This window comes from Micromonospora sp. NBC_01405 (assembly GCF_045040155.1).
In the GTDB taxonomy this organism is placed as follows: domain Bacteria; phylum Actinomycetota; class Actinomycetes; order Mycobacteriales; family Micromonosporaceae; genus Micromonospora.
The window spans coordinates 2,867,894-2,981,723 of record NZ_CP109532.1 but is presented as its reverse complement, the minus strand read 5'-3'; the positions used below and the strand labels follow the sequence as shown (position 1 = coordinate 2,981,723).

General features: G+C 72.6%; 111 protein-coding genes and 1 pseudogene (2 of these 112 cut by a window edge). 74 read left to right on the top strand and 38 right to left on the bottom strand.

Features of this window, described 5'->3' with window-relative positions:
• Together OG559_RS12505 and OG559_RS12500 are read right to left on the bottom strand one after the other, a co-directional pair.
• Positions 1–171: the 5' portion of a DUF397 domain-containing protein gene (locus OG559_RS12505; RefSeq protein WP_405115341.1), read on the bottom strand. 12 nt of this gene lie to the left of the window's left edge; only the first 171 of its 183 coding nucleotides appear in the window; its start codon is at positions 169–171; its stop codon lies off the left edge, out of view.
• A 14-nt stretch (positions 172–185) separates the two neighbouring features.
• Positions 186–1,064, bottom strand: coding sequence for a helix-turn-helix domain-containing protein (locus tag OG559_RS12500; RefSeq protein WP_405115338.1), 879 nt, complete (start codon positions 1,062–1,064; stop codon positions 186–188).
• Between the two features lie 363 nt (positions 1,065–1,427).
• Here OG559_RS12500 and OG559_RS12495 point away from each other — a divergent pair, with 363 nt between their 5' ends.
• From OG559_RS12495 to OG559_RS12485, 3 genes are read left to right on the top strand one after another with little or no spacing between them, the layout of a single operon-like run.
• Positions 1,428–1,598 (top strand): hypothetical protein, encoded by a 171-nt coding sequence (locus tag OG559_RS12495; RefSeq protein ID WP_405115336.1) that lies wholly within the window; start codon positions 1,428–1,430, stop codon positions 1,596–1,598.
• Positions 1,585–2,787 carry a helix-turn-helix domain-containing protein gene (locus OG559_RS12490; RefSeq protein WP_405115334.1) on the top strand — a complete coding sequence of 401 codons (1,203 nt, stop codon included), beginning with the start codon at positions 1,585–1,587 and terminating at the stop codon, positions 2,785–2,787. The genes OG559_RS12495 and OG559_RS12490 overlap by 14 nt, the downstream gene beginning before the upstream one ends.
• 2 nt (positions 2,788–2,789) lie before the next feature.
• Positions 2,790–3,008, top strand: a complete 219-nt coding sequence (locus tag OG559_RS12485; protein WP_405115332.1) for a hypothetical protein — start codon at positions 2,790–2,792, stop codon at positions 3,006–3,008.
• A 17-nt stretch (positions 3,009–3,025) separates the two neighbouring features.
• On the opposite strand, the gene OG559_RS12480 is transcribed toward OG559_RS12485, so the two are convergent.
• From OG559_RS12480 to OG559_RS12470, 3 genes are read right to left on the bottom strand one after another with little or no spacing between them, the layout of a single operon-like run.
• Entirely contained in the window at positions 3,026–3,535 is a 510-nt protein-coding gene (locus OG559_RS12480) for a hypothetical protein (RefSeq protein WP_405115330.1), read from the bottom strand.
• The gene (locus OG559_RS12475) at positions 3,495–3,902 is read right to left on the bottom strand and encodes a hypothetical protein (protein WP_405115328.1); all 408 of its coding nucleotides are present in this window, start codon (positions 3,900–3,902) and stop codon (positions 3,495–3,497) included. Before OG559_RS12475 ends, OG559_RS12480 begins: the two co-directional genes overlap by 41 nt.
• The gene (locus OG559_RS12470) at positions 3,899–6,307 is read right to left on the bottom strand and encodes an AAA family ATPase (RefSeq protein WP_405115325.1); all 2,409 of its coding nucleotides are present in this window, start codon (positions 6,305–6,307) and stop codon (positions 3,899–3,901) included. Before OG559_RS12470 ends, OG559_RS12475 begins: the two co-directional genes overlap by 4 nt.
• Before the next feature lie 149 nt (positions 6,308–6,456).
• On the opposite strand from OG559_RS12470, the gene OG559_RS12465 reads away from it, so the two are divergent.
• From OG559_RS12465 to OG559_RS12440, 6 genes are all read left to right on the top strand, one after another.
• Entirely contained in the window at positions 6,457–8,493 is a 2,037-nt protein-coding gene (locus OG559_RS12465; protein WP_405115323.1) for an SAM-dependent DNA methyltransferase, read from the top strand.
• Positions 8,494–8,514: 21 nt separating this feature from the next.
• On the top strand, positions 8,515–10,128 hold the full coding sequence (locus OG559_RS12460; protein ID WP_405115321.1) for a type I restriction-modification system subunit M: 1,614 nt from the start codon (positions 8,515–8,517) through the stop codon (positions 10,126–10,128).
• On the top strand, positions 10,125–11,297 hold the full coding sequence (locus OG559_RS12455; protein ID WP_405115319.1) for a restriction endonuclease subunit S: 1,173 nt from the start codon (positions 10,125–10,127) through the stop codon (positions 11,295–11,297). Before OG559_RS12460 ends, OG559_RS12455 begins: the two co-directional genes overlap by 4 nt.
• Positions 11,298–11,326: 29 nt before the next feature.
• Positions 11,327–14,548, top strand: a complete 3,222-nt coding sequence (locus OG559_RS12450) for a type I restriction endonuclease subunit R (protein WP_405115317.1) — start codon at positions 11,327–11,329, stop codon at positions 14,546–14,548.
• A gap of 80 nt (positions 14,549–14,628) precedes the next feature.
• A complete protein-coding gene (locus OG559_RS12445; protein ID WP_405115315.1) occupies positions 14,629–14,982 on the top strand; it encodes a hypothetical protein in 354 nt (117 codons plus the stop codon).
• Positions 14,976–15,311, top strand: coding sequence for a type II toxin-antitoxin system PemK/MazF family toxin (locus OG559_RS12440; protein ID WP_405115313.1), 336 nt, complete (start codon positions 14,976–14,978; stop codon positions 15,309–15,311). The genes OG559_RS12445 and OG559_RS12440 overlap by 7 nt, the downstream gene beginning before the upstream one ends.
• A gap of 57 nt (positions 15,312–15,368) precedes the next feature.
• Here OG559_RS12440 and OG559_RS12435 read toward each other — a convergent pair whose 3' ends face one another.
• From OG559_RS12435 to OG559_RS12425, 3 genes are read right to left on the bottom strand one after another with little or no spacing between them, the layout of a single operon-like run.
• Positions 15,369–15,773 carry a type II toxin-antitoxin system VapC family toxin gene (locus tag OG559_RS12435; RefSeq protein ID WP_405115311.1) on the bottom strand — a complete coding sequence of 135 codons (405 nt, stop codon included), beginning with the start codon at positions 15,771–15,773 and terminating at the stop codon, positions 15,369–15,371.
• On the bottom strand, positions 15,770–16,054 hold the full coding sequence (locus OG559_RS12430) for a type II toxin-antitoxin system Phd/YefM family antitoxin (RefSeq protein WP_405115309.1): 285 nt from the start codon (positions 16,052–16,054) through the stop codon (positions 15,770–15,772). Before OG559_RS12430 ends, OG559_RS12435 begins: the two co-directional genes overlap by 4 nt.
• A gap of 51 nt (positions 16,055–16,105) precedes the next feature.
• Entirely contained in the window at positions 16,106–17,356 is a 1,251-nt protein-coding gene (locus OG559_RS12425; RefSeq protein ID WP_405115307.1) for a glycosyltransferase, read from the bottom strand.
• 24 nt (positions 17,357–17,380) lie between these two features.
• Between OG559_RS12425 and OG559_RS12420 the strand changes: the two genes are divergently transcribed.
• The 13 genes from OG559_RS12420 to OG559_RS12360 all read left to right on the top strand — a co-directional run bounded on the left by OG559_RS12420 (position 17,381) and on the right by OG559_RS12360 (position 33,865).
• On the top strand, positions 17,381–18,241 hold the full coding sequence (locus tag OG559_RS12420) for an Fpg/Nei family DNA glycosylase (protein ID WP_405115305.1): 861 nt from the start codon (positions 17,381–17,383) through the stop codon (positions 18,239–18,241).
• 265 nt (positions 18,242–18,506) lie between these two features.
• Positions 18,507–20,078, top strand: coding sequence for a sugar transferase (locus OG559_RS12415; protein WP_405116615.1), 1,572 nt, complete (start codon positions 18,507–18,509; stop codon positions 20,076–20,078).
• 40 nt (positions 20,079–20,118) lie between these two features.
• A complete protein-coding gene (locus OG559_RS12410; protein WP_405115303.1) occupies positions 20,119–21,342 on the top strand; it encodes a sensor histidine kinase in 1,224 nt (407 codons plus the stop codon).
• A gap of 23 nt (positions 21,343–21,365) precedes the next feature.
• Positions 21,366–22,127, top strand: a complete 762-nt coding sequence (locus tag OG559_RS12405) for a LytR/AlgR family response regulator transcription factor (RefSeq protein ID WP_387022797.1) — start codon at positions 21,366–21,368, stop codon at positions 22,125–22,127.
• Between the two features lie 66 nt (positions 22,128–22,193).
• On the top strand, positions 22,194–22,928 hold the full coding sequence (locus OG559_RS12400) for a DUF5701 family protein (RefSeq protein WP_405116613.1): 735 nt from the start codon (positions 22,194–22,196) through the stop codon (positions 22,926–22,928).
• Positions 22,929–23,110: 182 nt separating this feature from the next.
• On the top strand, positions 23,111–25,204 hold the full coding sequence (locus OG559_RS12395) for a carboxypeptidase regulatory-like domain-containing protein (protein WP_405115301.1): 2,094 nt from the start codon (positions 23,111–23,113) through the stop codon (positions 25,202–25,204).
• Between the two features lie 171 nt (positions 25,205–25,375).
• On the top strand, positions 25,376–26,053 hold the full coding sequence (locus tag OG559_RS12390; protein WP_405115299.1) for a response regulator transcription factor: 678 nt from the start codon (positions 25,376–25,378) through the stop codon (positions 26,051–26,053).
• Positions 26,050–27,108, top strand: coding sequence for a sensor histidine kinase (locus tag OG559_RS12385; RefSeq protein ID WP_405115297.1), 1,059 nt, complete (start codon positions 26,050–26,052; stop codon positions 27,106–27,108). Before OG559_RS12390 ends, OG559_RS12385 begins: the two co-directional genes overlap by 4 nt.
• A 97-nt stretch (positions 27,109–27,205) precedes the next feature.
• A complete protein-coding gene (locus OG559_RS12380; RefSeq protein ID WP_405115295.1) occupies positions 27,206–29,050 on the top strand; it encodes a DUF4153 domain-containing protein in 1,845 nt (614 codons plus the stop codon).
• Between the two features lie 239 nt (positions 29,051–29,289).
• Positions 29,290–29,637 (top strand): hypothetical protein, encoded by a 348-nt coding sequence (locus OG559_RS12375; protein WP_405116611.1) that lies wholly within the window; start codon positions 29,290–29,292, stop codon positions 29,635–29,637.
• 1 nt (position 29,638) lies between these two features.
• Complete coding sequence (locus OG559_RS12370; protein WP_405115293.1) at positions 29,639–31,297, top strand: cation acetate symporter; 1,659 nt, start codon at positions 29,639–29,641, stop codon at positions 31,295–31,297.
• 130 nt (positions 31,298–31,427) lie between these two features.
• Entirely contained in the window at positions 31,428–32,192 is a 765-nt protein-coding gene (locus tag OG559_RS12365; protein WP_396671939.1) for an ABC transporter ATP-binding protein, read from the top strand.
• Positions 32,177–33,865: an ABC transporter permease gene (locus OG559_RS12360; protein ID WP_405115291.1), complete on the top strand. Its 1,689-nt coding sequence runs from the start codon at positions 32,177–32,179 to the stop codon at positions 33,863–33,865. Before OG559_RS12365 ends, OG559_RS12360 begins: the two co-directional genes overlap by 16 nt.
• A 49-nt stretch (positions 33,866–33,914) precedes the next feature.
• Here OG559_RS12360 and OG559_RS12355 read toward each other — a convergent pair whose 3' ends face one another.
• A complete protein-coding gene (locus tag OG559_RS12355) occupies positions 33,915–34,169 on the bottom strand; it encodes a hypothetical protein (protein WP_405115289.1) in 255 nt (84 codons plus the stop codon).
• Positions 34,170–34,273: 104 nt separating this feature from the next.
• Between OG559_RS12355 and OG559_RS12350 the strand changes: the two genes are divergently transcribed.
• From OG559_RS12350 to OG559_RS12290, 13 genes are all read left to right on the top strand, one after another.
• The gene (locus OG559_RS12350) at positions 34,274–34,768 is read left to right on the top strand and encodes an SRPBCC family protein (RefSeq protein WP_405115287.1); all 495 of its coding nucleotides are present in this window, start codon (positions 34,274–34,276) and stop codon (positions 34,766–34,768) included.
• A complete protein-coding gene (locus OG559_RS12345; RefSeq protein ID WP_405116609.1) occupies positions 34,741–35,349 on the top strand; it encodes a flavin reductase family protein in 609 nt (202 codons plus the stop codon). Before OG559_RS12350 ends, OG559_RS12345 begins: the two co-directional genes overlap by 28 nt.
• Before the next feature lie 223 nt (positions 35,350–35,572).
• A complete protein-coding gene (locus OG559_RS12340) occupies positions 35,573–35,977 on the top strand; it encodes a DUF485 domain-containing protein (protein ID WP_405115285.1) in 405 nt (134 codons plus the stop codon).
• A complete protein-coding gene (locus OG559_RS12335; protein ID WP_405115283.1) occupies positions 35,955–37,628 on the top strand; it encodes a cation acetate symporter in 1,674 nt (557 codons plus the stop codon). The genes OG559_RS12340 and OG559_RS12335 overlap by 23 nt, the downstream gene beginning before the upstream one ends.
• A 100-nt stretch (positions 37,629–37,728) precedes the next feature.
• Positions 37,729–38,706 carry an NAD-dependent epimerase/dehydratase family protein gene (locus tag OG559_RS12330; RefSeq protein ID WP_405115281.1) on the top strand — a complete coding sequence of 326 codons (978 nt, stop codon included), beginning with the start codon at positions 37,729–37,731 and terminating at the stop codon, positions 38,704–38,706.
• A gap of 77 nt (positions 38,707–38,783) precedes the next feature.
• A complete protein-coding gene (locus OG559_RS12325; RefSeq protein WP_405115279.1) occupies positions 38,784–40,019 on the top strand; it encodes an LCP family protein in 1,236 nt (411 codons plus the stop codon).
• 226 nt (positions 40,020–40,245) lie between these two features.
• On the top strand, positions 40,246–41,436 hold the full coding sequence (locus OG559_RS12320) for an LCP family protein (protein WP_405115277.1): 1,191 nt from the start codon (positions 40,246–40,248) through the stop codon (positions 41,434–41,436).
• A gap of 249 nt (positions 41,437–41,685) precedes the next feature.
• A complete protein-coding gene (locus OG559_RS12315) occupies positions 41,686–42,624 on the top strand; it encodes an LCP family protein (protein ID WP_405116607.1) in 939 nt (312 codons plus the stop codon).
• Between the two features lie 78 nt (positions 42,625–42,702).
• Positions 42,703–43,038 carry a rhodanese-like domain-containing protein gene (locus OG559_RS12310; RefSeq protein WP_405115275.1) on the top strand — a complete coding sequence of 112 codons (336 nt, stop codon included), beginning with the start codon at positions 42,703–42,705 and terminating at the stop codon, positions 43,036–43,038.
• Between the two features lie 11 nt (positions 43,039–43,049).
• Positions 43,050–43,838: a glycerophosphodiester phosphodiesterase gene (locus OG559_RS12305; protein ID WP_405115273.1), complete on the top strand. Its 789-nt coding sequence runs from the start codon at positions 43,050–43,052 to the stop codon at positions 43,836–43,838.
• Positions 43,839–43,930: 92 nt separating this feature from the next.
• The gene (locus tag OG559_RS12300) at positions 43,931–45,427 is read left to right on the top strand and encodes an ATP-binding protein (RefSeq protein ID WP_405115271.1); all 1,497 of its coding nucleotides are present in this window, start codon (positions 43,931–43,933) and stop codon (positions 45,425–45,427) included.
• A 29-nt stretch (positions 45,428–45,456) separates the two neighbouring features.
• A complete protein-coding gene (locus OG559_RS12295) occupies positions 45,457–45,876 on the top strand; it encodes an ATP-binding protein (protein WP_405116605.1) in 420 nt (139 codons plus the stop codon).
• Positions 45,877–45,943: 67 nt separating this feature from the next.
• Complete coding sequence (locus tag OG559_RS12290) at positions 45,944–46,828, top strand: DUF5926 family protein (RefSeq protein ID WP_405115269.1); 885 nt, start codon at positions 45,944–45,946, stop codon at positions 46,826–46,828.
• A gap of 64 nt (positions 46,829–46,892) precedes the next feature.
• Here OG559_RS12290 and OG559_RS12285 read toward each other — a convergent pair whose 3' ends face one another.
• Positions 46,893–48,101, bottom strand: a complete 1,209-nt coding sequence (locus tag OG559_RS12285; RefSeq protein ID WP_405115267.1) for an arginine deiminase — start codon at positions 48,099–48,101, stop codon at positions 46,893–46,895.
• Positions 48,102–48,265: 164 nt separating this feature from the next.
• Here OG559_RS12285 and OG559_RS12280 point away from each other — a divergent pair, with 164 nt between their 5' ends.
• The 5 genes from OG559_RS12280 to pheA all read left to right on the top strand — a co-directional run bounded on the left by OG559_RS12280 (position 48,266) and on the right by pheA (position 51,748).
• Positions 48,266–49,006: a hypothetical protein gene (locus OG559_RS12280; protein WP_396671924.1), complete on the top strand. Its 741-nt coding sequence runs from the start codon at positions 48,266–48,268 to the stop codon at positions 49,004–49,006.
• 169 nt (positions 49,007–49,175) lie between these two features.
• The gene (locus OG559_RS12275) at positions 49,176–49,634 is read left to right on the top strand and encodes a PAS domain-containing protein (RefSeq protein ID WP_405115265.1); all 459 of its coding nucleotides are present in this window, start codon (positions 49,176–49,178) and stop codon (positions 49,632–49,634) included.
• A 93-nt stretch (positions 49,635–49,727) separates the two neighbouring features.
• Positions 49,728–50,111: an ACT domain-containing protein gene (locus tag OG559_RS12270; RefSeq protein WP_405115263.1), complete on the top strand. Its 384-nt coding sequence runs from the start codon at positions 49,728–49,730 to the stop codon at positions 50,109–50,111.
• 154 nt (positions 50,112–50,265) lie between these two features.
• The gene (locus OG559_RS12265; protein ID WP_405116603.1) at positions 50,266–50,781 is read left to right on the top strand and encodes a hypothetical protein; all 516 of its coding nucleotides are present in this window, start codon (positions 50,266–50,268) and stop codon (positions 50,779–50,781) included.
• Between the two features lie 10 nt (positions 50,782–50,791).
• Positions 50,792–51,748 carry a prephenate dehydratase gene (gene pheA / locus OG559_RS12260; protein WP_405115261.1) on the top strand — a complete coding sequence of 319 codons (957 nt, stop codon included), beginning with the start codon at positions 50,792–50,794 and terminating at the stop codon, positions 51,746–51,748.
• A gap of 38 nt (positions 51,749–51,786) precedes the next feature.
• Here the strand turns inward: pheA and OG559_RS12255 are convergent, their stop codons facing one another.
• The 3 genes from OG559_RS12255 to OG559_RS12245 form a co-directional block, all read right to left on the bottom strand.
• Positions 51,787–52,509, bottom strand: coding sequence for an AIM24 family protein (locus tag OG559_RS12255; RefSeq protein ID WP_350880112.1), 723 nt, complete (start codon positions 52,507–52,509; stop codon positions 51,787–51,789).
• A 130-nt stretch (positions 52,510–52,639) separates the two neighbouring features.
• Positions 52,640–52,987 carry a metallopeptidase family protein gene (locus OG559_RS12250; RefSeq protein WP_396672076.1) on the bottom strand — a complete coding sequence of 116 codons (348 nt, stop codon included), beginning with the start codon at positions 52,985–52,987 and terminating at the stop codon, positions 52,640–52,642.
• Positions 52,988–53,114: 127 nt separating this feature from the next.
• Positions 53,115–53,546: an OsmC family protein gene (locus OG559_RS12245; RefSeq protein ID WP_405115259.1), complete on the bottom strand. Its 432-nt coding sequence runs from the start codon at positions 53,544–53,546 to the stop codon at positions 53,115–53,117.
• A 149-nt stretch (positions 53,547–53,695) separates the two neighbouring features.
• On the opposite strand from OG559_RS12245, the gene OG559_RS12240 reads away from it, so the two are divergent.
• The 3 genes from OG559_RS12240 to OG559_RS12230 all read left to right on the top strand — a co-directional run bounded on the left by OG559_RS12240 (position 53,696) and on the right by OG559_RS12230 (position 56,330).
• Positions 53,696–54,457 carry a hypothetical protein gene (locus OG559_RS12240; protein ID WP_405115257.1) on the top strand — a complete coding sequence of 254 codons (762 nt, stop codon included), beginning with the start codon at positions 53,696–53,698 and terminating at the stop codon, positions 54,455–54,457.
• Between the two features lie 239 nt (positions 54,458–54,696).
• Positions 54,697–55,518 carry an HAD family hydrolase gene (locus OG559_RS12235; protein WP_405115255.1) on the top strand — a complete coding sequence of 274 codons (822 nt, stop codon included), beginning with the start codon at positions 54,697–54,699 and terminating at the stop codon, positions 55,516–55,518.
• Positions 55,518–56,330 carry an HAD family hydrolase gene (locus OG559_RS12230; RefSeq protein WP_405115253.1) on the top strand — a complete coding sequence of 271 codons (813 nt, stop codon included), beginning with the start codon at positions 55,518–55,520 and terminating at the stop codon, positions 56,328–56,330. Before OG559_RS12235 ends, OG559_RS12230 begins: the two co-directional genes overlap by 1 nt.
• A 36-nt stretch (positions 56,331–56,366) precedes the next feature.
• On the opposite strand, the gene OG559_RS12225 is transcribed toward OG559_RS12230, so the two are convergent.
• Entirely contained in the window at positions 56,367–56,978 is a 612-nt protein-coding gene (locus OG559_RS12225; protein WP_405115251.1) for a bacterial proteasome activator family protein, read from the bottom strand.
• Between the two features lie 74 nt (positions 56,979–57,052).
• Between OG559_RS12225 and OG559_RS12220 the strand changes: the two genes are divergently transcribed.
• A complete protein-coding gene (locus tag OG559_RS12220; protein ID WP_405115250.1) occupies positions 57,053–57,850 on the top strand; it encodes an alpha/beta hydrolase family protein in 798 nt (265 codons plus the stop codon).
• Positions 57,851–57,928: 78 nt separating this feature from the next.
• Positions 57,929–59,131, top strand: coding sequence for an ABC transporter substrate-binding protein (locus tag OG559_RS12215; protein ID WP_405115248.1), 1,203 nt, complete (start codon positions 57,929–57,931; stop codon positions 59,129–59,131).
• Between the two features lie 141 nt (positions 59,132–59,272).
• Here OG559_RS12215 and ddaH read toward each other — a convergent pair whose 3' ends face one another.
• Complete coding sequence (ddaH, locus tag OG559_RS12210; protein ID WP_405115246.1) at positions 59,273–60,106, bottom strand: dimethylargininase; 834 nt, start codon at positions 60,104–60,106, stop codon at positions 59,273–59,275.
• A gap of 59 nt (positions 60,107–60,165) precedes the next feature.
• Here ddaH and OG559_RS12205 point away from each other — a divergent pair, with 59 nt between their 5' ends.
• Together OG559_RS12205 and OG559_RS12200 are read left to right on the top strand one after the other, a co-directional pair.
• Positions 60,166–60,621: an Lrp/AsnC family transcriptional regulator gene (locus tag OG559_RS12205; protein ID WP_387022487.1), complete on the top strand. Its 456-nt coding sequence runs from the start codon at positions 60,166–60,168 to the stop codon at positions 60,619–60,621.
• A 76-nt stretch (positions 60,622–60,697) separates the two neighbouring features.
• Entirely contained in the window at positions 60,698–62,596 is a 1,899-nt protein-coding gene (locus OG559_RS12200; protein ID WP_405115244.1) for a beta-propeller domain-containing protein, read from the top strand.
• Positions 62,597–62,692: 96 nt separating this feature from the next.
• On the opposite strand, the gene OG559_RS12195 is transcribed toward OG559_RS12200, so the two are convergent.
• The 3 genes from OG559_RS12195 to OG559_RS12185 form a co-directional block, all read right to left on the bottom strand.
• Complete coding sequence (locus tag OG559_RS12195; RefSeq protein ID WP_405115242.1) at positions 62,693–63,796, bottom strand: T3SS (YopN, CesT) and YbjN peptide-binding chaperone 1; 1,104 nt, start codon at positions 63,794–63,796, stop codon at positions 62,693–62,695.
• A gap of 150 nt (positions 63,797–63,946) precedes the next feature.
• Positions 63,947–64,201 (bottom strand): DUF6457 domain-containing protein, encoded by a 255-nt coding sequence (locus OG559_RS12190; protein ID WP_350880136.1) that lies wholly within the window; start codon positions 64,199–64,201, stop codon positions 63,947–63,949.
• Positions 64,198–64,839, bottom strand: a complete 642-nt coding sequence (locus tag OG559_RS12185) for a molybdenum cofactor guanylyltransferase (protein WP_405115240.1) — start codon at positions 64,837–64,839, stop codon at positions 64,198–64,200. Before OG559_RS12185 ends, OG559_RS12190 begins: the two co-directional genes overlap by 4 nt.
• 179 nt (positions 64,840–65,018) lie before the next feature.
• On the opposite strand from OG559_RS12185, the gene OG559_RS12180 reads away from it, so the two are divergent.
• Positions 65,019–67,946, top strand: coding sequence for an AAA family ATPase (locus tag OG559_RS12180; RefSeq protein WP_405115238.1), 2,928 nt, complete (start codon positions 65,019–65,021; stop codon positions 67,944–67,946).
• On the opposite strand, the gene OG559_RS12175 is transcribed toward OG559_RS12180, so the two are convergent.
• The 3 genes from OG559_RS12175 to OG559_RS12165 all read right to left on the bottom strand — a co-directional run bounded on the left by OG559_RS12175 (position 67,933) and on the right by OG559_RS12165 (position 71,892).
• On the bottom strand, positions 67,933–68,517 hold the full coding sequence (locus tag OG559_RS12175; protein ID WP_405115236.1) for a flavin reductase family protein: 585 nt from the start codon (positions 68,515–68,517) through the stop codon (positions 67,933–67,935). The two genes, OG559_RS12180 and OG559_RS12175, sit on opposite strands and share 14 nt — an antisense overlap.
• Positions 68,514–70,634 (bottom strand): tetratricopeptide repeat protein, encoded by a 2,121-nt coding sequence (locus tag OG559_RS12170; protein WP_405115234.1) that lies wholly within the window; start codon positions 70,632–70,634, stop codon positions 68,514–68,516. Before OG559_RS12170 ends, OG559_RS12175 begins: the two co-directional genes overlap by 4 nt.
• Positions 70,635–70,701: 67 nt before the next feature.
• Complete coding sequence (locus OG559_RS12165; protein ID WP_405115232.1) at positions 70,702–71,892, bottom strand: hypothetical protein; 1,191 nt, start codon at positions 71,890–71,892, stop codon at positions 70,702–70,704.
• 323 nt (positions 71,893–72,215) lie between these two features.
• Between OG559_RS12165 and OG559_RS12160 the strand changes: the two genes are divergently transcribed.
• Together OG559_RS12160 and fdhD are read left to right on the top strand one after the other, a co-directional pair.
• Positions 72,216–72,803: a flavoprotein gene (locus tag OG559_RS12160; RefSeq protein WP_405115230.1), complete on the top strand. Its 588-nt coding sequence runs from the start codon at positions 72,216–72,218 to the stop codon at positions 72,801–72,803.
• Between the two features lie 145 nt (positions 72,804–72,948).
• Positions 72,949–73,803 carry a formate dehydrogenase accessory sulfurtransferase FdhD gene (gene fdhD, locus OG559_RS12155; RefSeq protein WP_405115228.1) on the top strand — a complete coding sequence of 285 codons (855 nt, stop codon included), beginning with the start codon at positions 72,949–72,951 and terminating at the stop codon, positions 73,801–73,803.
• 214 nt (positions 73,804–74,017) lie between these two features.
• Here fdhD and OG559_RS12150 read toward each other — a convergent pair whose 3' ends face one another.
• Positions 74,018–74,269, bottom strand: coding sequence for a flavin reductase (locus OG559_RS12150; protein WP_405115225.1), 252 nt, complete (start codon positions 74,267–74,269; stop codon positions 74,018–74,020).
• The gene (locus tag OG559_RS12145) at positions 74,269–74,589 is read right to left on the bottom strand and encodes a hypothetical protein (RefSeq protein ID WP_405115223.1); all 321 of its coding nucleotides are present in this window, start codon (positions 74,587–74,589) and stop codon (positions 74,269–74,271) included. Before OG559_RS12145 ends, OG559_RS12150 begins: the two co-directional genes overlap by 1 nt.
• Before the next feature lie 63 nt (positions 74,590–74,652).
• Here OG559_RS12145 and OG559_RS12140 point away from each other — a divergent pair, with 63 nt between their 5' ends.
• The 3 genes from OG559_RS12140 to OG559_RS12130 all read left to right on the top strand — a co-directional run bounded on the left by OG559_RS12140 (position 74,653) and on the right by OG559_RS12130 (position 76,021).
• Positions 74,653–74,865 (top strand): hypothetical protein, encoded by a 213-nt coding sequence (locus tag OG559_RS12140; protein WP_405115221.1) that lies wholly within the window; start codon positions 74,653–74,655, stop codon positions 74,863–74,865.
• Positions 74,866–75,092: 227 nt separating this feature from the next.
• Entirely contained in the window at positions 75,093–75,839 is a 747-nt protein-coding gene (locus tag OG559_RS12135; protein ID WP_405115219.1) for a DUF5753 domain-containing protein, read from the top strand.
• Positions 75,827–76,021, top strand: coding sequence for a DUF397 domain-containing protein (locus tag OG559_RS12130; protein ID WP_387022445.1), 195 nt, complete (start codon positions 75,827–75,829; stop codon positions 76,019–76,021). Before OG559_RS12135 ends, OG559_RS12130 begins: the two co-directional genes overlap by 13 nt.
• Positions 76,022–76,205: 184 nt before the next feature.
• Here OG559_RS12130 and OG559_RS12125 read toward each other — a convergent pair whose 3' ends face one another.
• The gene (locus tag OG559_RS12125) at positions 76,206–77,243 is read right to left on the bottom strand and encodes a DUF4192 domain-containing protein (RefSeq protein WP_405115217.1); all 1,038 of its coding nucleotides are present in this window, start codon (positions 77,241–77,243) and stop codon (positions 76,206–76,208) included.
• A 195-nt stretch (positions 77,244–77,438) separates the two neighbouring features.
• Here OG559_RS12125 and OG559_RS12120 point away from each other — a divergent pair, with 195 nt between their 5' ends.
• From OG559_RS12120 to OG559_RS12100, 5 genes are all read left to right on the top strand, one after another.
• Positions 77,439–78,356, top strand: coding sequence for a fructosamine kinase family protein (locus OG559_RS12120; RefSeq protein WP_405115215.1), 918 nt, complete (start codon positions 77,439–77,441; stop codon positions 78,354–78,356).
• Complete coding sequence (gene moaA, locus OG559_RS12115) at positions 78,353–79,366, top strand: GTP 3',8-cyclase MoaA (RefSeq protein ID WP_405115213.1); 1,014 nt, start codon at positions 78,353–78,355, stop codon at positions 79,364–79,366. The genes OG559_RS12120 and moaA overlap by 4 nt, the downstream gene beginning before the upstream one ends.
• Positions 79,363–79,638 carry a MoaD/ThiS family protein gene (locus tag OG559_RS12110; protein WP_405115211.1) on the top strand — a complete coding sequence of 92 codons (276 nt, stop codon included), beginning with the start codon at positions 79,363–79,365 and terminating at the stop codon, positions 79,636–79,638. The genes moaA and OG559_RS12110 overlap by 4 nt, the downstream gene beginning before the upstream one ends.
• 10 nt (positions 79,639–79,648) lie before the next feature.
• Positions 79,649–80,893 (top strand): metallophosphoesterase, encoded by a 1,245-nt coding sequence (locus OG559_RS12105; protein ID WP_405115209.1) that lies wholly within the window; start codon positions 79,649–79,651, stop codon positions 80,891–80,893.
• A 115-nt stretch (positions 80,894–81,008) separates the two neighbouring features.
• Positions 81,009–84,200 (top strand): UvrD-helicase domain-containing protein, encoded by a 3,192-nt coding sequence (locus OG559_RS12100; protein WP_405115207.1) that lies wholly within the window; start codon positions 81,009–81,011, stop codon positions 84,198–84,200.
• 20 nt (positions 84,201–84,220) lie between these two features.
• On the opposite strand, the gene OG559_RS12095 is transcribed toward OG559_RS12100, so the two are convergent.
• Positions 84,221–84,970: a prepilin peptidase gene (locus OG559_RS12095; RefSeq protein WP_405115205.1), complete on the bottom strand. Its 750-nt coding sequence runs from the start codon at positions 84,968–84,970 to the stop codon at positions 84,221–84,223.
• A 10-nt stretch (positions 84,971–84,980) separates the two neighbouring features.
• Positions 84,981–85,910: an EamA family transporter gene (locus OG559_RS12090; RefSeq protein ID WP_405115203.1), complete on the bottom strand. Its 930-nt coding sequence runs from the start codon at positions 85,908–85,910 to the stop codon at positions 84,981–84,983.
• Positions 85,911–86,781: 871 nt separating this feature from the next.
• On the opposite strand from OG559_RS12090, the pseudogene OG559_RS12085 reads away from it, so the two are divergent.
• The 7 genes and pseudogenes from OG559_RS12085 to OG559_RS12055 form a co-directional block, all read left to right on the top strand.
• Positions 86,782–87,051: pseudogene (locus OG559_RS12085) on the top strand (flagellar basal body protein FliL); the annotation flags it as partial.
• Between the two features lie 180 nt (positions 87,052–87,231).
• Entirely contained in the window at positions 87,232–88,467 is a 1,236-nt protein-coding gene (locus OG559_RS12080) for an AAA family ATPase (protein WP_405115201.1), read from the top strand.
• A 635-nt stretch (positions 88,468–89,102) separates the two neighbouring features.
• Positions 89,103–89,504 carry a hypothetical protein gene (locus tag OG559_RS12075; protein WP_405115199.1) on the top strand — a complete coding sequence of 134 codons (402 nt, stop codon included), beginning with the start codon at positions 89,103–89,105 and terminating at the stop codon, positions 89,502–89,504.
• 106 nt (positions 89,505–89,610) lie between these two features.
• Positions 89,611–90,093: a hypothetical protein gene (locus tag OG559_RS12070; RefSeq protein ID WP_405115197.1), complete on the top strand. Its 483-nt coding sequence runs from the start codon at positions 89,611–89,613 to the stop codon at positions 90,091–90,093.
• 49 nt (positions 90,094–90,142) lie between these two features.
• The gene (locus tag OG559_RS12065; RefSeq protein WP_405115195.1) at positions 90,143–90,973 is read left to right on the top strand and encodes a hypothetical protein; all 831 of its coding nucleotides are present in this window, start codon (positions 90,143–90,145) and stop codon (positions 90,971–90,973) included.
• Positions 90,974–91,043: 70 nt separating this feature from the next.
• The gene (locus OG559_RS12060; protein ID WP_405115192.1) at positions 91,044–91,658 is read left to right on the top strand and encodes an ABC transporter ATP-binding protein; all 615 of its coding nucleotides are present in this window, start codon (positions 91,044–91,046) and stop codon (positions 91,656–91,658) included.
• A gap of 22 nt (positions 91,659–91,680) precedes the next feature.
• A complete protein-coding gene (locus OG559_RS12055; protein ID WP_405115190.1) occupies positions 91,681–92,799 on the top strand; it encodes an ABC transporter permease in 1,119 nt (372 codons plus the stop codon).
• A gap of 24 nt (positions 92,800–92,823) precedes the next feature.
• Here the strand turns inward: OG559_RS12055 and OG559_RS12050 are convergent, their stop codons facing one another.
• A complete protein-coding gene (locus tag OG559_RS12050; protein ID WP_405115187.1) occupies positions 92,824–93,372 on the bottom strand; it encodes a GNAT family N-acetyltransferase in 549 nt (182 codons plus the stop codon).
• A gap of 156 nt (positions 93,373–93,528) precedes the next feature.
• On the opposite strand from OG559_RS12050, the gene OG559_RS12045 reads away from it, so the two are divergent.
• Positions 93,529–94,071: a DoxX family protein gene (locus tag OG559_RS12045; protein ID WP_405115185.1), complete on the top strand. Its 543-nt coding sequence runs from the start codon at positions 93,529–93,531 to the stop codon at positions 94,069–94,071.
• Between the two features lie 215 nt (positions 94,072–94,286).
• Positions 94,287–95,741 (top strand): glycosyltransferase 87 family protein, encoded by a 1,455-nt coding sequence (locus tag OG559_RS12040; protein WP_405115183.1) that lies wholly within the window; start codon positions 94,287–94,289, stop codon positions 95,739–95,741.
• 66 nt (positions 95,742–95,807) lie between these two features.
• Here OG559_RS12040 and OG559_RS12035 read toward each other — a convergent pair whose 3' ends face one another.
• From OG559_RS12035 to moaC, 4 genes are all read right to left on the bottom strand, one after another.
• Positions 95,808–96,239, bottom strand: coding sequence for a molybdenum cofactor biosynthesis protein MoaE (locus tag OG559_RS12035; protein WP_387022393.1), 432 nt, complete (start codon positions 96,237–96,239; stop codon positions 95,808–95,810).
• Positions 96,236–97,495: a molybdopterin molybdotransferase MoeA gene (locus OG559_RS12030; protein WP_405115181.1), complete on the bottom strand. Its 1,260-nt coding sequence runs from the start codon at positions 97,493–97,495 to the stop codon at positions 96,236–96,238. Before OG559_RS12030 ends, OG559_RS12035 begins: the two co-directional genes overlap by 4 nt.
• Positions 97,496–97,613: 118 nt before the next feature.
• A complete protein-coding gene (locus tag OG559_RS12025; RefSeq protein WP_396676699.1) occupies positions 97,614–98,084 on the bottom strand; it encodes a molybdenum cofactor biosynthesis protein B in 471 nt (156 codons plus the stop codon).
• On the bottom strand, positions 98,081–98,572 hold the full coding sequence (moaC, locus tag OG559_RS12020) for a cyclic pyranopterin monophosphate synthase MoaC (RefSeq protein ID WP_396671878.1): 492 nt from the start codon (positions 98,570–98,572) through the stop codon (positions 98,081–98,083). The genes OG559_RS12025 and moaC overlap by 4 nt, the downstream gene beginning before the upstream one ends.
• A 685-nt stretch (positions 98,573–99,257) precedes the next feature.
• Here moaC and OG559_RS12015 point away from each other — a divergent pair.
• From OG559_RS12015 to OG559_RS11995, 5 genes are all read left to right on the top strand, one after another.
• A complete protein-coding gene (locus OG559_RS12015; protein WP_405115178.1) occupies positions 99,258–101,789 on the top strand; it encodes a putative bifunctional diguanylate cyclase/phosphodiesterase in 2,532 nt (843 codons plus the stop codon).
• The gene (locus OG559_RS12010; protein ID WP_405115176.1) at positions 101,786–103,138 is read left to right on the top strand and encodes a glycosyltransferase 87 family protein; all 1,353 of its coding nucleotides are present in this window, start codon (positions 101,786–101,788) and stop codon (positions 103,136–103,138) included. Before OG559_RS12015 ends, OG559_RS12010 begins: the two co-directional genes overlap by 4 nt.
• Positions 103,135–103,770, top strand: coding sequence for a phosphoribosyltransferase (locus OG559_RS12005; protein WP_405115174.1), 636 nt, complete (start codon positions 103,135–103,137; stop codon positions 103,768–103,770). The genes OG559_RS12010 and OG559_RS12005 overlap by 4 nt, the downstream gene beginning before the upstream one ends.
• A 19-nt stretch (positions 103,771–103,789) precedes the next feature.
• Entirely contained in the window at positions 103,790–104,197 is a 408-nt protein-coding gene (locus tag OG559_RS12000) for a zf-TFIIB domain-containing protein (protein WP_405116600.1), read from the top strand.
• Positions 104,198–104,296: 99 nt separating this feature from the next.
• Entirely contained in the window at positions 104,297–104,530 is a 234-nt protein-coding gene (locus OG559_RS11995; RefSeq protein WP_405115172.1) for a maleylpyruvate isomerase N-terminal domain-containing protein, read from the top strand.
• A gap of 72 nt (positions 104,531–104,602) precedes the next feature.
• Here the strand turns inward: OG559_RS11995 and dnaB are convergent, their stop codons facing one another.
• The 5 genes from dnaB to rpsF all read right to left on the bottom strand — a co-directional run bounded on the left by dnaB (position 104,603) and on the right by rpsF (position 108,285).
• Positions 104,603–105,991, bottom strand: coding sequence for a replicative DNA helicase (gene dnaB, locus OG559_RS11990; RefSeq protein WP_405116598.1), 1,389 nt, complete (start codon positions 105,989–105,991; stop codon positions 104,603–104,605).
• A gap of 627 nt (positions 105,992–106,618) precedes the next feature.
• Positions 106,619–107,065 carry a 50S ribosomal protein L9 gene (gene rplI, locus OG559_RS11985; protein WP_387022373.1) on the bottom strand — a complete coding sequence of 149 codons (447 nt, stop codon included), beginning with the start codon at positions 107,063–107,065 and terminating at the stop codon, positions 106,619–106,621.
• A 14-nt stretch (positions 107,066–107,079) separates the two neighbouring features.
• Positions 107,080–107,319: a 30S ribosomal protein S18 gene (rpsR, locus tag OG559_RS11980; RefSeq protein ID WP_007073789.1), complete on the bottom strand. Its 240-nt coding sequence runs from the start codon at positions 107,317–107,319 to the stop codon at positions 107,080–107,082.
• A gap of 41 nt (positions 107,320–107,360) precedes the next feature.
• Positions 107,361–107,906, bottom strand: coding sequence for a single-stranded DNA-binding protein (locus OG559_RS11975; protein ID WP_387022370.1), 546 nt, complete (start codon positions 107,904–107,906; stop codon positions 107,361–107,363).
• Positions 107,907–107,994: 88 nt separating this feature from the next.
• Positions 107,995–108,285: a 30S ribosomal protein S6 gene (rpsF, locus tag OG559_RS11970; RefSeq protein ID WP_120683045.1), complete on the bottom strand. Its 291-nt coding sequence runs from the start codon at positions 108,283–108,285 to the stop codon at positions 107,995–107,997.
• Between the two features lie 719 nt (positions 108,286–109,004).
• Between rpsF and OG559_RS11965 the strand changes: the two genes are divergently transcribed.
• Together OG559_RS11965 and OG559_RS11960 are read left to right on the top strand one after the other, a co-directional pair.
• A complete protein-coding gene (locus tag OG559_RS11965; protein ID WP_405115170.1) occupies positions 109,005–109,796 on the top strand; it encodes a deoxyribonuclease IV in 792 nt (263 codons plus the stop codon).
• Complete coding sequence (locus tag OG559_RS11960; protein ID WP_405115168.1) at positions 109,793–112,000, top strand: hypothetical protein; 2,208 nt, start codon at positions 109,793–109,795, stop codon at positions 111,998–112,000. The genes OG559_RS11965 and OG559_RS11960 overlap by 4 nt, the downstream gene beginning before the upstream one ends.
• 24 nt (positions 112,001–112,024) lie before the next feature.
• On the opposite strand, the gene OG559_RS11955 is transcribed toward OG559_RS11960, so the two are convergent.
• Positions 112,025–113,539 (bottom strand): glycosyltransferase family 87 protein, encoded by a 1,515-nt coding sequence (locus OG559_RS11955; RefSeq protein WP_405115166.1) that lies wholly within the window; start codon positions 113,537–113,539, stop codon positions 112,025–112,027.
• 130 nt (positions 113,540–113,669) lie between these two features.
• On the bottom strand, positions 113,670–113,830 hold the 3' end of the coding sequence (locus OG559_RS11950; protein ID WP_405115164.1) for a transglycosylase domain-containing protein. The gene runs 2,746 nt beyond the window's last position; the window shows 161 of its 2,907 coding nt (coding positions 2,747–2,907); the start codon falls outside the window, past its right edge; the stop codon is at positions 113,670–113,672.

The window sequence follows — 113,830 nt, the reverse complement described above, 5'->3', positions numbered from 1 at the left end:
GAGGGAGTGGATGAAGCTGCGCCAGCCCTGGGCGTCGAAGGCCAGCGTGGGGCCGAACTTGTCCTTGCTGTCTCGGACGGCGACCCCGTCGCGGAGGTCCGCCACCTCGACACACTGGCCGTTGGCGTCGCTTCGGCTGCTCTTGCGCCACACCGCGCGTGACCGGTCCATTGCCGCGACTCTCCCTACGTCATGTCCTTGGCGATGGCGGCGATCAGCTCCCGGGACTTGTTGACGCTGAGCGCTGCCGCGTGCAGGTGAGTGTAGGCAAGCGTAACGCGCCGCAAGTCATCCTCGCGTTCGAGATAGGTGTCTCCCGCCTGGCTCACCACGTACACGACTGGGCTGTGGATGTCCTCGGGAAACTCCAGGATCGAGAAGGAGCCCACGGTGCCGGGGTGCCACCCCTCGCTGAACGGCAGTACCTGAAGCTCGATGTTCGGCCGGTCGCTCATCTCGATGAGGTGATGGAGCTGGGCGCGCATCACGTCTGGGCCGCCGGTCTGACGACGCAGCACGCCCTCATCCACGATTCCCCAAAACTTCAACGCCGGCTCTTCGGAAAGGCAAGCCTGCCTGGTCATGCGCACCTCAACCCGGCGGCGTGCTTCCTCGCTCTGGCCTGGCCATGCGGCACTGGCAATTGCGTAGGCGTATGCCTCGATCTGGAGCAACCCCGGCACAACAGCCAGCTCGAAGTTCCGTACTGCGTTTGCTGCGGACTCCAACCCGATGTACATGCTGTAGGGGTTCGGGAGTTGACCGAACTTCGCCCACCAACCGCGTTCCTTGCCCTGGCGCTGGAGGTCGAGGGCGGTTTGCCGTATCCGGTCGTCGCTGACGCCGTAGCGGGTGAGCATCACGATCACGTCGGCCCGGCTGACGCCGACCACCCCTGATTCGATCTTGTAGATCTTCGACTCCGAGCAGCCCAGCTCGGTCGCGATCTCCTTGTGTGAGACGCCGGCTGCCTCGCGGAGCCGGTGCAGCTCCCGGCCGAGCTGCCATCGCGCGATCGTCGGGCCGCTTGCCCTTGCCACGTCTACCTCCAGGGTCGCGAACACCGCCAGTGTTCTCCCCTCCACCTCAGAGATCAAGGCACGCGGAGCGAGCCATGTCTTTCCATGGAAACTTTCCATGGAAGCCTAGACTTCTCGGGTCGGATTTGTCACTCTCTGCTTGGAAGTCACTACGCCTCCGGGAGGTTTCATGGCTCGGCACGCGAAGAACCCGACGCGCCCCGGTCTGCTGTCGAAGCTCTGGCCGTTCAAGCACTGTCGGGCGAGCCCACTCGGCCGCCTGGGTCCGGCGACGAGCTATCCGAAGCGGGCAGGGGCTTACCGGGCCATCGGCGTGGCCCGAGTGACCTACCTGCCGGAACGGCCGTTGCCGGTCCTCGCAGGGAAGCACCGGGCGGGGTGCTGGTCGTGACGGCGCGGCGGAAGCCCGAGCGCGAGGACCGGGGCGAGCAAATCCAGGCGGCGGAGCGGGAGGCTGCCCGGCAGCGGATTCTCGCCCAGGCCGAGGCGGAGCGGATACCGGCCGAGGAGAGCACCCGGGCAAAGCCGGACCGGCGGTGGCGTAGTGAACAGCGGTGACCTGCTGCCGGTCGGTCGGCGGGTGGCGTACTGGCGGGGGCGGCGGAAGCTGTCGCAGCAGGTGTTCGCCGATCGGCTCGGTAAGTCGAAGTCCTGGGTCGACAAGGTCGAGCGGGGTGTCCGGTCGCTGGACAAGGTGTCGACGTTGCGGGACATCGCCGCTGCTCTACGGATCGATACCGCCGTGCTGCTCGGCCGGGACGTTCAACCCGCCGTGGTGGCCGAACGGGCCGAGGGGGTGGAGCGGATTCGGGAGGCCCTGTCGACGTACGAGATTGCTTTGGGGCGGCCGGTGGCCCGCCGTGTTGTGCTGCCGGTCGACCGGTTGGCCCGGGATGTCGAGCACGCGTGGGTCATGTTTCAGCATGCCCGGTATCCGCAGGTGATCGCCGTGGTGCCGGGCCTGCTGGCCGGCGTGCAGCGGGTCGTCGCCGACGATTCCGGGTGGGGTCGCCCGCTGCTGGTGGGGGTGTATCGGCTGACCGCGTCGCTGCTGGTGAAGCTCGGCGAGGTCGAGCTGGGCTGGCTGGCCGCGGATCGGGCCATGGCTGCCGCGACCGGCGATCCCGTGTTGGTGGCCGCCGCCGTGGTGCAGCTTGGCCAGGTGTTCCGCGCTTCGGGGCGGGCGCGGGCGGCGCTGTCGGCGACGCTGGCTGCCGCGTACCGAATCGCCCCGCCCGATCCGGACGGCGGCACCCCCGGCGCGTTGTCGTTGTGCGGGACGTTGCTCGTGCAGGCCGCCCTGGCGGCGGCCCGCCGGGGCGACGACCACGCCACCGCCGAACTTCTCGACGAGGCCGCCGGCATGGCCGCCCGGGTAGGAGACGGCCACGACCATCACCGGACCGCGTTCGGGCCGACGGCGGTCGACCTGGCCCGTGCCGCCGCAGCCCTCGACCTGGGCGACGCGAGCGAGGCGGTTGCCTGGCACGAAAAGACGACCAAGCGGGACGCCTGGCGGTGGCTACCGGTGGAACACCGGGCAGCGCACCTGGTCGATGCCGCCCGCGCGTACGTCCAGGCCGGCGACCCGGTCAGCGCGGGCCGGGTGTTGGTCGATGCCGACCGGATGGCACCGGCTGAGGTGCGCCACCGGCCGGCCGCCCGGGAGGTGCTCGCCCAGGTGGCCCGCGACCCGCACGCCCCGGCCACGATCATCCAACTCGCCGCCGCCCTCGGGGTGACCTGAGCATGACCGCGCCGTTCCTGTCGTTGGCCCAGATCCGCAACCGGCTGATCCTCACCGCCCGAGCGATCCTCCGCGACCACCGGACCGGCCCCGACGGCCGCTGCCGGGTCTGCCGAACCCCGCACTGTCGAGTGGCAGCCGCCGCCCGCAACGTCATCCGCGCCGCCGAAGAAGTACCGCAGCGAAGTGCAGCAACCCCGCCGACCGCAGACGGGCAGTAACTCGTTCGGGCGCTCAGTCAGCGTGAAACGGCGGCTGGCGGTTTCGGCTGATCCTGAGCACGTATGAAGTTGGTGGCATCGACGGTGGCGCTGACCAGCGCGCATGTCGTCGCGGTGAGGGCGAGCCAGAACGCCACGGTGCTCTTCCAGTCCTCGGCGATCCTCACCGTCACGACCTCGCCGGCCTCCGAGGCCTCGCCGGAGTGCTTCCCCCGAGGGGCCGACCTGCCCGGATCCGGTTGACGACGCCAGCCGAAGCGGGCGAAGAACTTGGCCCAGGTGTGGTTCGACCGGCCGCAACCGAAGATCACCCCGTTGACCTTCCGGCCGCACCGGCCGCCCTGCTGGGTGGTCACGCCGCACGTCGTCGGCGCCTTCACGGCGAGCACCCAGGCCGGGATGGCGATCATGATCGACGCCGACCAGGCAAGGCTCATGAGGTCGAGCGTCACGAGGTAGTAGACGACGCCGACGATGGCCAGCGCCTCAACGCCGAGCATCAGCAGGGCGTAGTCCCGCTTCAGCATGTGAGGCCTCCGAGTGGTCGAGGAGAGTGACGATGTCGAGGAGTTCGGTGCGGAGTCGGGCCAGCTCGGCGGCGGTGATGCCGAGTTCGTACGAGTGGTGGTGACCGGCGCGGGACAGCGCCCACCACAGATAGCTGGCCCGGTGCCCGAGCTCGGGGCCGGCGTAGTGGGCGAGCAGCAGCAGCTTCGGCCGCTGTGCCCGGGTCAGCCCGATCTCCGGGCAGACCCGGGCCCAGTACCGGTCCATTGCTGCTTCCAGCTCGTGGCGCAGCAGCCAGGCGCACGCTCGGGGCCAGGCTCCCCGCGCGCCCCGGATGATGCTGGTGAGCATGCGGTCGGCGGCGGCGAGATATGGGGACGTCGTCATCGCAACCGCCTTACGAGCGTGGCGGTGTTGTCGACCATGGTCTGGAGGGGCATGGTCCGATGACCGTGGACCGCCTGCGCTACCGCCTTGACCGTCCGGGTGGCCTGCGCGCCGTAGTCACGGTCGAGCCGAGCGAAGAGGTCCGACCGGGACACGATGCGGCCGAAGATCCCGAGGCTGAGCCGATCCTGGACGGCGTGTGCCCCGCTGAGCCCTTCCTGGATCTGGTGGTAGGGCGTGCCGCTCTGGTGCTGGGCGGCCCGGTAGCGATCCATGCTCACCGACTCGATCGCGGACCGGCAGAACCCGGCCACCATCAGGTACTTCACCTCGTCCCGGATCTCGGCGGCGACCAGGGCGCGGGCATCGTCGAGGTAACGGTCTGCCGGATCGGAGACCGGGCGGACCTCGACGATCGAGCCCTCTCGGCGAGTGACCTCGCGGACGTCGGCCTCGATGTCGAGCCGACGGATCGCTTCCGGCAGCCGGTCGTCGTGGGTGAACACGATGACCTGCCGGGTCAGGGCGATCTCCCGCAACACCTCGGCCAGGCCGTCGATCTTGGTGGGGTCCATGCTCTGCACCGGGTCGTCAATGATCACGAACCGGTGCGGACTGGCCTCGGCGCAGGCGCGGGGCAGGAAGACCGCCAGCCCGAGGGCGTGCAGCTCACCCTGACTCATCACCGCGAGGGCGTTGGTCTCGACGCCGTCAGCGGCGACGGGAAACAGGACCCGACGGGTGTTGTTCACTCCTTCCATCCGCAGATTGCGCATCTCGACGTTGCTCTCCTGCCGCAGCTTCTGCCAGATCCGGTCCGACTGCACGGCGAAGTCGGCCAGTCGATCGACGCGCATCGCCTTGTCGGCGTCGTCGAGCGCCGTCCGGGCCTTGGTGAGCAGGGCGAGGGTCGGCGCTTCGGCCCGCACCAGGGTCGCGGCGTCGACCCACCGCCGGATCGCGGCACCGGGCTCGCGCCAGGCGTCGTGACGCTGGGCGAGCCAGTCGGCTGCCGCCGATGCGAGGGTGGCGTGCGCTGCGACGACGCCGGGCCAGGCGGCCGGGTCGGCACCGAGCATGGCGAGAGCCTCGCGCATCGCCGTGGTCTGCGCGGAGAGATGGGGTGCCAGCGCGGTGGCGGCTGGTGCCAGGAGCCGCCCCACAGCGCCGGCCAGCCCGTCGACCTTCCGGCGGGCGTGCACGTGGGCCTGCTCGGCCCTACGCGCCGCTTCGGCGGCTGCGGCCAGCCGGTCGAGTTCCTTCTCCGCCTGCGTACGCCAGTCCTGGTCGAGGGTGCCGGCCTGGCACACCGGGCAGGGGCCGTCGCCCCGGTCGTGGTGCACGTCGAGTGCGGCCCGCAGCAGGTGGGCGCTCCGGTCGGCGACGCCACTGTCGGTGGCGCTCACCTGCCGCACCGCCGCCTCGGCCTCGTCCAGCGCGGCCAACGCTGGACCGAGGTCGGGGAGGTCCTGCTCGGCGAGCCGCCGCGCGGCTGCCGCTGCGTGCTCCTCCGACGCGGCGGTGTCGCTGCGGGCGAGGTCGGCCAGCCTGGTCAGGTCGGCCCGGCCGGCCTGCGTGCCGAGGGCGCTCAGGGCGTCGCGGGCGCGCTCGTCGTCGAGCCTGCCGAGCTGTTCGCGCAGCTCGGTGAAGGCCGCCTTGAGCGCCTTTGCCCGGTCGTCGTAGGCCTTGCGCCGCAGCCTCAGCCGGGCGTCGGTGTCGCGCAGCGCCCCGAGGCCGAGGATCGGCGCGATCGCGTCGTACAGTTCGGCCGGCGTGGCGGTGATGACCCGTTCGAGATCCCGGGCGGACAGGAACGGCCGGTAGCGGGCGGCCTGACCGAGCCACTGCGGCACCTGACCGGGCAGCATCGCGGCGCCGCCGATGGTCGTGGTGACCGTCGCGCAGGTCAGGTCGGTGGAACCGGCCGGCCAGGTGCGGAGGGTCGTCACCTGCTGGCCGGAGTCGAGCCGGAGGCTGAGGCGGATCTCCGGTGCGCCGTCGTGGTGCAGGTTACGCCAGCCCTCGCGGAAGGCCGACGGGCGCTGCGCCCAGCGCGGGGAGTCCTCGGTCAGCGCGTACTCGATGGCCTCGGCGAGGCTGGACTTCCCGGAACCGTTGCGGCCCACGAAGACGGTGAGCCCGGTCTTGGGCAGCCGCCCGACCGTGACATGCTGGCCGATTCCGCGGAAGCCGGCGACCCGGATCTCCTCCAGGAACGCCTGGGGCTCGGCACCGCCCGACTCGCCGGGCTCGGGCGACGGCGGCAGGCCCTCACCCCGCAGCACGGCGTCGAGAACCTGCTCGCCGTGGAAGGCGGCAAGGACCAGGTCGCCGACCTCGCGGGGCACCTGGGACCGGTGAAGGCGGTCGGAGAGTTCCTGGTAGAGCGTAAGCGTGTCGTCCATCAGACCCCCTGATGTTGTTGGCGCATCGAGGGAATCGCAGATCGGTCGCCTACACTGTCCTACCTACTGTTATCCGGGGATAACAGTCATCGGGTCTATCTGACTACCTCGGCTCTCATATCGTGACCGCCAGAGCGAGGAGGTGAGCCATGGAGCCGGAATTGATGTCACAGCGCGAGATCGCACTGCTCGCACGCGTCAGCAAGCCAGCGGTCACGACCTGGCGTCGGCGGCATTCCGACTTCCCCGCACCCAGCTCGGGCGATCACGGCCAACCGCTCTTCTCCGCAGACGCGGTCGTGGCCTGGCTGCTCCAGACCGGGCTCGGCCACGCCGAACCCGCCACCCTGCGCGCCGAGCAGTCCATGCACACGCTGGCGGCGTTCGCCAGGCGGCACGGCGGCCGGCGCACGGTCGTCGTCCTCGGTGCCGCGCTGTGCCTCCGCCACCTCGCCCGCCGGGCGCTGCCAGCCGATCCCCTGCCGCTGGCCCGCCGCCTCGATCCCGAGGACGACTTCCTGTTGCGCGAGCTGGCCGACGCGCCTGAACCTGCCAGGCTCGCCCAACTGGTCGAGCAACTGATCGAGGGTGCCTACGACCCCTGGCGCAGCTATCGGTTTCTGCTCAGCTCCGCCAACCGCCTCGGCTGGCCAGAACTGACGGCGGACGCACTCGCCCCGGAGGCGGTCACCCTGATCCGTCGGGTCGCCGATCTGCCGACCCGGGTCCGCGCTCACGGCACCGTCACCATCGCCGACGCGAACGCGGGCAGCGGCGACCTGCTGACCGCGCTGGTAAGCGATCAGGACCGCGACAACCTGCGCGTCAACGCGTCCGCCGCCAACGAGGAACTCGCCCGCCTGGTCCGCCGACAGTTACTCCTCGCCGAGTTGCCCGAGTTCCACTTCGACGTGCGCTCCGACGAGCTGAACGAGGAGTTCGCCGAGCCGGACCTCATCGTCACCCGGCTCCCCTACAGGCCGACTGAGAGTCGTGACGCCCTCACCGATCTCGACCGGGTCGAGGCCATCGCCGATCTGCTCGCTCCGGGCCGCACGGCCATCGTCGTCGGTCCCGCCAGCAGCCTCGTCGATAAGCTGCGGGAGGGACCGGCAGTGATGCGCCGAGCGGCGCTGGTGCGCAGCGGCATCGTCGAGGCAATCGTGCAGCTACCGGGCGGTGTCTATCCGGCCAGGCCCGGCTATCCCGCCGCGCTGTGGCTGCTGACCCGGGAGCCGATCCCCACCACCAAGGGTCGCGTGCTGCTCGCCGACCTCGGCGGCACCGCGCTCGACCAACCCACCATCGAGTCCGCGGCGGAGGACATCCTCCTCTGGCGGGCCGAGGGGCACCGCAGCGACGGCCACGATCCGCGGACCGGCCGGATCGTCTCACTGGAGAGCCTCGACCTGTATCGGGGTGCCGCACTCCGGCCTCCGGGTCCGGCGTCGGTCACCCTGCGGGCCCGGCTGGCCGCCGACCGCCCCGCGCTCGTCGGCGAAGTCGAGCGCCGTCTCACCGACGCCGAGCAAGAGGCCATCCGGTACGCGGAGGAGCACGGCCCCCTGAACACCGGGGCGGCGCAGCGCGACGGAGTCAGGCCGAAGGAGCTTTCCCTCGGGGCGCTACGAACGGCTCGCCGGGTCCGCCAGCTTGCCGGGCACCGCCTCCGTCCTGAGCATGTCGGACCGCGTGGTCACCACCGGGTCATCGGCTCGGCGGAGGTCCTAGCGCAGGCGTCCGGGCGCTGGATGGACCGGCTCGTGCTCGCTGCGCACTACCCGCACGTCGCCTTCACCGAACCGGGTGATCTTGTGGTCACCAGCGTCCCCCGGTTCGGTGTCTTCGTCGACGACGGCGGCTTCTCGGTGATCGAGTTCCCGGCCTGCGGCCTGCGCATCTCTCCCGGCGAATCGTTGACCCCCCGGGTGCTACGGGCCCTCCTCGCCACCGCCCGCAACACCGCACGCAGCCCCGGCGCAGTACGCGGCCCGCGACTTGCAGACGCCACGATCCCCGACCTGAGCCGGGACGAGGCGACCCGCCTCGACGAGCTGCTGCGCCACCTGGAGGAACGCGAGCGTCTGCTCCACCGGCAGGCCGGCCTCCTGGCCGAGTTGCGCGAACTCACCGTGACCGGCTTCGCCGACGGCACCCTCACGACTCTGTACGGTACGAACTCCTGATCGAGAGAACGGAACACACAAGTGCCACCACGTAAACGCGCCACCGGGCAGGCTGAACTGTTCGGCGTGTCCAGCACCAAGCAGATCCAGGACATCCTGTGGAAGGCCGCCGACAAGCTGCGCGGCTCCATGGACGCCGCACAGTACAAGGAGTTCGTCCTCGGCCTGGTCTTCCTCAAGTACGTCTCGGACGCGTTCGCCGAACGCCGCGACCAGATCGAGGCCAGCCTCTCCGACATCCCGGAGAACCGCCGCGCCGCCTTCCTCGACGAACGCGACGAGTACGCCAGCGCCAACGTCTTCTGGGTCCCGGAGACCGCTCGGTGGGACTACCTGGTGGAGAACGCGCCCAGCGGCGTCGGCGAGCTGCTCGACGACGCCATGGACGCCATCATGCAGGAGAATCGAGCGCTGAAGGGCGTCCTCCCGAAGATCTTCAACCGGGACAACGTCGACCAGAAGCGGTTGAAGGAACTCGTCGACCTGATCAGCGACGCCCGCTTCACCGGCCACGGCGATCGCAAGGCGCAGGACGTCCTCGGCGAGACGTACGAATACTTCCTGGAGCGGTTCGCCCGCGCCGAGGGCAAGCGGGCCGGTGAGTTCTACACCCCGTCCAGCGTGGTGCGGATTCTCGTCGAGGTGTTGGAGCCCTACGAAGGCCGGGTCTACGACCCGTGCTGCGGCTCCGGCGGCATGTTCGTTCAGTCGAAGAAGTTCGTGGAGAAGCACGCCGGGCGAGAACACACCCACGACATCGCCATCTACGGCCAGGAAGCCAACGAGCGCACCTGGCGGCTGGCGAAGATGAACCTCGCCATCCATGGCATGGACCCGGTGGGCATCGGCGACCGCTGGGGCGACACGTTCGCGGACGACAAGCACCCGGACATGCGCGCCGACTTCATCATGGCCAACCCACCGTTCAACATGAGCGACTGGGCCCGCCGCGAGTCTGATCCGCGCTGGCGCTACGGCACGCCGCCGCAGAGCAACGCCAACTACGCCTGGCTTCAGCACATGCTCTACAAGCTGGGCGACCGGGGCAGCGCGGGCGTCGTCCTCGCCAACGGCTCGATGTCCTCCAAGCAGTCCGGCGAAGGGGAGATCCGCAAGGCCATGGTCGAGGCGGATGTGGTGGCCTGCATGGTCGCCCTCCCGCCGAACCTGTTCCGCACCACCGCCATCCCCGCCTGCCTGTGGTTCCTGACAAAGGACAAGTCACCGCAGGGCGCGAAAGCGCTGGCCGACCGACGCGGCGAAATCCTCTTCATCGACGCTCGCGCGCTCGGCACCATGGTCGACCGCACCGAGCGCCTCTTCACCGATGACGACATCGCCAAAATCGCCGACACCTACCACGCCTGGCGCGGCACCAATTCAGCCAAGACTAAAGGCCAGACGTACGATAACGTGCCCGGCTTCTGCTACTCCGCCAAGCTCGACGAGGTAGTTGCCCACGACCACGTCCTCACCCCCGGCCGCTACGTCGGTGCCGCCGAAGCCGAAGAGGACCCGGACGCCGAGCCGCTCGCCGACCGTATCGAGCGACTCACCAAGGAGCTGTACGACCACTTCGACGATTCCAACCAACTGGAAGGTGCAATCCGTGACCAGTTGGGGAGGCTGATGTGACGGCAACACTCTTCGAGGCACCCGCACAGTGGCAATGTGCCACTCTGGCCGAGTTATGCAGCGCTGAAGGTGGTGACATCCAGACAGGACCATTCGGTAGCCAGCTACATGCCTCGGACTACGTCGAACACGGCATTCCAAGCGTCATGCCCCAGAATATTGGCGACAATGTAATCCACCCTGAAGGCATTGCCCGTATCACTTCGGAGGATGCCCGGAGGCTTTCTCGCTATCTCTTGACCGAAGGCGACATTGTGTACTCGCGTCGAGGTGACGTCGAGCGGCGGGCTCTCGTCAGAGCGAATCAGGAGGGCTGGCTTTGCGGCACCGGATGCCTGCGGATTCGTCCGGGAGCGGCCGTAGATTCCAGGTACCTATCCTACTACCTAGGCCATCCGGAAGTTCGCCGATGGATTGTTCGTCACGCCGTCGGGGCAACCATGCTGAACCTCAACTCCAAAATTCTAGGCGAGGTTCCAGTACTGGTCCCACCACGAGTAATACAGAAAAGCGTCGCCGCCCTGCTCGGCGCTATCGATGACAAGATTGCGGTCAACGACCGCATCGCTGAGACCACTCACATGCTGGCCGCTGCCGAACACGCTCGCGTAGCACAACAAGCCGAGCGAGCATGCACCCTCGGCGATGTGATCGAGTTATCTTATGGGAAGGCGCTTCCAGCAGCGCAGCGCCGCCCTGGGCCGGTAGCCGTTTATGGTAGCGGCGGCCCTTCAGGCTGGCACGACCAGTCTCTGGTACGCGGTCCCGGAATCATCGTTGGCCGCAAGGGCACCGTCGGCTCGGTCTACTGGTCCCACCGCGACTTCTTCCCGATCGACACCACTTACTACATCAGCGTGACTGACGACCGACTCACCACTGAGTATGTGTACTTCCTGCTGACCCGTCTGGGTTTGAGCGAGATGAACTCCGACTCAGCCGTCCCTGGTCTAAACAGGTCAAGGGCGCTAGCCATTCCGGTGCATCTGCCCAACGGGGAGACCATCGCTGAGTTCACCGAACGCGTTCGACCGCTGTTCGCGGTGCGAGAGCAGATGGCCCGGGAAAACCAAGCGCTCACCCAACTGCGGGACACATTGTTGCCGGGTTTGATGTCAGGGCAGCTGCGGATCAAAGACGCCGAGCATGTTGTCGAAGTAGCGGTCTAGGTAAAAAGGGTTCATGGGGAGGGGCTGGGATGGGGTTGGACGGGCGAATGAACGAGGCGGACTGGGAGGCGCTGGCGCTGGAGCAACTCGGCGAGCTTGGCTGGGAACCCGGAGAAGGGAAGAACTTCGCGCCGGGCTCCGGGCAGCGGCGGAACTGGGCCGATCTGGTGCTCTTCGAGGACCTTCGGGCTGCCATTGAGCGTCTCAACCCCGACCTGCCCCCCACAGCGGTCGCCGACGCGGTGCGGGCCGCCACCGACGAACGCTCCGGGGCCGCATTCGACGAGAACCGGGAGGCGCACAAGCGGCTGGTCCACGGCATCCACTCGATCGTCTACACCGACGCGTACGGTGCCGAGCACAACCCCACCGTGTGCCTGGTCGACCTGCACGACCCCGCCCGCAACGTCTACCGGGCCATCGACCAGGTCACGATCATCGACGGTGACTTCCGGCGGCGGCTCGACGTGGTGCTCTACCTCAACGGGCTGCCGGTTGCCATCGTCGAGCTGAAGAACGCCGCCGACGAGAACGCCACCCTCACCGGCGCGCACGCCCAACTCCAGACGTACCTCGCGGAGTTTCCGCTGGCGTTCCGGCACGCCGTGCTGTGCCTGATCTCCGACGGGATCACCGCGAAGTACGGCACCCCGTTCACCCCCTACGAGCACTTCGCGCCGTGGAACGTCGACGACGATGGCGATCCCGTCGACACCACCGCACCCGACTATGACGGCCCGGAGGCGCTGATCGTCGCCCTCCACGGCCTGTTCAACCAGCGGCGTTTCCTGGAGCTGGCCGGCGGCTTCGTCAACTTCACGCCAAAAGGTAAGCGGATCGCCAAGGCACACCAGTACTTCGCGGTCGTCCGGGCCGTCGAGTGCATCGTGCGGGCCTCGCGCAGTGACGGGAAGGCGGGCGTCGTCTGGCACACCCAGGGCTCCGGCAAGTCCGAGGAGATGGTCTGCACGGCGGCGCTGACCAGCCGTCAACCCGCGCTGAAGAACCCGACCATCGTGGTGCTCACCGACCGCACCGACCTCGACGACCAGCTCTACGGCACGTTCCAGGACAGCCAGCTGCTGCTCGGCCAGGAGCCGGAGCAGGCCGACACCCGCGCCGATCTGCGGGACAAGCTGTCGAACCGGAATGCCGGCGGCATCATCTTCACGACATTGCAGAAGTTCGGGCGTACGAAGGAAGAGCGGGAGGCCGGGCGGGCGCATCCGCTGCTCTCCGACCGGCGCAACATCCTGGTGATCGTCGACGAGGCGCACCGCAGCCACTACGACAGCCTCGACGGCTACGCCCGCCACCTGCGCGACGCGCTGCCCTACGCCACGTTCATCGCCTTCACCGGCACCCCGATCGCCAGCGCCGAGGTGAACACCCGTGCCGTCTTCGGTGACTACATCGACGTATACGACCTCAAGCGTGCCGTCGACGACGAGGCGACCGTGCGGGTCTACCACGAGCCGCGGATCATCCCGGTGTCGCTGCCGCCGGACATCGACCCGGACAGCATCGACGAGCAGGTGGAGACGCTCACCGCCAGCCTGGACGACGCCGAGCGGCGCAGGGCCGAGGCGTACGCGGCCACCATGAACACCATCTACGGTGCCCCCGACCGGGTCGAGACCCTGGCGAAGGACCTCGTCCAACACTGGGAGAAGCGGCGCGAGCTGATGAAGCCTCAGCTCGGCGGGCCGGGCAAGGCGATGCTCGTCTGCGCGACCCGGGAGATCTCCGTCCTGGTCTTCGATGCCATCAAGAAGCTGAAGCAGCGGGAGGGCTGGGCGGACCCGGCCGTCGACAAGGGCAAGATGAAGATCGTCTTCCACAGCGCCCCGAGCGACGAGGAGATGTTCCGTCCGCATCACCTGCGCCCGTCGCAGCAGAAGATCGTCCAGGCCCGCGCCAAGGACCCGGACGACCCGCTGGAGCTGCTCATCGTGCACTCGATGCTGCTCACCGGCTATGACGCGCCGCCGATCCACACCATCTACATGGACCGGCCGATGAAGGGCGCCAACCTCATGCAGGCGCTCGCCCGGGTCAACCGTCGCTTTCGGGAGAAGCAGGACGGGCTGCTGGTCGGCTACGCCCCGCTGACCGAGAACCTGCGCAAGGCGCTCACCGAGTACACCCCGAGCGACCAGGAGGACCAGACCCTCGGCAGGCAGATCGACCGGGCGATCAGCGAGGTGCACAACGAGATCTCCGCCATCGAGGCCATGTTGGCCCCGGTGAAGTGGCGGGCGATCCTCGACGACGAGAAGATCCCGGCCCGCTGGCTCCGGGCGGTGCGGAAGACCGTCAACTTCCTGCGCGATCCGCGCACGCCCGGCAACGCCGTCGAGCCCGGCACGAAGCCGCTGCACCAGCGGTTCCGCGACTCGGCGGGCCGGCTGGAACGGTTCTACGCGCTTTGTGCCAGCGACAACGACTTCGTTGATCGTGCTGGCGACATCCAGCGCCTGCGCCGCGACATCCATTTCTTCCGTGACGTCCGGGTCTGGATCGTGAAGGAGGAGGCCGCCGACCGGGAGGCCCGGGGCCTGCCCAACACGGCTCAGGTCAAGCGCTACCTGTCCGCGCTCGCCGCCGAGGTGGTCGACGCCGCCGACATCACCGACATCTACGAAGAGGCGGGCCTCGGCAAGCTCGACATCACCGAGCTCAACGAGGTCGCGTTGCAGCGCCTGCGGGACTCGGAGACCCCGCACCTCGCCGTCTCGGCGCTCCGTCGGCTGATCGAGCAGAAGATGCGTGAGGTCACCAAGCACAACGTGGTTCGTCAGGAGCGCTTCTCTGCTCAGCTCGAAGACTTGATGAACCGCTACATGCGCCAGCAGTTGACCAGCGCGCAGCTCATCGTCGAGCTGGTCGAGCTGGCCAAGCAGGTGTCTGCGGACGCCCGGCGCGGCCACCAGTTCGACCCTCCGCTCAACCACGCCGAGCTGGCCTTCTACGACGCCGTCGCGCAGAACGGCGCGGCCACCGAGCTCATGGGCATCGGCACCCTGGCCGAGATCGCCCGGGAGCTGGTCCGGTCGATCCAGTCGTCGATCACGGTCGACTGGTTCTCCCGTGAGCCGGTGCGCGCCAAGCTCCGCAGCCACATCCGCCGGCTGCTGGCTCGCTACGACTACCCGCCGGACCACGAGCGCGCCGCCGTCGACCTGGTCATCCGCCAGATGGAGACCTTCGCCAACGAATGGGCTCCGGGAGGGCAAACCGCCCGGCGGTGACCGGAAGCCGCCCCTTCTCCAGCGGGTCAGGTATTGCGGGAGTGTTTGACGGGCTGGCCAGGCCGCGTCACAATCGGTGTATGACACCTGTACGACAAGAGCTGCCGGCCCGTGCCAGCGGAAAGGCTCGCAAGTCAGCCAAGCGTTCGGAACGGGGGAAGGGGCGAGACGCGAAGGCCGGCACCAAGGTCGCTCAGGTCCGCCTCCAGCCGGACGAGGTGGCCAACCTGGAGATGGTGGTACGGCACCTCAACCTCGGCTCCACCTCCGAAGCCTTGCGGGAAGGTCTCCGCCTCCTGGTTCGTGAAGCAGCGGAAGAGCAGGCAGCGGAGGAGATCCGCGCCTTCTACAACGGCGAGCCGGCCCCCCGTCCCGCCGGAGTCATCCCCGCCACCGAGGCCGAGCTCAAGGCAGCGGACGACGCTCAGTGGTAGGTGCCGACACAGCCCTGCGAGGCGAGGTGTGGGCGTGCGCGCTGCCTCAACCTCTCGGGCCACACCCTGTGGTCGTGCTGACCGTCAACCGCATAGCCCTGCCCCTGTCGTCGGTCACGGTCGCGCTGGTGACGGGCACCGCCGGGCCGACCGCCACCCATGTTCCGGTCGGGCGCGAAGCCGGCCTGACCAAGTACGACCAGTCGTACGTGAACTGCACCGACCTGCACACTATCGACAAGCCTCGCCTGCGCCGACGACTCGGCAGGCTGGCCCCGGCAGAGCTTCGCCGCGTCGAGGAGTGCGTCCGACAGATTCTCGGCCTGTAGTCGTCCGCTCGTCGTCCTCGCGGTCGGCCAGCAGCAGGCCGAGGGGCGACACGGGTGTCAGGTGGCTGGCTGGTCGGTGCCGGGAGCCGCGACCGGCAAGCCCACCGAAGCTGCGATGTCCGCCATCCGCTTGTCGTAGGTGACCAGCACGTCGAGCGCATCGCCGAGAACCTGGGCACTCGCCACGTGCAGCGCGTCCAACGTCCGGATGCCGGTGGGGAGAGCTGCCGCGAGATCCCGGACCTCCTCGGTCAACAGGATCTCGGTGAAATTTCGTGCCAGCATCTGCATGGCGTCCGGATAGTCTCCGATCCGGTCGAGGGTGCGTACCGTCTCGACGAAACCCACGGAGCTGATCGCCATCGGCACACCAGCGCGGTTCTCCAGGAACTCCTGCAGTTCGGTGGCGTAGGTGCGCCCGGAGAGCAGCGTGATCAAGGCGGACGAGTCGAGGTAGATCACCGCTCATCGTCCTCTCGGTCGGCCAGCAGCAGATCGAGGGGCGACACATCGGGCGGTACGTCGTAATGGGGCAGCCGGTCGATGTCGCTCGTGGTGGTCGCCTTGAGGCGGATCACCCCTTTGGCCACCAGGGACGCGTATCTGCCGAGCGTCCCCCCACCCGGCAGCAGCACGGCGATCACGCTGCCGTGCCGCGTCACCTCGATCGTCTCGCCCCGCTCCACCCGGGCGAACATCGCGCTCGGGTTGTAGGAGAACTCGCGCACGGACACGGTGCTCACGCCACGCCTCCCTTGTGCCGACAACGCCAACATTGTACCCACAAGCGGCGGTCAGCTGAGCGAGGCGTACACGTCGATCAGCCTCTGCGTGACCACGTCGGGGTGGAAGGTGCGCTCGTAGCGGGCGCGGGCGGCCGGGGCCAGCATCGCCGCGCCGGCCCGCGCCACCGGCAGCGCGGCGGCCATCGCGGCCGGCTCCGGGGGCACCACCCAGCCCGCCTCGCCCGCCTGCACCCCCACCGGCAGCGCGACGCGCCCCTCCCCAGGTGCCGCGGTGGCGACGGCGGCCGGGCCGGTGCCGGCGGGCTCGCGCGGGCCGTCCGCGCCGAGGAGGTACGGGATGCCGCCGAGGGCGGTGCCGAGCACCGGCCGCCCACTGGCCAGCGCCTCGATGATCACCGTGGGCAGCACGTCGTGCCAGGTGGAGGCAGCGATGATCACCGCGCTGGCCTCGATCGCCGCGCGCACCCCGGCGCGGTCCAGCGACCCCAGGTACGTCACGTCGGCGCGCTCGGCGGCAGCGGCCTCGGCCAGCGGGCGCAGTTCGCCGTCGCCGGCGATGCGCAGCGGGCCGAGTGAGCCGTCCGGGTGCCGCCGCCAGGCGTCCAGCAGCAGGCCCAGCCCCTTCTCCGGGGAGAGCCGCGCCAAGTACAGGAAGCCGTCGCCGAGCGGCGCGGGCGCGCCCGGGTCGGGGATGCCGTTCGGCTTCACCACGATCCGGTCCGCCGGGACGCCGTAGTCGCGCAGGTGGTCGGCGACGGCGCTCGTGAGGGCGATGAAGCGGTCCACCGACTTCCAGGTGCCCCGGTGCACCGCGAGGGTGGTGGCCATCAGCGCGCTCTGCGCCCGCGAGCCCCGGTAGCAGCGGTGCACGATCGCCGGCACGCCGAGCGTCCGGCCCCGGCAGTCCTGGCAGATCATGCCGTCGCGGAAGTACAGCCCGGAGGAGCAGACCTGCCGGTAGTTGTGCACCGTCTGCACGACCGGCACGCCGTGCTTGTGCGCGGTCCGCACCACCCAGGGCGAGAGCAGCGGGTACGGGTTGTGCAGGTGCAGCACGTCCGGCCGGTGCTCGGTGATCAGCCGGCTCAGCTCCTGCTGCGCCCGGGGGGCGTAGATCGGGGAGACCGGCAGCAGGGCCTTGGCCGACTTCGGCATGCTCGGGATCTCGTCGGAGCTGCGCAGGAACGGCAGCACCTCGACCCCGGCCGCCGTGAGCTGGGCGATCTCCGCGTCGACGATCGTGTTCTCGCCGGAGGGCTGGGCCTCCCGGTACCGGTTGTGCGCCACCACGACTCTCACGGGAAAGAAGGCTACCGTTGCCTGATGCCTGAACTTCCCGAGGTGGAAGCGCTCGCCGGCTACCTGCGGGAGCGCGCGGTGGGGCGGCGCGTCGACCGGGTCGAGGTCGCCGCGATCAGCGCCCTGAAGACGTACGAGCCGGCGCCGGCCGCCGCGTCGGGCCGTACGGTGACCGACGCCCGGCGGCACGGCAAGTTCCTCGCCGTGGTCTTCGACGACGACCTGCACCTGGTGGTGCACCTGGCCCGGGCTGGCTGGCTGCACTACCGGGAGGCGTTTCCCTCCGGCGGGCCGCTGCGCCCCGGCAAGGGGCCGATCGCCCTGCGGGTCCGGCTCGACGACGGCTCCGGCTTCGACCTGACCGAGGCGGGCACCCAGAAGAAGCTGGCCGCGTACCTGGTCACCGACCCGGCGGCGGTGCCCGGGGTGGCGAAGCTCGGCCCGGACGCGCTCGCCGCCGACCTGGACACCTTCGCCGGGCGGCTGCGCAGCCGGCGGGGGCAGGTCAAGGGGGTGCTGACCGACCAGACGGTGCTGGCCGGGGTGGGCAACGCGTACTCCGACGAGATCCTGCACGCCGCGCGGCTGTCCCCGTTCGCGCTGTCCGACCGGCTGACCGACGAACAGGTCGCCGCCCTGCACGAGGCGACCGGCCGGGTGCTGGGCGACGCGGTGTCCCGCTCACTGGGACAAAAGGCGGCGGAGTTGAAGGGCGAGAAGCGGTCCGGGCTGACCGTGCACGCCCGGACGGGGCTGCCCTGTCCCATCTGCGGCGACACCGTGCGGGAGGTCTCCTTCGCCGATTCCAGCCTCCAGTACTGCCCCACCTGTCAGACCGGCGGCAAGCCCCTCGCTGACCGTCGGCTGTCTCGCCTTGTACGCTGAGTGACGACGAGGGGGTGTTACGGAGTGGAATCGCCGGGCGAGCCCCGATCCTCCCGGTCCGCGCCTCTACCGGGGCCGCCATCCATCGGTATAGTGGCTCGGTCCCCGGCTTTCGCACCTGAGGTGAAGCCGGCCGGATCCTGCGCGGCACACCGGGCGAGAAGTCCCTCGGGTCTACATCCGGTGCGGACCCCGCGTGGGAAACTGAACGGTGGGCGACCCGAGCCCTCACTGCGAGTGAGTGGCGCGTGTCATGCGGGAGGACATGGGTGAGGTGACGACAAGCCTCCAGCGCCCGGTAACCAACGAAGGCCGGAGCGAACTCGTGCGGCACGTCGACAGCTTCGAGATCCAGCCGCCGACACCGCCGTCACACAACGGCGTGCCTCGGTCGGCCTGGGCCCGGGCCCGCCGACGCGTCTCCCGCTGGCACCGCCCCTACACGGCCGCCCTGCTCCTGCTCGACTTCGGGGCGGCGGCGCTGGCGAGCCTCCTCGCCATCCAGATCTTCGACCAGGCCGCCTCCGGCTTCTACGGCGTGAAGGAAAACCCCACCTGGTTCTACACGGTCGCCTTCGGCCTGCTGCCGCTCGGCTGGGTGGTGCTCCTGTGGGGCAATCGGGCGTACGACCGGCGCTACCTGGGCCTGGGCCCGGACGAGTTCAAACGGGTGATCCGGGGCGGCGTGGCGGTCGCCGCGACCGTCTCCTTCCTCGCCTTCGCCACCGTGACGCAGCTCTCCCGGTGGACAGTCGGCTTCGCGCTGCTCGGCGCCCTGGTGCTGATCCTGTTCGGCCGCATCCTGGCCCGTTCCACGCTGCACGCGATCCGCCGCCGGGCCGGCCAGGCCGGGCACCGGATGGTGCTGGTGGGCACGCTCCCGGAGTGCCTGGAGGTCTACACGGCGGTCACCCGCAACCCGAGCGCCGGGCTCGTGCCGGTGGCCATCTACATCACCGACGGGTACGCCGCCGCCCGGGGCATGCAGACCCCGGTCCCGGTGTACGCCGGCCGGGACATCCTCGCCCTGGTCCGGGAGGTCGGCGGCGACACGATCGCGGTCTGCGGCTCGGCGAGCGCCGAGCCGGGCGAGCTGCGCCGGCTGGCCTGGCAGTTGGAGGGCTCCGGCGTCGACCTGGTGGTGGCCCCGCAGCTCACCGACATCGCCGGCCCCCGGGTGCACATCCGCCCGATCGAGGGGCTGCCGCTGCTGCACGTCGAGGAGCCGACCCTGTCGGGCCCGGCGCTGCTGGTCAAGAACCTGATGGACCGGGTCGCCGCCGGGCTCGGCCTGCTCCTGCTCGTCCCGGTCTTCCTGGCCGTCGGGGCCGCGATCCGGCTCTCCGACCCCGGCCCGGTCTTCTTCCGCCAGCCCCGGGTCGGCCACGAGGGCCGCACGTTCCGGGTGTGGAAGTTCCGCACCATGTACGTCGACGCCGAGGACCGGCTGGCCGGCCTGGTCGACCAGAACGAGACCGACGGCATGCTGTTCAAGATGAAGCAGGACCCCCGGGTCTTCCCGGTGGGCCGCTTCCTGCGGGCCTCCTCGCTGGACGAGCTGCCCCAGCTGATCAACGTGCTCTGGGGCGAGATGTCGCTGGTCGGGCCGCGCCCGCTGCCCGCCGACGACGGCGACTTCCTCGGCGACGTACGCCGCCGGCTGCTGGTCCGGCCGGGCATGACCGGGCTGTGGCAGGTCTCCGGCCGATCCGACCTGTCCTGGGACGAATCGGTCCGGCTGGACCTCTACTACGTCGACAACTGGTCCCTGGCGTACGACCTGAGCATCCTGTGGCGCACGGTGGGCGTCGTGCTGGCGAGCAGGGGCGCGTACTGACGGGCTTGGCGTAGCGGGCGGGACAGGCCAGGATCGCTGCGTGGCTGGCAACATATCCGCCGTCGTCGGCGTGGTCTCGCTCGGCACCGCGCTGGCCGCGGCGCTGTACGCGGTGGTCCGGCTGCGCGCCCGACGGGGCATCGCCACCGCCACCCAGCGGGCCACCTACGAGGTGCTGCACACCGCCGGGCTGGCCGCCGAGTCGCTGCGGGCCGGCCTGAGCGCGGCGGGCGCGGCGAAGGCCGTACGCCACCTGCGTGCCCTGGTCGGGGCGGCCGGGCTGGCCCTCACGGACCGGGAGTCCCTGCTCGCCCTCGACGGACGCGGGACGCACCACACCGACCAACTCGTCGCGGCGGCCCGGCGGGCGGTGTCCGGCGGGCGGTCGACCGTGCTGGGGGAGCCGGAGCTGCACTGCGACCGGGTCGACTGCCCGGTCCGGGGCGCGGTGGTCGCCCCGTTGCGCGCCGACGGCCGGGTGGTCGGGGCGCTGGTCGCGGTCGCCGACGGCCCGCCCGCGCCGGGGCTGGTGCAGGCCACCCTGGAGACCGCCCACTGGGCCGGCAACCAGCTCGCCCTGGCCGAGCTGGACGCCTCCCGGGAGCGGCTGGCCCGGGCCGAGGTGCGCGCGCTGCGCGCCCAGATCAGCCCGCACTTCATCTACAACGCGCTGACCGCGATCGGCTCGTTCGTCCGGACCGACCCGGAGCGGGCCCGGGAGCTGATCCTGGAATTCGCCGAGTTCACCCGGTACTCCTTCCGCGCGCACGGCGAGTTCACGACCCTGGCCGAGGAGCTGCGCTCGATCGACCGGTACCTGACCATCGAGCGGGCCCGGTTCGGCGATCGGCTCCAGGTGCGGTTGCAGATCGCCCCGGAGGTGCTGCCGGTGACGCTGCCGTTCCTCTGCCTCCAGCCGCTGGTGGAGAACGCCGTCCGTCACGGGTTGTCCCGCAAGCCCGGCACCGGCATGGTGAGCATCGAGGCCCGGGACGCGGGCGCCGAGTGCCACATCACGGTGGAGGACGACGGAGTGGGCATGGACCCGACGACGCTGACCGCCGGGATCGCCGAGCTGGCCGGGGCCGGCAGCGACCCGACCGACGACCCGGGCCAGCACGTCGGCCTCTCCAACGTCGACGAGCGGCTCCGCTCGGCCTTCGGGGACCGGTTCGGCCTGGTCGTCGAGACCGGCCTCGGCTCCGGTACGAAGGTGAGCATGCGGGTGCCGAAGTTCCACCCTGGCGTGCGGGCGGGCTCGTGAGCGACCGGCCCGGCCCCGCAGGCCTGGCCACCGGCGCCTTCCTCCGGGTGCTGGCGGTCGACGACGAGCCGCCGGCGCTGGACGAGCTGGCGTACCACCTGCGGGCGGACCCCAGGGTGGCCCGGCTGCACACGGCCGGGGACGCCACGGAGGCGCTGCGGGTGCTCCGCGACGGCGACGTGGATGTGGTCTTCCTGGACATCCGGATGCCCGGGCTGGACGGCATGGAGCTGGCCCGGGTGCTGCGCCGCTTCGCCCGGCCCCCGGCGATCGTCTTCGTCACCGCGTACGACGACGGCGCGGTGGACGCCTTCGACCTCGGTGCGACGGACTACGTGCGCAAGCCGGTGCTGGCCGAGCGGCTGGCCGAGTCGCTGCGCCGGGTGGTCGGCTCCCGCGTGGTGCCGGCGCACCCGGCGGCGCTGGCCCGGGCGGAGGATGACCCGACGATCCCGGTCGAGCTGGCCGGCACCACCCGGATGCTGCCCCGCTCGGCGGTGCGCTGGGTGGAGGCGCAGGGCGACTACGCCCGGCTGCACACCGCCGACGGTTCGCACCTGGTCCGGGTCTCGCTGGCCACCCTCGCGGAGCGCTGGGCGGACGCGGGATTCGTGCGCATCCACCGGTCGTACCTGGTGCAGTTGAAGCTGATCGCCGAGCTGCGCCTGGTCAACTCCGGCTACGTCGTGGTGCTCGACGGCACGGAGCTGCCGGTGAGCCGGCGGCACACCAGGGAGCTGAAGGACAAGCTGGTCCGCGCCGCCAAGCAGGACTGGAACCGCTGAGCCGGGAACAACCCTGTCGTACGTTGTACGGTAAACGTACGACTCCCGGGAGGCCACGTGACCGCCATGGACCACACCGCCGACGCCCACCGCACCGCCGACGCGGGCCGCAGCTCCGACCTGGACCACAGCGTCGCCATCGAACCCGGCGGCTTCGACCCCGGCGCCGAGTTCGACCGGCAGGTCGCCAATCTCGTCCGCCTCGGCTACCCGGCCATCGCCGGCTGGACCGTCGACCGGTTCACCGAGCTGGTCACGCCGCTGCGGGCCGCCGCCGCGGCCGGCGCAGCCGAGCTGCCCCCGCCCACCGAGGCGCGGGTGCCGTTCCTGCTCGTGGTCACCCGCGACCTCGTGCCCGTGCCGGACCGCCTCGCGCTGACCACCCTCGCCGGCAAGCGCAGGCCCGGCTTCCTCGACAAGAACTTTCCCCTGGCAGACCTGCCGAGGTTCGCGCCGGTCAAGGAGCTGGAGCTGCCGGCCGGGCCGGCGTATCTGCTCTTCGACGTCGACCGGGGGGAGGAGTTCCGCAACGTGACCCCCGCTGCCGCCGTGGACGCGATGGCCACCCGGGACCGGCTGCCGATCACCATCGACGAGGGGATCGCCCTCGTCACACAGTTCCCGGCCGCGCTGGCGAGCAACCGGTGCTTCTCGCTGGTCGGGTCCCGCTGCGGCGACCGCCGGGTGCCGGCGCTGTGGATCAGTCAGGGCGCCCCGAAACTCGGCTGGTGCTGGCACGGCAACCCGCACACCTGGCTCGGCTCCGCCTCCGCCCGCCCCGAACGGATCGGCCTGGGCTGAGCTGGCGGAAACGGCCGACGTCCACCGCCACGCGGCGCAGCCACACCACCGGCGACGCTTTTCCCGATGACGCATCGATCGTCGCTCGCCTATCCTGCTGCTACCGATTCCGGCACGGGGGCAGGGTTCGGTGCGGGCGGAGCCTGCCGTGGACGCCCCCACCCCCTCACGTTTGGACGCAGATGCGCCTTTCCCTCACACGTCGCGCCGCCCTCGCGGGCGTCGTCGTCGGTGCCGTCGTACTGTCCGGGGCGACCCCGGCGCTGGCGGCGGAGACCGGCACGGTCAGCGGGCGGCTGACCACCAGCAGCGGAGCCGGGGCCGCCGAGGTCCCGGTCCAGGTGTACCCGAGCGACAGCCACGAGCTAGCCGGCTGGGCCTACACCGACAGCGACGGCAACTGGACCGTCACCGGCCTGGACGCCGGCCGGTACGACGTCGCCTTCACCCCGTCGGAGCACCCGGAGCAGTACTACCGGCAGAAGCCGGATCGGCAGGGCGCCGACGAGGTGACCGTCACCGCCGGGGAGACGGCCACCGCCGACGACCAACTCCTGCCGACCGGCTTCCTCACCGGACGGATCACCGACGCGGCGGGCCAACCGGTCGCCGACTTCCTCGTCAACGCCAACGACGTCGACACCTACAAGTGGTCCGGCGGACGGACCGACGCCGACGGCCGGTACCGGTTCGCCGCCCTGCCCGGCCGGTACCTGCTCTCCTTCGATCCGATCGAGGGCGTCTACCAGACGCAGTACGTGCCGGGGAAGATCGACCGGGAAGACGCCGGCCAGTTCGAGGTCACCTCCGGCGCGGACACCGTGGTCGACGAGACGGTGCTGCCGACCGGCAGCCTCTCCGGCCGGTTCACCACCGCGTCCGGAGCGCCGCTGGCCTCCGCCGAGGTCTCGGTGACCACAGTCAACCAGTACAGCGGGGCCAACACCCAGACCGACGCGACGGGCGCCTTCACGGTTCCGACGCTGCTCGCCGGCTCGTACAAGGTGCGCTTCGCCAAGGGCGACCGGGAGCAGTACCACCGGGGCAAGCTCGACCACGAGAGCGCAGCCGTGGTGGTGGTGCGGGGCGGTAGGCAGACCAGCATCGAGGACAGCCTCCTCGGCACCGGGTCGGTGCGGATCTCCGCCGTGGACTCGGTCACCGGCGCGCCGGTGGCCAGGTTCTGCGTCAGCTCCAACTCCAACGACATTTGCAGCAGCACCGGCCAGGCCACCCTCACCGGCCTGCCGCAGGGCCGGCACGACCTCTTCCTGTACGCCCCGAACAAGTCGCACTTCTCCCGGGAACTCGCCGACGTCCGGGTGATCGCCAACCAGACCACCGCGCTCGCCCCGAAGCTGCGCCCGGGGGCCGTCATCACCACCACCGTCGTCGACCGGGCCACCGGCGCACCGCTGGCCGGCGTCTGCGTCAACGCCTTCCTGAACAAGCAGGCCGCCCTGACCGACGGGCACGACAGGTGCAGCGACCACACCGGCAGCATCCAGGTCGGACCGCTCACGGGCGGGACGTACCGGCTCTTCGCCGACCCGGGCGGCGACTCGGAGTACGGCCGGCAGTGGGTGGGAGCCACGGGCGGCACCGGCGACGAACGGCAGGCTGCGACGGTCAGCGCGGCCGTGGGCGCGGTGAGCGCCGGGCCGCAGGTCCGGCTGGACCGGGCGGGCCGGGTCAGCGGCACGGTGACCGACGCGGTGACCGGCCAACCCGTCCAGGACGTCGACGTGTCCGTGCTGACCGGTCACCCCGGGGTGGGCGTCAGCGACGTGACGACGGACGAGAACGGCCGGTACACCCTCGGCCGGCTCGGCCCGTACGCCTGGCCGCTGGTGTTCAGCAAGAACCCGTACGCCACCCACTGGTCGGGGAACGCGGTCAGCCGGTTCGCCGCCACCCCGGTGACGGTGACCGTCGGCGGCACCGCCACCCATGACACCGCCATGCGTCGGGGCAGCACGGTGGACGGCACGTTCACCAACCAGGACGGCGTGGCGTTCCGCGACGGCTGGGTGATCGCCCGCAGCGCGGACACCGGGGACGTGGCGGGCTCGGGCTGGCTCTCCGACGGCCGGTTCGCCATTCAGTTGAGCGGCCGGCAGCGGATCTACTTCACCTACGACGTGACCTTCGCGGAGGGGCAGGACCACTCCGGCCGGTACCTGGTGACGGGGGAGGACGGTACCCGCAGGCTGGCACTGTTCACCGTGCCGGCCACCGGCACGCTCTCCGTGAACCTGGTCGTCCCGACGAGCTGAGCGGGCACGTCGCGGGGCCGGTGGCGCGCTGCCACCGGCTCCGTTCCGCGTCACCAAGGCATCACCCACCGCACTGTCCACCGGGTTATCCACAGGGTGTGGAGAGTTCTCCACAGGTTGTTCACAACGCGCCCCACTGATCTCCACGGCCCCTGCCTACAGTCACGTCCCATGAGGGAACGCAGGGTGCTGGTGGTCGAGGATGAGCGGACGATCGCCGAGTCGGTCGCCACCCGGCTGCGGGCCGAGGGCTTCACGGTGGAGATCGCCGGGGACGGGCCCACCGCCGTGGACCGGTTCCGGACGTGGCGGCCCGATCTCGTCGTCCTCGACGTCATGCTGCCGGGCTTCGACGGCCTGGAGGTGTGCCGGCGGATCCAGGGCGACCGGCCGGTGCCCGTCCTCATGCTGACCGCCCGCGACGACGAGACCGACCTGCTCGTGGGGCTGGCCGTGGGGGCGGACGACTACCTCACCAAGCCGTTCTCGATGCGGGAGTTGGCCGCCCGGGTGCACGTGCTGCTGCGCCGGGTCGAGCGGGCGGCTGCCGCCGGACCCTCGACGCTGACGGTCGGCGACGTCGAGATCAACCAGGCCGAGCGCCGGGTGCTGCGCAACGGCGTCGAGGTGCACCTGACCCCCACCGAGTTCGACCTGCTGGTGCACCTCGCCGGCCGGCCGCGCGCGGTGCTTCCCCGGGAGCAACTGCTCGCCGACGTGTGGGGTTGGGCGGAAGGCGGCGGCACCCGGACGGTCGACAGCCACGTGAAGGCGCTGCGCCGCAAGCTCGGCGCGGACCTGATCCGCACCGTGCACGGCGTCGGCTACGCGCTGGAGACACAGTCGTGACCGAACGCCTCGTGACGTGGCTGAACCGGGTGCTGCCCCGGCCGCTCGACCCGGTCCGCTCGATCAAGGTGAAGCTGGGCGTCCTGCTGGTCACCTCGGGCGCCGCCGGCCTGTCCTACTTCTGGTACGCCATCGGCTGGCTGCCCCCGATGACCTCGGCGACGGCGATCGGCCTGGCCCTGATCACCTCGCAGGTGCTCGCGCACGGAATGACCTCGCCGCTGCGGGAGATGACCGCGGCGGCCGGGGCGATGGCCCGGGGCGACTACTCCCGGCGGGTCCGGGCCACCTCCCGCGACGAGGTCGGCGACCTGGCCCACGCGTTCAACAAGATGGCCGCCGACCTCGCCGCGGCCGACCAGCGCCGGCGGGAGCTGATCGCGAACGTCTCGCACGAGCTGCGTACGCCGATCACCGCGCTGCGGGGGGTGCTGGAGAACCTGGTCGACGGCGTCGCCCCGACCGAACCGGCGGCGCTGCGCACCGCGCTGGCCCAGACCGAACGGCTCAGCCACCTCGTCGCCGACCTGCTCGACCTGTCCCGGCTGGACGCCGGGGTGGTGCCGCTGCGCCGGACGCAGATCGACGTCGCCGACTTCCTCGACGAGGCCGTGGAACACGCGGCGGCGACCGCCGCCGGGGTCGGGCGGGACGTCCGCTTCCGGCTCGACCCGCTGCCGGCCCCGCTGACCGTGTACGCGGACCCGGCGCGGCTGCACCAGGTCTTCGCCAACCTGCTGGACAACGCCGCCCGGCACAGCCCGACGGGCGGGACGGTGCTGGTCAGCGCGGAGGAGCGGGACGGCCACCTGCACTTCGAGGTCACCGACGAGGGCGAGGGCATCCCGGTCGACGAGCGCTCCCGGGTGTTCGAGCGGTTCACCCGGGGCGACCGGTCGCGGGGCGGCGGGACCGGGCTGGGTCTGGCGATCGCGCGCTGGGTGGTGGAGCTGCACGGCGGTGCCATCGCCGTCCTGGACCCCGACCCGCCCCACCCGAGCGCCCACCCCGGCTGCCGCATCCGGGTGTCCCTCCCCCACCCCGCGCACCCCTGACCCTCCTTCCCCTCTCTCCTCTCCCCTCGGCGTCGATCAAGGAGTTGCGGTGCCCGACATGAGCGACAAATCAGCATACGTACCTCAGCACGAGTCCATGATCGATGGGAAAGCGGCGGCCGGAACCGGGCAGCAGGTCGTGGTGGCTGACGGCGGGGGGCAGGTCGCCCCCGGGCCGCCACAGCCAGGAGTACGGCCCCAGACCGGGGTACCGCCCCAGACCGGGGTGCGGCCCCAGACCGGGATGCGGCCCCGGCCGCCGTCCTTTCTTGAGCAGCGGTGGCCCGGGCCGAACGGACCGGCCCGGCCCGTGGTGCTCGGCGCGGTGGCTGTGGCCGCCGGGGTGGCGGCGTTCTTCGTCCCCTTCGACCGGCCCGGACTCGGCTGGCTGGTGGCGGTGCTCGCCGCGACCGCCGCGCTCGTCACGGCCGGCACGAGACACCGCGACCCCGCACCGGACGGCTCGACGCCCGGCCCGGCGTCCGGTCCACCGCCCGGCACGATGGTCCTTCCGGAGGCGACTGCCGGCACCGGCGTCTCCCCCGAGACGACCACCCGACCCGGGGCGGCTGCCGGGTCCGCCAGCCGTCCCGACGCCACGGGGGCGCCGGGGCGGGCGGCGGATCAGGCAGCCGCCCCGGGTCGGGCGGAAGGGCGGGCACCGAGGCTGGCACCGGGCCGGCTGGTCTGGGCCGTCGCCACCATCGCGCTCGTCTCGGTCGGGTACGTCCGGGCGGCCGGCTGGCTCTTCGTGCTCTGCCTGCTCGCCGCCGTGGTCACCGGCGTCCTCGCCGTGGTGGGTGGCCGGACGCCACTGGGCATGCTCACGGCTGCCTGGATCACCCCGGCGGCCCCGTTCCGGGCGCTCCCCTGGGCGGGACGCGGGCTGCCCCGGTCCGGCCCCGGCGGGTCGACGGTCGGGCGCGGCCTCGCCACCGTCGCCGCCTCGGTGGCGCTGCTGCTCGTCTTCGGCCTGCTCTTCTCCTCGGCCGACGCGGTCTTCGCCGACCTGGTGACGGGCCTGCTGCCCGAGGTGTCGGTGGGCGCGACGATCGGCTGGCTGTTCCGCTGCGCGTTGATCGGCGGTGGCCTGCTCGGCGCGGCGTACCTGCTGGCGGCACCCGCCGACCTGGACGGGCTGCGGGCCGCCCCGGCCCAGCCCGTGCGCCGACTGGAGTGGGTGGTGCCGCTGGCCCTGCTCGACGCGCTGTTCGCCGCGTTCGTACTGGTGCAGCTCACCGTGCTGTTCGGCGGCTCCGCCCACGTGCTGCGCACCGCCGGCCTCAGCTACGCCCAGTACGGCCGCGGCGGCTTCTGGCAGTTGCTGGCGGTCGCCGCCCTCACCCTGCTGGTGATCGCCGGAGCCACCCGTTGGGCACCCCGGACCACCCGAGCCGACCGGCTCCTGTTCCGGCTCCTGCTCGGCACGCTCACCGCGCTCAGCCTGGTCGTGGTCGTCTCGGCGCTGCATCGGATGCAGGTGTACGCCGACGCGTACGGGGCGACCCGGCTGCGGCTGATGGTGGCCGCCGTCGAGCTGTGGCTCGGGGTGCTGTTCGTCCTGGTCGGCGTGGCCGTGGTGCGCCTGCGTGCCAACTGGCTGCCGCCGCTGGTGGTGGGTACGGCGGTGCTCGCGCTGCTCGGGTTGGCGGCCGTCAACCCGGACCGGCTGATCGCCGAGCGCAACGTCGACCGGTACCGGCTGACCGGAATGATCGACGTGCAGTACGCCTCCCGGCTCTCCGCCGACGCGGTGCCGGCGCTGGATCGGCTGCCCGAGCCGCTGCGCTCCTGCGCGCTGCGGAACATCGCCCTCGATCTGCCGGTCGACCACGTCCGGACGGCCAACCTGGGCCGGGCGGCGGCCCGTGACCTGCTGGACCTGTCGCCGACAGGTGCGACGGCCCTGAGCTGCCCCACCCTTCCGCCGCGGGTGAGGTGAGGCCCGTGCCACGGACGGCCCGATGGACAGCGGCCCCGCGCGGCGGACGGCCACCGCACGGACGCCCTTGACAATCCCGCCGATCGGGCGAGACTGCCGGGGTGGCCGCACCTGACGATCCCGTACCGCCACCCCGGGCCCCGGGCCCGGCCGGGTCACCGGTCACCCCGCCCCGGACGCCGGCGCCCCCGACCGAGACCTCGGGCCGGACGCCGGTCGCGCCGGGCCGGACCCGGGTCGTGCTGGCCGAGGTGTCCCGCCGGGAGCCCGACGCGGACCGGGCCCGGGCCGAGCTGGCCCAGCAGACCCGGGTGGGGGAGGCCCTGGTCCGGGGGCTGGTCCGGGCCCAGCTCGCGTTGGCGCTGCGGCTGAGCCTGGTGGTGCTGATCGGGCTGGGCGGCCTGCCCTGGCTGTTCGCCATCGCGCCGGCGGTCGGCCGGGTCACCGTGTTCGGGGTGAACCTGCCCTGGCTGCTGCTGGGGGTGGCGTCCTTCCCGTTCCTGATCGCGGTCGGGTGGGCGTACGTGCGGCTGGCGGAGCGCAACGAGCAGGACTTCACCGACCTGGTCCAGCGGCCGGAGCGCTGAGATGGGCAACGGGTACGTCGTCCCGGCGATCGTCGCGGTCACCCTGGTCACCCTCGGGATCGGCTTCTACGGGCTGCGGCTGGCCCGCACCACCTCCGACTTCCTGGTCGCCTCCCGCTCGGTCAGCCCGACCTGGAACGCCGCCGCGATCGGCGGGGAGTACCTGTCGGCGGCGAGCTTCCTCGGCGTGGCCGGGCTGATCCTCAAGTACGGCGTGGACGTGCTCTGGTACCCGGTCGGCTTCGCCGCCGGCTATCTTGCGCTGCTGCTGTTCGTGGCCGCGCCGCTGCGCCGGTCCGGCGCGTTCACCCTGCCGGACTTCTGCGAGCTGCGGCTCGGCTCGCGCCGGCTGCGCACCCTGGCCACCGTGTTCGTGATCTTCATCGGCTGGCTGTACCTGGTGCCGCAGCTACAGGGGGCGGGGCTGACCCTGGCCACGCTGACCGGAGCGGCGTACCCGGTCGGTGCGGTGCTGGTGGCGGTGGTGGTCACCGCGAACGTGGCGCTGGGCGGGATGCGGGCGATCACCTTCGTCCAGGCGTTCCAGTACTGGTTGAAGCTCACCGCGCTCGCCGTACCCGCGATCTTCCTGGTGTTGCAGTGGCAGGCCGACGCCCGCCCGGCGGTGACCCCGCCCGACGGGCCGGCGTTCCGGACCGCGACCACCGTCGTGGTCGAGCACCGGGCGACCCTCACCTTCCCCGACGGCGACGCCCGGGAGGTACGCCCCGGCGACCGTCTCGACTTCGCGGCCGGCGACCCGGTGCCGCAGGTCTCCGGCACGGCCACCAAAGCCGCCGACTGGCTGCTCCCGGACACCGCCGGGGACGACGACCGGGGGCTGTTCGCCACGTACTCGCTGATCCTGGCCACGTTCCTGGGCACCATGGGGCTGCCGCACGTGCTCGTCCGGTTCTACACCAACCCGGACGGCGCGGCGGCCCGACGCACGACCCTGGTGGTGCTGGCCCTGGTGGGCGCGTTCTACCTGCTGCCCACCCTGTACGGGGTGCTGGGCCGGATCTACACCCCGCAACTGCTGGTCACCGGGCAGACCGACGCGGTGGTGGTGCTGCTGCCCGGGGCGGCGCTCGGGGACGGCACGACCGGCCGGCTGCTCGCCGCGCTGGTCGCCGCCGGGGCGTTCGCCGCGTTCCTGTCCACCTCGTCCGGGCTGCTCACCAGCGTGGCCGGGGTGATCTCCACGGACGTGCTGGGGCGCGGCTCGGTACGCGGCTTCCGGCTGGCCACGGTGATCGCGGGCGGGGTGCCGACGGTGCTCGCGCTGAACGTCTCGGGGTTGGACGTCTCCCAGGTGGTGGGGCTGGCCTTCGCGGTCGCCGCGTCCAGCTTCTGCCCGCTGCTGGTGCTGGGCATCTGGTGGCGCGGCCTGACCGACGTGGGCGCCGCCGCCGGGGTGCTGGTGGGCGGCGGCGCGGCCGTCGGGGCGGTGCTGCTGACGGTGCTCGGGCCGCCGCTGTCCGGCTGGCCGGCCACGCTCACCACGCAGCCGGCCGCCTGGACCGTCCCGCTCGCCTTCACGGTCATGGTCGCGGTGTCGACGGCGACCCGTCGACGGCTCCCCGCCGACATCGCCGGCACCATGCTCCGCCTGCACTCCCCCGAGGCGCTCCGCGCCGAGGGAAGGTCCACTTCCTGACGCCCGCCGGGCGTGTTTTCCCTGGACGGCCCGGTCAGCCGTGCGCCGGACCCGCCTCCTGCCACAGGAGGAGGCGAGGCTCGTCCCGTGGCGGGAGCGATCACTCGTCCCGGCCGGATACCGTCGGACCATGACTGATGAGCACCCCGCGCTCGCGCTGCGTGGCCTCGCCAAGCGGTTCGACGGCAAGGTGGCAGTGGCCGGCGTCGACCTCGACGTCCCGGCCGGCTCGTTCTACGGGCTGCTCGGCCCGAACGGCGCCGGTAAGACCACCACCCTGTCCATGGCGGTCGGGCTGCTCCGCCCGGACGCGGGCGGGGCGTGGGTGCTCGGGCACGACGTGTGGGCGGACCCGGTCCGGGCCAAGCAGCTCCTCGGCGTGATGCCGGACGGCGTGCGGCTGTTCGACCGGCTCAGCGGGGCGGAGCTGCTGGCGTACCACGGTCTGCTGCGCGGCATGGACCCGGCGGTGGTCGACCAGCGGGCGGCGGAGCTGCTCGACGTGCTCGCCCTCGGCGACGCCGGCCGGACCCTGGTGGTGGACTACTCCGCCGGCATGAAGAAGAAGATCGGCCTGGCCTGCGCGCTGCTGCACGGGCCCCGGCTGCTGGTGCTCGACGAGCCGTTCGAGGCGGTCGACCCGGTGTCCGCGGCGCTGATCCGGGACATCCTGCACCGGTACGTCGTCGGTGGCGGGACGGTGGTCTTCTCCAGCCACGTGATGGAGGTCGTGGAGCGGCTCTGCTCACACGTGGCGATCCTCGCCGAGGGGACGATCAAGCAGGTCGGCACCCTCTCCGAGGTGCGCGGCGACCGCTCGCTGGAAGACGTGTTCGTCGAGGTGGTCGGCGGGCGCACCGCGACGGGCGAGGAGCTGGCGTGGCTGTCGCGGTGACCGCGCCCGCCGAGCGGGCCCGACCGGTCTCGGCCCGGCACTTCGTGCGGCTCAAGCTGCGGGTGATGGGCAACAACTTCCGCGGCCAGGGCTGGCGGATCGCCATGTTCGTGGGCGGGGTGGTCGCCGGGCTCTGGTTCGCCTCCACCGGGTTCTTCCTGCTGGCCGCCCCCGGGCTGGCCGGCGAGCCGAAGTACGCGCTGATGGTCGCCGCGTTCGGCGGTGGCCTGCTGGTGCTCGGCTGGCTGCTGCTGCCGTTGGTCTTCTTCGGCGTGGACGAGACGCTCGACCCGGCCCGGTTCGCCCTGCTGCCGCTGACCCGGCGCACCCTGGTCACCGGGCTGCTCGCCGCCGCGCTGGTCAGCGTACCGACGGTGGCGGTGCTGATCGCGACCCTCGGGCTGGTGCTCACCGCCGGCATGCTGGGCGGGTGGGCGGCGGCGCTGGTCGCGGCCGTCGGGGTGGCCGCCGGGCTGATCCTCTGCGTCGCCGCGAGCCGGGCGGTGACCAGCGCGTTCGCCACGATGCTGCGGTCGCGGAGGGTACGTGACCTGGCGGCCGTGCTGCTCGCGGTGCTCGCCGCGCTGCTGGGCCCGTTGCAGCTCGTGGTGCTGGCCGCCGTGCGGCAGGCCGACTGGGACCGGCTGGCCGGGGTGGCCCGCGTCGTCGGCTGGACCCCGTTCGGCGCCCCGTGGACGGTCGGCATCGACGTCGCCGAGGGGCGGGCGTGGGCGGCCCCGCTGAAGCTGCTGATCACGGCGGCGGCCATCGGGGCGCTGCTGTGGTGGTGGTCCCGGTCGCTGGAGTCGGCGATGGTGGGGGCGGCCGGCGGGGGCACGGCGAAGGCCCGCGGCGGCCCGGTCGGCGGCGCGGTGGCGCAGCTCTTCCCCCGGGCTCTCGGCTGGGCCCGGCGGGACCGGTTCGGCGCGCTGGTCGCGCGGGAGTGCCGCTACTGGTGGCGGGACGCCCGACGGCGGGCCAACCTGATCACGCTCGCGGTGGTCGGGATCTTCGTGCCGGTGATGGTCAACTTCGGCGGGACGAGCTTCTCGGCGGAGAGCGGAATGGAGTTCGCCGCCCCGAACTCCTCCCCGGTGCTGGCCAGCCTCTCGGTCCTCTTCGTCGGGGTGCTCGCCTCGGTCACCCTGGCCAACCAGTTCGGCTTCGACGGCAGCGCGTACGCGGCGAACGTCGTCGCCGGGGTGCCGGGCCGGCTGGAGCTGCGTGCCCGGGCGGCGGCGTTCTCGGTGTACGTGCTGCCGATCCTGGCCGTCGTCGCCGTCGTCCTGGCGGTGGTGCTGGGCCGGCCGGCGTGGCTGGGCCTGCTGGCCGGCACCCTGCTCGCCTCGTACGGGGTGGGGCTGGCGATCAACGCGCTCATCTCGGTGCTCGGGGCGTACTCGCTGCCGGAGACGAGCAACCCGTTCGCGATGAACAGCGGGGCCGGGCTGGCGAAGGGCCTCCTCACCGTGCTGTCGATGATCGGGTCGGCGGTCGCCGCGGTGCCGATGGTGGTCGCGGCGGCGCTGCTCGGCGACGCCTGGCTCTGGCTGGCCCTGCCGCTGGGCCTCGCGTACGGCCTGGGCGCGGCGCTGCTCGGGACGTACCTGGCCGGGGACCTGCTCGACCGGCGGGCCCCGGAGCTGCTGACGGCCGTCACCCCGCGCCGCTGACGACCCGTCCCCGCCCGGCGGCACCCGGCAACGGCGGCGCGGGCGCGGGTCAGCGGCGGCGCAGGAAGGCGTAGAGGAACTGGTTACGGCTGATGTCGGTGACGTTGACCAGCTCCCACCCGAACTGGGACAGGTACTCGACGCCCTCCATCAGCCGCGTTACGCCGCTGCTCGTCAAGCCGGGGCGGGCGAGCAGGGCGAGGTGCCGGTGGGGATAGGCCCGCAGGTCCACCTCGTTGCGGGCCAGGGCGTCGACGTCGAGGATGCGGGTCTGGGCGAGTTTCTGCGGCGTCACGGGGGCCATGCCGGCACGATAGGGCCCCCGCGCACCCGCCGCCGGCCGCCCCCATGGTGGGGGCCGGCCGCTGCGGACTCGCCGGGCGTGGCGGGCGGCGGCACAATGGGCCGATGCCTGTCGTCGAGTCGCTGGTCACCGTCCCGGTGCCGCCCGAGCTGGCCTTCGCGGTGTCGCAGACCGTCGCGCCGGTGCGCTACCGGTGGGACCCGTTCGTCCGCGAGCAGCACTTCACCGACGGGGCGACCCGCCCCGGCAAGGGCGTGCGCACGTTCACCCGGTCCCGGCACGGCCTGGTCATGGTCAGCGAGTACGTCTCCTTCGCGCCGCCGAGCCACGTCGGGATGAAGATGGTCCGGGGTCCGTGGTTCTTCGAGATGTTCGCGGGCGGCTGGCGGTTCGCGCCCGGCCCGGAGCCGGGCACGGCGGTCGCCACCTGGCGGTACAGCTTCCGCTGCCGGCCGGCGTTCCTGCGCCCGGTCGCCGACCGGGTCGGGGTGTGGCTGCTGGGCCGGGACATCCGCCGCCGGATCGCCGGGTACGCCGCCGGCTGCGCCGACCCGGAGGTGCTGGCCGCCGCCTGCCGCTCCCTCACCGCCGACGGGTGAGCTTCCTGCACGAGCGGTTCCCGGGCCGGGCGCGCGCCCGGGGCGGCACAATGTTTCACGTGAATCATCAGCCGGGTGCCGAGATCCACCACACCGACCCGTTCGCCGTGCCCTCCGGGCAGAAGTCCCCGGCCCGTCGCCTGCGGGGCCGCCTCGCGGCTCCGGTGACGCTCTGGACCGCGCCCGGTCCGGCCGGCCTGACGGTGTCGTCCACGCTGGTCGCCGAGGGCGAGCCGGACCGGCTGCTCGGCCTGGTCGACCCGGAGTCGGACCTGTGGGCGGCGGTCGAGGAGGCGGGACGGTTCGCGGTCGCGCCGCTGGGTCCGGCGCACCGGCAGCTCGCCGATCGGTTCGCCGGCCTGTTCCCGTCGCCGGGCGGCCTCTTCGCCACCGGCGGCTGGGCCGACACGGAGTACGGACCGGTCCCCGCCGACGCCGCCGGCTGGACCGGCTGCCGGCTCGACACCGCCCGCGAGTACGGCTGGGCGTTGCTGGTCGAGGCCACCATCGAGGCCGTCACCCTGACCGAGGAGACCACCCCCCTCCTGCACTACCGGGGCCGGTACCACGAGCTGAGCTGATCGGCTGGGCCAGGTCGGCGACTCGGCCGGGGAGGCCGCCACGCCGCCGACATGGGCGTTGACCACCGACCACCGGTCACCGGAGTGACGTGGGTCACCTGGCGCAGGCAGCCGACCGTTCGGCGCAGTGGGCGACCGGGGCCGGCTCACGTCTTCCCGGGCGAGGGGCGAGGTTCCTACCGTGCGCGAAACTCCCCACGCCTGTGAAGGTGGTGATCCACAGATGTCCACGGACACACCCGCGCCGGACGCGCCGTCGCCGGCCGCGCCGGAGACGGCGACCTCGGCCGCGTCCGCCGCTGACCGGTACCTCGCCATGCAACGGTCGGACGAGTTCGTCGGGTTGCGTCGCGCGCTGCGCGGCTTCGTCTTCCCGATGACCGTCGCGTTCTTCCTGTGGTACGCGCTCTACGTGATCCTGTCCGCGTACGCGCGGGACTTCATGGGCACGAGGCTGTTCGGCAGCAACATCAACGTGGCCCTGGTCTTCGGGCTGCTCCAGTTCGTCTCGACGTTCCTCATCGCCTGGCTGTACTCGCGGTTCGCCGACCGGCGACTCGACCCGGTGGCCGACCGGATCCGCGCCGAAATGGGGGAGGTGACCCATGAACACGGTCCTCGCGGCTGAGGCGGGCGGCGGCACCGCCCGCAACCTGACCATCACCCTGTTCCTCGTCTTCGTGGCGATCACCCTCGCCATCACCGTCTGGGCGAGCCGGCAGACCAAGACCGCCACCGACTTCTACGCCGGCGGCCGGTCCTTCTCCGGCTTCCAGAACGGCATGGCGATCGGCGGCGACTACATGTCGGCGGCGTCCTTCCTCGGCATCGCCGGCATCATCGCCCTCTACGGGTACGACGGCTTCCTGTACTCGATCGGCTTCCTGGTCGCCTGGCTGGTGGCGCTGCTGCTCGTCGCCGAACTGCTGCGCAACTCCGGCCGGTACACGATGGCGGACGTGCTGGCGTTCCGGATGCGCCAGCGCCCGGTCCGCACGGCGGCGGCGGTCTCCACGATCACCGTGTCGATCTTCTACCTGCTGGCCCAGATGGTCGGCGCGGGCGCGCTGGTGGCGCTGCTGCTCGGCATCCGGCCGGGCACCACGTTCCTCGGCATGGACGCCGACACCGCCAAGATCGCCACGATCATCATGGTCGGCGCCCTGATGATCATCTACGTCACCGTGGGCGGCATGAAGGGCACCACGTACGTCCAGATCGTCAAGGCGTTCCTGCTGATGACCGGCGCGCTGGTGATGACCCTGCTGGTGCTGGCGAAGTACAACTTCAACCTGTCGGAGCTGCTCGGCGACGCCGCCGCGTCCTCCGGCAAGGGCAGCGCCTTCCTGGAACCGGGCCTGCGGTACGGCGTCGAGGTGGCCGGCAACGCGACGCAGACGTTCTACAACAAGGTCGACCTGCTCTCGCTCGGCATCGCGCTGGTGCTCGGCACGGCCGGCCTGCCGCACATCCTGATCCGCTTCTACACCGTCCCGACCGCCAAGACGGCCCGCAAGAGCGTGCTCTGGGCGATCGGCATCATCGGCGCGTTCTACCTGCTCACCCTCGCCCTGGGCTTCGGCGCTGCGGCGCTGGTCGGCGGCAAGGACATCGTCGCGCAGGACAAGGCCGGCAACACCGCCGCGCCGCAGCTCGCCGAGGCACTGGGTAAGGAATTCTTCGGCGGCGACCTCGGCGGGGCGACCCTGCTGGCGATCATCGCGGCGGTCGCCTTCGCCACCATCCTGGCGGTGGTCGCCGGGCTCACCCTGGCCTCGTCGTCCAGCCTCGCGCACGACTTCTACGCCAACGTGGTCAAGAAGGGGCAGGCGTCGGAGCGCCAGGAGGTCCGGGTCGCCCGACTCTCGGCCCTCGTCATCGGCGCGGTGTCGATCGCCCTGTCGATCTACGCACAGAGCCTGAACGTGGCGTTCCTGGTGGCGCTGGCGTTCGCGGTGGCCGCCTCGGGCAACCTCCCGGCGATCCTCTACAGCCTGTTCTGGAAGCGGTTCAACACCTCCGGCGCGGTCTGGTCGATCTACGGCGGCCTGCTCGCCGCGGTGCTGCTGGTGTTCTTCTCGCCGGTGGTCTCCGGGGCACCGACCTCGATGTTCCCGGACCACGACTGGCACTGGTTCCCGCTGTCCAACCCGGGCATCCTCTCCATCCCGTTCGGCTTCCTCTGCGGCTGGATCGGCACGGTCATCTCCAAGGAGCACGACGAGGAGAAGTACGCGGAACTGGAGGTGCGCTCGCTCACCGGCGCCGGCGCGCACTGAGTCGGACCCGCTCGGCACCGCACCGGCCGAGCTGTCGAGGGGCCCCCGCCGCGCCGAGGCATTGGCAGGGGGCCCCTCCTCACCTCTGTAGGCTGGCCGGATGAAGGTTGCTCCGCGCTTCGGCCCCGGTCACCGTGTCCTCGTCACCGGCGGCGCCGGCTTCGTGCCGTCACACCTGGTGGACTCCCTCGTCGCCCGCGGCTGCACAGTGGTGGTGCTGGACAACTTCGTCACCGGCTCCAAGGACAACGTCGCCCACCTGCTGGAGAAGCCGACCTTCACGCTCGTCGAGGCGGACATCTCCGACGGCCTGCCGAACCACCACCCGGCCCTGGCCGAGCGGTTCGACGCGATCCTGCACATGGCCTCCCCGGCCAGCCCCACGGACTTCGCCACCCTGCCGGTGGAGATCCTCCGGGTCGGCTCGGTGGGCACCCTGCACCTGCTGGACCGCGCGGTCGCCGACAAGGCCCGATTCCTGATGGCCTCCACCTCCGAGGCGTACGGGGACCCGAAGGAGCACCCGCAGCGCGAGACGTACTGGGGCAACGTCAACCCGATCGGCGTGCGCAGCGTCTACGACGAGGCGAAGCGGTTCTCCGAGGCGGCCACGATGGCGTACCACCGGTACCGGGGGCTGGACGCCGCAATCGTGCGGATCTTCAATACGTACGGCCCGCGGATGCGGCCGGACGACGGCCGGGCCATCCCGACGTTCATCTCTCAGGCGCTGCGCGGCGAGCCGATCACGGTGCACGGCACGGGCAACCAGACCCGGTCGATCTGCTACGTCGAGGACCTGGTGCGCGGCATCCTGCTGCTGCTCGACTCGACCGAGACCGGCCCGGTCAACTGCGGCACCGAGCACGAGCTGACCATGCGGCAACTCGCCGAGTTGATCGTGTCGCTCTCCGGAAGCGCGTCACAGGTGACGTACGTCACCCGGGCCGCCGACGACCCGGAGATGCGCCGGCCGGACCTCACCCTCGCCCGTGAGCTGCTCGGATACGAGCCGTCGGTGGCGCCCGAGGACGGCCTCCGACGCACCATCGAGCACTTCCGCGAGCGGCTAGGGTAACCGCCCGACGGGCCACGCCCCGCCGGGCGACCTGCGCTTCGCGGCGACGCTCGACGGGGCTACGTACGCTCGGGTACATGTCAGCGACCACTCCCGCCGGCGTCCCGCTCCCGCATCTGCGTCGCAGCGCCGGACGCGCCTCGGTCCCCGGCCCCGGCCAGGGCTCCCCGGGACGCGCCCGCGTGTCCGACGCCCAGTCGTACCCCTCGCCCGGCGACCGGTCACCGGGCGGCAACTCCGGCGGGCCCGCCGGGCCCGGCGGGCCGAGGTGGCCGGGCGGGCAGCGGCCGGGCGGACAGGGGCCGCGCCCCCGGTGGCGCCGGATCGGCCTGGTGGCCGGCGTGGCGGTGCTGGTGCTCGCGCTGCTCGGCGGGGCGGGCGCCTGGCTCTACACCAGCAACCTCAACGACGACCTGGCCCGCACCGACCCGTTCTCCGAGCTGACGGGCGGTCGCCCGGCCAAGGCGGTGAACGGCGCGCTGAACATCCTGTTGGTCGGCAGCGACTCGCGGGACCCGGACGCCCCGGTGGACCAGCAGAGCCAGTGGCGGGCGGACACGATCATCGTCATGCACATCCCGGCCGACCACAAGTCCGCCTACCTGGTCTCCGTCCCCCGCGACCTGTACGTGCCGATCCCCGAGAACGCCAAGTCGGAGTGCGGCTCGGGCCAGCGGGCGAAGATCAACGCGGCGTTCGCGTTCGGCGGCCTGCCGCTGGCCGTGAGGACGGTGGAGTGCTTCACCGACGTGCGGATCGACCACGTGCTGGCGATCGACTTCGCCGGCTTCAAGCAGGTCACCGACGCCCTCGGCGGGGTCGACCTGAAGGTGGAGCGGTCGGTCACGTCGATCCACAAGCCGTTCCGGAAGTTCACCAAGGGCACCATGCACATGACCGGCGCCGAGGCGCTGGACTGGATCCGGCAGCGCAAGCAGTTCCCCGACGGCGACTTCGCGCGGATGCGCCACCAGCAGGAGTTCCTGAAGGCGCTGATGGACAAGGCGGCCAGCACGGAGACGCTGACCAAGCCGAAGAAGCTGAATGCCTTCCTCCAGTCGGTGACCGACGCGGTCACGGTGGACCAGGGATTCTCGCTGGTCGACATGGCATTGCAGTTCCGCAGCCTGCGCGGGGAGAACCTGATCTTCATCACCAGCCCGAACTCGGGCAGCGACACGATCAACGGTGAGTCGGTGGTGGTCTCCGACCGGGAGAAGGCCCTGGGGATGTACAAGGCCATGACGGCGGACACGATGGCCGACTGGGTGAAGACCAACCAACCGGCCGGCGGCACGGGTAACGGGAACTGACACTCGGCACCCGTTACTTCGACGGACGTCATCGCCGGTCGGCGGTCGAACCCCCTCCGCCAGGGGTCGACCGCCGACCGGTCGCGTCGATCTGGACGTTCGGGCAATTCCCACAGGCGACCGCCGGGAGAACGGCAAATAATCGCGTGACGAACTCGCCTTGACGGGAAGCGGTACGTACAGTGGTCCCGCCCCCGCCCCCCTCAAAACGCGAGCTGGAGCACGCATGCCGGTTCAAGCCAGCCGTCGCCCCCCGTCGCCGGAGCCCGTCGGCGCAGCCGCACGGGTCACGTCGCAGCCCCGCCGCAACAGCAAGCGCCCCGGCCGCGGCCCCGCGAAGAAGCGGGCCCACCGCAAGGACCCCCGCTGGGCGCGTCTCACCATCGCCTTCGGCGCGGTGCTGATGCTGGCCAGCGGGGTCGCCATCGTGGGCAGCAAGGCGCTCATCAGCCAGGCCACCGGCAGCATCGCCCAGGGCAACCTGCTCGGCGACGCCGGCAAGTCCGACGCCGACGGCGGCGCGAGCCTGGAGGGCCCGATCGACATGCTGCTGCTCGGCGTGGACGCCCGCGAGCGCTGGGCCGCCGACGACGTCCGGGCGGACAGCATCATCGTGCTGCACATCCCCGCCTCGCACGACCAGGCGTACCTGATCTCCATCCCGCGCGACACCCAGACGGAGATCCCGGGCCACGGCGTAGACAAGATCAACGCGGCGTTCCAGGCCGGCGCCCGAAACGGGGGCGGCTGGGAGGGGGGTGCCCAGCTCATGGCGAAGACGATCAAGAAGATGACCGGGGTCAGCTTCGACGGCGCGGGGATCATCAACTTCGGCGGCTTCAAGAAGATCATCGACACCCTCGGCAGCGTGCGGATCTGCGTCTCCCAGGAGGTCAAGTCGTTACACATGTCGTACGTCGACGGCAAGCCGATGTGGAACGCGGACGCCAAGAAGACCGGCAAGTCGATGACCCAGGTGGTGCACAAGAAGGGCTGCCGGGAGATGGAGGGCTGGGCGGCGCTGGACTACTCCCGGCAGCGCAAGGGCCTGGACGGCGGCGACTACGACCGCCAGCAGAACCAGCAGCAGCTGATCAAGGCGATGGCGAAGAAGGCGACCGAGAACGGCACGCTGACCAACCCGGTGAAGCTCAACGCGCTGATGAAGGCGGCCGGCGGGGCCCTCGTGCTGGACACCGGCGGGGTGCCGATGATCGATATGATCTTCACGATGCGCGGGGTCACCGGCAACGACCTGACGATGCTGCGCACCAACGGCGGGAAGTTCCACCCCACCGCCGACGGCTCGAAGGAGACGCTCAGCCCGCAGACCCTGGAGATGTTCCAGGCGATCAAGAACGACAAGCTCGCCGAGTTCGTGTACGCCAACCCGGACGTGCTCTCGACCCGCAAGTAGCCGTCCCACCAGCAGTTAGCCGTCCGGTCCGCAATTAGCCGTCCCACCTGCGGGTAAGCCGTCCGTCCTGCGCGAAAGCCGCCCGGCGGCCCGACCACCCCCTTAGCCTGACGTGAGAAGGTTTCACGTTCGGCGGTGGGGGGCGTCACGACCAGGTCAGGGGAAGCCGGGCGGGGACGGCGCGAGCCGGCCCGTCGGCGCGTACCCCGGTGGAGCCGGGTGCTCCTCGGGGCCGGCCTGGCCCTCACCCTGCTGGCCGCCGCCGCGGTGGCCGGGCTCAAGATCCTCAGCCACCGGTACGAGCGCACGGTGACCCGGGAGCAACTGCTCGACCCGGATGCCCGGCGGGACCGGACCGACCTCGACGACGCGCTGAACTACCTGCTGGTCGGCTCGGACCGGCGGCCCGGCGCCACCGGGGACGACCAGCGGTCGGACACCGTCCTCGTGGTGCACGTGCCGGCCGGCACGAAACGGGCGTACCTGATCTCCATTCCGCGCGACCTACGGGTGGCCATCCCGCCCGCGCCCAACGGTTGGGGCGGCGGCAGCGACAAGATCAACGCCGCGTACGAGCACGGCGGCGGCGGCGAGGCCGGGGTCCGGCTGCTCTCGGCCACCCTCACCCGGCTCACCGGCCTGCGCTTCGACGGGGCCGCGCTGATCGACTTCGCCGGGCTGCGGCAGGTCATCGACCTGCTCGGCGGGATCCGGATGTGCGTCGACACCGAGGTCCGCTCGATCCACACCAGGACCCTGTTCCCCGTCGGCTGCCAGCAGATGGACGGCGCCCGGGCGCTGGACTACGTCCGCCAGCGGTACGACCTGCCCGGCGGCGACTACGACCGGCAGCGCCACCAGCAGCAACTCCTGCGGGCGATGCTGGCCCGGGCCGGCGAGACGAACCTGCGACGCGATCCGGTGCGGCTGGACCGGCTGATCCGGGCGGTCGGCGCGTCGCTGACCGTCGACACCAACGGGGTGCCCCTGGAGGATTTGGCGCTCACCCTGCGGGACCTGCCACCGGAAGCGCTGACCGGCGTGCAGGTCCCCTCCCACCCGGAGACCATCGACGGGGTCTCCTACGTGGTGCTCGACGGCGGGGGGAACGGCCTGTTCGACGCCGCCCGCGGCGAGCGGATGCCCGACTGGGCCCAGGCCAACCCCCGGTGGATCACCCGGCTCTGACCGCGCCACGGACCCGGTGGCATCTCTTCCGCACGTCGCCCGTCGGTTCGGTCCGGCGAGGATCTAGGCTTGGTGACCGTGTTCGGACCCCAGGTTCCCACCGTGCCCGTGACCGAGATCGCCGACGACACCTACCTGCTCGACGTACGCGAGGACGACGAGTGGACCGCCGGGCACGCGCCCGACGCCCACCACCTGTCGATGACGGAGCTGCCGGCCCGGCTGGCCGAGGTCCCGACCGATCGTGAGGTCGCGGTGATCTGCCGCTCCGGCGGCCGGTCGGCGCAGGTGGTGGCCTACCTGATGAACAACGGCTGGGACCAGGTGCGCAACGCCGACGGCGGGATGCGCCAGTGGGCCGCCGTCGGGCGACCCGTGGTCGATGCGGACGGGCGGCCGGGCCAGGTCATCTGAGAGCGACGGGCATGGATCCCCTCGTCTTCGCCCACCGTGGCTCCTCGGCCGACCTGCCGGAGCACACCCTCGCCGCGTATCTGCGGGCCCTCGACGAGGGCGCCGACGGGCTGGAGTGCGACGTCCGGCTGACCCGGGACGGCCACCTGGTCTGCGTGCACGACCGGCGGCTGGGCCGGACCAGCAACGGCACCGGCCTGGTCAGCGCCCGCACGCTCGCCGAGTTGGAGGCGCTGGACTTCGGCTCCTGGCACCCGGGCTGCCCCCCGTCGGACGGCGACGAGCCGCCCGACGAGTCGCACACCCGGCTGCTCACCCTGGAACGGCTGCTGGACGCCGTGCTGGCCGCCGGCCGGCCGGTCCGGCTGCTGATCGAGACGAAGCACCCCTCCCGGTACGGCCGGGACGTCGAGCGCCGCCTGGTGGCCCTGCTGCGCCGGTACGGCCTGGCCGAGCCCGGGGGGGACAGCCCGGTCCGGGTCACCGTGATGTCCTTCTCCCCACTCGCCGTACGCCGCGTCCACGATTTGGCCCCCGGCCTGCCCACCGTGCTGCTGCTGGACGTGCTGCCGCGCTGGCTGCCACCCGGCCGGGTGCCGGCCGGCACCCGGATCGCCGGGCCAGGGATCGGGCTGGTGCGGTCCCGTCCTCGGCTGTTGACCACGCTGCGGGCCGCCGGCAACCAGGTGTACGTCTGGACGGTCAACGAGCCGGCCGACCTGGAGCTGGTGCTCGACGCCGGAGTCGACGGGATCATCACCGACCGGCCGGCCCACGCGCTGGCCCGGCTGGGCCGATGAGTCCCCGGATGACCCGCTGGCTCAGCGGCGCGGCGCGGACGCCTGAACAGCCAGGGGTGTCGATGGAAGGGTCAGCGCGGCACACTCGGGACATGCCGGAGCGCACCGACCTCGCCACTCTCATCGCCGGCCATGGCAGGGTGATAGAAATGATCAACTCTGGGGAGGCCGGGCTGCCGGTCCTGAACCGGCTGCTCCAGTTGGTGCGGCCGGCCGTCGGGGCGGCCAGCACAGCGTTCGTGGAGTTCGCGCCCAAGGGCGGCCGGGTGATCGCCGCGACCGAGGGCGCCGAGTGGGCCGTCGGCCGCCCGGTGTCGCCCACCGACCCCGCCACCGTCTGCCTGCTCTCCGGCACCCGCGTCCGCGACATCCGGGTGGACCGGATCCCCGGCCCGGTCGGCCAGGAGCTTGTCGACCGGGGGCTGCGCCGGATGGTGGCCGCGCGGGCCGAGATCGGCGGGCTCACCGTCGGCACCCTGCACGCCTTCTACCTCGACCACGACGAGTCGACGGCCGCCGGGCAACACGAGGTGATGGCGTACATCGCCGCCTGCATCGCCCACATGTACGGCGACCAGACCGGCCTGCCGGTGCACGGCGACGGCCCGGTGGTGGCGGCGCTGGCCGACGGGCTGGCCGTGGTCGACCGGGGCGGCCACGTCAGGCTGTGGAACCCGGCCGCCGCCGAGGTGACCGGCCTCTCGGCCGCCGAGGCACTGAACCGTCCGCTGCCGTTCCCGCTCCCCCCGTCCGGTCAGGTCCTCGACCACCGCCTGCCGGACGGCCGCTGGCTGAAGATCACCTCGGGGGAGCTGCCCGGCCCGGGCGCGCTGTGGGTGGTCACCTTCCGGGACATCACCGACCAGCAGCTACGCGATCAGGACCGGGATCTCTTCGTCGCGGTCACCAGCCACGAGCTGCGCACCCCGGTCACCGTCATCAAGGGGTACGCGGACACCCTCACCGACCACTGGGACTCGCTGACCGACGTCGACCGGCGGCACGCCGCCCGGGTCATCGGGCAGCGGGCCAACGAACTGGCCCGGCTGGTCGACCGGCTGCTCACCTCCGCCACCGAGGGACGCCCCGGCGAGTCGCTGGCCCCGTTCGACCTCGGCGACGCGCTCCCGTCGGCGGTGGCGGACCTGCCCGCAGACCTGCGCCGCCGGGTCGTGCTGGACGTGCCGGCCGGCCTGCCGAGGGCGGTCGGCGAGCGGCAGAGCCTGACCACGGTGCTGACCGAGCTGTGCACCAACGCCGACAAGTACTCCCCGCCCGACTCCCCGATCGAGATCGCCGCCACCGGCAACGAGCAGACCGTGTCGTTCCGGGTCAGCGACCGGGGCATCGGCATCCGGCCGGAGCATGTGGAGCGGGCCTTCGACCGGTTCTGGCAGGGCGAGTCCGGCGACCGCCGGGGCTACCCGGGCGCCGGGCTCGGCCTGTACCTCGTCCGCCGGATCGTCGAACAACAGAACGGATGGGTATCCCTCCGGCCGAGGGCAGGTGGCGGTACGGTCGCAGAGGTGCGGCTACCACGCGTGAGCGCGGCCGGGCCGCCGCCCGAAAGGCGTGAAGGAGCGCGGTGACCTCAGGGCCGGTCCAGCGGTCGTGGTGCGTGGTGGTGCCGCACCATCCCACCGGCGCGCGCCTGGCCCGGCACCGGTTCGCCGACGAGCTGGCCGGCCTCGTCCCCGCGGTGCTGCTGGCCGACCTGGTGGCCGTCCTGGCCGAGCTGGTCGGCAACGCGATCCGGCATGCGGAGCCGCTCCCCGGCGGGGTGGTCCGGGTGGCCTGGCGGCTGAGCCCGGCCCCCGGCGACGGGCACCTCGTCCAGCTCCGGGTCACCGACGGCGGGGCGGGCACCGGGCCCCGGATGCGGGCCGCCAGCCAGGACGCCGTGGACGGCCGGGGCCTGCACATCGTCTCCGGCCTGGCCAGCAGCTGGGGCGTCGACCGGGACGGCCTCGGGCAGAGCGTCTGGGCCCAGTTCGACCCCGCCGGCACCCCCAACCCGGGCCTCGTCGCCGCCGGCTGATCCCCGTCCCGCCGAGCGGGGCGGGTCGGGTCCGCCGCCTCCGGTGGGGCCTCTAGGCTGATTCGCCGTGAGCAAGCGTCGAAAGAGCCAGCGGGCCGCCGAAGCCATCCCCAAGCGGGAAAAGGTACGGGACGTCTTCGTCCCCCGACCGTTCGAAGGGCTGACCGACGAGCCGGAGTGGATCGCGCTGCGCGAGCTGGTTCCGGCCGCGTCCGCGCCCCTGAGGCTCGTCCCCGAACTGGTCGAGGAGCACGGCGACCGAACCGTGACCCTGGCCACCGTGCTGCCCATGGCGGCCCCGGCGATGACGAAGGCCGACGGCCGGGTCTTCGTCGGTCTCCAGCGCCACCAGCAGTCCGGCGACGTCTCCCGGGACCTGGCCGAGGCGCTGCTCTGCGCGCTGCGCGCCGAGCCCGGCAAGACGGTCACGGTGCCGCCGCTGCCGGGCCTCGGCCCCCGGCTCCAGGACATCCTGGTCGACGGGCCGCTGGACATCGCCATGCACGAGGGCTTCGAGTTCTGGCTCGACCCGGGTGCCACCGACGACCCGACCGTCCAGGCCTCGCTGGAGCGGGCCAACGCGGCGATCTACCCGACCGTACGGCTCGCCGCGGCGCGGGCCGCGTACTGGTGCCAGGTGCCGGAGAAGGCACACGTGCGTTGGGTGCTCCCGGACGACGAGGACGCCGCCCTGGACGCGCTGGCCCGGCTGAGCACTGCGGGCACGCTGCCCCTCGCCGGGAACACGAAGTTCGCCGGCATGTTCCGCGCCCACGGCCGTCTCGTGCCCGTCTGGGACCTGCCCGAGGACGTCCCGGCCGTCGAGTGGGAGGAGCCGGTGACCGAGTTCGCCAAGCGTTACGCCGAGGCCCTGGCGACCGGCGAGCCGCTGGACGCGGCGGGCCGCCGGGCCCGGCACGGCTTGCTCGGCCGCCAGCTCACCCTCCGCTGAGTCGCCTACGCGGGACGTCGGAAGGGCCCCTGTCGACGCCTGGCGTGGGCAGGGGCCCCCTGCCCTACCGGTTGAGGGGTTCGCGGACCAGGGGGCAGGACATGCACCTCGGGCCGCCCCGGCCGGAGCCCAGCTCGGAGCCGGCGATCGGGATGACCTCGATGCCGGCCCGTTCGAGCTGGGCGTTGGTGCCGGTGTTGCGTTCGTAGCCGACACACAGCCGCGGGGCCAGCGCGAGGGTGTTGTTGCCGTCGTCCCACTGTTCCCGCTCGGCGGTGACCGGGTCGAGGCCGGTGTCGATGACCCGGAGCTGGTCGAGGTCCATCGCGTCGGCGGCGGCTCGCAGGAACGGCGCGGGCCCGTCCACCCGCAGCTCGCCGTCCGGCCCGGCCACCACCGTGTACGCGGCCAGGGTGCTCGCCACGTTCGCGTACATCAGCACGGCGTCGACGTCGACCATCGTGCAGATCGTGTCCAGGTGCATGGTGGCCCGTTCCTGGGCGATCGGGACGACCAGGATGGTATGCGCCAGCCCGGCGGCGAAGACCCGCCGGCCGAGCCGTTCCGCCCCGGCGGGCGTGGTCCGCTCGCCCACCCCGACCGCCAGCACCCCGGGGGCCAGCAGCAGCACGTCGCCGCCCTCCAGGTGCTCCAGCCCTGGCTCGTAGACGAACTCGGTGCCGACGAAGCGCGGGTGGTGCCGGTAGATCGCGTCGGTGAGGGTGGTCTCCCGGCGACGGGCCGGCATGGCCAGGCTGGTCACCCCGACACGGTCCCCGATCCACAGTGAGGAGTCCCGGGTGAACAGCAGGTTGGGCAGCGGGTCGATGACGAACTCGTGCCGGTCCATCAGGGCGTAGACCAACCCACCCGGCCGCTCCTGGCTGATCCGCAGTTCCTCGTGGGCGAGCCCGGCGATGAGCACGTCGGCGAGGGCGGCCGGGTCGAGGTAGGCGAGATGGTCGGCGACCCGGCGGCGCAGGGTGTCGCCGAGCCGGGGCGAGCTGAGCACCTGCTCGGTCAGTTCGGCGCGGGCCTCGCCGACGGCCAGCGTCTCGGCCAGTAGGGTGGCGAGGTGGAGCACCTCCACCCCACGTTCGCGCAGGGCGGAGGCGAAGGCGTCATGCTCCTCCTGCGCCCTTCCCACCCATGGGATAGCGTCGAAGAGGAGAGAGTCGTTGTTGCGCGGGGTGAGTCGGGCCAGCTCCGGCCCGGGTCGGTGCAGCAGCACCGTGCCGAGGCGGCCGACTTCGCTGTCCACGTAGTGGGTCACACGGCCAAGGGTAGGGCAGGGTTTGGCGGCATCCGATAAAACATCTGGGGATGAATATGGCATTCATCCACACTCACTCCGGCGCTCCGACTTGCCGGGTACCCGGTATGTCGACGTAGGGTAGTGAGGACATAACTTCGAGGGACCTTTTGCCGGAGGTCGCGATGACTGTCTTTCCCGCACGCCGAGCCGCGCCCACCTCGCGGGCACTGCCGCCCGTGTCGGTGCCGCACCCCCGCGCCGAGGCGCCGGGGGCGCTCGAGCCGATCCGTCCGAGCCCCCTGGAGTGGGCTCGCCGTCGGCGCGCCGAGCGAGGTGCCCGCCGGTTGGAGGCAGCCGGGGCGCGGGCCCTCGGCCGGCTCGACCACCTCGGGCCGGCCTGGCACGTCATCGAGTGGCCTCGCTCGGACAACTCGGACCTTCTCCTCGACCAGGGGCAGGACGAACGGGCCGGGTTCCTCGCGATCGGCCCGAGTGGCCTGTTCGCGGTGACCATCGCCGACCACGGCCGGGCCCGGGTGCTGGTGGCGGGGGACGTCGTCCAGATCAACGGCAAGCGCCCGCCCTATGTGGCCGAGAGCCGCCGGGACGCCAAGCGGGCGAGCAAGGCGCTCTCCGCAGCCGTCGGGCTGACGATCCCGGTGACGCCGGTGCTGACCTTCGTCGGTTCCGGCGTCATCAGCGTGTACGGCCTGCCGAAGGACTGCCTGATGGCCACCCACCGCGAGCTGGACCGCCTGCTCGTTGCCGGGGGGAACCGGATCAGCCCCGCCACCGCCGACAAGCTGGCCCGGGTCGCGCAGCACCCCGGCACCTGGATGAACGGCACGTACCGCCCCGCCGCCGACTACCGGTGGTACGACGACGGCCGAACGGCGGCTGACAAGCCGGCCAACCGCCGGTAACGTCTCCGGCGACGCCACGCGGTCCGGTCACCACCCGGAGCACCGGCCGCGCCGTCGCCGGCCGGGTCAGGGCAACCGATCACCGGCGGCCTGGTGGCTGAAGCGTGGTCGACGGTCCCCGCGACAACCGGTCAGCGTGGACAGACCGTCGGTGTAAATTGGAGGCGCGGTGGCCCACGTCGAACTCTCGATCTCGGAAGTGTTCGTACCCGCCGCTCGGACACCGCCTGAGCAGGAGTCCGACAATTTCGGCCAGTGGTCCGCCACTGTGTCCCACGCCGCCGAGCCCTGCCTGCTGATCGACGCCGACACCCGTGTCGTCGCGGTCTCCCCGGCCGGCTGCGAGCTGCTCTGCCTGTGCTGCCCCGAGGACGTGATCGGCCTCCCGTTGCTCGACGGGTGCCTGCGCCTACTCGACTTCACCGCGAACCGGGGCGAACTGACCGAGCAGGATACCGACAAGATTCCGCCGCTGCTCGCCCTGCACTCGGGGCGCCTCGCCCGAGGGCTGCTCCGGGTCCAGGCCTCGACGGCGGGGCGGTCGGACGCCACGGTGGACGCCATCTCCACGCCGGTACTAACCCACGGCGAGGTGGCCGGGTCGCTCACCTTCTTTTCCGAGATCTGATCCGCCCATTGCCGTCCTGAACTGCACGAATGTGGCGCTCGCCGCACCCTTCGTCGCTGGGTCGGACCGGCACCCAGGCCGTAGGGTGCCCTCATGCTCGATGTCGCTCTGCTGCCGGGGGAATACGCGGTGTGCCGGCTGACCGCCGGTTCCGCCATCCGGCCCGACCTGTGGGGCGACCTGGGCGACGGCGAGGTGGTCAGCGTGAGCTGGTCCGCCGATGGGGTCTCGGTGATCTGCCCCGCGTCCCGCGCCCCGGCCGAGGCCGAGACCGACTGGCGGTGCCTGCGGGTCGTCGGGCCCCTCGGCAAGCCGGTGACCGGCACCCTGGCCGCGCTGGTCGCCCCGCTGGCCGAGGCACGGGTCAACGTGGTGGCGTTCTCGACCTACGACACGGACCACGTGCTGGTCCCGGCCGTGCGGCTGGACGAGGCGACCGCCACGTTGCGCCGGGCCGGCCACCGCCTCCTCGACTGACGATCCGCGCCGCCGCCCTTCACCTGCGCGCCTGCGGCTCCTACGATGGGCACGGCCACCCGGCCGTCACGACGCTCTTCGATGCAAGGATCGGCTCGTGCCGCCCACCGCACCGCCCCGTACCGCACCCCGCCGGCCGCCCCGCCCGGCCGTGCTGCTCGCCGTCGTGTCCCTCGCCCTCGCCCTCGCGTCCGCAGGCTGCGGCACGCCGCCGGAGCTGCGCCGGCCGGCCCCGGCGCCGACCGCCACGGCCGGCGTCTCCGCCGGCCCGACCACGCCCGCCACCGCGACCGTCCCACCGGTCCCGGTCCCCCCGTCGCCGGCCGTCCCGTCGCCGACCGCCGGCACCGACCTGGTCGCCGCCGCCTGCCGCGAGGGCCCGTCCGGGGATCGGGTGATCACACTGCTGCGGGGCTCGGCCGACGTGCTGCCCCGGGCGGTCGGGGTGCGGGTGCGCACCGGCCCGCTCTGCGCCGGGGACTGGCAGTACACGGTGCTCCAGGTGACCGGGCACGAGGAGCTCCAGGTGGTCACCCGGGGCCGACCGGGCGCGCTGGAGCTGGTCACCGCCGGCACCGACGTCTGCACCATCGAGGTACGGGTGGCCGGGCCGACCGGCATTCGGACGCTCGCCTGTGACGCCGTCCCGGGGGGCGTACCGGGTGCGTAGGCTGGGCGACATGCCCGGAACACCACCCACCCGCTTCGTCTACCTCGGCCCCGAGGGCACCTTCGCCGAGCAGGCGCTGCGCACCGTGCCGGCCGCCGAACGGGGCACCCGCACGCCCGCCCGCAGCGTCGGCGAGGCGCTGGAAGGCGTCCGGGCGGGGGACGCCGACGCGGCCCTGGTTCCGCTGGAGAACTCGATCGGCGGCGCGGTCGGGGTGACCCTGGACGAGCTGGCCGAGGGCGATCCCTTGGTGATCACGCGGGAGGTGATCCTGCCGGTCGAGTTCGTGCTCGGCGCCCGCCAGGGGACGTCCCTGGCGGCGATCCGGTCGGTGGCCGCCCACCCGCAGGCGTCCACCCAGTGCCGTAACTGGCTGCGCACGTATCTGCCGGACGCCGTCGTGATCGACGTGCTCTCCAACGGGGCCGCCGCGGCCGGCGCGGCGGGTGGCGGGTACGACGCGGCGATCTGCGCCCCCATCGGGGCGGCCCGGCACCGGCTGGCCGTGCTGGCCGACAAGATCGCCGACCACGCCGACGCCGTGACCCGGTTCGCCCTGCTGTCCCGCCCCGGCCCGCCGCCGCCCCCCACCGGGGACGACGTGACGTCGTTGGCCGTCTACATCGCCCACGACCGGGTGGGCGCCCTGCTGTCGGTCCTGATGGAGCTGGCCGTGCGCGGGGTCAACCTGACCCGGATCGAGTCCCGACCGACCGGCGAGGCGTTGGGCCGGTACGTCTTCTTCCTCGACTGCACCGGCCACGTGGCCGACATCCGGCTCGGGGAGGCGTTGCGAGGGCTGCGCCGGGTCTGCGCGGACGTGCGCTTCCTCGGGTCGTACCCCCGGCACCGCTGGGTCGACGGGGCGGGCGAACGGCCGGTCCCCGCGCCGGCCGGCCTCTCGGACGCCGACTACGCCGACGCGGCGGCCTGGCTGGCCCGGCTGCGTGCCGGCGAGCTGAACTGAGACCGGGGTGCCCGGTTGCGACGGGCACCCCGCCCCGGTCAGCTCAGCAGGCCGCCGAGCAGGCCGCCCTGCTGCTCCTGGGCGCCGCTGCCGGCGACCGGCGGCTCCTCGGAGGGCTGCACCACCACGAAGCCCTGCCCGGCGAAGCTCATCGTGAACGCCTCGCCGGTGGTGCGGCCCAGCAGCGAGCCCAGGCCGAACTGCTCGGCCCGGTGGTAGCCGGTCTGAAGGTTGGCCGACCAGCAGACGGCGGCCTGCGGGTCGACGTACGTCGGGGCGTCGACGTTGAGCACCACCGGGGTGCCCTTCGTGGTGATCGCGATCCGGCCGTGGCCGGTGAAGACGCAGTTGAACAGGCCGGACGAGGAGGCCATCCCGGCGCCGCCCACCATCCGGATGTCGTACTGGAGGGTGGAGTCGAAGGCCAGCACGCTGGAGCCGTTGATGGACAACGCGTCGCCCGGCTCCAGGTCGACGATGTGCACGTCCTTGGCCAGCTCGGCGAGGAAGACGTCGCCTCGGCCGCTGAGCTTCATGAGCGGGACGCCCTCGCCGGTGAGCTTCTGCTTGAGGAATTTGCCCAGGCCGCCGGAGCCGAGCGCCTGGAACTGCACCTGGCCCTGGTAGGCGACCATCGACCCGACCCGGGCCATCGCCTCGCCGTTGAGCTCGATCTTCAACATCTTGGAGTTCTGCAGCCGCATACCGGGCTGGGCGGACTCCTTCTCCAGGTTCTCTGCGGAGAACAGCGCGCTGCGCATGGAAGTGCCTCCTGAGTCGGGGTGTTCTGCTCGGAGGGTAGGTGACAAGCGCAACCGGCGGGGATCGACCGAGCGGGACCGCCGGGCCGGCCCGGTGACGCTCGCCGGTGGGGCGGCACCGGGGTGGATCTCAGCCCCAGCCGAGGTCGTGCAGCCGGTCGTCGTCGATGCCGAAGTGGTGGGCGATCTCGTGCACCACGGTCACCGCCACCTCGTCGACGACGTCCTCCTCGGTGTCGCAGATCCGCAGGATGGGGCGGCGGTAGATGAGGATCCGGTCCGGCAGGACCCCGGAGTAGTCCCAGCCCCGGTCGGTGAGCGCGTGCCCCTCGTAGAGGCCGAGCAGGTCATCGTCGCCCGGGGGCGGGTCGTCCTCGACCAGGATCACCACGTTGCTCATCAACCCGAGCAGTTCCTCGGGCACCTCGTCGAGGGCGTCGCCGACCAACTCCTCGAAGCGTTCCCGACTCATCTCCACCGCCACGCCCCCATTCTCTCCGAGCCGCCACGCCCCGCCGAGCCCAAGGTCCGGCCCGGGACGCCGAGGCCCCCATCCTGATCGGACGGGGACCTCCGCGACGGGCGGGCGCGGTGCGCCGGAGGGATCAGGAGGTGAGGCTGGCGGTGAGGCTGATCTGGGCGCCCGGGGAGAGCAGGCGCGAGATGGGGCAGTTCTCCTTGGCCGTCTCGGCCAGCTTGGTGAACTGGACCTCGTCGAGGCCCGGCGCCTGGCCGACCGTCTCCAGGTCGATCCGGGTGACGGTCATCCCCGCGTCGGTCTTGTCGAAGTGCACCTTGGCGGCGGTCTCCACCCAGGTGCCGGTGACGCCGGCGTCGGCGAGCTGCTTGGAGAACGCCATCGAGAAGCAGGCGGCGTGGGCGGCCCCGATCAGCTCCTCGGGGTTGGTCCCCTCGCCCTCCTCGAAGCGCGACTTGAAGGAGTAGTTCCCCTGGAGCCCGCCCTTGCCGGTGCGGACCGTGCCGGAACCCTCGGTGAGATCGCCCTGCCAGCGTGCGGATGCGGTACGGATAGGCATGCACCGACGCTAACCGAAAGCCGGGCGGTGGGCGAGCGACTGCGTCCGATCGGGTCCGGTCCCCGGGGCGGCCCCGGTTCCCGGCCGCGCGGTGTCGGCTGTGTCATGATTCGGCTCAGGCCCGCGAGCGGTGGAGAGAGAGGTGGCCGATGTCCCAGAATCTCCCCATCCCTCGGCAGGACACCCGGTCCGACGGCACCGCCGTCGTGGAGTGGGGCGGGCCCGAACCCACGCCTCCTCGACGGGCCGGTCGGCCGCTGGCGGGGCTGGGGCGGGACCGGCGGCTGCCCCTGCTGCCGGCCGGTCTCGGCGTGGCGGCGGCCTTCGCCTCCCTGGTCGGCGAGTGGATGGTGCTGACCGTGCCGAACGGTGGCCCCGAGGGCAACACCATGTTGCGGGTGCCGGGCGGAGTGTCTGACATCGGCGGGTTCGGGACGGGCTACCTGATGGGGCTCTTCGCGCTGGCCGCAGCGGTGGCCCTGGCCCTGCGGGGCACACCCGCCGTGCGGCACAACGCGCGGGTGGCCGGCCTCGCCCTGGCGGCGGCCCTGCTCGGCGTCCTGGTCGCCACGGCGGTCTCGCTCGACGACTCCGGCCAGCGCACCTTCTTCTACTCGGCCGAGGACGGATTCCGGGTCGAGTACGGCCGGGGCCTGGTGATGGCCTTCGCGGCCTGTGCGCTGCTGGCCGCGGCGCTGTACCTCACCGGTCGGGTGCCGGCCCCCGGCCCGCCCGGCCGGGAGAGCGCCCCGGTCGACGGGGCCGACCCGGAGCCCGAGCCGGAGCCGGGCCGCTGGGGCCGGCGGGGCGGCACGCCCCGGTCGGGCCGCGACGCCGACCTGCCGGCCGCGCCGGCGGACCTCACCGTCGAAACCACGCTGCCGTTCGCCCGCCCCGAACCGCCCGCCTGACAACCGCCCCGGCCGCCGAAGTCCGGTGACCCGCACGCCCCCACCGGCCACGCCCGGCACCCGCCGGACGGCGGGCGGGACACCGGGTGGGCGTCCACCGGGGTGCCAGGCCGCTTCGCCGGGAAGCCCCGCTGCGACCTGCGCGGCGAGGTACGGTTGCTGCCCGCCGTCACTCCCGGTCGAGGCACCGACGACCGAACGAACGGGCCGGCGCGACGGCGGCGGGCGAAGGAGGAACGATGACCCGCCCGGGACTACCCAAGCTGGTCGCCACCGACCTCGACGGGACTCTGGTCCGTAGCGACGAGACGGTCTCCGCGTACACGCACGAGGTGCTCGACCGGGTGCGGGCCGCCGGCATCCCCGTGGTCTGTGCGACCGGTCGGGGGCCACGGCTGACCGAGCTGACCCGCAACGACATCCGTGCCGCCGACTTCCTGGTGATGGCCGGCGGGGGCCGGGTGGTCGACCAGAGCGATCCGGCCGGCCCGCTGGTGCTGCGCGACGAGCGGCTCTCCGGCGAGGTGCTGGCCCGGCTGGTCGCCGACCTGGAGACCGCGGTCGGCCCGCTCACCGTCATGGTCGAGGCGTCCGACGAGCACGACGCCCCGCTCTGGGGCGACTACCACCCGAGCTGGCCGTACCCGGACCGGTTCGAGACCCGGACCCGCGACGAGTGCCTCTCCGGCGACGTGATCAAGGCGTTCGCCCGGACCGCCGAACACCACGTGGACACGCTGTTGGAGACCGCCCGCCGGATCATCCCAGCAGAGGTCGCCTCGTTGACCCAGGCCGGGCTCGGCTTCATCGAGATCTGCGCGCCCGGGGTCGACAAGGCGTCCGGGCTGACCGTGGTGGCGCAGCGGCTCGGGGTGGACCCGGCCGAGGTGCTGGTCTTCGGCGACATGCCCAACGACCTGCCGATGTTCGCGTGGGCCGGGTGGGGCCGGGTGGCCGTCTCCAACGCCCATCCGGCGGTCCGGGCCGCCTCCGACGAGGTGACCCTGCGCAACGACGACGACGGCGTCGCGGTCTACCTGGACCGACTACTCTCCCGGTGATGGGAGAGACACCTCGGCTGGTCGCCACCGACATCGACGGCACGCTGCTCGGCGACGACCGCACGATCAGCCCACGCACCCGGGACGCGCTGGACCGGATGTCCGCGCGGGGCACCCCGGTCGTGCTGGTCACCGGCCGCCCGCTCCGCTGGCTCTCCCTGGTGTACGAGCAGCTCGCCGAGCCGCTGCCGGCGATCTGCGCCAACGGCGCCGTGGTGTACGACCCGGTGACCGACGAGGTGCTGCGGGCCGACCCGCTCGCCCCGGAGCTGCTCGCCGAGGTGGCCCGCCGGCTGCGCGCCGAGGTGCCCGGGGTGAGCTTCGCCGTGGAGATCGTCGACAGCCGGGAGATGCGGCACGAGGCGGACTACCCGCTGCGCTGGGACGCCGACGCCGAGGCGATCCGGGCGATCACCTCGCCCGAGGAGCTGCATTCGGTGCCGGCGGTGAAGCTGCTGGCCCGGGCCGGGGAGCAGGATCCGGACCTGTTCGTCCAGGTGGTCGCCGGGGCGCTGCGCGGGCTGGCCGAGGCGACCCACTCGTCGTACTCGGGGCTGGTGGAGATATCAGCGGCCGGGGTGACCAAGGCCGCCGGCCTGGCCTGGTACTGCGCCCGGGCGGGCATCGAACAGCGGGACGTGCTGGCCTTCGGCGACATGCCCAACGACGTGCCGATGCTGGCCTGGGCGGGTCGGGGGGTGGCGGTCGCCAACGCGCACCCCGCCGTCCTGGAGATCGCCGACGAGGTCACCTCGGCGAACTCGGAGGACGGCGTGGCCGCGTACCTGGAGAAGGTCTTCGGGGTGGGGTGAGCCGCGCCGGGCCGCGGACGGCCCGGCGCGCGACGGTCAGAGGTACTGGCCGGTGCTGTGCCCCTCGCCGCCCTGCGGCTGGCCCACGCCGGGCATGCCGGGCATGCCCGGCACCAGTCCGGCCGGGCCGCTGGGCAGCGCCTGCCGGCCGGAGCGCATCTGCTCCAGCTGCACCCGGGCGGCCATCTGCTGGGCCACCAGGGCCGCCTGGATGCCGTGGAACAGCCCCTCCAGCCAGCCGACGAGCTGGGCGTGGGCGATTCGCAGCTCGCCCTCGCTGGGCGCCTTGTCCTCGGCGAAGGGCAGCGAGATCCGCTCCAGCTCCTCGCGGAGCTCGGGGGCCAGGCCCTCCTTCAACTCGACGATCGAGCGCTCGTGGATCTCCCGCATCCGGTGCCGGCTCGCGTCGTCGAGGGGGGCGGACTTGACCTCCTCCAGCAACTGCTTGATCATGCTGCCGATCCGCATCACCTTGGCCGGCTGCTCCACCAGGCGCGTCGGGTCCTCCCCGGCGGCCCCGTCGGTCTGCACGGTGCCGACCGGCCGGCCGTCCGGGCCGACCACCACCACCGTGCCGGCGTCCCCGACGCCCTCGTGATCCGGCTCGTCGTGCTGTCCAGCGAAGTGCGCTTCGGTCATGCCTCCCATCTTCGCCCAGCCGACGGGCGGCTGGCTCGGCGGGACCGATCCCGGCCGTGGGTTTCCGCGCTACCGTCGCCGGCATGCCCGCCGACCCCCGTGCCGTGCTCGACCGCCCCGCCCCCGTCCCGGACGCCACCGTCGCCTACGGCAGGCATCCGGACCAGGTCGCCGACCTGCGCCGACCTGCGGGGAACGGCCCGCCCCGGCCGCTGGTCGTGGTGGTGCACGGCGGCTTCTGGCGGGCGGAGTACGACCGGGCCCACATCGGCCCGCTGGCGGCGGCCCTGGCCGGGCTCGGTCACCCCGTGGCCCAGTTGGAGTATCGGCGGACCGGACAGCCGGGGGGTGGCTGGCCGGGCACCCTGACCGACGTGCTGGCCGGGGTGGCGGCGCTGCCGGGGCTGGCCGGGCCGGTGCTGGGCGATCGGCTGCGCCCCGGTCCGCCGCTGCTGGTCGGCCACTCGGCCGGCGGCCACCTCGCGCTGTACGCCGCCGCGTCCGCCCCGGACACGGTGGCCGGGGTGCTGGCGCTGGCGCCGGTGGCCGACCTCGCCGAGGCGTACCGGCTGGACCTGGACTCGGGCGCGGTGGCGGCGCTGCTCGGCGGCGGCCCGGCGGAGCACCCCGAGCGGTACGCGGACGCGGACCCGGCGGCTCGGGTACCGCTGTCGACACCGACCGTAGTCGTGCACGGCGTCCTGGACCAGCAGGTGCCGGTGGCGCTGAGCCGCTCCTACGTCGCCGCCGCACGGAAGGCGGGGAGCCGGATTCGCTTGATCGAGCTTCCCGAATGCGAGCATTTCGGGATCATCGATCCGGAGTCGTCCGCCTGGCCGGAAGTGGCCCGTGCGCTGCGTTCCTTGCAGGTTGATCACTGATCATTGACGCAGCGTCGCGGAGGGGGTAGAACGCCGAGGGGGCGGTATCGGCCCTGCTCAGCTCCCGGAAGGAACTCGGTGTCCCAGATGAACCGTAGGCGGGCGCTCCAACTGTTGGCCGCTCTCGGTACCACCGGCCTCACCGCCGCCTGCGCCGCGGAGGACGAGGACGGCTCGGCCCCCACCGGCGCCCCTGTCAAGATCGGCCTCATCGCACCGCAGTCCGGCGGCTACAAGGCCATCGGCGACGAGGTCCTCAACGGCTTCCAGCTCTACCTCACCTTGCATGACCAGCAGCTCGGCGGCCATCCGGTGACCCTGCTGACCGCCGACGAGGGCGACAACGCCAACACCGGCAAGGCGGCGGTGGACAACCTGCTCAAGCAAGGCGCGCTGGCGCTGACCGGGGTGGTGAACTCGGCGGTCATGGTGGGCATCCGGGACATGGTGGAGAAAGCCCGGGTCCCGCTGGTCGGCTCCAACGCCTCCCCCAAGAGCCTGCAGAGCGTCGTCTACATCTGGCGTACCTCGTACGTGTTGGACGAGCCGGGCCGGGCGCTCGGCCCGTACATGGCGCAGCGGCTTCCCGCCGGCAGCCGGATCTCCATCATCGCGCCGGACAACCTGGGCTCCCGGGACGTGATCCAGGGCCTCCAGGCCCAGTTCAGCTCGGCCGGGGCGGCGGACCCCAGGATCTCCGACCCGGTGATCTGGGCCAACCCCACCACCACCCCGGGGAGCACCACCTACGCCGCCGACATCCGCAAAGCGCTGAGCCGGAAGCCGGACGCGATCTTCTGCCACTTCGCCGGGCCGGCCGCGGTGCAGTTCATCAAGCAGTTGCACCGGGAGCGGTACACCGGCCCGATCTACGCCACCGGCTTCCTGACCGAGGGCACGGTGCTCAGCGAGGTGCAGGAGGTGGAGGCGCGCAACATCGTGACCGCGCTGAACTACTCCGCCGACCTCAACAACACCGCGAACCGCACCTTCGCCTCGGCGTACCGCAAGACCCACGGCACGTCGCCCACCACCTACGCCATGGCGTCGTACGACGCGGCTCAGGTGCTGGACAAGGCGATCCGGCTGGCCGGGACGGACCCGACCTCGCAGCAGGTCAACCTGGCGATGGGCAAGATCGGCCAGATCGACAGCCCGCGCGGGGCGTGGCAGTTCAACCAGCCGCGTACCCCGCAGCAGAAGTGGTACCTGCGCAAGGTCCAGCGGGACGGCCGGCTGCTGTCCAACGTGCTGATCAACGAGTTGGCCACGCTCGGCTGAGCGGGCCGCGACGCCGGCAGGTGTCGAGCGGCAGCGGACGTGTGATGGGCCGGTCTCCCCCAGGTGAGACCGGCCCATCGTCCGTCGGCGCGCCCGGGCGGCCGGCCGTGCGGTGGTGCGGCTGTCGAGCGTCGTCGTTGGTCAGTGGCGCAGTTCGGCGACGCAGCACTTGACGCTGCCGCCACCCTTCTTCAGCTCGGACAGCTCGACCGGCACCGGCGTGTATCCGGCGGCCTTGAGCCTGCCGGCGAGCCGGGTCGCGGCCGCGTTGAGCACGACGTTCGCGCCGTCGCTGACCAGGTTCAGCCCGAAGGCCAGGGCGTCGGCGTCGTCGGCGAGCACCGCGTCCGGGAAGAGTTGGGCGAGGACCTGCTGGCTGGCCGCCGAGAAGGCGCCCGGGTAGTAGGCGATGTTCCCGTCGTCGATCGAGGCCAGCGCCACGTCGAGGTGGTAGAAGCGCGGGTCGACCAGGTGCAGCGACACCACCGGTCGGCCGAGCGCCTCCTGCGCCTCGGCGTGCGCGGGCAACTCGGTACGGAAGCCGTGGCCGGCGAGGATCAGGCCCCCGTGCGCCTCCGGCAGGTACACGAAGTCGCCCTCGCCCTCGTTGGTCTCGCCCGGTGCGATGAACCGCCACCCCTGGGCCTCGTAGAACGCCCGGTGCAGGGCAGCCTCGGCGGCCCGCTGCTCGTGCTTGTACCGGGCGCCGTACACCGTCCTGTCGACCATGAACGCGCCGTTGGCGGCGAACACCATGTCGGGCAGCCCCGGCTCGGGAGTGAGCAGGTGGACCTCGTGACCGAGGCCGACCAGGGTGGCCCGCAGACGGTCCCACTGCTTGACCGCCAGCTCCGCGTCGACGGGAGTGGTGACGTCCATCCACGGGTTGATCGCGTACTCGACGGCGAAGTGCTCCGGCGAGCACATGAGGTATGTCCGCTTTCGCGAGACTCGCTGCTGGTTCACGGGGACCAAGGGTAGGTACCGTACAACTTTGGTAACAGCCACAACCATTGCTTCCCGAAGGCGAAACGTTGCAGATAGACGCCGTAGACCAGCGAATCATTGCGCTACTCGTGGCAGACGCGCGCGCGTCGTACGCCGACATCGGCACCCGGGTGTCACTCTCCGCCCCCGCCGTCAAGCGCCGGGTCGACCGGATGCGCGCCACCGGGGTCATCCGGGGGTTCACGGCCGTCGTCGACCCGGCCGCCGTCGGCTGGACGACGGAGGCGTTCGTCGAGCTGTTCTGCGCCGGACGGACCACTCCCGCCCAGATCGGCGTGGCCGTCCGCCGGCACCCCGAGGTGGTCGGCGCGTACACCGTCTCCGGGGAGGCGGACGCGCTGGTGCACCTGCGCGCCGCGGACATCGCCCACCTGGAGGATGCCCTGGAACGGCTGCGCGCCGAGTCCTTCGTCACCTCGACCCGGAGCACCATCGTGCTGTCCCGCCTGGTCGAGTCCCCCGGCGTCGGCCCCTCCGCGTGAGCGGCCCGCGAGCCGGCGTCGGGACCGCCGCGTCGGGACCGGGAACCGGAGCCGGGCACGCGGCGTCGAAGCGGGCATGACACGGGGACAGCTCACCGCAGCGGCCGGCACGATCGTCGCGCTCACCCTGCTGGCCGGGAGTGCCGCCGCCCTCCCACGCCACGAGCCGGAACCGCCGCCGACGGGCCCGCTCCGGCTGGTCTCCTTCGACACCTGCGCCGAGGCGCTGACCCGGCTGCGCGCCGCGGCCTCCGCCTCGGTCGGGCCGTGGGGCCTTCAGCCCGGCTGGCGCACCGGCATGATGCCGGACGTGCTCGCCGAGCCGGCGATGGAGCCCAAGTCGGTGGACGGCGCGCGAGCGGCCGGTGCGGCGGCGGAACACTCCGGCACCAACAACCACGAGCCCGGCGCCGACGAGCCGGACCTGGTGAAGACCGACGGCCGGCGGATCGTCACGGTCACCGGCGGCGTGCTGCGGGTGGTGGACGCGGCGACCCGGCGGGCCACCGGGCAGCTCGACCTGACCGGCGACGACGGCCGTTCCGGGTGGTCGCCGGACAGCCTGCTGCTGCACGGGGACCGGGCGCTGGTCCTCGGGCGGTCGGCGACGGTCCGCCGCATCGAGCCGTCGGGCGGCCGGCGGCCGGCAGCCGTGCCGGCCGGGCCCCGGCTGCTCCTGGTGGACCTGGCCGGGCGGCCCACGCTGGCCGGGACGTACCGGATCGACGGGAGCCTGCTCGACGCGCGGCTCACCGGCCCGACGGCCCGGGTGGTGGTCCGCTCGCAGCCCCGGCTGGTCTTCCCCGAACTGGGCGAGGACGCCACCGACGCGCAGCGGCTGGCGGCGAACCGGGCGCTGATCGCCCGCGCCGGCCTGGACGCCTGGCTGCCGACGTACGACCGGAACGAGGGTGGCCGCGGCGATACCGGCCGGGTCGGCTGCGACCGGCTGAGCGCGACGGCCGACAGCACCGGCACCGCCGTGCTCACCGTGCTCAGCTTCGACCTGGCCACGGGCCGGCTCGGCGACGGGGACCCGGTCAGCGTGGCCGGCGACGCGGACACCGTCTACGGCACCGCCGGGAGCCTCTACCTCGCCGGCCAGCAGCAGCGGCCGGGCCAACTCCGGCCGCGCGGTCGGCCCGGGTCCTCGGGCGACGCGACCACCGTGATCCACCAGTTCGACACCGGCGCCCCGGGCCGGCCCCGCTACCTGGCCAGCGGCGCGGTGCCGGGCACCCTGATCAACCAGTACGCCCTGTCGGAGTGGCAGGGTCACCTGCGGGTGGCCACCACCAGCGGTGACGAGCGCGGGCGCAGGGCCCGGCCGGCGACCGAGTCCGCCGTGTACGTGCTGACCCGCCGGGACGGCACCCTGGCCCGCACCGGGACGGTCAGCGGGCTCGGCCGGGGCGAGCAGATCCACTCGGTGCGCTACCTCGGCCCGACCGGGTACGTGGTGACCTTCCGACGCACCGACCCGCTCTACTCGCTCGACCTGACCGACCCGGCGGCGCCCCGGGTCACCGGCGAGCTGAAGATCACCGGGTACTCGGCGTACCTGCACCCGGCCGGCGAGGGGCGGCTGATCGGGGTGGGCCAGGAGGCCGACGCCGACGGGCGGGCGCAGGGCCTCCAGGTCTCCCTGTTCGACGTGGCTGACCCGGCCCGGCCCACCCGGCTGGCCCAGTACCACCTGCCGAGGGCCGGCTCGACGGCGGAGTTCGACCCGCACGCCTTCCTCTTCGACCCCCGGACCGGCCTGGTGGCGCTCCCGGTCCACGACGGCTCGCTACTGCTGCTGAGGGCCACCGGTGGGACCGTCACGCGGGCCGGCACGGTCGCCCACCCGGGCCGGGCCCCCGTCGCCCGGTCTCTGCTGGTCGGCGGCGTCCTCTGGACCGTCTCCGACGCCGGCCTGCGGGCCAGCGACCCGTCCGGCGGCACCACGCTGGCCTGGCTGCCGGCGACCTGAGCCGCCCATTGCCGGCGGGTGGGGCCCGGCACCAGGGCCGCCCGGGTCCCACCCGCCCTTGACGTCATCGTGGCGCAGCCGTAGCCGGCCCCTCCGTCAGAGGTACATGCCGGTGCGGTGCTCGTCCTGGTCCCGCCGGCCGGGCTTGTCGGCCTCGCCGAAGAAGCGCTTCCCGCCGAACTCGCCGTGCAGCCGGTCGTCCAGCTCGTCGGCGAGGCCGGTCATCACCTGCACGGCGAGCATCAGGTGGGTGGCCTGGAAGTCGCGGCCGAAGACCGGGATGGACGCCCACACCGTGTCGTCCGCGCAGTAGAGCCGCCCGATCGGCATCCGGTTGGTCAGCTCGGAGAGCTTGACGTAGAGCCGCTCGGTCGGCTCGACCTCGGTGAGCACCGGCGAGAGGACGTCGACCAGGGGCGGGTTGTCGCGCACCCGGACGAAGACCATCGCCGACCCGGCCCGGATGTTGATGTCCCCGTCCGAGTCGACCTGCAACTGGTCGGAGCTGGACTTGAGCATGGTGGAGACGACGGTGCGCACCCGCTCAGCCAGATCCAGCACGTCGCTCCCGGCGGCCTGGGCGCTCGCGGCGGCCAGCGCCTCGTCCAGGTCGGCCTCGACGTCCTGGTCCGGGCCGAACTCGCTGCGCGCGGTGCCCAGCGGCTCCACCGGCACGGGCTCGCCCTCTACGTCGTGCACGACGTAGACCAGGAAGGCCGGGTGCGGCGCGCCGTAGACGTCCCGCAGGGTGCGGGAGAGCAGCGCGGCCAGCCGGGTCGCCTCGGCGGTGTCGCCCTCCAGGCCGAAGTGCTCGCCGGAGCCGGCGACCACCCCGGGCGGGGACCAGCCGAGCGCGACCATGTCGGCGACGGCGGACCGGTCCAGCCGGTAGCCCTGCGGGAGGGTCGCGTTGCCGACGGCCCGCGCCGAGAGCCGACCATCGGCGGTGAAGTCCACGCTGATCGAGTAGACGGCGTTCCCGGTGCCGGAGGCAGTGGGGTCGAGGGTCAGCTCGACGTGTGTCCCGGCCGGCAGCTCGCGCAGCCGTTCGGCCAGGGCCCGGGCGAACTCGCGCCAGGCCTCGGTCACCTTCGCCCGCAGGTCAGCCGTGGTCGGCTCATCGAGCAGAATCGACTCGTGCTGCTCGGGCGTGCCGCCTGGCGGTTCTCCGTCCGGTGCCGAGGGGTGGCCTACCGTCATGATCGCCTCCGTCCGTCACGGTCACCCTACCCAGGACGCCCCGGAGCCGAATCAGGCCGACCAGGATCGGACACCGGCCCGTGGCTCCCGTCCGGAGGCGGCGGCTGCCGGCCGTTCCCGTACCGGAGACGGGTGGAAAACGGGGCGGGGTCAGGCGGGAGGCTGGTCGCCCAGCTCCACCGGCCAGGTGCCGGCGAGCGCGCTCAGCCGGCCGGCCGTCGCGGCCGGGTCGGCCCCGCGCCCCACGGCCAGGCCGAGCAGGTACGCGCCGACCGGCGCGCCCGGACGCAGCACCTGGTGGGCGACGTCCCTCGCCAGGTCGAGCACGACCGGCACCGGCACCTGGTCCGGGTCGAGGCCCAGCTCGGCGCAGGCCGCCGTGACCCAGTCGTCCATCACCGTCATCGCGTCCACTCCTCCGCCCGGCGTACGTCCTCGTCAGTGTCGCAGTCGAACCAGGGCGGCGGGCCCGTCCCCGACCAGGGCAGGTCGCGCACGGTCAGGCCGGCGAGCAACGCCCGCACGGCCGCGCCGTCGAGCGTCCCGCCCCGGGCGGCGGCGAGCCGGTCGAGGGCGGCCCGCAGCGGCGCGACCCGCCACACCCCGCACAGCGGCTGCCGCCGCCCGTCGGGGTCCACGAGGCACACGCCGTCCACCGTCGGGTCGGCGAGCTGGTCACGCAGCACCCGCACCGCGGCCCGGGTGAGCAGGGGCAGATCGGCGGCGAGCAGGGCGACGGTCGGCGTATCGGCGGGCAGCAGGGACATGCCGGCGGCCGTGGCGGCGACCGGGCCGCCGCCCGGCGGGCTCTCCCTGGTCAGCCGGACCCCCGGCGGCACCGGGCCGGCCGGGCCGACCAGGACCCGGATGTCGGCGTCGGCCACGGCGTCCAGCACCCGGTCGCGCATCGGCCGGCCGCCGACCGGCAGGGCGGGCTTGTCCACGCCCCCCATCCGGCGCGCCGATCCACCCGCCAACACGATCGCCGCCCAGCCCGCCACGCGGTCACCGTACCGCCTGCCCCCGCCGGGGACGCATGTCACGGAGTCGACGGGCCGGGCGGAGCGGACGGTCCGGACGGGTCTGTAAATCTTGTTAATTCCTTCATAGAGTGACGACTCAGGAACGCTCCGTCCGAAGCCTCGCGACGCCCCTGGGCCGAGCCGGTCGGCAGCAATTCCGGGCCGGGGTGCCACGCTCTTCGACGTTGGACGGAGGACAGGTGCACATACCAGCAGACGACCGTCCGGAACTGCCCACTCTGGTCGGCCGGGACCGGGAACGCGAACTCCTGCACGAGGCGCTGGACCAGGCCCGGCGGGGCTGCGGCGGCACGATCTTCCTGGTCGGCGGCGACGGCATGGGCAAGTCCCGGTTGACCCTGGAGACGACCCACCGGGGACGGCGGGCCGGGATGGGCGTGCTGCTCGGCCGGGCGGGCTCGGCCGTCCGCGCCGTGGCCCTGCGTCCCCTGACCGAGGCGTTGGCCCTGCTGTTCCGCACCGAGCCGATCCTGGAGCACGCCAGCCTGCGGCCCTACCGGTCCGCCCTCGGCGGCCTCATCCCGGAGTACCGGTCGGCGGAGACGGCGGAGACCGTGCCGTCCCCCGTGCTGCTCGCCGAGGCGGTGCTACGGCTGCTCTCGGTCACCGGCACCGGCCGGGGCTGCCTGCTCGCGCTGGAGGACCTGCACGACACCGACCCGGCGACGCTGGCGGTGGTCGAGTACCTGGCCGACAACATCGCCGACCAGGGCACCCTGCTGCTGGCCACCCTCCGGCCCGAGCCGGGGCCGGCGTGGGACCTGGCGCAGGCGCTCAGCCGGCGGTGCAGCGCAACCGTCCTGCGTCTGGAGCCGCTGGGCCGCCGGGCCGTGCACCTGCTCGCGGCGTCCCGGCTGGGCCTGGCCCCGGAGCGGATACCGGAGCCGGTCCTGGACCGGCTCTGCCGCGACAGCGCCGGCAACCCGTTCCTGGCCACGGAACTGCTACGCGCCATGTGGGACAGCGGCACCCTGGTGGTGGAGTCCGGCGGGTGCCTGTTGGTCGACGAGGTGCACACCGAGGTGCCGCCGACCGTGCGGCACAGCGTCATCGACCAGGCCGACCGGCTCGGTCCCGCCGGCCGGCACCTGCTCACCGCCGCGGCCGTGATCGGCGAGCGGTTCCCGATCTCCGTGCTCGGCCGGGCCCTGCGGATGAAACAGGAGGACCTGCTCGGGCACCTGCGCGCCGCCGTCACCGCCGGCCTGCTCGCCGCCGAGGGCGACGACCACGACTGGTACGCCTTTCGCACCATGACGACCGCCGTCGCGCTGCTCGGCCAGCTCACCCCCACCGACCAGGCCGCACTCGCCCTTCAGTCGGTCGACGCGGTGAACGAGCTGTACCCGGGCCTGCCCGGGGAGTGGTGTCGGTTCACCGCCCGGCTCACCCAGCTCGCGGGCGACGTGCGGGGCGCTGTACGGCTGCTCGCCCTGGCCGGGCGCCGGGACCTCAACGCCGGGCGGCTCCGGTCGGCGACGGAGACCCTCGACAGGGCGTGGCGGCTGTCGCAGGCGTCGGCCGACAACCCGCTCCGCGCCGACGTGCTGCACGAGCTGCTCTGTGCACTGGTGGAGAGCGGCGAGGCCCGGCGCGGGTTACGGCTGCTCGACAACCTCGACGACCTCTGTCATCCGGCCGTCCCACCCGAGCGGCTGGCGGCGGTGCACGTCCTGTTCGCCCGGCTCGCCCTCCTCGCCGGTCGGCGTGCCGACGCCGGCACGCAGCTCGACGCCGCCCGTACGATGCTCGGCCCCGGCGCCCACGACCGGCAGACCTCGGCGGTCGACGCCGTCGCCGCCGCCCACCTCGGCCCGGAGGCGCCGGAGCGGGCCGCCCGACTCGCCGCGCACGCGGTGCGGAAGGCCGAGCTGGCCGGGCTGTCGGGCGTCGCCTGCCTCGGCTGGCAGGCGCGCGGGATGTTGGCCCGGCGGCAGGGCACGGACGAGGCCCAGTGCTGCTTCGCCCAGATGCGCCAGCTCGCCGAGCGACACCACCTGCCGCTGTGGCGCAACCGGGCCGCGGTGCTGCTCGCCGAGCAGCGGTGGCTGCTCACCGGGGACACCGCCGCGCTGCTGAGCGCCGCCGAGCGGGCCCGGCGGACGGGCGCGTCGGCCGTGCGGCACACGGTCGACGTCCTGCTCGCCTGGGACCACGCGCTGCGGGCCGAGTACGCCGAGGCCGAGCGGCTCGTCGAGGAGTGCGCGGTCGAGGCGCACCGGCTCGGGCTGGGCGACAGCGCGCCGCTGCTGGCGCTGGTCCGCGCGGTGTGCGCCGGACACCGGGGGCAGCGGCACCAACTGGACATGGTGCTGGCCGGCCTCTCGGACGACGACACGGGCCCACCGGTCGCCGCGCTCGCCCACGGCATGGCCGGCGCGGTGTGCGCCCTGCTGGAGGAGGACCCGGGACGGGCCCGCCGTGAGCTGGACCGGGCGGTGGCGTGCGACGCCGAGCGACCCGCGCCCTACCCGCTCACCGGCCACCAGGGGCTGGGCCTGCTGTTGGCGGTGCTGGACGGCGACGCCGACTGGCGACGGTGCTGCGAGGTCGGGGCGACGCCGGCCGGGCGGCTGCACTGGAACCGGCAGTTCGTGCTGTTGGCGAAGGCGGTGCTGCTCGGCCGGCAGGGCGAGCGGGAGACGGCCGGCGCGACGGTGACGGCGGTGCGGCGGGCCCAGGCACACCCGGTGGCGGTCCACCTCGGCCTGCGCCTCGTCGCGCCGGCGGCCCACGCGGACCGGTGGGGGGACCCGGTCGACTGGCTGCGCGCCGCCGAGGAGCACTTCTGCCGGACGGGGCTGCCGGCCCCGGCCCGTGCCTGCCGGGCCCACCTGCGCCGCCTCGGCGTGGTGGTGCCGTACCGCCGCACCACGAGCCGGGTGCCGCAGCCGCTGCGGATGATCGGGGTCACCGAGCGGGAGTACGAGGTGCTCCAGCTCGTGGCCGACTGGTCCGACAACCGCAGCATCGCCAGCGAGCTGTTCATCTCGCCGCGCACGGTGGAGAAGCATGTGGCGAGCCTGATCGCCAAGACCGAACAGGCGAACCGGGCGGCGCTCAGCCGCTACGCCGCCCGGGTCCGGGACGAGGTCACGCCGGACTGACCGTCCGGTAGTGGCCGCCGAAGAAGACGGCCGGGTCCGCGTCGTCCCCGGCCTGGAACCGGTACGGGGAGCCGAGCACCAGCGTGTGGTCGGCGACGCCGATGAGCTGGGTCACCGTGCACACCGCCACCGCCATCGCCCCGTCGAGCAGGGGCAGCCCGTCGACCGTGCGGTGCGCCACGCCGGCGAAACGGTCCCCGGCGGCGGTCGCGAACCGGTCGGCGAGTTCCCGCTGACGGCGGTCCAGCAGGTTCACCGCGAAGCCTCCCTCGGCCGTGATCGCGGCCAGCGTGCGGCTCGTGCGGGCCAGCGAGACGAGCAGCAGCGGCGGGCGTAGGGACACCGAGGTGAACGCGTTCACCGTGCAGCCGACCGGCCGCCCGGCCAGCCGGCTGGTCACCACCGCCACCCCGGTGGCCCAGTTGCGCATGAACTCCCGCAGCTCGGGGCCGCTGACCGGGGCCGGCCGGGCCGACTCGGCCCCGGGGGGCGGCGGCGCGTCCGGGGCAGGGTCCGCCGGTGGAACCCGGACGGCCCCCACCCCGGCGCGCCGGGAGGCCGTGGTGGTCACCGCGCGCCGGCCAGGTTCGGCTGCCCGGCGGCACCGGCCGCCCGGTCGGCCCGGGAGGCGTCGACGTCGCCGAGTTCGGCATGGCAGCGGGCGCGCCGGCTGAGCAGTTCCTCCCGGTCCGCACCAGGCACGTCCAGCGCCCGGCTGTAGTCCGCGACCGCCTCGGCCCACCGGCCCGCCGCCTCGTGGACGAACCCGCGGTTGTACAGCAGGTCCGGGTTGTCCGCGTCCACCGCGAGGGCTGCCGTCAGGTCGGCCGTGGCCCGCTCGTGGTCACCGCCGTCGAAGGCCAGGGCGGCCCGGCTGGCCAGCGCGGCCACCAGCGCCGGGTCGGCCGCCAACGCCTCGTCGAGGTACCGCCGGGCGTCCGCCTCCGCCCCGTCCGTCACCGCCAGCACGCCGCGCAGGTGCAGCAGCCGGGCCTCGCCGGGGTTACCGAGCAGCCCCTCCTCGACGTGCGGCCGGGCGGCGTCGACCGATCCCTCGTCGAGCAGCAGGCTGATCAGGTTCACCCGGGCGTCGAGCTGGTCGGGTTCCAGCTCGACCACGTAGCCGAAGTCGGCGATCGCCCCCGCCAGGTCGCCCAGCTCGGCCTTGAGGTCGGCCCGGTTGTAGTACAGCTCGAAGAAGGGCGGCGACAGGCTGATCGCCGTGTCGCAGTCCGCGACCGCGCCGGTGAGGTCACCCAGTCGCCGCCGCACATCGGCCCGGTCGAAGTAGTAGTCGGCGTAGTTCGGGTCCAGCTCGATCACGTTGGTCAGGTCTGTCAGCGCCTCGTCCAGCCGGCCCAGGGCGAGGTACGCCTTGCCCCGGTTGTGCACCAGCACCGAGCGGTGCAGCCGGTGCTTGTCGCCGGGCAGTTCCCGGTCGAGCCGGTTGAGCCCCTCGTCGACCAGGCGCAGCGCCGCCGGCAGCCGGCCCAGCCGCATCTCGATCAGCGCCAGCCCGTTGTTCTGGAACACGGAGTGGAAGGCGCGTTTCTGCGGGTCGGGAAGCAGCGAGGCGATCGCGATGGAGTTGTTGATGTAGCCCCGGGCCAGGTGGTGGTCCCTGCGCTCCTCCGGGTGGAAGCGGGTGTAGAGCATGGCCAACGCGTACCCGGTGGACATCTGCAGCTCCGGCTCCGCGTACCGACTGCGCAGGTCGAGGTAGGTCGGCTCCGCCTCGACGGTGCGGCCGAGCACCACCATCGCCGAACTCGCCCGCGTGCTGAGCAGCCAGAACCGCTCCATCTGCGTGTCGGGGTCGACGATCGCCCGGCCACGGGTCCCGTAGTCGATCACCGCGTGGTAGTAGCCCAGCGCACCGCAGTGCCGCGCCGCCTCGTACAGCGCCTCCGCGCCGGCCCCGGCGGGGTCGCTGCCGCGCTCCAGGTGCCAGGGGATCGCGCCGAGCTCCAGGCTCCAGTCGCCCCGCCCGCGCAGCAGCGCGGCGCGGGCGTCGTGCAGCGCCACCCGCGCCTGCGGGTCGGCCTGCCGGTACGCGGTCAGCTCGACCGGGTCCGCGGAGGTGCCGTCCGCGTCGACGTACGCCCGGAGCAGCTCCTCCGGGCCACGTTCGGGCCGGCTGGCGACCCGGGTCAGCTCCGGCAGCCGCCCCGCGTACCGGTCGAGGGCGGCGGTCAGCTCGGGCTCCAGCTCCCCGCCGCCGGTGCCGATCAGCACCCGCACCACGTCCGGCCGCACCCGGCGCAGGAAGATGGAGAGGAACTCCTGGTCGGTGGGGTCCGCCTGGTCCACCCGGTCGAACGCGATCCGCAGCGGGCGGCTGCCGGCGCGGGCGGCGTACCCGGCGAGGAACTCCGTCGCGCCGTGCGCCAGGCGGCGGGTGCGGTTGGCGGGGTAGATCCGGGTCCGCTCCTCGGGCACCGCCAGGGAGGTGAGCGTCTCGGGTGCCGCGTCGATCGCCCCGCGCAGCTCCGGTGCGGCGGACAGGATCTCGGTCAGGTGCCGCTGGACGAGGTCCGGCCAGCGTCCGTACGCCTCGGGTACGACCAGCCGCAGCAGGCTACCCAGGCCGGTGTAGGGACCGCGCAGCCCCCGGTGACAGTCGACCGCGATATCGACCTGCTCGCCGTCGACCGGCGCCGGCCCGATCCGCCATTGGTGTGCAGTCATGCCGTTGCTCCTCCGTTGGGATGGGCCTTGCGTCGCGGTGGGTGTCGGGGTGGCCGGGCGGGCGCCGTCAGCCCGCCGTCGCCGGGTCCGGTGCGGGGGTGGCCCGCCGCCGGGTACGGCCGGCGAGCAGCGGCAGCAGCACGATCTCGAAGGCGACCAGCAGCAGCGACCCGATCGAGTCCCAGAAGCCGGGGCCGGTGGGGGAGCCGTTCACCAGGGCGGAGACGACCCGGGAGGCGAACTCCAGCACCAGCGGCGCGGTCCACAGCGTGACGGTCACCAGCAGCGCCACGACCCCGCCGCAGGTGATCAGCGCGAACCAGGGCGCGAGCTGCCGGTCGCGCGGGGACCAGTCGTCCTGGGGCTCTTCGGACGGACGCACCCAGGGCAGCCAGGCGAACCGGTCGCGCAGCCAGGCCCGGCTCACCTCGTGCAGGTTGGTGCAGCCCAGCGCCGTGGTCGCCACGTAGTACAGGTCGGTGCGCAGGAAGACGTAGAACTGCCAGGACATCCGCAGCAGGACGGTGTACGCCACCGCCAGCGCCAGCCGTCCCGGCCAGGACAGGCCGTCGGACAGGCCGACCCAGGCGACGAGCACCAGCGCGCCGAAGAGCACCGCGTCGGCCAGCAGCCCGGCCAGCATCGGCAGGTAGCGCTGCCGGGCGGGCACGGTGAGCAGGGCATCCAGCTCGGTCTCCACCACCGCGTAGTAGAGCCGGCGGCCGACCCGCATCTTGGTGGGCAGGCCGAGCCTGCGGGCGGCGAGCAGGTGGTACCACTCGTGCCACAGGATGCCCGGTGACTGGCACAGGGCCAGACCGAGCTGCACGGCGAGCAGTGACGGGACGAAGAAGACGTTCCGGGCGTGCGGCCGCAGCTCCGGCCGGCTCACCATGGCCGCGGCGGCGGCGATCACGATCAGCGCGTACGCCGCCCAGGCCAGCGGGGAGAAGGCGGCACGGCCGAGCCGCCGGAAGCGGACCTCGGGCGCCCGGGCCGGTGGTTCCCCGTCGGCCCGGATGAAACCGAGTTCGCGCAGCGTGTCGACGAAGTCGGCCATGTCCACGGGCTCCCCGAAGGTGCTCCGGTACCACTGCTCCGCCTCGCCGACCGGCATCCCGTCGGCGAGGCGGCGCAGCAGCGCGACCCCGTCCTCGGGCAGCACGGCGAAGGACGCGGCGTCGATCCGACCGACCGTGACGCCGTCCCGCTCCGTCACATACGTGAGCGGATGGAACTCCAGGCGGGTGGTTGACATGGTTCCTCCAGGGCGTAAGCCCGGCGAAGGCCGTCCCGGCGCGCCTACGCGCCGGGACGGCCGACCGGTCAGCAGCAGTCCGTGCAGTACAGCGGCGCCGACGTGGTGAGCTTGATGGAGCCCGTCTTGCGGATCGTGATCTTCTTCATGCCGTTCACCTCCTAGGCCGGCGGGTCGTGGGGGCGGCCGGCTGAGGACGAACCTGCCAGCCGGACGCCCCGGGCGGCATGGGGAGCGGCCCCCAAACTCCCGCGCCGGCCCGGCGGCGAAGATGGGGCCGTTCCCCCATGTCCACGGCGTCCCCGCGCCGGGACGCTGTCCGCATGCGAGACGACGCGCTTTCGGTCATCATCTGCGGCTCCAGCGCCGCGATGGCTGCCTCCGGATACCTGTCCTGGCTGCGCCAGGAGATCGACCTGCCGCTGCGGGTGCTGCTCACCGCCAGCGCCGAGCGGTTCGTGCAGCCCCAGGTGGCCGCCTGGTACGCGGACGAGGTGTTCGCCAGCGGCGACCCCGCGCTGAACCCCACCGAGTTCGCCAAGCGCTCGCTCGGCATCGTCGTGCTGCCGGCGACCGCCGGCACGATCGCCGCGGCGGCACTCGGCCTGGCCGGTACTCCCGCGCAGACCGTCCTGCTGGCCAGCGACCGGCCGGCGATCTTCTTCCCGAGCATGAACAAGTCGATGTGGGCGAAGCGGATCACCCAACGCCACGTGGAGACGCTGCGCGACGGGGGCCACACCGTCGTCGAGCCGCAGGAGCGGGTGGTCTTCGAGCTGTGGCAGCGCGAGAACGTCCTCGGCATCGCCATGCCCCCGCCCGACGCGGTCGCGGAACTCGTGGCGAGCTGGCTGGAGAGCAGCCTGTCCGGCGAGGCCGAGGAGCCCGCCGGCCCGGCCGCCACCTCCTGACCCGGCGGGCCGTGTCCTCTCCTGAGCCGACCCGTCCGGCCGTCGCCTGCGGCGGGCCGACGCCACGGGTGAACGCGTGGTCCCGTCCGTGCCGTTCGGGGTCCCGTCCGGGGTCCTGTTCGTGCCGTTCGGGCAGGATGGCGGGATGGGACGGGCGACTGACCGACGCAGCGTGCTGCGGATCGACCTCGATGCGACCGACCCGGCCCGCGTGACGGTGCGCCGGCCGGACAGCGTGTCCGTGGAGGAACCGCTGGAGATCCGGGTCGGCCCGGGCGGGCCGGGCCGACGGCGACCGCTGGCCGTGACCATGCGTACCCCCGGCGACGACCTGGACCTGGCGATCGGGTTCCTGCTGACCGAGGGGCTGATCCGGTCCGCCGCCGACGTGCACACCGCCCAGCTCTGCGCGGGCGCGGACACGCCGAACACGTACAACGTGGTGGACGTGGTGCTCGCCCCCGGCGTGCCGGAGCCGGCCACCGACCCGGCGCGGAACTTCTACACCACGAGCTCGTGCGGGGTGTGTGGGAAGGCCAGCATCGACGCCGTGCGGACCCGCTCCCAGTTCGCCGTCGCGGACGACCCGCTCACCGTGCCGGCCGGGCTGCTCGCCGAGCTGCCGGACCGGCTGCGGGCGGCGCAGCGCAACTTCGACCGCACTGGCGGCCTGCACGCGGCCGGGCTGTTCACCGCCGGCGGGGAGCTGGTGGTGCTGCGCGAGGACGTCGGCCGGCACAACGCCGTCGACAAGGTGATCGGCTGGGCGGTACGGGAGCGCCGGCTGCCCCTGGCCGGGCACCTGCTGCTGGTCTCCGGCCGGGCCAGCTTCGAGCTGACCCAGAAGGCGTGGATGGCCGGGGTGCCGTTGCTCGCGGCGGTCTCCGCCCCGAGCACCCTGGCCGTGGAGCTGGCCGAGGAGGCGGGGATGACCCTGGTCGGCTTCCTACGCGGCCGAACCATGAACGTCTACGCGGGGACACACCGGATCACGCACTGACGCCACTCGGAACCGGGGCGAGCCGCGCTGCCCCCGCACGGGGCAGTCGACCCCGCCCCTCACCAGTCGGGCGGTACCCCATGATCGTCTGTCAAAAAAGGAGAATCTCCTCGGCGTGTCGTCTCACTGAAGCGCAGACGATCGATGAACTCGTGCGAGCTTCGACTCGAAGCCGCCGCCGATCGCAACGGGTACGGCCCTCGATCAAGAGGCGCTATCCGCGAGCACGCGCCCAGGAGATGAAGCGATCGGTCAGGCCACTCGGCGGTCGGCCGGGGGTCAGCTCGGTCAGGTGTGCGGCCGCCTCCTCCTTCAGCGTCGCCAGGTAGATCAGCAGGGCGGTCCGGTTGCCCCGGTACTCGACCAGCAGCGACAGCCGCGCCTCGCCGCACGGCCACGGGTGGCCGCAGACGCGGCACAGCCAGATCGGACGGATCGGCAGGTGCGGGCGAACGGCGCGGGACATCAGCGCACCCGCAGCGCGACGGCCCGCGCCTCGTCGTCGGTCAGCGGCACGAACCACAGGAAGCGCTGGACGATCTCCGGGGGCGTCGGACCGCCCGGCCGCCCACGGAGATCACGAACGGCCTGCTGCGCCATCCGCAGGAACCCCGGCAACAGCGCGGTACGAAGTTGGTTGTCGATCGGGCCCTCCGTCCAGGCAGGGCAGGGGAACGGTCTCCCGCAGCGCCGGCAGGTCCACGCGGGCCCGTGCGAGCAGTGCTCCGCCAGGTCCACCGCGCGGGTGTGCCCGGTGGCGGGTGTCCGGTGGCTGCGGTACCTCACCGCCGGCCTCGGTTCCCGCGCGTCAACTGCGCCGGGGTGGGCAGTTCGCCAGCCAGGTCCCAGATGACCCGCGTCGTCGTGTCGTTGCGCGGCCCCCGGTACGGCGGGATCATCGGGCCGACCAGCGGCGGGTCGTACGGGACCGGGTCCCGGGGCGGCGGAGCCGGCCTCGGCGCGGGCTTCGGATCGGCCGGCGCGGGATCGCGCTGCGGCTTCGCGGCCCGGTACGCCCGGCAGACCTGGCACGCGCAGTGCCGACCCCGCCGGGACCGGTGACGCCCTCCTCGGTGCGACATGGTTCCCCTTTCCGTCGAGATTGGAGAGGGGGCCGTCCGCTCGTCACACGGGGGAAGGACCGGGACGGCCCCCTCGACGAACGCGACCGCCGGGCAACTCCTCCACCGGCCACGCCGTCCTGCAAACAGCCTCCCGACAGTTGCGGAGCGAACACACTGCGTTGCACTATGTGTTCGGAACGTTCCGGACGTTAGGAGATCTCGGGGATGAACCGTGCCGTACAAACCGCGATGACCGAAACGGGGCACACCGCCGACAGCCTCGCCGCTCACATTGGGGTCGACCCGAAAACCGCAGCCAAGTGGGCGAGTCACGGACGGATACCGCAGACGCGGCACCGCGCAAAGGTTGCCGGGCTTCTCGGTAAGGACGTACTGGAGCTTTGGCCGGACGCGCTGAAACGAAAGGAGCCAGCGTGGTTCCGGCCGTGGACCGAGATTGAGCGTGAAGCAGTCGGCCTCAGGTGCTTTGAGTCAGTTGTCATCCCGGGCCTTCTCCAGACCGAGGCATACGCTCGCGCCGTCCTGGCCTGCGGGCCGTTGATGGCTGATGCAGCCGACCACGTAGAGAGTCGGCTTCGGCGTCAGGCCGCCGTGTTCAAGCGTTCCCGCCCTCCCTTGACGGTCTTCGTGATCGACGAGGCCGCACTACGACGCGGCAGCCCAGAGGTGATGCACCCACAGCTCGATCACCTGGCAGCGGTGGCCCAGCACGCCAACGTGATGGTGCACGTCCTGCCCTTGGGAGCGGGTCTGCATCCAGGACAGGCAGGGCCTTTCGTCATCGCGACGACCCTCGACGGAGACGACGTCGGCTACCTGGACGATCAGGCCGCAGGGCGCATCACAAACGACGCTGCTCCCCTGTGGGCGGTCTGGGATACCGTGAGGTCGGTCGCGCTACCGCGAGACCAGTCCATCGACTTCCTGAAGGCGCGAGCATGGCTGACCTGACCGGCGCCCGTTGGCGCAAGAGCACCCGTAGCAGCTCTAACGGCGGCAACTGCATCGAGGTCGCCGACAACCTTCCGGGCATCGTCGGGGTACGGGACTCGAAGGACCCAGCCGGCACGGCCCTCAGCTTCTCCCCGGCCGCATGGCGCTCATTCATCGTCCACGTCGCTGCGCGCGCCTGACCCCACGGCAGAAGATGTGGAACGCCCGCCCCCTCTCGGGGCGGGCGTTCTGCCATACCGAGCAGGAAGGAGAACGGTCCGCTAGAGGGTGAGAATCTTGCAAGGAAGCAGGCGATCAGCTCAACCCCGGGATCCGGGAGGGGACCCGGAAACACCACGCCAGCATCCCCAGCCAACCTGCTCGTCAGCCGCGTCGACGGCGTTGCCGGCGAAGTACGCCCGGCGGGCCGGTCGTCGGCCAGTCGTCGAGTTGGGACGGGGGCACCCCACGGCGCAGCAGGTCGTCGAGGAGCAGTGCGAGCGAGTAGTTCGGGTGCGCCTCCAGCACCCGTTCCAGTGCCACCGCCGCAAGCGCCCCCTGCCCGGCCCGCCAGGCGGCGAAGGCCAGCAGGGAACCCGGAGCGGCGATCAGGTCCCGCTCGGCGCGGCGCAGGACGTCGGTCCAGAGGGCGAGGTCACGCTCCCGCCCGTCGGTGCGCTCCCAGGCGTGGTCGCGGACCGGCAGGTGAACGAGGAGCAGGGTCAGCCAGGCCACCTCGTCGTCGGTGAGTCGCTCGCCCTGCCGGGACCGGCGCAGGGCGGCGCGGACGGCGTCCACGCCGGCCCGACGCAGCACCCGCCCGCCGAGCAGGTCGGCCTCGGGTGCCCCGACCAGCAGGGCCGCCAGCCGGCGTTCGGCGTGGTCGACCGCCCGGCTCATCGCCACCCGGGCCGGGCCGCCGAACGGGGCCACCTGCGTGGTCAGGGTCGCCCGGTCGGGCAGGGCCACCTGACCGGCGAAGACCGCCGCCGCGCTGACCTCGCTGGCCCCGGTGTCGTACGGGGTGCCGTCGGGCGGGCAGCAGGCCGGCTCGTCGCACAGGTAGGACCAGTAGCGGCCGTCGGTGACCCGCAGGGCGTCCAGCACGGTCAGCTCGGCGGCGGCCAGCGACCCGCGTACCGCGTCGACGGCCGGGGTGACCCGGGGGGCGTCGCCATAGCCGAGCACGGTGGCGGACTCGACACCCTGCCGGGCGATCACGCCGGCCAGGTGGGCGGCCGGGTCGAGCGGGTCGTCGCCCGGGCCGGGCAGGTCCGCCCGGGCGGCGAAGACGATCCGCCGGCCCCGCATCGCGACCACCACCACGCTGTCGGCGGGATGGAACCCGAGCAGGTACGGCACGGCCGCGATGAGGTCGGCGGGCGAACGGACGGTGAGCCGGGGGCGGTCGGTACGGGCCATGGGAGGCAGCCTCGGCCACGCCCGGAAGTCTCGACAGGCCCTGTGGACGACACGCGGGTTGTCCACAGGCACGGAGAGTAGCGACGCAGCTCAGCTACGGTCTCCGTTGGGCCGTTGACCGGCGGCACGCCCCGATGATGCCGAACCGGGCCGGAGTCCCCCACGGGAAGCGCCCCGAGCGGCTACCTTGCGGTCATGGACCTGGCGTACCTGCGGGCGCATCCGGAACACCTGCCGACCTTCCTCACCCACCAACGGATCCGGGAGACGCCGGTCGCCGGCGGGGACGTCTGCGCGGCGTCCCGGCTGACCCTGGACGACGGGCACTCCGTCTTCACCAAGACGTGGCCGGAGGAGCGGGCCGGCCGGCCGGTGCCGGAGGGCTTCTTCGCCGCCGAGGCGGCCGGGCTGCGCTGGCTGCGGGAGGCCGGCGGGGTCCCCGTACCGGAGGTGGTGGTGGCGCTGCCGGGGCTGCTGGCGCTCGACTGGGTCGAGGCCGGCGAGCCGACGCCCGAGGTCGCCGAGCGGTTCGGCCACGACCTGGCCGCGACGCACCGCGCCGGGGCCGCCGCGTTCGGCGCGGAGTGGCCCGGCTTCATCGCCGCGCTCCCCCAGGACAACACGCCGGACCCGGGCCCGTGGCCGGACTGGTTCGCGCGCCGGCGGCTCGCCCCGTACCTGCGGATGTCGGTCGACGGCGGCGCGCTCACCGGCGTCGAGGCCGCGCTGGTGGAGGCGGTCCTCGACCGGATCGGCGAGTTCGGCGGGGACGAGCCGCCGGCCCGGGTGCACGGCGACCTGTGGCCGGGAAACGTGCTCTGGGGGACCGACGGGCGGGCCTGGCTGGTCGACCCGGCGGCGCACGGCGGGCACCGGGAGACCGACCTGGCCCAGTTGGCGCTGTTCGGCGGGCCCCCGCACCACGACCGGATCATGGGCGCCTACCGGGAGTCCTGGCCGCTGGCCGACGGGTGGCCCGAGCGGGTGCCGCTGCACCAGCTCCACCTGCTGCTGGTGCACGCCGCCCTGTTCGGCGGGTCGTATCGCGAGGCGGTCGGCGACGCCGCCCGCGCCGCGCTGCGTCAGGCCGGGCGCGCTACGGTCGAGGGGTGACCGTCGCCCCACCGACCGAAGGCGTCCTCGCCGACCGGTACGGCCGCGTCGCCCGGGACCTGCGCGTTTCGCTGACCGACAAGTGCAACCTGCGCTGCACGTACTGCATGCCGGCCGAAGGGCTGGCCTGGCTGGCCGGCCCCCAGTTGCTGACCGACGACGAGATCATCCGGCTGGTCCGGCTGGCCGTGCGGCACCTCGGGGTGGCCGAGGTGCGGTTCACCGGCGGGGAGCCGCTGATCCGTCCCGGCCTGGTCGACATCGTCGCGGCGGTGGCCGCGCTGGAGCCCCGGCCCCGCATCTCGCTGACCACGAACGGCCTCGGGCTGGACCGGCTGGCCCCCGCCCTGCGGGCCGCCGGGCTGGACCGGGTGAACGTGTCGCTGGACACCCTCGACGCCGGCCGGTTCGCCCGGCTGACCCGGCGGGACCGGCTCGCGGACGTGCTCGCCGGGCTGACCGGGGCGGTCGCCGCCGGGCTCAGCCCGGTCAAGATCAATACCGTGCTGATGCGCGGGATCAACGACGACGAGGCCCCCGCGCTGCTCCGCTTCGCCCTGACCCAGGGCTACGAGCTGCGGTTCATCGAGCAGATGCCGCTGGACGCCCAGCACGGTTGGGACCGGGCGACCATGGTCACCGCCGACGAGATCCTCGCCGCGCTGCGTACCGGGTTCGACCTGACCCCGGACCCTGCGGAGCGGGGCGCCGCGCCGGCCGAGACCTGGCTGGTCGACGGCGGACCGGGTCGGGTCGGGGTGATCGGCAGCGTGACCCGCCCGTTCTGCGGCGACTGCGACCGCACCCGGCTCACCGCCGACGGTCAAATCCGCGCCTGCCTCTTCGCCACCGAGGAGTCCGACCTGCGCGCGGCGCTGCGGGCCGGAGCGGACGACGACGAGTTGGCCCGGCGCTGGCGCACCGCGATGTGGGGCAAGCGGGCCGGGCACGGCATCGACGACCCGGCCTTCCTCCAGCCGGCCCGGCCGATGTCCGCGATCGGCGGGTGACGGTGAACGGTTCCGATCCCACGACCGGGCAGCTCACCGTCCGCTACTTCGCCGGCGCGCGGGCCGCCGCCGGCACCCCCGAGGAGACCGCGCCCGCCGGGCGGTCCCTGGACGAACTCGCCGGTGAGCTGGCCGAGCGGCACGGCGTACGGCTCGCCGCCGTGCTGACCGCGGCGAGTTTCCTGGTCGATGGCCTGACCTGTCATGATCGTCGGGCACCGCTGCCGGCCGGGACGACAATCGACGTACTGCCTCCGTTCGCGGGCGGCTGAGGAGGCTCACGTGTTGGCGACCCTGGCGTTCGTGGGCTTCGCGACGCTCGTCGTCGGTCTGCTCCACTTCTACCTGTGGAAGCGGCTGGTCAAGGACACCACCGGCCCGGGGCGGTGGCGGCGGATCGGGGCCGTCGCCGCGCTGGCGCTGGCACTGCTCGTCCCGGCCACGATGATCGGCACCCGGGCCGGCCTGTTCTGGCTGGCCTGGCCGGGCTACCTGTGGCTCGCGGTGATGTTCTACCTGCTGGTCGTGCTGCTGGTGTTGGAAGTGCCGATGCTGGTCGCCCGGCTGGCGCTGCGCCGCCGGGTGGTCGCCGCCGAGCCGGCCGCCGCCGCGCCCGAGCCGGTGCTGGTGGGCGCGTCCGGCGGGGCGGAACCGCCGGCCGCCGTAGCCGTCGACCAGCCCGACCACGATCCGGACCGCCGGCTGTTGCTGGCCCGCGGCGCGGCGATCTTCGCGGGCCTCACGGCCGTCGGGGTCACCGGCTACGGGGTACGCAACGCGATGGGCCCGCCGCGCCTGGACCGGGTGCGGATCCCGCTGGCGAAGCTGCCGCGCGGGATGGACGGGCTGCGCATCGCCACCGTCTCGGACATCCACCTCGGGCCGCTGCGCGGCCGGGCCCACACCGAGCGGATCGTGGCAATGATCAACCGGCTGGACGCCGACCTGGTCGCGGTCGTCGGCGACCTGGTCGACGGCTCGGTCGCCGAGCTGGGCGAGGCGGCGGCGCCGCTGCGCGACCTGCGCTCCCGGTACGGCAACTTCTTCGTCACCGGCAACCACGAGTACTACTCCGGCGTGGAGGAGTGGGTGCAGGAGGTGGACCGGCTCGGCCTGCGGGTGCTCCAGAACACCCGGCAGGAGATCCGGACCCCGGGCGGGGTGCTGGACCTGGCCGGGGTGAACGACGTCAGCGCCGCCGGCACCGGGCTGGCCGCCCCCGCCGACTTCACCGCCGCGCTCGGCGACCGGGACCCGGGCCGCCCCGTGGTGCTGCTCGCCCACCAGCCGGTGGCGGCCGTCGAGGCGGCGAAGTTCGGCGTCGACCTGCAACTGTCCGGGCACACCCACGGCGGTCAGATCGTGCCGTTCAACCTGCTGGTGAAGCTCGAACAGCCGGTGGTCTCCGGCCTCGGCGAGGTCGACGGCACGAAGGTGTACGTGACCAACGGCGCGGGCTTCTGGGGCCCCCCGGTCCGCGTCGGCGCGGACCCCCAGGTCACCCTGGTGGAACTCCGCACCCCCTGACCCGGGGCTGGCGCACACTTAGCGGGCTGCGGCCGGGGTGTCCAGGGAAGGACGCTCAGGTCACCCGTACGCGTGGCGGGGAGCGGCCGTCGGGGCGGGCGTGACAGGATGCGGCGTGCTCCCGTTCAGCGCCGCACCCGCCGGTGGCCCCTCGCCGTTCGTCGCGGACCTGCACATCCACTCGAAGTATTCGCGGGCGTGCAGCCGTGACCTGACCCTGCCGAACCTCGGCTGGTGGGCCCGGCGCAAGGGCATCGGCGTCCTCGGCACCGGCGACTTCACCCACCCCGCCTGGTACGACCACCTGCGCGAGACGCTGCACCCGGCCGAGCCCGGCCTGTACCGGCTCAGCCCCGAGGCGGAGCGGGACATCGCCCGCCGGCTGCCGCCCCGGCTGGCCAGCGAGGCCGAGGCGGACCCGGTCCGGTTCATGCTCAGCGTGGAGATCTCCACGATCTACAAGCGCGACGACCGGACCCGCAAGGTGCACCACCTGATCTATCTGCCCGACCTGGACGCGGTGCAGCGGTTCAACACCGTCCTCGGCCGGATCGGCAACATCGCCTCGGACGGTCGGCCGATCCTCGGCCTGGACTCCCGGGACCTGCTGGAGATCACCCTGGAGGCCAGCCCGGACGGCTACCTGGTGCCGGCGCACATCTGGACGCCCTGGTTCTCGGCGCTGGGCTCGAAGTCCGGCTTCGACGCGATCGCCGACTGCTACGCCGACCTGGCCGAGCACGTCTTCGCCGTGGAGACCGGGCTGTCGTCCGACCCGGAGATGAACTGGCGGGTCGGCAGCCTCGACCGCTACCGGCTGGTGTCCAACTCGGACGCGCACTCCCCGCCCGCCCTGGGCCGGGAGGCCACGGTGTTCGCCTCCGGCCGGGACTACTTCGCCATCCGGGAGGCGCTGCGCACCGGCGACGGCCTCGCCGGCACCATCGAGTTCTTCCCCGAGGAGGGCAAGTACCACGCCGACGGGCACCGGGTGTGCGAGGTCAGCTGGTCCCCGGAGCAGACCCGGGCCGCCGGGGGGCGCTGCCCGGAGTGCGGCAGGCCAGTCACCGTCGGGGTGCTCAGCCGGGTCGAGGAACTGGCCGATCGGCCCGAGGGTCACCGGCCGGAGCACGCCCGGACCGTCACCCACCTTGTCCCGCTGGCCGAGGTCCTCGGCGAGCTGAACGCGGTGGGCCCGAAGTCCAAGAAGGTCGGGGGGAAGCTCAACGAGCTGGTCGCCGCGCTCGGCTCGGAACTGGACATCCTGACCCGCGCGCCGCTGGACGAGATCGGTCGGGTCGGCGGGGAGTTGCTCGCCGAGGGGATCGGTCGGCTGCGCCGGGGCGACGTGCGCCGGGTGCCCGGCTACGACGGCGAGTACGGGGTGATCACCCTGTTCGACCCGGCCGAGCTGGGCGGGAAGGCGGCGGGGGCGCAGGCGGAGACGCTGTTCGACGTACCGGTGCCGGCGCAGCGGACGCCCACGGAGCCTGCGGCGAAGGCCAAGCGGCCGGCGGCGACGAAGGTCGAGCCGAAGCGGAAGGCCGCCCCGCCGCCCCCGCCCCCGCCGATTCCGCCGCAGCCCTCCCCGCACGAGCCGTTCGAGCCGATGCTCTCCGGGATGGAGGAGGTCGGCACCGGCCTGCTCGACCGGCTGGACGCGATGCAGCGGGTGGCCGCCTCCGCGCCGGGCGGGCCGCTGCTGATCGTGGCCGGCCCTGGCACGGGGAAGACCCGGACGCTGACCCACCGGATCGCGTACCTGTGCGCGGAGCTGAACGTGTTCCCGGAGCGCTGCCTCGCGATCACCTTCACCCGGCGGGCCGCCGAGGAGCTGCGGCACCGCCTCGACGGGCTGCTCGGGCCGGTGGCCGAGGACATCACCGTCGGCACGTTCCACTCGCTGGGGCTGGCCATCCTGCGGGAGAACGCCGGGGCCGCCGGGCTGCCTGCCGGCTTCCGGATCGCCGACGACGCGGACCGGGCGGCGGCGAGGGCCGAGGCGGGCGAGGACCTGGCCGCCTACACGGCCCTGCTGCGCAAGCGGGACCTGGTCGACCTGGACGAGCTGCTCACCCTGCCGGTGGAGCTGCTGCGCGCCGACAAGAAGCTGGTACGGCGGTACCGGGACCAATGGCAGTGGATCTTCGTGGACGAGTACCAGGACGTCGACGACGTGCAGTACGAGCTGCTGCGGCTGCTCAGCCCCGCCGACGGCAACCTGTGCGCGATCGGCGACCCGGACCAGGCGATCTACTCGTTCCGGGGCGCGGACGTCGGCTACTTCCTGCGCTTCTCGGCGGACTTCACCGACGCCCGGCTGGTCCGGCTCAACCGCAACTACCGTTCCTCGGCCCCGATCCTGGCCGCCGCCGTGCAGGCCATCGCGCCGTCGTCGCTGGTCCGGGGCCGCCGGCTCGACCCGGCCCGGCTCGACCCGGAGGCCCCGCTGGTCGGCCGGTACGCCGCCGCGTCCGTCGCCGACGAGGCCGACTTCCTGGTACGCACCGTCGACGAACTGGTCGGCGGCCTGTCCCACCGGTCGCTGGACTCGGGCCGGATCGACGGCCGGGCCACGAGCCTGTCGTTCTCCGACATCGCCGTGCTGTACCGGACCGACGCGCAGTCCACACCGATCGTGGACGCGCTGGCCCGGGCGAACATCCCGGTGCAGAAGCGCTCGCACGACCGGCTGCGGGACCGGCCCGGGGTGACCGCGATCGCCCGCGAGCTGCGACACGCCGACGGCCTCGACGGCGGCCTGCCGGCCCGGGTCCGACTCGCCGCCCAGGTGGTCGCCGACCGCTTCGCCGCCCCCACCCTCGACGGCTCCGGCTCGGTGCGCCCCGAGGAGGCCCTCGCGGCGGCGGATCTGCTCACCCCGCTGGCCCGGCGCTGCGGCGACGACCTGGAGCTGTTCCTGTCCCAGCTCGCCACCGGCGCCGAGGTGGACGCCCTCGACCCGCGCGCCGAGGCGGTCACCCTGCTCACCCTGCACGCCGCGAAGGGCCTGGAGTTCCCGGTGGTCTTCCTGGTCGGCTGCGAGGACGGCCTGCTCCCGCTGCGCTGGCCCGGTTCCACCCCGGACGAGGACGCGGTCGCCGAGGAGCGGCGGCTCTTCTTCGTCGGCCTGACCCGGGCCCAGGACCGCCTCTACGTCAGCCACGCCGCCCGACGCGCCCGGCACGGGTCGGAGCGGGACTGCCGGCCGTCGCCGTTCCTCGACGTGATCGACCCGGGCCTGTTCGAGCGCCTGGGCGAGGCCGAGCCCCGCCGCCCCAAGGACCGCCAGCTCCGCCTGCTGTAGGAGGCCTCCGGGGGAGGGGGTCAGCCGAGCAGGGCGGCGATCCAGGCGCCGGCGAGCAGGGCCGGCCCGAGCGGCAGCAGGGTGTCCCGGCGGACCCGGCGGGCGGCCAGCAGGCCGAGCACGGCCAGCCCGTGCAGCGCGTGCGGCAGGACCAGCCCGGTCAGCAGCGTCGGCCAGCCCAACCAGCCGAGCGGCAGCCCCAGCACGGCGGCGAGCTTGACGTCACCGAAGCCGAGCCGCGAGCTTGGCAGCACGGCCAGCAGCGCGTACCCGGTGAACGACAGCGCCGCCCCGGCCAGCGGGCCGAGCAGCCGGTCCGGCCGGCCGGCGACCGACGCCGCCGCGACCAGGCCGGCGACTGCGGCGAGCGCGGTCGCGCCGACCAGCGGGTCGGGCAGCCGCAGGCAGGCCAGGTCGACCACGGCGAGCACCAGCCCGAGCGCGGCCACCGCGAGGAACGCCGGCAGCGCCGCCCCGACGCCCGGCGCGACGCCGAGCCCGCCGAAGACGACCGCCCCGACCACCGCGCAGGTCGGCGCCCGCCGCCGCGCGGACGGGAACGGGCGGGCCGGGGTCGTGCCGGGCGTCGGGGCGGCACCAGCCGGCACGGCGGCGAACGGCACAGCGGCGAACGGCACAGCGGCGAACGGCGCGCCGGTTGCGGCCGTCGACGCGGGCCGCGCGGCGGTGAACCGGGCGGCCAGCCACGGTGCGACTGCGCCGGCCGCCGCGCCGAGCGCCGCGACGGTAATCGGCAGCCCGGCGGACACCGGCCGGACGTTACCGCCGGGGTGCCCGGCCCGCCGCCCCGGTCCGTCGTCCGGGGCGTTCCGTGCTCACCACCACCGCCACCCCGACGACGATCACCGCGCCGCCCAGCAACACCTGGCTGGTCACCGGCTCGGCGGCCAGCAGCGCGCCGAGCGTGACCGCGACCACCGGGTTCACGTACGCGTACGTGGACACCAGCGAGATCGGCGCGTGATGCAGCAGCCAGACGTACGCGGTGAAGGCGACCAGCGAGCCGGCGACCATCAGGTACGCCAGGGCGAGCCAGGACCGGCCGGTGACCTGCCCGGGGTCGAAGCCGCGCAGCTCGCCCCGGGCGGCGGCGAGCACGGCCAGCGCCACGGCACCGGCGAGCATCTCGTAGACCGTGGCGACGAACGGGTCGGCCGGCATCGTCAGACGGTTGGACAGGAACGACCCCACCGACCAGGAGGTCGCCGCCGCGACCACGGTCAGCGCCCCCGCCAGCGGCACCGCCGCCGACCCACCGGTCGGCAGCACCAGCAGGACCAGGCCGAGAAAGCCGAGGCTCACCCCGGCGAAGGTCCAGAACCGGGGCCGGTCCCCTGTGGTCGTCCGGAGCAGGACGACCAGCAGCGGGACGGTGGCGACCAGCAGCGCGGCCACGCCCGAGGGCACAGCCACCCCGGGTGGGCCGGACTCGGCGAGCACCACCAGTCCGTTGCCGCCGGCCAGCAGCAGCACCCCGACCAGCGCGGCCGAGCCGAGCCGACGCCGGTCGACGCGCAGGGCACCCGCTCCCCGGCGTACCCGCAGGACGAGCGCGAGCACGGCGGCGGCCGCGGCGAACCGGAGGCCGGCCGAGGTGAGCGCCGGCAACGACTCCACCGCGACCCGGATCCCCAGGTAGGTGGCGCCCCACAGCACGTAGACGACGACGAGCGCGGTCCAGATCAGCACCGGTCGGACCGGCGGCGCGGCGGCTCCGTCGGGCCCGCCGGGCGTGGCCGGGCCGTCGGGTACGGGCGGACCGGTCGATGCCGTCGCACGCGGAGGAGGTGATGTCATCGGTTGGCCACGCTACGGTGACCACGACGTCGGTGTCCTGGTTGGTGGCCGGCCTCACCGCTCGGGCAGGAGGGTGCGCATGTCGAACTACGGATCACCGGGTGAGGGTCCCACCGGGCCGTGGCCCGGACGACGACCGGGCGACGGCTACGACACGCCGTCCGGGCGGTGGGCGGACGACGGGTCCTCCGGGCGGTGGGCGGACGACGGGTACGACAGGTCCTCCGGGTCCTGGGCGGACGACGGTCGGGGAGAGCCGCACACGGCGTACCCGCCTCGTCAGCCGGGGCACCACGAGCCTCCCGAGCGGGCCTCCCACCCGGCGGACCAGGCACCCTGGACGGGCAATCCGCGGCGTTTCGCGCCGCCGTCCCGGGAGCCGCAGCCCGACCCGTGGGACCGTCCCGGACCGTGGCCCCCCGAATCCGAGGTCTACCGGCCGGGTGGGGTCGCACCGGGGTACCCGGCGGCCCGCCAGCCCGCCGACCCGTACGCCCCGGGGCCGTACCCGGGGCCCGGCCCGAGCCGGCCGGCGTACACCGGGGCACCGGCACCGCCCCCGGACCGGAGGCGCGGACGGGGACCGCTGATCGCCGTGCTGGCCACCCTGCTGGTGCTGCTGCTCGGCGGTGGCTCGCTGGTGTGGTACCTGCTCGACCGGGACGAGGCACCAGAGGGCGCCGGCCAGGCCCGGCCGACCGCCGACCCGACGCCGGAGGAGAAACCAGCCTCCCCGACGGCCCCCGCCCCGACCGCCCCGACCGCCCCGGCTCCCGAGTCGTCGGCCGATCCCCGCTTCGTGAAGGCCGGGCAGTGCGTCCGCAACACGGGGCCGGCGGGTGGCAAGCCCAAGCTGCTGATCGCCCCGTGCGCCCCGAAGACGTACGAGGTGCTGCGCCGGTTCGACGGGCAGACCAGCGGCGAGAAGGACGCCGAGGCGAAGTGCGCCAAGGTCACCGGCTACACCAACTGGTACTTCTTCGACAGTCAGCTGGACGCCCTCGACTTCGTGCTGTGCCTGAAGGCCCGCTGACGCCGCTCCTGCGTGTTCCGCGTCAGGAAGCGCACCAGCTGGGCACCGGTAGCTGAAACTAGGGCTGTCTAGCGCACACGCTAGACAGCCCTAGTTTTGTCTCGACGACCGGCGACACGCCGGTAGCGTCCTCTACGGATGTCTAGGTTTCCAGCTAGACAGCCCGATATTGTGCGATTCGTGGATCCGGTCCGCAACCCGTATGCCCCGGGCGCCGGCCAGCGCCCGCCCGAGCTGGCCGGGCGGGGGCGGGAGCTGGACGTCTTCGACGTGGTGCTGGAGCGCATCGCGCGGGGCCGCCCCGAGCGCAGCCTGATGCTGACGGGCCTGCGCGGCGTCGGAAAGACGGTGCTGCTCAACACGCTCCGCTCGGAGGCAATCAACCACCTCTGGGGCAGCGGCAAGATCGAGGCCCGGCCGGACCAGTCGCTGCGCCGCCCGATCGCCGCCGCGCTGCACATGGCGGTCCGTGAGCTCGCACCCCGGCACCGCGCCCCGGACCGCATCGACACGTTCCTCGGGGTGCTGAAGGCGTTCGCCCAGCGCTCCGCGCCCGCCGGCCGGGCCGGCACCGCTCCGAAGCTGCGCGACCGCTGGCAGCCCGGCATCGACGTGCCGGCCGCCACCGGCCGGGCCGACTCCGGCGACATCGAGATCGACCTGGTGGAGCTGCTCAGCGACGCCGCCGCCGTGGCCTCCGACGTCGGCACCGGCATCGCGGTCTTCATCGACGAGATGCAGGACGTCGGGGCCGAGGACGTCTCGGCGCTCTGCGCCGCCTGTCACGAGCTGTCCCAGCTCGGTGCGCCGCTGATCGTGGTCGGCGCGGGGCTGCCGCACCTGCCGGCGGTGCTCAGCGCCGCCAAGTCGTACTCGGAGCGGCTGTTCCGCTACCAGCGCATCGACCGGCTCGACCGGATCGCCGCCGACCGGGCGCTCTGCGCGCCGGCCGAGCGGGAGGAGGTCGAGTACGAGCCGAAGGCCCTCGACCTGCTCTACGAGAAGTCCGGCGGCTACCCGTACTTCGTCCAGGCGTACGGCAAGGCCACCTGGGACCACGCGCCGCGCTCCCCGATCACCGACGCGGACGTCCGGGTCGCCGCCCCCGAGGCGGAGGCCGAGCTGGCCGTGGGCTTCTTCGGCTCCCGGTTCGAGCGGGCCACCCCGGCCGAGCGCGAGTACATGCGGGCGATGGCGACGCTGTCCCTGGTCGAGGGGGACGCCGGCGGCCGGGACGACATGGACGCCGCCGTGCCGACCGCCGAGATCGCCCGCGCGCTCGGGCGCAAGCCGGCCAGCCTCTCCCCGGCGCGGGACGCGCTGATCAAGAAGGGGCTGATCTACTCCGGGGAGCGCGGGACGGTCGCCTTCACCGTGCCGCACTTCGGCCGGTACCTGCGCACCCAGCCGGCCTGACGCGGTCGCGGGGGCGAAGGGCGCCGAGGCCGGCCAATTCGCGACTGCTGCGGGACACGTAAGCAGGCCTCAAGCCCTCACCTAGACGCACAAGGCACTGAAAAGATTCACTCCAAACCTGGTGACATAGATCACCGTCACTACTGGACGTAGCCCCCCTGTGGTCGCCTACGCCACTTCCAGCGCCTTCGTTGATCGCCGAGCATGACAATCCGTAAGCGGGGGGCGGAAAGTCGGTGCATTCATCCCCCGAAGCAGGATCCCCCGATTCCTCATTGCGGGCACCGACGACGGCATGCTTAGCTCACTGTGCGCAGCGCTCCCGTTAACCATCCAGAGCAACGGAGGGTTTTGGATTCCTAACGGGCTTCGACGAGATCGGCAAGAGCGACGCGGGCGTGAGCCGGCTGCTGTAACCCGTTTTTGTCCAGGCCAATCGGAGAGCCTGATCAGCTCTACGAATGCAATTGAGCCCTGAAACCTCGACGGGCTCATCTCACCACCTTCCGCCACTGATCGGATCAATAGACAGGTGCGGTCAGCAACGGAACCTCGCCGACCAGTCCCGGCCACGACAGGGCTTGGCCCGACGACCGGCGAGTTCCATCATCCGGATTCCCGAAAGGATCACAACCATGAAAGCTGTCGCCAAGGGGATCGTGCTGGGTCTGGCGCTCGTGCCAGCGTTAGCAACCTCGGCACTCGCCGCCGGCCCGACAAAGATTACTGGGGACTGCGGATTCGCTTCGTTCATTGTCGAGGGAAAGACCATCCGCACCGTAGCATCGAACGGTACGACCATCTCGCTGAAGTACACCAACGGCATGGGTGGTACGAACAACATCAGCCTCCGCATCAGCCCCATCAGCGTCACAACCGGGGACGCCTTCAACGGCACCACCGTGGTCGGCCCGGCCACGGGCGGCACCTACAGCTTGGCGGACGATGTCCTCGCGACCACCCGATTCACCCTCAACTTCAGGTCTTCCACCAACGTGACCGTGGACGACCACTGGGAGGGCGACCTCAGCTGGTGAATGAATTCTAATCACTGATCATCCGGATTGACCTGGTCTGGTTGCGTTGGGCCGGTTGGAACGCTACGGTCCATGGCTGGCCTGACCTCGCGTCACGGGGAGAAACATGCGCGTATTCAGGGGTGTCTTCCACATTACTGTTGCGGTCGCCCTTCTGGCGACCGGCTGCTCGACGGGGTCGGATGACGGCTCTGGAGCCGTCAAGAATTATGACGAGGCGCTCAAGGAATACAACGCGGCCAAATCCTCGCTGACCTTGCCGGCCAACAAGAACTGGGACTCGGCCCAGCAGTTGCGCAAAGAGGCCGATGGATCGCAGGTCGTTTACCAAGACGGTGCCGCTACGGGGAAGGTCGAAGCCTTCTGGCTGTGCGCCTGGCAGCAGGAGTGGCTGGCGGCCCGCGGCACCGATGCGCAGAGGGAGAAACAGGCCCTCGACAACCTCGGCAAGTTTACGACCCTGCGCACCTACCAGAAGAACTACGACCAGGGCAGTCGAGAGATCTTTGACGACGAGCTCGCCAAGGCGAGGCTGGGCGATCCCAGCGTCGTGCAACAGGACGTCAAGGCGAACTGTGCGAAGGACTGACACGGGACGGGGACGCGGGTCGCGTTTCCCGAGACGCGCCCTGGTCTTCGTGGCCCTGCCGGCTGTCGTCCTCTCCGCCGGGGCCTGGTTCATGTTCGACAGGTCCGGCGCGGCCCTGGTGCTGACCGACAACAGGACGCAATCGACCACCGCCACGGTCGAGCGGCGCAACCTGGTCAGCGTCCTGGCGTCGAACGCATCCGTGGTGCCCTCTCCAACCTATTCGCTGACCGCGCCGCAATCCGGCGTCTATCGTCGCGACCGATCGAAGAAGGGCGTGCTGCCGGCCGGCGCCGTCATCGGCTGGATCCGGTCGTCGAATGGGCGGGTGCCGGTCACTAATCCCGTGGAATCCACCGTTCAGGACGAACTCGCCTCCTCCGGAACCACGGTTCCGCAGGGCCTCCCTTTGGTGAGTCTCCGGGCCAGCGGCTATGGAATACGGACCACCATCTCGGAAGCACTCATCTACCGCCTGTCCGACCTTGGGCCGGAGGCAACCGCGCAGATCGACCACGGGCCGGGCCCGTTTCCCTGCCAGGTGCTCGGTGGCCCCGATCGGGGCGGTGAGGGTGACGGATCGGCAGTCAGCGTAACCTGTGCGCCGCCTGCGGATCTACGTCTCTTTCCGGGGCTCAAGGGCGTGCTGGCCGTCAGAACCGGCGAGGCCCGAGACGTTCTCGCGCTTCCTGTCGAGGCAGTGGCGGGAACCGCGGAGCGAGGGCGGGTCCGAGTGCGAGAGGCGACTGGATCAACCAAAACCCGCGACGTGAAATTGGGAATCACCGACGGGTCGTACATCCAGATAGTCGACGGTCTCGCGGTGGGCGACGTGGTGATGTCACCGGCCCCGGCGCTCACGGATCAAGGCGAGGGTTGAGGGCCTCAATTTGCTCCGGCTCGACAGCATCCGCAAGTCCTTCGACGGCCCGAAAGGTGAGCGTGTCGATGTGCTGCGGGATCTCTCCGTCCACGTCCAGGCGGGGACCACAGCCGCCATTCTCGGGCGCTCCGGATCGGGGAAGAGCACACTACTCGCCATCCTCGGTCTTCTGGACAGCCCCGACTCCGGCACGTACCACATCGGCGGAAAAAACGTCGGCGGACTGAGCGACGTGGCCCTCGCCCGGCTGCGGAGCACGCACCTCGGCTTCGTCTATCAGCGGTTCTTCCTGCTGCCCCACCTGAGCGCCTACGAGAACGTCGAGACGGCCCTCCAGCACGGCATTCCGGTGCCTCGGCGCCGCCGGCGGTCCCTCGTGCTGGAGAGCCTCGACCAGGTCGGCCTCGCCGATCGGACCACCCATCGTCCACGTCAACTGTCCGGTGGCGAGCAGCAGCGGGTGGCCATAGCCAGGGCACTGGTACGCACCCCCGCTGTCGTCCTCGCCGACGAGCCCACCGGCGCTCTGGACGAGAACACCAGCGAGCAGGTGATCACTCTCTTGTTGACGGCGGCCAAGGCCCGCGGCGCGACCACGGTGATGGTGACGCACGACCCCGAGGTGGCCATGCGCACCGACCGCACCCTGCACCTCGTCGAGGGGGCGTGGGCACGTGATTAGACGTATGCCCGAACTCATCTTGATGAGTTCGCGTGAGTTGCGGGCCCGCGGCGGCCGGGCACTGCTGGCCTGCCTCAGCCTGGTCATCGGGATCATCGCCGTGATCTTCGTGCAGGCCACCGCAGGGGTGGCCAGGGCGGAGTTGATCCACCTCGCCGAGCTGAGGGAGGGCAGGGACGGCAGCGCGGCGGTCGCGGTCAGCGGCGACGCCCTCGGCAGTCAGACGTCCCGGTTGCTCGCTTCGAAGTCGAACACCGGTGCTGACGTCGCACTGTTCGTGTCGGACTCGGGGGCCGTGCTCACCGGCGGGCCCTCGGCGATTCCCATCATCGCCTTCGAAGGTGACGTCATGGCGGTGCGACCCTTCGATCTGATCGCCGGTTCCTGGCCCACGGCGACGACGGCCGGCGTGGCGATGGTCGTCAACAAGGTGGCGTGGGAGCAGATCGCCGGGCGCTCGGGGCTGCTGTGGAGGGCCGGAAAGGGGGATCTCGCCCGCCACACGCCGGTGACCGGGGTGATCGACGACGGCGAGCAGGACCCCAGGGCGTACCTGCCGTGGCGGGAGTTGGCCGCGCACGCCCAGCCGGTCGCGGAATCCTCGGTGCGGGTGCTGGCCCGGGTGCCGTCGGGCGACGCGGCACAGAGCGTCGAATGGCTGCGCTGGCACGCATCCGTTGGCCAGTTGCCGATCCAGGGCACGATCGAGCCGGTGAACGCGGCGGCGGGCGTCGACGACCAACTGAGGATCGTCACCGCGGCGTTCCTGGGGGTCGGTCTGATCATGCTGTTGGTGGGCGTCCTCGGCGTCCTGAACATCGGCCTGGCCACGCTCAAGGAGCGGGCCGACGAGCTGGCCCTGCGTCGCTCCCTCGGGGCCACCAAGGGAGACATCATGGTGCTGGTTCTCGCCGAATCCGTGCTCATCGGCTGCGTCGGCTCGCTGGTTGCGGTCCTGCTCGCCGTGGCGATGTACCGTCCGCTGGTCGCGGCGGCGCTCAGCGGCAGCACGGACGTCCCCTTCCCCCTGAGCGCGGCCGTCTACGGGGTGGTGGTCGGCGGGCTGGCCGGGGCGGCAGGTGGACTGATACCTACCCTGCGCGCGGCGCGGACCCCCATCGCGGCGGTCATGCGGGCCTGACGGGCCGTTTCACCGGCGGGGCGGTCAGACCTTCGACCAGGGCGGCGGGAAGAACACCTCGCCACGGGGCACCGGGGCGTCCCCGCTGGTGCTGGGCGGCAGGACCAGCGCCTGCCAGGGATCCCCCAGGCCGGACCAGGGGCTGGTCAGCCCCATCCGGTCGGCGCGGGTGAAGCCGAACCGCCGGTAGAAGGCGGGGTCGCCGAGCACCACCACGAGCCGCTCGCCCAGCTCGGTGGCGGCGTCGAGGGCGGCCTGCACCACGGCCGTGCCGTGCCCGACCCGCTGCCGGTGCGGCGCGACGGCGACCGGGCCGAGGACCAGCGCCGGGACCGTGCCGCCGCCCTCCGCGCCGACCCGGACCCGGGTCAGCAGGGCGTACCCGACCACCTCGCCGCCGTGCTCGGCGACCATGGCCAACTCGGGCACCCAGGCGTCGGTGTCGCGCAGCTCGCCGACCAGCGCCACCTCGGGCGGGGTCGACACGTCGGGGCGGGCGAAGGCCGCAGCCAGTACCCGGCGGACCGGGCCGGTGTCGGCCGGACCCTCGGGGCGGAGCCGCAGCGTGGTCACCCGGGCGAGGTTACCGGCCGGAGCCCGTCCACCAGCGACGGTCGCCCCGATCGGCGTGGCGGTCCGGATCATGGGTATGCCTCCGGCGTCCACGTCGGCCGATCGGATCGGGCCGTTGCAGGGGTAGCCGCCGCCGCGACGGGGTATGACTGATCCATGAAACCCGTGCGCTCCCTCGCCCGCGTCATGTTGAGCGGCGTCTTCGTGGTCAGCGGCGTCCGCAACTTGCAGAACCCGGGACGGCTGGTGCCGGCCGCGAAGCCGGTGACCGACCGGGTCGGCCCGCTGATCCAGCAGGCTTCCCCCCGGATCCCCACCGACGCCGAGACGCTGGTCCGGATCAACTCGGCCACTCAGCTGATCGGCGGCCTCATGCTGGCCACCGGGAAGTTCACCCGCCCGGCCGCGCTGGTGCTCGCCGGCACGCTGGTCCCGACCACCGTCGCCGGTCATCCCTTCTGGAAGGGCGAACCGGCCGAGCGGGCACAGCACCAGACCCAGTTCATGAAGAATCTCGGCATCCTCGGCGGGTTGCTGCTCGCCGCCGCCGACACCGAGGGGAAGCCGGGTCTGCGGTGGCGGGCGGGGCACCGGATCGGCCACTCACGACGGTCGGTGCAGCGGGCCGTCCGGACCGCCCGCCGGGAGGCCCGGATCGCCGTACGCTCGGCCGCCACGGCACGCCGACTGCCCGGCTGACCTGCGGCGTGACGCTCCCCTCCCGTGGCTCTTCACCGCTAAGGCCGCGAATTACCTGAACCACCCGGTAGGCGTTAACGCGGTGGAAATGTAAAAAATCAGTGTGGGATCGGACACGGTCACATAACGCGGGAGGCATTAACGTGAGGCGCCGTTCTAGGCTCCGTGCTGGACCTGAACGGGTAGGACGATCTTGGTATGGGGGTGGCCACGCCATGCCGGCGACCGTCAAACGACGGATGGACCGCCTCACACCGATCCGCCGCGTGACCCGGTTGACCCGTGGGGTCGACCGCAGGACCGCGGTGCGGGTCGGTGTCGTGGCCGCCGTCGCGTACGCCACGTGGTTCGCCATCGGCGCCTTCGGGCGGCCGTACAACTTCTTCGACATGAAGATCTACCACGGCGCGGTGGCGTGGTGGATGAACGGCAACGAGTTGTACGACTTCATCGCCCCCTCCACGACGCTCGGCTTCACGTACCCACCCTTCGGCGGGTTGGTCATGCTCCCCATGGCGGTGGTGCCGGTGCAGGTCGCCGGCTGGTTGAACGTGCTGGCCAGCATCGCCGCCCTCGCCCTCGTCCTGGCCGGCCTGCTGCGGCCGGTCGTGGACCGGCTCGGCTGGCCGCTCTGGTTCACCGTCGGCATCGCGACGCCGATGGCGGTGGCCCTCGAACCGGGCCGCGAAACCCTCGGCTACGGCCAGGTCAACCTGCTGCTCTTCGCGCTGATCATGGCCGACCTGATCGGTCTGCGCTGGCGGGCGAAGCGGGGCACCCGGTTCGACCCCGCCGACGGGCCGCTGCGGCGCTTCGTGTTCAGCGGGGCCTGGGCCGGGGTCGGCATCGGCCTGGCCACTGCCGTCAAGCTGACCCCCGCGCTGTTCATCGCGTACCTCATGATCACCCGGCAGTGGCGGGCGGCGGCCACGGCGGTCGGCACCACGATCGGGGTGACCCTCGCCGGCTTCGCGCTCGTCGGCACCGAGTCCCGGTCCTACTTCGGCAGCGTGCTGTGGCAGACCGAGCGGGTGGGTGCGGCCGACATGACGCCCAACCAGTCCCTCGCGGGCCTGCTGGCCCGGCTCTACGACTCGATCGAGACGCCCGGCCTGCTCTGGTTGTCGTTCTCGGTGCTGATCCTGGCCCTCGGGCTGTCCCGGGCCATCAGCGCCCGCGCCGACGGGGACGAGCTGACCGCGTTCACCCTGGTCGGGCTCACCGCCAACGTGATCAGCCCGATCTCCTGGTCGCACCACCTCGTCTGGGTCATTCCGGCGATCATCGTCCTGGCCGACGCGGCGGCACGCCGCCGGGAGGCGAGCCGGGGGTCGGTGCAGCGCGCCGGCCAGGCGTCGTCGTACAGCGGTCTGCCCGGGCTCAACGGGCTGCGCCCACCGATCTGGTACCCGACGCTCACCGGGCTCCGGCACGGCGTGGCGGCGCTCGGCCTCTACCTGCTGTTCCTGACCTCGCCGATCTGGCCGTACGAGCACCAGCTCCCTGAGATGTCGCACTACCAGGACGGCCTGTTCGGGGCGCTGATGGAGAACTCCCTCGCCGTGGCCCTGATCGTGCTGGTCGCCGCGCTGCCGTGGCGACCCGGCGCCGAGCCGGCCTTCTACGCCGACCGGTTCGGCCGCGCCTCCCTGGTCAACGGCCGCCGCTGAGGCTCCGGCGGTCGCCGAGGGCACGGCCGCCGCCGTCCCGGACACCGCACCGGCCGCCCGACGGCGTCAGGGACAGTTGACCCACTCCTCGGTGCCGTCGTCGAACACCTGCCGCTTCCAGATCGGCAGCCGCGCCTTGACCTCGTCCACCAGCCGGGCGCAGGCGGCGAACGCGGCGGCCCGGTGCGCGGTGCTCACCGCCGCGACCAGGGCCACGTCGCCTACGCCGAGCGGGCCGACCCGGTGCGACACCGCGACCGCGTACACGTCCGGGTCGGCGGCCACCTCGGCGGCGACCTCCAGCAGCACCGCGGCGGCGCTCGGGTGGCCCTCGTACTCCAGGCTGGTCACCGGGCGGCCGTGGTCGTGGTCGCGGACCACGCCCCGGAACGACACCACCGCCCCGGCCCGCCGGTCGGCGACGGCCGCCTCGTGCGCGGCCAGGTCCAGCGGCTCCTCGGTGACCGTGCCGAAGACCGTCGACTCCTCGATCGTCACCAGGACCGTTCCCCCGGAAACAGGGGCAGCGGCACGACCGGCACCCGCGCGCCCGGCTCGCCCGTGGTGCCGGGGCGGATGACGGCGAACCCGTCCGCGCCGGCCAGCCCGCGCAGCATCGCCGAGCCGACGTGCCGGACCGGGTGGGCGGTGCCGGCCGCCCGGTCCAGCCGGACCAGGGCCAGGTGGGTGTGGTCGCCGCGGCCGGGCACCGGCTCGGCGAGCGTGGCGTGCGGCAGCACCGGCATCGGCCGTCCCTGCAAGCCGGCCAGCAGCGGCGCGACCAGCGAGACGAGCGCGACGATCGCCGACTGCGGGTTGCCGGGCAGGCCGGCCACGAACCGGACCCGGCCGTCCGGGTCGGCCAGCCGGGCCAGCAGCATCGGGAAGCCGGGGCGGACCGCGACCGTGTTGACCACGTAGTCCGCGCCGAGGGCCTCCAGGGTGGGGTGCAGGTGGTCGACGGGGCCGTGCATCGTCCCGCCGGTGGTGCACACCAGGTCGGCAGTGGTGAGCGCCGCGCGCAGGGCCGCCACGTGCGCCGGCAGGGTGTCGGCCACCGGGCCGACCACGTCGGCCGGGCGCACCTGGCAGCCGTACCGGCGCAGCCAGGCCGGCACGGCCGGGCCGAGGGCGTCGCGGACCCGGCCGTCGGCCGGCGGGCCCGAAGTCAGCAGCTCGTCGCCGAAGATCAGCAGCGCGGCGCGGGGCGGGCGGCGCACCCGCAGGGCGTCGTGCCCGCAGGAGGCGGCCAGACCGATCACCGCCGGGTCGACCGGGGTGCCGGCGGGGAGCAGTTCCTCACCGGCGTACGCCTCCTCGCCCGGCCGGCGCCATTCCGGGCTCGGTCGCGGGGCGCCGGCGATCCGGCCGTCGGCTGTGCGGCTGGACTCCTCGACCCGCACGATCGCGGTGACGCCCTCGGGCACCATCGCGCCGGTGGCGATCTCGACGGTGGTGCCGTCCTCGGCAAGCGGGGGCGGGTTGCCGCCGGCCAGCACCCGGCCGACGATCCGCCACGGCCCGCCCCCGCGCACCGCCCAGCCGTCCACGCTGGAGGTGGGGAAGGCCGGCAGGTCGGTGCGGGTGGCCAACGGCTCGGCGAGGGTGTGCCCGTCGGCGTCGGCGAGCGGCCGACTCACGGCGGGCAGGGCGGCGGCCAGGCCGACCGCGTACACCCGGGAGCGGGCCTCCTCCCAGCCCGCCGGCGGCGGTACGGCGACCTGCTCGGCGGCGGACGCGGTTTCCGTGCTCACCGGCCGAGCCTATCCCCGGGCGGTCCGGCCCGCCCCACCAGTGGCCGGCCGACACCGTTAGTGGCCGGCCCGCCTGCGCGCCGGCCCTACGGGCGGGACCACCCCGCCCGCCGCGCCGTCAGTGGTCGCCGCCGCGCAACTGGTCGACGGCGTGGGCCAGGATCGGGCCGAGCACCGCGAGGCCGTCGCGGGCGCCGCCGGTGGAGCCGGGCAGGTTGACCACCAACATCCGGCCGACCACCCCGGCGACGCCCCGGGAGAGCGCCGCCGCGGGCACCTTGTCCCGGCTGTGGGCGCGGATCGCCTCGGCGATGCCGGGGATCTCATGGTCGAGCAGCGCGCGGGTCACGTCCGGCGTCCGGTCGGTGGGGGTGATTCCGGTGCCGCCGCTGGTCAGCACGACGTCGACCCCGGCAGCCAGGGCGGCCCGCAGCGCCTCGCCGACCGGCTCGCCGTCGGGCACCACCACCGGGTCGTCCACCTGGCAGCCCAGCTCGCGCAGCCCGGCGGCGAGCAGCGGGCCGCTGGTGTCGGCGTAGACGCCGGCCGCCGCACGGTTGGAGGCGACCACCACCCGGGCACGGATCACGGCCGGTCCCCCGGCCGTAGCCAGCGGCCGGTCTTGCCGCCTTCCTTGCGCAGCACCCGCACCGCTTCCACCGACGCCGCCGGGTCGACCGCCTTGACCATGTCGACCAGGGCCAGGCCGGCGACCGCGACCGCGGTCAGCGCCTCCATCTCCACGCCGGTGCGGTCGGCGGTCCGCGCCGTGGCGGTGATCTCGACGGTGTCGTCGGTCAGAGTGAGGTCGACCGTCACCGCGTGCAGCGCGATCGGGTGGCAGAGCGGGATCAGGTCGGGGGTCCGTTTCGCACCCATGATGCCGGCGAGCCGGCCCACGGCGAGCGCGTCGCCCTTGGGCAGCCCGTCGCGGCGCAGCAGGTCGATCACCTCGGGGGTGGTCCGCAGCCGGCCGGCGGCCACCGCGAGCCGGCCGGTCACCGCCTTGGCGGAGACATCGACCATGCGGGCCGCGCCCGCCGCGTCGACGTGGGTGAGCTGCGCGGGATCGGTCACGGTCGCGAGCCTATCGTCCGGTACGCCCCGGACCCGGCCGAGGGCCGGGCGGCGCCGGGGGTCGGTCGGGGGTCGGTCGGGGCGCGCCGATGAACCGGGCCCGAACAAGCCGGGCGCGGTTCTCGTGGGAATGGGGTGCCGCTGCGGACCGGGCGAATGGGCAGGGCCGAGAATTGATTACTGAGGCATTCGGCCGCGCATATGTATACAAACTTAAACAAAACCCTGCAAAAACGCGTCAGGCTCGGTACGCCGAACGGACACCGGGCCGTCATCACAATTCACCGCCCGCCGAACGACCGCACCAGGGGGCACCAACACCAGCGCAAACGGCTATGGACGGACCGGGGAGAGACGGGAGGGAAGCCCGCTCCGATAATTATGCCGAGAACTCGCAGGAGTTACGCTGTGGGTTTTCGCGCCAGAACGGTGAGTGACCCGAACGGCACTCATTAGCGCATTCTGCGCATATGGACATGCAATGCCACGAAGGCCCACCAAACGTCATAAGATTCGACGTGTCAGCCAAGCCCGGGCAGGCATCGGTCGACGAAGTTCTTGAGACGAAAGGCGGGACCATGAAGGCTCACGACTGGCTCTGATCGAACTCTTCACCCGAGACCTGACCGGCCGTAAAGTCCGAGATACGCACTGCCAGGAATCACCGACGGCAGAGGGACTGGACGTGGCCGGGCGCGCAAGACGCGACAGTGAGACCGATCGGCGGCTTCTGCTGCTTGTCGGTCTCGTCGTGCTGTGCGCCGCCACCGCGGTCGCGCTCAGCCTGCGCGACATCGGGTTCGACAGCCCGCCGAGCGCCCGAGAGCTCACCAGCGCGGCGACCGTGGCCTTCCTCGTGGCGGTGGGCGCCACCGTGAACGTACGAATCCGCATCCGGGCGACAACCCATGGCGTCTCCTGGACCGAGGTCGCGGTGCTCGTCGGGCTCGCGGTGGCACCCGTGCCCTGGGTGATCCTCGCGACCGGCCTGGGCGTCGGGCTCGTCCGGGGCATCCTCCGGGTGGCGCCCCTCAAACTGGCGTTCGGCGTGGCGAAGGACATGGTCACCGCAGCCGTCGGCGGGATGGTGCTGCTGACGGTCGGCTGGAGCTGGCCGATCGGCGGGGCCGTCGGCCGGTCGATCTGGGCGCTCGTCGCCGCGTACCTCGTGGTCGTCGTCCTCGACGAGGTGCTGACCTTCCCGGTCATCGCCCTCGCCACCCGCACCCGGGTCCGCGACCTGTTCCGCGAGCACTACGACCTGCGCATCGCCAGCGCCACCGCCCGGTTCGCCGTCATCGTCTCCACCCTGCTGATCCTCAACAGCAACCCCAGCTTCCTGATCGTCGTGCCGCCGCTGGTGCTGAGCCTGCACCTTGCCTACTCCAGCCGGGTCCGCAACCGGGCGGAACGCGACGCCTGGCAGCGGCTCGCCCGGACCACCGACGCGCTCAACGTCGTCGACCTCGACAAGGTGCTCACCACCGCCGTCACCCAGGCCGCCGAACTGTTCTCCGCCGACGAGGTGGAGATCGCCCTGCGCGAGGGAACCCGGACCGTCCGGGGCGCCGCCGGCGCGCTCACCTACGACGGGCCCGCCGACCAGGTCGGTGCGGTGGACGGGCCAGCCATCGAGGTGCCCCTCGAAGGGTCCGACCGGGCCGTCGACATCGGCGCGCTGCGGTTGCGGTTCCGGGGCCCGGTCCGGCTCTCCGAACGCGAGCAGTACACCCTGCGCACCTTCGCCTCCGCGCTGTGCACCGCCGTGCGCAACGCCCAGGCGTACGCCGAGTTGGCCCGCGTCGCCGACGAGCACGCCTATGCGGCGACCCACGACGCGCTGACCGGCCTGGCCAACCGGCGGCACCTGCTGGAGCAGGGCACCGAGCAGCTCAACGCCCGACACGCCGACGGGGTCACCGCGCTGGTGCTGATCGACCTCAACCACTTCAAGGAGGTCAACGACACCCTCGGCCACGCCGCCGGCGACCGGGTGCTCATGCAGGTCGCCGGCCGGCTACGCGGTGCCGCCCACGGCGACGACCTGGTGGCCCGCCTCGGCGGCGACGAGTTCGCCGTGCTCCTGCGCGGGCTGCCCGCCCCGGCGGTGGCCGCCCACCGGGCGGAGGCGCTACTCGCCGCGCTGCACGAGCCGCTCGGCCTGGACGGCATGCGGATCAGCATCGAGGCCAGCGGCGGCATCGCCGTCGCACCGGCCAGCGGCGGGATCGCCGAGTTGTTGCGCCGCGCCGACGTGGCGATGTACCAGGCGAAGCGGGCCGGGCAGCGGATCTCCACGTACGCCCCGGCCCGGGACATTGCCGACCTCGGCCGGCTCACCCTCGGCGGGGAGCTGCCCCGCGCGGTCGCCGACCACGAGTTCACCGTCAACTTCCAGCCGATCGTCGACCTCGCCACCGGCGAGGTGACCAGCGCGGAGGCCCTGGCCCGGTGGCACCACCCGGTGCACGGCATGATCGACCCGCTGCGCTTCCTGGAGGCGGTGGAACGCTCCGGGCGGCTCCCGGCGTTCGCCGAGGCGATCCTCGACGAGGCGCTGATCGCCGCCGACAGCTGGCGGGCCGCCGGCTTCGACCTGCCGGTGGCGGTCAACGTGTCGCCGCGCAGCCTGCTCGACGCCCGCTTCCCCGGCGCCGTGCTCGCCCGGCTGCGCGCCCACGACCTGCCGCCGGACCGGCTGGTCCTGGAGCTGACCGAGACGCTGACCCTCAGCCAGCTCGACGTGGTCGACCGGGTGCTCAACCGGCTGCGCGACGAGGGTGTCCGGCTGGCCCTGGACGACTTCGGCACCGGCTACTCCTCGCTCTCCCTGCTCTCCCGGATCCCGGTCCACGAGTTGAAGATCGACCGCAGCTTCGTGTCTGTCATGGAGGCATCGACGGAGGCCGCCGCCGTCATCCGGTCCACCCTCGACCTGGGCCGCAGCCTCGGGCTCACCGTGGTCGCCGAGGGGGTGGCGAGCGAGCCGCAGCGCCGCGCGCTCTGGGAGCTGGGCTGCGCCGCCGGGCAGGGCCACCTGTTCGGCCGGCCCGTGCCGGCCGGGACGCTGCTCTCCACGCTGCACCGCGGGTTCGGCGGTCGCCCCGGCACCCTCGCACCGCCCCTGCACGACGCGGGCGCCGTGCTCCGGCTCCCCTCCGGCCGCCGGCAGGGCGGCCGGGGCCGAGGGGAGCGTCTGCCACACTTGCCCGCGTGACCGCCGCCGACCGGACCACCCGCACCCCCGCGAGCTGGCGGAGGATCGACCGGGCCGCGGGGGGCCTGGCCCTCGACATCGGCCTGTACGCCGCGTCCGCCGCGTTCGCGGCGGTCACCGCGATCAGCTCCACCCTGCCGCCGCACCGCGCCTGGGGAACCGTCGCCGCGTTCGGGTACCTGCTCGCCGCCGTCGCCGTCGCGGGTCAACTGGCCGCCCGGCGACGCGATGCCGCCTCGTCGCTGGCCGGCCTACCCGGTCGCTGGGCGGTCACCGGGCTCGCCTGGGCCGCCACAACCGTGCTGCCGCTGATCCAGCAGGGCGCGCAGCGAGCGGGCGGCCGGACCGACCGGGCACAGGAGGAGGTGGTGGTCGTCGAGCACGCCGGCACCCGCCTCGCCGAGACCGGCACCCCGTACCTCGGACACGACGCGATCGCCGCGCTCCCCACCGACGAGCGGCTGCTCGGCTACACCCCGTACCAGCCGGGGATGGCCCTGTTCGGCCTGCCCCGCGCGGTCGCGGACGGCTGGTGGACCGACGCCCGGCTGTGGTTCGTGGTCGCCACCGCGCTGGCCCTCGCCCTGGCGGTCCGCGCCCTACGCCCGACCGACCCGACCGACCCGACCGGCCGGGCAGCGGCGGCGCTGCGGGGCGTCCAGGCGGCCACCGTCCTGCCGATCTGCGCACTCACCCTGGCCACCGGCGGCGACGACCTGCCCGTGCTCGCCCTCTGCCTGCTGGCCCTCGCCCTCGCCGCCGTCGACCGGCCGGGCCGCGCGGGCCTGGCCGTCGGGCTGGCCGGCGCGCTGAAGCTCTTCGCCTGGCCGGTCGCACTCGTCCTGATCGCCTGGGCGGCGACCCGGCGCTCCTCCGGGCGGCTCGCCGCCGGCGCGCTCGGCGTCCCGGCGCTCGCACTGCTCCCCGCGTTGCTGGTCGATCGGGACGCGCTGGTCGAGAACGTGCTGCGCTTCCCGCTCGGGCACGGCCTGGTCACCAGCCCTGCGCAGTCCCCGTTCCCCGGCCAACTGATCGCGACCGCCCTGCCCGCCGGCCGGGTGGTCGCCGCCGCGCTGCTGGTCGCGGTCGGCGTCGGGATCGCCGTCCGGCTGCTGCGCCGCCCGCCCCGCACGGCCGCCGCCACCGCCCTCATCTGCGGGTACGGGCTGCTCGCCGCAATCCTGCTGATGCCGTCCACCCGCTTCGGGTACCTGCTCTACCCGGCCGCCCTGCTGGTCTGGGCACCCGCCCTCGCCCGCCCCGAGCCGGGTGGTCTCCGCCCACCGACCGGTCGTTCTCGCCGGACTGCCGACGCGGGCCCGCCGGCAGGGCGTACACCTGAGGAATGACGACGACCTACCGCGACCGAGAGGACGCCGGCCAGGTCCTCGCCGACCGGCTCGCCGAGCTGGCCGACCGGCCCGACATCACCGTGCTCGGGCTGGTCCGGGGCGGGGTGCCGGTGGCCCGGGTGGTCGCCGAGCGGCTCCGCGCGCCCCTCGACGTGCTGGTGGTGCGCAAGCTCGGCATGCCGATGGCGCCCGAGGTCGCCTTCGGCGCGCTCGGCCCGAACGGGGTGCGGGTGCTCAACGAAGCGGTGGCCGCCCGGGTCGACCCGGGGGACGTCGCCGAGGTGCAGCGCCACGAGCAGGCGGAACTGGAGCGCCGGGAACGCCGCTACCGGGCCGGTCGCCCCCCGCTCGACCTGACCGGGCGGACCGCCGTCATCGTCGACGACGGCCTGGCCACCGGGGCCACCGCCCGCGCCGCCGTCCAGGTGGCCCGGCGGCTCGGCGCCCGTCGGGTGGTCGTCGCGGTCCCGGTCGGCGCCGAGGAGGCGTACGAGATGCTGGCCGCCGAGGCCGACGAGGTGGTCTGCGTCCAGCGACCCGCCGGCTTCGGCGCGGTCAGCAGCTACTACGAGGACTTCCACGAGGTATCCGATGACGAGGTGACCGACGTGCTCGCCGCGATCGGGTGACATCACCAGGTACCTTCGGATAATGCAGCTCACCTGTCCCAAGTGTCACGGAGACATGCGTCAGTACGAACGCAGCGGAGTCGTCATCGATCAGTGCGGCGAGTGTCGGGGAATTTTCCTCGACCGCGGCGAACTGGAGAAGTTGTTCGAGGCCGAGGCGAACTGGAACCGGCAGCAGCCGGCGGGCGCCCCGAACCCGGCACAGCGCCCCCAGGCGCCCGGCACCTACCCGCCGCCGCCTCCGCCCGCCCACCAGCCACAGCAGCCGGGGTACGGCGCGGTTCCCCCGCCGCCCCCGCCGCCCGGGCACGGCTACCCGCCCGCCGCCCCGGCGTACGGCGGGCACGGCCAGCAGCACCACGGCTACCACGGCCACTACCGCCGCAAGAAGAAGCACGGCGGCTTCCTCGGCGAACTCTTCGACTGACCGTCGCCGCGCCGGGCCGGTGAATCCCGCCGGCCCGGCGTCGCCGTCGAGCAGGCGTCCCGTCGGCCGATCACGCCACGTCGTGGAAGGCTGCACGCCATGAGCGCAATTCGGCAGCACGAAGCGCTGGCCCAGGCGCACGACGGCATCAGCGCCGTCGTCGCCCCGCTCGACGACGCCGGCCTGCAACGACCCACCCGCTGCCAGAGCTGGCTCGTCGCCGACCTGCTCTTCCACGTGCTCTGCGACGCCCAACAGGCGCTCGTGGCCCTGGCCAGCCCGGCGCCGGGTCCGGCCGGAGTGGACCCCCAAAGCGCTCGCCGATGCTGGTGATACTTTCACCACGGGCCACACGCACAACAACCTCTTCCCGCTCTGCGGGAGTCAATTGACGCGCAACCCTTGTCATACGATGGCCATGTCCACGAAGCGGGAGAGATGAAGTTGCGCGGCCACCGTGATGCTGTCGGTCGGCCCATTCCGATGTTTGGCGACTATGAAATCTGCCTCGCCCGCGCGCGGAGACTCCTTGTCGTAGTAGTCGTCCCGGTGCAAAAGGATCACTACATCAGCATCCTGCTCAATTGAGCCAGATTCACGCAAATCAGACAACTGGGGTCGCTTGTCCGTCCGTTGTTCCGGGCCACGGTTGAGCTGACTCACCGCGATCACCGGGCACTCGACCTCCTTGGCGAGCAGCTTGAGGCCACGGGACAGGTCCGCGACCTCCTGCTGCCGGCTCTCGGTGCGCTTCGGCGAGGTCATCAGCTGGAGATAGTCGACCACGATCATCTTGAGGTCGTGCTTCTGCTTGAGCCGGCGCGCCTTCGCCCGGATCTCCATCAGGTTCATGCTCGGCGTGTCGTCGACGAAGAGCGGTGCCTCGCTGATCTCGCCCATACAGCGGGCCAGCTTGGTCCAGTCGTCGTCGGATAGCTGGCCGCTGCGCAGCACGTGCAGCGGGACCCGGGCCTCGGCCGAGAGCAGTCGCATGACGATCTCGACCTTGCTCATCTCCAGCGAGAAGATCGCCGCAGCCTGGTTGGCCCGAATGGCTGCATTGCGGGCAAAGTCCATGCTAGCGGTCGATTTGCCCAAACCGGGCCTACCGGCCACGATGATCAACTGTCCGGGGTGCAGGCCGTTGAGCAGCCGGTCCAGGTCGGTGAAGCCGGTCGGCACGCCGGTCATCATGCCGCCCTGGGCACCGACCGCCTCGATCTCGTCCAGGGTGGGCTGGAGCATGTCGGCCAGGACGGCGAAGTCCTCGTTGACCCGGCGCTCGGTGATGTCGTAGACGGCCTGCTGGGCGAGGTCGACGATGTCGTCCACGTCCCGGCTGCCGTTGTTGCCGGTGCCGTACCCGAGCTGCACGATCTTCGTTCCGGCCTCGACCAGCCGGCGGAGCACCGCCCGCTCCCCGACGATCCGGGCGTAGTAGGCGGCGTTCGCGGCGGTCGGCACGCTCGCGATCATCGTGTGCAGGTACGGGGCCCCGCCGATTCGGGCCAGGTCGCCGGAGTCGGCCAGGGCGGCGGCCACGGTGATCGGGTCGGCGGGCTCGCCCCGTCCGTAGATGTCGAGGATGGCGTCGAAGACGGTGGCATGCACCGGCCGGTAAAAGTCGTGGGACTTCAGGATCTCGACGACATCGGCGATGGCGTCCTTGGACAGCAGCATGCCGCCGAGAACGCACTGCTCGGCGGCGACGTCCTGGGGCGGGGTCTTCTCGAACTGGCCCTCCCGCTGGGAAGGGGCTGGCGGCTGGCCACCGCCTCGTGGCTGCGTCCGCATGTCGTCGGCGACCGACACGGGTCCCCCCTCCGCTGCCTCGCTTCGACTACCGGTCCGCCGCCAGGCACGGCGACTTCCGATCGGACCGGTCGGGTCGATCGGGGGTCATCGCACCGTCGGTCGAGAGGCAACCATACGGAACCCGAGGTCAGCGACTCAACCACGCCGGTGGACGAGCCTTGGGACAACCTGTGGACACCGGTGGAGAACATGTGCGCAGGGTGTGCACAACCTGTGGACAACCGCTGGGGAATTCTTCCACGCAACGCTTTGAACTGGGAAAACTCTACCCACACCCTGTGGATAAGAAATTCCCGATGAGTTTCGCCGATCCTCGCCCCGCACGGCCTCCCGCAGACAGCCGCACCTACGTCGCGCCCCGCCCCGGTCGGGCCCTCTCGGGCCAGGGCGGAGCCGTCCGCGAACCGGTCGGTGGTACGCAAGCAGTCGGGCACCCACGGCCCTGCGGCGGTCGGCGACCGTGGGGTGGGCGGTGGTGGTCGGGGTGGGCCCTCGACGGTGCTGATCAGCGCCGTCACCGGTCAACGGATCGGCTGACCGGGGCCGCACCACGCACAGGGCCCACACCGGCGTACCGGTGTGGGCCCTGTGCGTGGTGCTTCGGTGTCAGCCCTGGACGACGTTCAGGTCGAACTTGGCGGTCACCTCGGGGTGCAGCTTGATGCTGACCGGGTACGCACCCAGCGACTTGATGTGGCTGGGCAGCTCCAGCCGCCGACGGTCGAGGGTCGGGCCGCCGGCCGCCTTGACGGCGTCGACGATCTCGGCCGGGGTGACCGAGCCGAAGAGCCGCCCGCCGTCGCCGGCGCGGGCCTTCAGGTTGACCTTCAGGCTGTTGAGCCGGGCCTTGACCTCGTTGGCGTGGTCGAGGTCGCGGATCTCCCGGGCCGAGCGGGCCCGCTTGATGACCGTGACCTGCTTCTCCGCACCCTTGGTCCAGACGATCGCGAAGCCCTGCGGCAGCAGGTAGTTACGGCCGTAGCCGTTCTTCACCTCGACGATGTCGCCCGGGGCACCGAGGCCGGACACCTCCTGAGTCAGGATGATCTTCATGTCGGTGCCTCCTCTCAGCGAGCCGTGGCCGTGTACGGCAGGAGCGCCATCTCGCGGGCGTTCTTGACCGCGCGGGCGATCTGCCGCTGCTGCTGCGAGGTCACGCCGGTCACCCGTCGAGCGCGGATCTTGCCGCGGTCGGAGATGAACTTGCGCAGCAGCGCGGTGTCCTTGTAATCGATATAGGTGATCCCGTCCTTGTCTAGCGGGTTCACCTTCTTCTTTGGCTTGCGAAGGGCCGCAGCCTTAGCCATTGACCGTGCTCCTGGTTTGCGATCGCGGGCGCTCGGCGCCATTAGAACGGGGGCTCCTCATCAAAATTGCCGCCACCCGAACCAGCGCGCGAGGGAGCTGGCGCGGCCGAGGCCCAAGGGTCGTCGAAGTTGCCTCCGCCGCCGCCCTGGGCACCACCACCGCCACCGCCGCCACCACCGAAGCCGCCACCGCCGCCACTGGAGCGCGACATCTTCTGCACCTTCGCCGTGGCGTAGCGCAGCGACGGGCCGATCTCGTCGACCTCAAGCTCGATGACGGTGCGCTTCTCACCCTCGCGGGTCTCGTAGGACCGCTGACGCAGCCGGCCCGACACGATCACCCGGGCGCCGCGCTGCAACGACTCGGCGACGTGCTCGGCGGCCTGACGCCAGACCGTGCACGCGAGGAACAACGGCTCGCCGTCCTTCCATTCGCCGGACGCCTTGTCCATGAACCGGGGCGTCGAAGCGACCCGGAACTTGGCGACCGCGGCCCCCGAGGGGGTGAATCGCAACTCAGGGTCATCGGTCAGATTGCCGATGACCGTGATGGTGGTGTCTCCTGCCATGACCATCTCCTCGCGCACTCATCGTTCGCCGTACAGACTCTCAGAGCCCTACGACAGCGTCGATGAAGCTGATCCGGGTGAACCGGGTGAACCGGACTGGACGCTGTTAGCGCATCTCCGGACGGATGACCTTGGTGCGCAGCACGGACTCGTTGAGCCGCAGCTGACGGTCCAGCTCGGCCACCGCCGCAGGCGTCGCCTGCAGGTCGATGACGGCGTAGATGCCCTCGGCCTTCTTGTTGATCTCGTACGCGAGGCGCCTACGGCCCCACACGTCGGTCTTCTCCACCGAGCCACCCGCGGTCCGGATCACGTTCAGGTACGTGTCGAGCGACGGGGCGACGGTGCGTTCCTCGAGGCTGGAATCGAGGATCACCATGATCTCGTAATGACGCAAGACGTGCTCACCTCCTGTGGGCTAAGCGGCCACGGTCCTTCCGCGGCAGGAGGTCGTGCGTCTGCCCGCTCCGGGACCGGGGGAACCCGGCCGGGCGCGGACAACCGGACCAGAATACCCGGTCCGAACGATCATGCCCGGGCAGGTCGGCCACTCCCGGCGTGCCGCCGGCGACGCGGCCGACCAGGCGACGGATCCGGCGGCACGGGGCCCGCACAGGACGGGGGGTCCGGTCCGACGCTGGCGTCGGACCGGACCCCCCGTCACGAGGCCGCGGGGCGTCCCGTCCGCATTCCTTGGGTGGGACCTGGGGAGGAACGACCACACCGATGAGGTTGGATCGCGACGCCCCGCGGAGCTTCATCGTGTTGTTATCTGACGGTACAATGGCAATCGTCCCCTGTGGGGTCGATTTGAGCTTTTACCCGGAATTCCGCAGCTCGCCCCGGGACGGGTGGCACCGTGCTGAGTGGCACCGGTGCCGCCGGGCCGTCGGATCCCGCTCCGGCCGGCCGGTCCCAGGTCGCCCCGTGGCCCGCGCCCCGGAGAATCGCTCATGCCCGGGAAAGTCGACCGTCGATCCCAACCGGACCAACGACCACCCCCGCCCCGGGTGACGCCCCGCCCACCGGTGCCGTCCCCGGCGGCGCCGCACCGGATGCCGCCACCCGGGCGCACCGTCACCCCGCGCGTCGGTGCCGCGACGTAGGCTCGCCCCCATGCGTATCGGAGCCCACGTCGATTCCGCCGACCCGCTGTCGGAGGCGGCCGCCCGGGCCGCCGAGGCCGTGCAGTTCTTCCTCTCCGACCCACAGGGCTGGAAGGCCCCGCAACCGCGGGAGGACGCCGACCGGCTGCGGGCCGCCGACGTCGACCTCTACGTCCACGCGCCCTACGTCATCAACGTCGCGACGCTGAACAACCGGATCCGCATCCCGAGCCGGAAGCTGCTGCTCGGCCACGCCACCGCCGCTGCGGGGATCGGCGCGAAGGGCCTGATCGTGCACGGTGGGCACGTCAACGCGGGCGACGACCTGGCGGTCGGCTTCGACAACTGGCGCAAGACCTTCGCGTACGCGGCCGAGAACGGCGGCTTCGCCCTGCCGGTGCTGATCGAGAACACGGCCGGCGGCGACAACGCCTGCGCCCGTCGCCTCGACGCGCTGGCCCGGCTCTGGGACGCCGTCGGCGAGTACGAGGTGGGCTTCTGCCTGGACACCTGCCACGCCCACGCCGGGGGTGAGGAGCTGCTGGACCTGGTCGACCGGGTCAAGGCGATCACCGGCCGGATCGACCTGGTCCACGCCAACAACTCCAAGGACGCGTTCGACTCGGGCCGGGACCGGCACGACAACCTTGGCGGCGGCAGGATCGACCCGGAGTTGGTGGTGGCGGTGATCCGGGCGGCGGACGCACCGGTGATCGTGGAGACCCCGGGCGGGGTGGACGGGCAGGGCACCGACATCGCGTTCCTACGCGACCGGCTCGGCGCGGGAAGCCCGGCGGCATGACGACCGAGCGGGTCGGCTCCACCGACGAGGACACGGCCGGCGGGAGTCCGCTGGTGGACGATGCCGCCGTGAAGAACCCGGACACCGCCACGAAGGGCATCGGGGACGGCGGGGCGACCGACGACGGGCAGGCAGCCGGCAGCGACCGGGCCGACGCCGGCCGGAGGACGGCCGACGCGGGGCAGCACGCCGAGCCCGCAGCGGGGGACGACAACGCGAAGGCCGGCATCGCGAAGGACGACGTCGCGAAGGATGACGCCGTCACCAAGTCCGCGGACACGGACGCCGCCAAGGGCGCCGACACCAAGGGCGGCGACACGGAGAAGGGCGCCGACAAGAAGATCGCGGCGGACAAGGACGCCGGAACGGCGAAGGCCTCGGACAAGAAGAAGGCGGACAAGGACGGCGGCACCGCGAAGGACGGCGACGGTGCGAAGCCGGACCGGTGGGAGGCGTTCGCCCCCGCTCCGGAGCGGGTGCCCGGGCGGGTGGGGCGCGTCCTGCGGGCGGTCGGCCGGTTCCTGGTCCACGAGTGGACCCTGGCCGTGCTCGCCTCGCTGGCCCTGGCCGTCGCGCTCACCTGGCCGACGCTGCGCTACCCCCTCTACACGCTTCCTCAGGACTACTGGGACCCGAGCCTCCAGGCCTGGCAGATGGCCTGGTCGGGCCACATCCTGCTGACCGACCCGGCACAGCTGTGGCAGTCCAACACGTTCTTCCCGGACTCGTGGAGCTTCGCGTTCTCCGACACCCTGCTCGGCTACGCACCGGCCGGCATGATCGGCACCGGCCCCGAGGCCGCCCTGCTGCGGTACAACATCATGTTCGTGCTGGCCCACGCGCTGGCCACGCTCGGGGCGTACACGCTGGCCCGGCAGCTCGGCGCGGGTCGGGCGGGCGCGGCGGTGGCCGGGGTGAGCTACACGTACGCCCCCTGGCTGCTCGCCCAGGCGGGTCACCTGCACATCGTGTCCAACGGTGGCATCCCGCTGGCGCTGGCCATGCTGGCCCGGGGGCACGGCTGGTCGCTGCGCCACGGCTACCGCCCCGAGCGGCGGCACGCCGGGTGGGCGTACGCCGGCTGGCTGGTGGCCGCCTGGCAGCTCAGCCTGGGCTTCGGCATCGGGCTGCCGTTCGCGTACGCGCTGGCGGGGGCGACGCTCGTCGCCGCCGTGACGTGGTTCGTCCGGCGGCGGTCGAACCCCCGGCCGTTCGGGGTCCGGCTGCTCGTCGCCGACGTGGTCGGCGCGCTGCTCTTCGCCGGGGTGGGCGGGCTGCTGGCCGTTCCCTTCTTCAAGGTCGCCGAGCTGCACCCGAACGCGGCGCGGACGCTCGCCGACATCGGCGTCTACTCGCCGCCGTTCTCGGGCTTCTTCACCGCCCCGGCGGAGTCCCGGGTGTGGGGCGGCCTGCACGAGGGCGCGCGGTCGGTCCTGCCCTGGCACCCGGAGATGACCCTGCTGCCGGGCTTCGTGCTGTACGCGCTCGCCGCGGGCGGGCTGTTCTTCTCGGTGTGGCGGCTGCGGCACCGGCTGCTGCTGCTCGCCGGGGTGGTGGTGACGATGGTGCTGGCGATGGGCACCCGGTTCTTCGGCGGCACCTTCACCTACGGGCTGCTGTTCGAGTATCTGCCCGGCTGGAACGGCCTGCGCACCCCCGGGCGGATGATGTTGTGGACGACGCTGCTGCTCGGGCTGCTCGCCGCGGGCGCGGTCAGCGCCTTCGCCGTCCGGGTGCGGGAGTGGGCTGCCGAGCGGGTCCCGCCGTGGCCGGGTCCGTGGCTGCGGCTGGCCACGGTGCTGCCGCTGCTGCTGGTGGTCGCCGAAGGGCTGAACAGCACGCCGCATCCGGTGGTGCCGGCCCAGCCCGCCGCGATGCGGTCGGTGGACGGCCCGATGCTGGTGCTGCCGAGCAGCCAGAACCTCGACCAGCCCGTGATGCTGTGGTCGACCAGCAGGTTCCAGGACATGGTCAACGGCGGCAGCGGCTTCACCCCCGTTCGGCAGGCCGAGATCCGGCAGGTCGCCGAGAGCTTCCCGGACCAGGCGAGCGTGACCTACCTGCGCGACCTGGGCGTCCGCAACGTGGTGGTGCTACGCGACCGGATCGCGGGCACGCCGTGGGCGACGACGATCGATGCTCCGGTCGATGCCCTCGGCATCACCCGTGAGGAGATCGAGGGCGCGGTGGTCTACCGGCTCTGACAGCCCGGCCGGGTCCCGGTGGCGTCAGGTGCCCACCGGGGCCGGTTCGGCGGCCGGGTCGGTCTCGGCCTGCCGTCGCCGCCAGCGGCTCAGCCAGGGGGCGTCCGGTGCGCCGTCGAGCACGCCGCCGTCCGGGTCGTCGGCGTAGGTGGCCCGCACGGCGTCCCGTCCCGGGTCCATGATCTCCTTGACGACCAGCACGCAGAGCAGCACGACGGTGCCCAACCGCAGCGCGGAGGCCAGCACGAAGACCCCCTCGGGGAACACCGGGCGGCTGGTCGCCGTGCCGAGCAGTTCCCCGTAGAAGGCGACGAAGTAGCCGATCTCGGCGACCTGCCAGGCGATGAACGCGCCCCACTTCGGCCGGGCGAGGACGACCAACGGCAGCATCCAGAGCACGAACTGCTGAGACCAGACCTTGCTGAAGATCAGGAACGCGGCGACGACCAGGAAGGCGAGCTGGGCCAGCCGGGGTCGACGCGGTGCCAGCAGCGCCAGCGCGGCCACCCCGAGGCAGGCCAGCCCGAAGAGGGCATATGAGAGCCAGTTCAGGGTGGGGATGTTGGCGTTCAGCCACTCGAACGGCCCCATCGAGCCGGGGCCGCCGGTGTTGACCTTGCCGTCGAGGTAGCGCCCGATGTACCACAGGGTGCCCCAGTCGATGGGCCGGGTGGTGTTCAGCTCGAAGAAGCGGCCCCAGTTGTCCCGGTAGGGCAGCGCCACCGGGAGGTTGACCACGACCAGGGCCACCAACGCCGTGCCGACGGCGGTGAGGCCGGCTCGGAGCCGATTCGAGCGCAGGGCGAGCACCAGGATCGGCCCGAGGACGAACAGCGGCCACATCTTGGCCGCCCCGGCCAGGCCGAGCAGCACCCCGGCCACCGCCGGGCGGCGGCGGGCCCAGGCGAACAGCCCGAACGCGGCCAGCCCGACGGCGAGCAGGTCCCAGTTGACGGTGGCGGTGAGGAACAGGGCGGGGGCGAGCGCGAAGAGGGCGGCGTCCCACGGTCGCCGGCGGCGCAGGTTGAGGATGACCGCGACGGTGGCCACCGCGAGCGCGCCGAGCACCAGGACGTTGAGGTTGTAGAACCACTGCCCCTGGTTGATCTCAGGGTTGTCGACGCCGAGCGCGTGCACCGGCAGCCCGAGCGCGCCCATGAAGTACCCGGTCAGCACCGGGTACTCGACGGGGTGGTCCTGGTAGGGCACCTTGCCCTCGTTGAGCCCCTCGGCGTAGTAGAGCGCCAGCACGTCGGTGTAGCACATGCGGGTGTACTGCACGTTGTTCTGCCAGGCACCGTCCTGGCAGGGGGACTTCTGCACCCAGTGCAGCGCGAGGGTCAGGCAGGCCAGGGCCAGCACGATCCGGGTGGCCGTCCAGAACCGGCTCTCGCGGCCGGCGGGCCGGTCCAGCGCGACCGCGTGGTCGCCCAGTGGGCCGCCGATCAACTCCGAGGCGCCGCGGACGAACCCGTCCGACCGGGACGGGTGGTCGCTGGCCCCGGCGTCGTCGATGTCTGTCGTCGACTGGGTGCTCATGGACAGGAATCATCCCGTATCGGTGGCCTCCGCGTCCCACCCAGGCGCGAACATTCCGGTACGCGAAACGCCGCCGGCGGCCGGACGTGGTGTCCGACCGCCGGCGGCGGCGATGCTCAGCCCGGTCCGCTCACTCGCGGATGCGGGGCGCGACGGTGGGCAATAGCCCGCCACCGTTGCCGCCGCCGCCCGGCCGGGGGTTGCCCGGCGTTCCGGGGTTGCCCGGGGTTCCGGGGTTGCCCGGGGTTCCGGGGTTACCCGGCGTTCCGGGGTTACCCGGCGTTCCGGGGT

Excerpts from the sequence above, each read along its gene's own strand:
- OG559_RS12485 (WP_405115332.1), top strand. The coding sequence starts at position 2,790 with ATGACCGCGCCGTTCCTGTCGTTGGCCCAGATCCGCAACCGGCTGATC.
- OG559_RS12480 (WP_405115330.1), bottom strand. The coding sequence starts at position 3,535 with ATGCTGAAGCGGGACTACGCCCTGCTGATGCTCGGCGTTGAGGCGCTG.
- OG559_RS12475 (WP_405115328.1), bottom strand. The coding sequence starts at position 3,902 with ATGACGACGTCCCCATATCTCGCCGCCGCCGACCGCATGCTCACCAGC.
- OG559_RS12470 (WP_405115325.1), bottom strand. The coding sequence starts at position 6,307 with ATGGACGACACGCTTACGCTCTACCAGGAACTCTCCGACCGCCTTCAC.
- OG559_RS12465 (WP_405115323.1), top strand. The coding sequence starts at position 6,457 with ATGGAGCCGGAATTGATGTCACAGCGCGAGATCGCACTGCTCGCACGC.
- OG559_RS12450 (WP_405115317.1), top strand. The coding sequence starts at position 11,327 with ATGGGGTTGGACGGGCGAATGAACGAGGCGGACTGGGAGGCGCTGGCG.
- OG559_RS12445 (WP_405115315.1), top strand. The coding sequence starts at position 14,629 with ATGACACCTGTACGACAAGAGCTGCCGGCCCGTGCCAGCGGAAAGGCT.
- OG559_RS12420 (WP_405115305.1), top strand. The coding sequence starts at position 17,381 with ATGCCTGAACTTCCCGAGGTGGAAGCGCTCGCCGGCTACCTGCGGGAG.
- OG559_RS12415 (WP_405116615.1), top strand. The coding sequence starts at position 18,507 with ATGGGTGAGGTGACGACAAGCCTCCAGCGCCCGGTAACCAACGAAGGC.
- OG559_RS12400 (WP_405116613.1), top strand. The coding sequence starts at position 22,194 with ATGGACCACACCGCCGACGCCCACCGCACCGCCGACGCGGGCCGCAGC.
- OG559_RS12395 (WP_405115301.1), top strand. The coding sequence starts at position 23,111 with ATGCGCCTTTCCCTCACACGTCGCGCCGCCCTCGCGGGCGTCGTCGTC.
- OG559_RS12390 (WP_405115299.1), top strand. The coding sequence starts at position 25,376 with ATGAGGGAACGCAGGGTGCTGGTGGTCGAGGATGAGCGGACGATCGCC.
- OG559_RS12380 (WP_405115295.1), top strand. The coding sequence starts at position 27,206 with ATGATCGATGGGAAAGCGGCGGCCGGAACCGGGCAGCAGGTCGTGGTG.
- OG559_RS12370 (WP_405115293.1), top strand. The coding sequence starts at position 29,639 with ATGGGCAACGGGTACGTCGTCCCGGCGATCGTCGCGGTCACCCTGGTC.
- OG559_RS12365 (WP_396671939.1), top strand. The coding sequence starts at position 31,428 with ATGACTGATGAGCACCCCGCGCTCGCGCTGCGTGGCCTCGCCAAGCGG.
- OG559_RS12355 (WP_405115289.1), bottom strand. The coding sequence starts at position 34,169 with ATGGCCCCCGTGACGCCGCAGAAACTCGCCCAGACCCGCATCCTCGAC.
- OG559_RS12350 (WP_405115287.1), top strand. The coding sequence starts at position 34,274 with ATGCCTGTCGTCGAGTCGCTGGTCACCGTCCCGGTGCCGCCCGAGCTG.
- OG559_RS12340 (WP_405115285.1), top strand. The coding sequence starts at position 35,573 with ATGTCCACGGACACACCCGCGCCGGACGCGCCGTCGCCGGCCGCGCCG.
- OG559_RS12335 (WP_405115283.1), top strand. The coding sequence starts at position 35,955 with ATGAACACGGTCCTCGCGGCTGAGGCGGGCGGCGGCACCGCCCGCAAC.
- OG559_RS12330 (WP_405115281.1), top strand. The coding sequence starts at position 37,729 with ATGAAGGTTGCTCCGCGCTTCGGCCCCGGTCACCGTGTCCTCGTCACC.
- OG559_RS12325 (WP_405115279.1), top strand. The coding sequence starts at position 38,784 with ATGTCAGCGACCACTCCCGCCGGCGTCCCGCTCCCGCATCTGCGTCGC.
- OG559_RS12320 (WP_405115277.1), top strand. The coding sequence starts at position 40,246 with ATGCCGGTTCAAGCCAGCCGTCGCCCCCCGTCGCCGGAGCCCGTCGGC.
- OG559_RS12305 (WP_405115273.1), top strand. The coding sequence starts at position 43,050 with ATGGATCCCCTCGTCTTCGCCCACCGTGGCTCCTCGGCCGACCTGCCG.
- OG559_RS12300 (WP_405115271.1), top strand. The coding sequence starts at position 43,931 with ATGCCGGAGCGCACCGACCTCGCCACTCTCATCGCCGGCCATGGCAGG.
- OG559_RS12280 (WP_396671924.1), top strand. The coding sequence starts at position 48,266 with ATGACTGTCTTTCCCGCACGCCGAGCCGCGCCCACCTCGCGGGCACTG.
- OG559_RS12270 (WP_405115263.1), top strand. The coding sequence starts at position 49,728 with ATGCTCGATGTCGCTCTGCTGCCGGGGGAATACGCGGTGTGCCGGCTG.
- pheA (WP_405115261.1), top strand. The coding sequence starts at position 50,792 with ATGCCCGGAACACCACCCACCCGCTTCGTCTACCTCGGCCCCGAGGGC.
- OG559_RS12255 (WP_350880112.1), bottom strand. The coding sequence starts at position 52,509 with ATGCGCAGCGCGCTGTTCTCCGCAGAGAACCTGGAGAAGGAGTCCGCC.
- OG559_RS12245 (WP_405115259.1), bottom strand. The coding sequence starts at position 53,546 with ATGCCTATCCGTACCGCATCCGCACGCTGGCAGGGCGATCTCACCGAG.
- OG559_RS12240 (WP_405115257.1), top strand. The coding sequence starts at position 53,696 with ATGTCCCAGAATCTCCCCATCCCTCGGCAGGACACCCGGTCCGACGGC.
- OG559_RS12235 (WP_405115255.1), top strand. The coding sequence starts at position 54,697 with ATGACCCGCCCGGGACTACCCAAGCTGGTCGCCACCGACCTCGACGGG.
- OG559_RS12230 (WP_405115253.1), top strand. The coding sequence starts at position 55,518 with ATGGGAGAGACACCTCGGCTGGTCGCCACCGACATCGACGGCACGCTG.
- OG559_RS12225 (WP_405115251.1), bottom strand. The coding sequence starts at position 56,978 with ATGGGAGGCATGACCGAAGCGCACTTCGCTGGACAGCACGACGAGCCG.
- OG559_RS12220 (WP_405115250.1), top strand. The coding sequence starts at position 57,053 with ATGCCCGCCGACCCCCGTGCCGTGCTCGACCGCCCCGCCCCCGTCCCG.
- OG559_RS12200 (WP_405115244.1), top strand. The coding sequence starts at position 60,698 with ATGACACGGGGACAGCTCACCGCAGCGGCCGGCACGATCGTCGCGCTC.
- OG559_RS12195 (WP_405115242.1), bottom strand. The coding sequence starts at position 63,796 with ATGACGGTAGGCCACCCCTCGGCACCGGACGGAGAACCGCCAGGCGGC.
- OG559_RS12190 (WP_350880136.1), bottom strand. The coding sequence starts at position 64,201 with ATGACGGTGATGGACGACTGGGTCACGGCGGCCTGCGCCGAGCTGGGC.
- OG559_RS12170 (WP_405115234.1), bottom strand. The coding sequence starts at position 70,634 with ATGACTGCACACCAATGGCGGATCGGGCCGGCGCCGGTCGACGGCGAG.
- OG559_RS12165 (WP_405115232.1), bottom strand. The coding sequence starts at position 71,892 with ATGTCAACCACCCGCCTGGAGTTCCATCCGCTCACGTATGTGACGGAG.
- OG559_RS12160 (WP_405115230.1), top strand. The coding sequence starts at position 72,216 with ATGCGAGACGACGCGCTTTCGGTCATCATCTGCGGCTCCAGCGCCGCG.
- fdhD (WP_405115228.1), top strand. The coding sequence starts at position 72,949 with ATGGGACGGGCGACTGACCGACGCAGCGTGCTGCGGATCGACCTCGAT.
- OG559_RS12150 (WP_405115225.1), bottom strand. The coding sequence starts at position 74,269 with ATGTCCCGCGCCGTTCGCCCGCACCTGCCGATCCGTCCGATCTGGCTG.
- OG559_RS12140 (WP_405115221.1), top strand. The coding sequence starts at position 74,653 with ATGACCCGCGTCGTCGTGTCGTTGCGCGGCCCCCGGTACGGCGGGATC.
- OG559_RS12135 (WP_405115219.1), top strand. The coding sequence starts at position 75,093 with ATGAACCGTGCCGTACAAACCGCGATGACCGAAACGGGGCACACCGCC.
- OG559_RS12130 (WP_387022445.1), top strand. The coding sequence starts at position 75,827 with ATGGCTGACCTGACCGGCGCCCGTTGGCGCAAGAGCACCCGTAGCAGC.
- OG559_RS12125 (WP_405115217.1), bottom strand. The coding sequence starts at position 77,243 with ATGGCCCGTACCGACCGCCCCCGGCTCACCGTCCGTTCGCCCGCCGAC.
- OG559_RS12120 (WP_405115215.1), top strand. The coding sequence starts at position 77,439 with ATGGACCTGGCGTACCTGCGGGCGCATCCGGAACACCTGCCGACCTTC.
- OG559_RS12075 (WP_405115199.1), top strand. The coding sequence starts at position 89,103 with ATGAAAGCTGTCGCCAAGGGGATCGTGCTGGGTCTGGCGCTCGTGCCA.
- OG559_RS12070 (WP_405115197.1), top strand. The coding sequence starts at position 89,611 with ATGCGCGTATTCAGGGGTGTCTTCCACATTACTGTTGCGGTCGCCCTT.
- OG559_RS12055 (WP_405115190.1), top strand. The coding sequence starts at position 91,681 with ATGAGTTCGCGTGAGTTGCGGGCCCGCGGCGGCCGGGCACTGCTGGCC.
- OG559_RS12045 (WP_405115185.1), top strand. The coding sequence starts at position 93,529 with ATGAAACCCGTGCGCTCCCTCGCCCGCGTCATGTTGAGCGGCGTCTTC.
- OG559_RS12040 (WP_405115183.1), top strand. The coding sequence starts at position 94,287 with ATGCCGGCGACCGTCAAACGACGGATGGACCGCCTCACACCGATCCGC.
- OG559_RS12005 (WP_405115174.1), top strand. The coding sequence starts at position 103,135 with ATGACGACGACCTACCGCGACCGAGAGGACGCCGGCCAGGTCCTCGCC.
- OG559_RS11995 (WP_405115172.1), top strand. The coding sequence starts at position 104,297 with ATGAGCGCAATTCGGCAGCACGAAGCGCTGGCCCAGGCGCACGACGGC.
- dnaB (WP_405116598.1), bottom strand. The coding sequence starts at position 105,991 with ATGCGGACGCAGCCACGAGGCGGTGGCCAGCCGCCAGCCCCTTCCCAG.
- rplI (WP_387022373.1), bottom strand. The coding sequence starts at position 107,065 with ATGAAGATCATCCTGACTCAGGAGGTGTCCGGCCTCGGTGCCCCGGGC.
- rpsR (WP_007073789.1), bottom strand. The coding sequence starts at position 107,319 with ATGGCTAAGGCTGCGGCCCTTCGCAAGCCAAAGAAGAAGGTGAACCCG.
- OG559_RS11965 (WP_405115170.1), top strand. The coding sequence starts at position 109,005 with ATGCGTATCGGAGCCCACGTCGATTCCGCCGACCCGCTGTCGGAGGCG.
- OG559_RS11960 (WP_405115168.1), top strand. The coding sequence starts at position 109,793 with ATGACGACCGAGCGGGTCGGCTCCACCGACGAGGACACGGCCGGCGGG.
- OG559_RS11955 (WP_405115166.1), bottom strand. The coding sequence starts at position 113,539 with ATGAGCACCCAGTCGACGACAGACATCGACGACGCCGGGGCCAGCGAC.